A 114,383-nucleotide genomic window follows, 5' to 3' on the forward strand; every position below is an offset into this window, starting at 1 on the left:
GTGGATGAATTCCTACGTTTCGCAGTCCAAGCTGACCGGCTTCAAGCCGGTGGTCGCCAACCACCTGAACATCCCGAAGCCGCCGGCCGGCCAGCCGACCCTGCTGACCTGGGATGAGGTGAACACCACCTTCCACGAGTTCGGCCATGCCCTGCACGGCATGTTCTCCAACGTGAAGTACCCGTACTTCTCGGGCACCTCGGTGCCGCGTGACTTCGTCGAGTTCCCCTCGCAGGTCAACGAGATGTGGGCCGACAACCCGGTCATCCTGAAGAACTACGCCAAGCACTACCAGAACGGTTCGGCGATGCCGCAGGCGCTGCTGGACAAGGTGCTGGCGGCGGCCAAGTTCAACCAGGGCTTTGCCACCACCGAGTACCTGGGTGCAGCCATGCTTGATCAGCGCTGGCACCAGATCGGCGCCGACCAGGTGCCGGCCGCCAAGGACGTGATGGCCTTCGAGCGCGCCGCGCTGGAGAAGGACGGCATCTACTACGCGCCGGTTCCGCCGCGCTACAAGACCCCGTACTTCAGCCACATCATGGGTGGCTACTCGGCCGGCTACTACGCCTACATCTGGTCGGAAGTGCTCGACGCCAACACCCAGAAGTGGTTCAAGGACAACGGCGGCCTGAGCCGCAAGAACGGCGACCACTTCCGCGCCACGCTGCTGTCCAAGGGTGGCAGCGTGGATGCCATGCAGCTGTTCCGCGATTTCGCCGGCCACGAGCCGCAGATCGAACCGCTGCTGGAAAAGCGTGGCCTGACCGGCGCCGGCAACTGATCGCCGCTGCGGCAGCCTGAAACGAAAACCGCCCGGGAAACCGGGCGGTTTTTTTGTTGGGTCATCCACGCATGGCGTGGATGCTCTTGCAGATCAGCGTGGCGCCACGTACCCGCCCGGCACGCCTTCCGGCGACAGCACCAGCTGCCACAACTGCGCATGCCGGCAGCGGAAGGTGGCCATCGATCCGGCCAGGTAGAACCGCCACATGCGGCGGAAATGCTCGTCGTAACGCGTGTCCAGCTGCGGCCACGCCGCTTCCACGTTGCGTCGCCAGGCCTGCAGGGTCAGGTCGTAATCGGTACCGAAGTTGTGCCAGTCCTCCAGCACGAAACGGCCTTCGAACGCCCGGGTGATCTGCACTGCCGACGGCAGCATCGAGTTGGGGAAGATGTAGCGCGCGATCCACGGATCGGTGCGATGCCGGGAGATGTTGGTGCCGATGCTGTGCAGCAGCAGCAGGCCACGCGGCGACAGGCAGCGTTTGGCCACCTCGAAGAAGCTGGCGTAGTTCTTGTCACCGACGTGCTCGAACATGCCGATCGAGAAAATCGCATCGAACGGTTCGTCCAGTTCCCGGTAGTCCTGCAGGCGGATTTCAATCGGCAGCCCCGCGCACAGCTCGCGGGCAAACTCGGCCTGTTCCTGCGAAATGGTCACGCCCACGCCGCTGACGCCGTAGCGCTCGGCTGCGAACTTCAGGGCTTCGCCCCAGCCACAGCCGATGTCCAGCACACGCTGACCCGGGCGCAGCCCCAGCTTGCGGCACACCAGGTCGAGCTTGGCTTCCTGCGCGGTGTCGAGATCGTCGGCATTGCGCCAGTAGCCACAGCTGTAGACCAGGCGCTGGCCGAGCATGGCCTGGTAGAGATCGTTGCCGAGGTCGTAGTGGCGGCGGCCGACTTCGTAGCTGCCCTGCCCCACCTGCAGGTTGAACAGGCGCGCCTTCAGCGCATCGGCCACTTCGCGCCAACCGTGCACCCGTTCGTCCAGGTGCGCCTGCATCAGGTGGACGAGGAATTCATCCAGGACGTTCGCATCCCACCAACCCTCCATGTAGCTCTCGCCGAGGCCGAGCGAGCCTTGGCCCATGACCCGCGCGAAGAAGCGCGGGTCATGCACCTGGATATCCTGTGGCTGGGTACCGCCGATGCGGACCCCGGCTTCCTGCAGCAGGCCGGCGACCCGCTCCTGCAACCCTGTATCCACGCCACCTCCTCGACTGCGGTCAACCGCGTGCGAACAGCTCCACGTAGTCCTTGGCCACGTGCGGCAACAGCACCGCCGCCGGAACATCGGCGGTCTGGGTGCCGTCCGAGTATGGACCCACCTGGTAGGGCGGGAAAACAAAGCGCAGTGCCGTGATCTGCCCCTTGTCGTCGGTCAGCGGCTGGAACTGGCTGAAATTGTCGGCCTGCGGGCCGGTACCGTCGGCGATCATGCGCGATGCGTTGCGCAGCGATTCCTGCAGCTGGGCCGGGTCCATGTCCTCGCCGCTGAGCCGCGTGGCCACGCGTTCGCGCAGCTGGTCGGCAACGAAATCACTGATCGCCTTCCAGCCCTTGGCATCGGCCACCAGCTTGTCGGCGCTGAGCATCTGCTGCTGCGCCGGCAGCCACACGAAACGCGCCACCAGCGGCTCGCCGTGGGCGCCACCGGTATAGCGGCTGCCATCGGCACTGACCACCACCAGCTGTGGCGTTTCCAGCAGCTTCTCGAAGCTCAGCGACAGCTCGTAGGGCATGGTCGGCTTGTCATTGCCCAGCCCGTCCAGTGCCTGCTGCAGGTCGCTGCGAGCGCTGGTGGCATAGTCCTGCAGCGCGCGTGCCAGGCCCGGGTAGCGGTCGATGCCGGCCGGGTAGCTGATGCCCACCACTTCGCGTTCGTTGTTCTCGATCACGTCGCGCAGGTCCAGCGGCGCTTCCGTGGCCGGCGTTTCGCCTGCGGCGGTGGTCTCGGCGGCAGGTGCCCCGTCGGCCACCGGTGCCTTTTCGCTCTCACGCTGGCAACCGGCCAGCAACAGCACGCCCACCACGCCGGCCAGCACGCTGCCGTGCAATGGCCGGTTGTTTCCAATCTTCATCGGGATCCCCTGTTCATGTTTGTACATCATCGCCTGCCATGGCTGAAGCGTGGCCCGCTGGCATTCAGCCAACGAGCAGGTCGTGGTACTCCTCATGCCGCTGCAGGAAGGCCTCGGCGTAGGAACACGCCGGCACCACCTTGTACTTCTGCTCACGGGCAAAACGCAGCGCCACACGGGTCAGCTCACCGGCAATGCCCCGGCCGGCGATCGGCTCGGGCACCTCGGTATGCGTGATGACCATGCGCCTGCGTTTGATCTGGTAATCCAGCACCGCCAGCTGTCCGCGCACACGGGCGGTGAAGCGATGGTTGGCCAGGTCGTGTTCGACCTCGTAGGCCAGACCGGGGGGCGTGACCGAAGCCATGGAACTGTCTCCTGCGGCGACTGCGTGGATGGTGCGCAGCCGGGCGCCATGATCGCGTGAAGCCTGAACAGGGGCAAGTCCAGTCCGTTCACGTCAGTTTTCGACCCTCAAGCTGGAGGGCCGGCGGCCGCTATCGCCTGTGGAGGGGTACGGCCAGGCTGGCACGGCCCTTGCGACCGTTGATCATGCGCACCACCGCGGAGGCACCGATGCACCCCAGCGATCCCCATTCCGATACCGACCGCGCCCTGCTGGAGGGCCTGCTGCAACTGGCGGTGGAAGGGCAGACCGAAGACCAGGATTTCCAGCGCATCGGCGAGGAAGTATTCGCCCGCCTGCTGGACACCTACGGCCAGCAGACCGCAGTCTGAACCTGCCGGGGCGGATCGCTGCCGATCCGCCCCGCTCCCGCCATCAACCGCCGCCGAGGCGGAAGGTCGGGTTGGAAAGCTCGCGCAGGAAGTGGGTGAAGATGCTCGGCTGCATGGCCAGCATGAAGATCACGCCGAACGCCGCGCCCGCCAGGTGGGCGCTGTGGTTGATGCGGTCACCGCCGCGCTTGTCCATCCAGATGCTGTAGCCGACGTAGAACGCGGCGTAGACGATGGCCGGCGCCGGGATGAAGAACACCAGGATGATCGACCACGGCTTGATCAGGATGAAGGCGAACAGCACCGCCGACACCGCCCCGGACGCACCCAGGCTGAGGTAGTTCGGGTTCTTCTGGTTCTTCAGGTAGCTGGGCAGGATCGAGACCAGCAGCGCACCGATGTAGAACGCCGGGTAGGGCAGGTAGCTGCCGGTCAGCTGCACCATCACGCTCTCGATGAATCCCCCGAAGAAGAACAGGGTGATCATGTTGAAGATCAGGTGCGACCAGTCGGCATGGATGAAGCCATAGGTCACCAGCCGGTCGTACTGGCGGTGACGGTCGATGGCCGGCGGCCACAGGATCAGGCGGTCGGCCAGCTTGCGGTTGTTGAACGCCATCCACGACAGGATGGCGGTGATGGCGATCAACAGCAGATTGACGGGGGTCATGTCAGGCTCAGGCGCTACGGTAGTTGTCGACCATACGATAGCGTTTTGCGTACCAACCGAAGGCCAACGCCGCGACGAAGGCGAAACCGGCGAAGAAGAACATCAGGAATGCCGCCTCGCTCAGGCCGGTACTGGCGATCTTGTGGGTCACCACGTCATTGCGCACGGCTGCATTGGACAGCAGCACCCACAGGTTGCCGATGGTGGTGGTCAGGTTCCAGAAGCTCATGACCACACCCTTCATGGCCTGCGGCGCCTGGCTGTAGGCGAACTCCAGGCCGGTGGCCGAGACCAGCACCTCACCGAAGGTCAGCAGCGCGTACGGCAGCATCTGCCAGAAGATCGACATGGCGTTGCCCCCGTCCATCACCACCTGGATGCCGCCGACCACGATCCAGGCCAGGCCGCTGAAGGCGATACCGGCGGTCATGCGGCGCAGCGCGGTCGGCTCGAAGCCGAAGCGGCGCAGGGCCGGGTACAGCACCAGATTGTTGAACGGGATCAGGATCATCACCAGCAGCGGGTTCAGCGCCTGCATCTGCGAGGCGGTGAACCAGCTCGGCATCTGCATCTGCTGGCCCTGCAGGACCCAGGTCGAGGCCTTCTGGTCGAACAGCGAGAAGAACGGCGTGGTCAGCGCGAAGATCACCAGCACGCGCAGCACCGAGCGCACGCCTTCCACGGCTTCGGCCGGATGCTGGCCACGGGCACGCTCCAGCTGCAGCCAGGTGCCGCCGCCGATGCCCGCCAGGATCGACACCAGCGCCAGGCACAGGCAGATGACGATGCCCAGCGAGCCGACCAGGCTGAACGAGGCTGCTGCCAGCACCAGGCCGAGCACGGCGATCACCAGGCCCGGACGGCCCTGGCCGGTCACGCGCGTGGTCAGTGCGGTACGCACCACGTTGGCGAACGAATGCGGATCCTTCGGCGGCAGCGGCACCAGCACGTAGCGCTTGCGGCCCAGCCAGAACACGAAGGTGGCGATGAACATCAGGATGCCCGGGATACCGAACGCCCACTGCGGGCCCCAGTTCTTCAGCACCAGCGGGATCAGCAGCGAGGCGAACAGCGAGCCGAAGTTGATGATCCAGTAGAAGGCGTCGAAGACGATCTTGGCCAGGTGCTTGTTGCTCTGGTCGAACTGATCACCCATGAACGAGGCCACCAGTGGCTTGATGCCGCCGGCACCGAGCGCGATCAGGCCCAGGCCGAGGAAGAAGCCCTCGCGGCTGTTCTCGAACAACGCCAGGCACAAGTGGCCGGCGCAGTAGACCAGGCTGAACCAGAGAATGGTGTGGTACTTGCCGAAGAACCTGTCGGCCAGCCAGCCTCCGAGCAGCGGGAAGAAATACACGCCGATCATGAAGCTGTGCATGATGTCCTTGGCTTCACCGGCACGGCCTTCCGCAGTGATTTCCTGCAGCAGCAGCGAGGTGATCAGGAACTGCACCAGGATGTTGCGCATCCCGTAGAAACTGAACCGCTCGCAGGCCTCATTGCCGATGATGTACGGGATCTGGCGCGGCATCTTTCCCTGGCCGGCGATGGGGGCAACTGCGTCGTGGCTCATCCTGTAAGGCAATCCTGCAAAGCGAAAGGCGCAAGATTACCGGAAGCAGGGCTTGCGAAGCACGCTGCAGGGCTGCATGACAACGGTGCCAATCCATGGCAGACACCGCATGCCATGCCGGAAGTCACGGCACCTGCACGACAAAAGCGTAAACTTATCGTTATGCGCCCCCTCGCCCCCGCCCGTCTCCTGCTCAGTTGCCTGGTGCTGCTGATGGCGTTGCAGGCGCAGGCGCGGCCGCAGGCACCGGCCACAACGGCCAGCTCCAGCGAGCCCCGCCAACTGACCGTGGCCGCGCTGGAGCTGCCCAGCCGCGATGATGCGCAATGGAAGTTGCGCCGCGAACAGGTCGCACAGTTGCTGACCGACCTGCAACCGGACGTGATCTCGGTGCAGCAGGTGCTGCAGCAGCAGGGCCGCAACCCGGCCTGCTGGCTCGCCACCCGGCTGCGCTACAGCTGCGACTTCGTTACTGCCGATCCGCCCAGCCAGCCGTTGCGGCATGGCAACGCGATGCTGACCCGGCTGCCGGTCAGCGAGGATGGCGTGACCCTGCTGCACCCACCCGGCACCTTCAGCGCCGCCGGCATGATGCGGCTGAAGCTGGGCGAGGCACTGGTCAACATCTATGTGGCACGGCTGCGCCCGGACCCGGACGAGGCCACCGCCCGCCAGCATCAGACCAGCGACCTGATGACCTGGATCGGCGCCACCGCCGAGGGCATGCCCAGCCTGATCGCCGGCGATTTCTCGGCAACCACCGTCGAGCTCGTGCGCAGCACCCCGGGGTTCCAGCCCGCCCGGCGCAATCCCGGCGGTCGCGTCGAGGCGCCTGCGGCCAGTGGCGGCGGCAGCAGCGGTCATGGCCTGGATGTGCTGTTCCAGGTCAAGCACTTCGGCGGCATCCGCCAGCAGCCGATCCTGCTGCCGGCCGACGGCGACCTGCCCGGCCTGCGCCTGGGCGTGATGGCCACCCTGCGCCTGCAGGGTGATACCGCCGCTACCGAATGACTCCTGCAACAAAAAAGGCCGGGTTTTCCCCGGCCTTCTCCGTTCATCCCATCACCGCGATCAGGCGATCGCTTCCTGGTAACGGCGCTCGACCTCGTTCCAGTCGATGACGTTGAAGAACGCGCCGATATATTCCGGACGGCGGTTCTGGTACTTCAGGTAGTACGCGTGTTCCCACACGTCCAGGCCGAGGATGGGGGTGTTGCCCTCCATCAGCGGGCTGTCCTGGTTACCGGTGCTCTCGACCACGACCTTCTTGTCCGGGGTCACGCTCAGCCAGGCCCAACCGCTGCCGAAACGGGTCAGCGCAGCCTTGGTGAAGGCGTCCTTGAACTTGTCGAAGCCGCCCAGGTCCTTGTCGATGGCCTTGGCCACGTCGCCCACCGGGTTGCCGCCAGCATTCGGAGCCATCACGGTCCAGAACAGCGAGTGGTTGGCATGGCCGCCACCGTTGTTGCGCACCGGACCCTGCAGGTTCTCCGGCAGCGACTTGAGCTTCTTCACCAGTTCTTCGACCGGCAGGTCAGCGTACTCGGTGCCTTCCAGCGCCGCGTTGACGTTGTTGATGTAGGTCTGGTGATGCTTGGTGTGATGGATTTCCATCGTCGCCGCATCGATGTGCGGTTCCAGCGCGTCGTAGGCGTAGGACAGCTTGGGCAGGGTATAGGCCATGATGCATCTCCTGATTGCGAGGGCACCCGACGGTGTCGGGCGTTGCGCGGTGAATGATGGGGACAGACCGCCAGATTACCAAGGGGGATGTAAAGGAAATTGCGTCCTGCCAGTGAGCACGACGGCAATTGTTACGCAGCAGTGACGCGATGCCATCCTCATGCACCGTGCAGCGCACAGGCGCTACAGTGCCTGCACCGCCCTCGCCCGCTCCTTGCCCATGCGCAACCCCCGGCTGCTGATCACCGCCATCGCCCTGCTGCTGCTCGGCCTGGTCGTCAACCACTTCATGCAGCGCCCGCCGGCGCCGCAGTTCGCGCCGGACCTGCAGGGTGGGCCTGCCGCGCACGCGCCGGCCATGATCACGCCCAGCAAGGACAACAGCCTGCCCGCGTTCCTGCCCGCTGAAGCCCGGCAGACCATCGCCCTGATCCAGCGTGGCGGCCCGTTCCCGCACCGCCAGGACGGCAGCACGTTCGGCAACCGCGAGCAGCAGCTGCCGCAACGCCCGCGCGGCTACTACCGCGAATACACCGTCGATACCCCCGGCGCCCGCACCCGTGGCACGCGCCGCATCGTCACCGGCGGCGATCCGCCGGAGGCGTGGTACTACACCGACGACCACTACGAATCGTTCCGCAGCTTCACCGTACCGGCCCAGGGAGCGCAGTGATGAGCCACGATGATTTCGGCCTCGGCCTGCATGACATCAACAATGCTGGCGTCTACGCCATCGACAGCGACGACATCGGCGCACTTGCCGCAGCGATGCGCGATGCCGGGCTGAAGGTGATCCGCATCGATCTGGAAGGCGTGGGCGACAAGCGCACCCTGCTCGCCCGGCTGGCCGCGCAACTGGATTTCCCGACCGGCTTCGGCGGCAACTGGGATGCGCTGTCGGACAACCTGCGCGACCTGCAGTGGCTGCCAGCCAACGGTTACGCGCTGTTCCTGGCCGACGTGGACACGTTGCGCGCCTCCACGCAGAAGGACTTTGACACCCTGCTGGACGTGATGGACGAAGCCAGCCGCGACTGGGTCGGCCGCGACGTGCCGTTCTGGGTGTTCCTCTCGCAGAGCGCGTGAGGTCACTGCCCTGGTGGATGCCGACCTTGGTCGGCATGCGCTGATGCCTCGGTAGAGGCCGACCTTGGTCGGCGCTTCTGTGCCAACCAAGGTTGGCACCTACCCAAGCGCGAGCCGGCCACTGTGTGGCGCGCCCGCCTTGCCTAGCGGCTCCCGTTGTCTTCCTGCAGTTCCTTCTTGAACGGGATGTCCGGCGGCGGTCGCGCCACGGCCGGCTGGTCCTGCATGTTCGGATTGGTCAGGCCGCAGCCACCACCGGCCTGCAGGATCGAGATCACGCAGGAGATCCTCGTACTGGTACCCGGCAATGGAATCTCCATCGCCTTGACTCCCTTGCGCACCCACTCGGCCAGCAGCGATTCCTGCGGGACCCAGTACTTGTCGAACGAAGTGGGCGTGTAGTCGTAAGGCGGTCGCTTCAACCAGGTGCCCGATTGCGCGATGCGTTCCTTGCTCCAGCCATCGTTGGCACCCCCGGGCGCACCGCGCTCGGCACGACCCTCGCCTTCCTGGCCCGGCACACGCACGCTGCCATCGGCATTGAACAGGCCACTGCCCTTGCCGGTGGTGCTGGCCTGGCGGGCGCCCTTGTCGGCGCCGTCATGGTTGCGTCTCGATGCACCCCAGTCATCACCCTTGGCGGGGGTGGCCCAGTTGCCCGGATTGGGGGCCGGGCGCGCTCCTGCCTGAGCCGGGGTCGTGCTGGATGCAGCAGGCCGCGCAGTGCTGCTGCTCGCCTGCGTCGCGCTGCCGTTGGCTGCCGGCGCGGGTGTTGCCGCGGGTGCATTCCCACTGGAAGACGAAGGGGCTGCGGCCGGTGCCGAGGCTACTTCGCGCTCGCGCACCTGTACGTCACGACCCGCCGGCGCACGCACCGCCGGATCACGACCGGCAACGGTTGCCATCCGCACCTGCGGATCGACCACCGCCTGCACTTCACGCTCGCGCACCTGCACGTCGCGCTGCGGCACCCGCACCTGCACATCGGCCGTGCGCAGCGGCTGCGACACCGCCGGTGCATCGACCGTACTGACTTCGCGCTCCTGCACCTGGATGTCACGCAGCTGCGGCGTCCGCACCGCGATTTCCGGCGCACGCAGTGCGGTTGGGGTTGGCGGCGCCTGCACCGGCTGCACGCTGCGCTCGCGCACTGCGGGCGTGGTGTCACGCGGCACGATGCTGACCTCGGTGCGCGGCACGCTCACCGGTGGCACCACGAAATCCGTACTGGCCTGCGCTACTTCGGTGGCCTGCACCGGCGAGGGTGGCGGGGCCGCAAGCGGGGCCGGCTCGGCTTCGGCCAGCGGCGACGGCACGCTGGCTATCGGTGCTGGAGCCGGCGCGGGTGCAGGCGCCGACGCGGCCGCAGGACGTGGATCAGGTGCCGTCGCTGCCCCTGCCTCCTGGCCGGCGGCAACCTGACCCGCCGGTGCAGCCGCAGCCGCTTCGGCACCCGGCTGATCGCCACCACCTTCCTGGCTGGCGCGACCGACGAATTCCACCTGCACACGCTCGCCTTCGGCGCCCTCTGCTTCCGGTGCCGTGGTGCGGATCACCGCAACCCACAGCAGCAGCATGAAAAACAGCAGGTGCAGCAGCGCGCTGGCAAACGCCGAGGTCCAGCGCATCCAGCGCTGATCGCGCGGCGCAGCGTCCCAGTCCTGCCAGAACAGCCGTCGCAGCGACTGCCACGGTGACAGCCGGGGCGATTGACCCGGCGGCCCAGGCAGCGGGCGCGGCAGCAATACCGCAATCACTTCGCGGGCGTGGAACGGCCGCGGCAGCGGGCCCAGCGAGCGCAGCCACAGCGCCCAGCCATAGGGCAGGCGCGTAGACTTCTCGAGGACGGCGCGTGGCTGCTGGCGGGCCAGCAGCAGTTCGATGAGTTGCTCGGCCCGGGTCAGAGGCACGCGTCAGCGGTCAGGCGACGTTGCCGCGCGGGATGTACGGCGCGTGGCCGCTGTCGTGGTCGGTCGCGTCGCGCACGGCGGTCACGCCCGGCACGCGGCCCATCAGGGTCTTCTCGATACCCTGCTTGAGCGTCACGTCGGCCATGCCACAGCCCTGGCAGCCACCACCGAAGCGCAGCAGCACCACGCCGTCGGCCGAAACTTCCTGCACGGCCACCTTGCCGCCGTGCGAGGCCAGCTGCGGATTGACTTCGTTCTCCACCACCCAGTGCACGCGCTCGACCAGCGACGCGGCATCGCCGGGGGCCTCGCCCTTGATGCGCGGTGCCTTGATGGTCAGCTGCTGGGTACCGGCGGTGCCGGCGACGATGTCGATCTCGGCGCCGTCGAGCCAGCCGACGCTGCTCGCATCGACGTAGAGGGTGAAGCCATCGCAGTCCACCGCCCACTCGTCACCAAGCAGGTCGGTCGGTTCGGCGAATTCCAGCCGGGCATCGGCGCGCGGGGTACCGGGGTCGACCGCGCTCAGGCGCACGCCCATGCCGGGCACGGCCTCGCGTTCGATCAGCTTGCGGAAATGGGTCTGGGCAGTGTCGGAGATCTGGATCATCAGGCTATTCTAGCCAAGTAAGCGTCAGCCGCTCATTCGGTTTATACACCGTCCGGCGCATTGTTCAGTCAACACGAGGTGGAGATTCCCATGGCCGACCTGATTCCACTGGCCCAGGCTCGTTGCGTGCCGCGCAAAGGCAGCGACCACAAGCTTGGCGAGGCCCGCCTGGCCGAACTGCTGCCGCAGGTTCCCGGCTGGGAGCTGAGCGAGGGCGGGCAGGCCCTGACGCGCACTTTCCGCTTCAAGGATTACTACGCCACCATGGCCTTCGTGAACGCGCTGGCCTGGATCGCCCATCACGAGGACCACCATCCGGACCTGGGCGTGCACTACGACCGCGCGGTCGTGCGCTTCTCCACCCACGATGTGGGCGGCCTGAGCGAGAACGACTTCATCTGCGCGGCAAAGACTTCGGCCCTGACGGAGCAACTGCCATGAACGTACGTTTGCTGAGCCTGTCCCTGATCGCTGCGACCGGCCTGGCCGGCTGTGGCCCGTCCGAACCACCGGCACCACCACCGCCGCCGCCGACCGAAGTGGCCGCGGTGAAGACGCCGCCGCCGCAGTACCCGCTTGAGCTGGCCTGCATGGGCGTGGGCGGCACCAGCACCTTCAAGGTGACCATCGGCGCCGACGGCAAGCCGAGCGAGGTCGCGCTGTTGACCGGGGCCGGCAACCCGCAACTGGACGAACTGGCCAGGACCGCCGTGCAGGGCTGGCAGTTCAAGGCCGCCACCCGCAACGGTGCTGCAGTGCCGGCCACCATCCAGGTACCGGTCAGCTTCAACCCGCCGCAGCCGAAGCCGGACCAGTGCTTCGCCATCGAAGAACGCCTGCGCCGCGGCGGCTGATCGCCCGCGCCCCGACGAGGCCAGCCGACGCCCGCCTCGCCCTCGCCGCCCCGGCCTTGCCCGGGGCGGTTGTCTATTGACCAGGACCGCGTCGGTACATGCTGCAGATTCCTCCCGAAAACATCTGGATCGCACTGGCGGTCACTCTTGCGGCTGGCCTCGCCACCACCATCGGCAGCCTGCTGGTGCTGTTCTCACGGCGCCCCAACCCGCGCCTGCTGGCGTTCGGCCTGGCCTTCGCCGGCGGCGCGATGGTCTATGTGTCGCTGTCGGAGATCCTCAACAAGTCCATTGCTTCGTTCGCGCTGGCCTATGGCGAGCGTACCGGTTTCACCTACGGCACCCTGGCCTTCCTGCTGGGCGTGATCGTGATCGTGCTGATCGACCACTTCATTCCCAACCCGCACGACAGCCTGGACAAGCAGGACCCCGCGTTCCGCGAGAACAGCCGCGAGTACCTGAAGCGGGTCGCACTGCTGACGTCGGTCGCGATCACCGCGCACAATTTCCCGGAAGGGCTGGCAACCTTCTTTGCCACGCTGGAAAGCCCATCGGTGGGCATGCCACTGGCCTTCGCCATCGCCATCCACAACATTCCCGAGGGCATCGCGATCGCGGTGCCGGTGTACTTCGCCACCCAGAACAAGTTCTATGCGTTCAGTGCCAGCCTGCTGTCCGGCCTGGCCGAACCGGTGGGCGCGGCGCTGGGCTACTGGTTGTTGTCAGGATCGCTGTCGCACGCCACGTTCGGCTGGGTGTTCGGACTGATCGCTGGCGTGATGGTGTTCCTTGCGCTGGATGAGCTGCTCCCGGCGGCCAAGCGTTATGCCAAGGGCCACGAAACCGTGTATGGCCTGGTGGCCGGCATGGGCACCCTGGCGATCAGCCTGGTGTTGTTCAAGTGGTGAGGGGTTTGCAGCCAACGGGCTGAGCCCCCTCGTGGCTGGTACGTCCTGCAGTATCGAGAGGTCACGGGAGGGGTCGGCTTGCAGGGGTGTCCGCCGCTTGCTCGTGTGCGCTGTCCTGCGCACACGGCAAGACCGGGGGTGGGCGTCCTGCCCAACCCGCCCGAGGCATGCCTCGGGCCCATGCGGCGGACACCCCTGCAAGCCGACCCCTCCCGTGCCCCGTCATTTTTCCGTGCGTGCCAGCCGCGCGATGAAAGAACAAGAAAGCGAAGCCCGCGCTGCGCGCGCGAGTCGAGCGTGGCTCGACTCTACCCGGGCCGCCACGCGGCCCGGGTCTGCTCTTCTTTTGATGTTCCGTGGCTGACGCACACGCGATCTGTCGAAGGGCGGCCCGGATGGGTTGGCGGGGGTGTCCGCGGCATGGATGCCGCGGCCAAGCCCCCAAGGATGGGTTCACGGCGTCCCCCGCCAACCCATCCGGACCGACCAAAACCGGAATCCCGCTTTGGAGGCCAGCCGCGAGGGGGCTCCGCCCGTTGGCCGGTCAGCCCCTCGCAGAGGCTACTTCAGCCGGTCCAGCGCCTCAACCAGCTCATCCGCCAGCGGCGCGTTCAGCACGTATGGGCTCTTGCCGTCATCCAGCGCGAACTCCAGCGAAGCCGCGTGCAGGAACAGGCGTTTCAGGCCGATCTGCTCACGAAGCCGCTTGTTGACCGCCGGATCGCCGTATTTGTCGTCACCGGCCACTGGATGCCCCAGATGCTGGGCATGCACGCGGATCTGGTGGGTGCGGCCGGTCTCGATACGCACCTCGCAGTATGAATGGCCGCCACGACGTTCCAGTACCCGGAAGTGGCTGATCGATTCCTTGCCGATCGCATTGACCTGCACATGGCGCTCGCCGCCCTGGCGCAGGCCCACGTGCAGCGGCGCGTCGACCGTCATCACGCCGTCGGGCATGCGCCCGGCCAGCAGGGTCAGGTAGCGCTTGCGGATGCCGGCGCCATGGTCTTCACGCAGCAGCGCCTGCAGTTCGCTCAGTGCCGAGCGCTTCTTGGCCACGATCAGCAGGCCCGAGGTGTCGCGATCCAACCGATGGACCAGCTCGAGGGTCTGGCCCGGGCGCAACGCGCGCAGGGTCTCGATAGCGCCGAAGCTGATGCCGCTGCCGCCGTGGCTGGCCACGCCAGTGGGCTTGTTCAGGGCCAGCAGGCGGGCGTCCTCGAAGACGATGGCCTGCTCCAAGCGGCGCATGAACGCCTCCGGCGGGCCGGCCTTGTCTCCTTCTTCACTGAGACGAACCGGCGGCACGCGCACCTCATCGCCCGCCTCCAGCTTGCGTTCGGCCTTGGCACGGCCGCCGTTCACCCGCACCTGGCCGCTGCGTACCAGCTTGTAGACCAGGCTGCGCGGGGCGCCCTTCAGCTGGCCGAGCAGGAAGTTGTCCAGGCGCTGGCCGGCGCGGTCGGCGGGAACGGTGATCATGCGCACGGAAGGCTTGTCGCCAGCGGGTTTGGTCGGGTCTTGGGCGGTCATCAGGCTGTTTATTCTGTTACACTCGGGGGGCGAGATAAGGGATTGATTTCGTTGGAAGTTACTCAGGGCCAGAAGCCCAGCTTCCGACGAATCCGGCACAGTGCGCGACCACCGCCCGCGGGGCGGCCATGTTAGCGGCTCACCGGCCTTCCCGGCCATCGCCGGATGCCTGACACGCAACCGTGCTGAACATGTCCCGCGTGGCGCTCCAGCCTGGCTGACAGCTGCCTGCGGCCTGTAACACCCCAAAACCCATAAGAGTGAAGCGCTCCCGCGGCCTGCCGTGGTGTCGTAGCGCTGGAAACCCAAGCCGCCCTCCCCGCGCTTGCGCGAATGGGCGGCGAACCGTGTCCAGAGGCGAAACCCCATGGCGTTCCGCGCGGTAGCCGCTTGCGAGGAACGCAACAATGAAGCGAATGCTGATCAACGCCACGCAGGCTGAAGAGCTGCGTGTTGCCATCGTGGATGGCCAGTCGTTGTATGACATCGACATCGAACAGCCGTCGAAGGAACAGAAGAAGTCCAACATCTACAAGGGCCGGATCTTCCGCATCGAGCCCTCGCTGGAAGCGGCCTTCGTCGAGTACGGTGGTGGCCGCCATGGCTTCCTGCCGCTGAAGGAAATCTCCCGCGACTACTTCCAGGCCGGTGTCGACCACAACAAGGCCGGCATCCGCGAACTGCTGAAGGAAGGCCAGGAGATCGTCGTCCAGGTCGACAAGGAAGAGCGTGGCAACAAGGGCGCTGCCCTGACCACGTTCATCTCGCTGGCCGGCCGCTACATGGTGCTGATGCCGAACTCGCCCAGCGCCGGCGGCGTGTCCCGTCGCATCGAAGGCGAAGACCGTGCCGCCCTGAAGGACGCCCTGGACAAGCTGAACATCCCCGACGACATGGGCGTGATCATCCGTACCGCCGGCGTCGGCCGCGATGCGGAAGAGCTGCAGTGGGATCTGGACTACCTGCTCAACGTCTGGCGTGCCATCGCCGAAGCCGCGCTGAGCAAGCCGGCCCCGTTCCTGATCTACCAGGAATCGCGCCTGATCGTGCGCGCCCTGCGTGACTACCTGCGCGCCGACATCGGCGAGATCCTGGTGGACACCGAGGAGATGTACGAGCACGCCCGCGAGTTCATGCAGCAGGTGATGCCGCAGACCCTGCGCAAGCTCAAGCATTACAAGGACGACATCCCGCTGTTCAACCGCTTCCAGATCGAATCGCAGATCGAAGGCGCCTACGAGCGCAACGTGCGCCTGCCGTCGGGCGGCTCGATCGTGGTCGACCAGACCGAAGCGTTGACCGCCGTCGACGTGAACTCCTCGCGCGCCACCAAGGGCAGCGACATCGAGGACACCGCGTTCCAGACCAACCTGGAAGCGGCCGAAGAAGTGGCCCGCCAGCTGCGCCTGCGTGACCTGGGCGGCCTGGTGGTGATCGACTTCATCGACATGGCCTCCAACAAGCACCAGCGCGAGGTCGAGAACCGCCTCGCCAACGCGCTGAAGTACGACCGCGCGCGCGTTCAGGTCGGCCGCATCTCGCGCTTCGGCCTGCTGGAAATGAGCCGCCAGCGCCTGCGCCCGAGCCTGGGCGAGTCCAGCCAGATCGTCTGCCCGCGTTGCGACGGCCACGGCCGCATGCGCAGCGTCGAGTCGCTGTCGCTGTCGATCATCCGCGTCGCCGAAGAACATGCGATGAAGGAAAACACCGGGCAGGTGCTGGTCCAGGCCCCGGTGGAGATCGCCAACTACCTGTTGAACGAAAAGCGCAGCGCCCTGCGCGAGATCGAGCAGCGCCACGAGGCGCCGATCGTGATCGTCGCCGACGAGCAGTTGCACACCCCGCACTACACCGTCACCCGCCTGCGCGAGAACGAGCTGGGTGAAGAGAGCAACAAGCCCAGCTACCAGCGCGGCACCCCGCGCAAGTTGCCGGTGCACGCGCTGACCAAGGGCCAGCTGAACATCCCGCCGCCGGCGGTGACCCAGGTCAAGCACACCTCCCCCGCCCCGGTGCGCGAGGAAGTGGAGCCGGCCAAGGCAGCCCCGGCCCCGGTCGCGGTCGCACCGACGGCCCCGGCCCCCAGCGGCGGCGTGATCGGCTGGCTCAAGCGCGTGTTTGGTGGCGAGCCGGCCCCGGCGCCGGCGCCGGCCGCTCCGGCGGCGCGTCAGTCGCAGGACGGTGGCCGCAAGGAACGCAACAAGGATCGCAACAAGGACCGCAAGGACCGTCGCGACGACAATCGTGGCAACGGCAACGCGCAGCAGCAGAAGGACGGCGGCAACCGCAAGGACCGCGGTGAGCAGCGCAAGGATGGCCGCAACGGCAACAACGGCAATGCCCAGCCGCAGCCGCAGCAGGGCAAGCAGAAGGAGCCGCAGCAGAAGGATGGCCAGCAGCAGCCGCAGCAGCAGAACAAGCCGCGCAACGAGCAGCAGGGCCAGAACCAGAACCAGCAGCAGCCGAAGCTGAAGCAGCCCAAGCAGCCGCGTCCGCAGCAGCAGGACGGTGACAAGCCGGCCGAGAAGCCGCAGCGCGGTGCCGCCGATGCACCGGTCGACGCCGTGACCGCGGCAGCAGCCGTGGCCGCCACGGCCGCCGCCGCCAATGGGGTGACCGCACAGGAAGCCACTGCACCGGTCGCCCCGGTGGCCGCCGCTCCGGTGGACGCCGCAGTAGCGGTCGAGACCGGTGCCAACGAGGCCGAGGTGGTTGCGGTTGCCGGTGAAGAGGCCGCAACCGACGCCAATGGCGAGCAGGCAGGCGAAGGCGCGACCCGCCGTCGCCGTGGCCGTCGTGGTGGCCGTCGTCGTCGTCGCGGTGGCACCGAGAACGCCGCCGGCAGCGACGCTCTGGGTGATGACCAGGACGAGGGTGATGACAGTGATGACGCCGACGGCGCCGAGCCGAACGTCGACAGTACTGCCGGCACTGCGCCGGTCGCTGTTGCGCAGCCGGCCCGTTCGCAGCCGGAGTTCGACTTCGATGACGAAGTCGAGCCGGTCGTTGCCGACGCCTCGAAGCCGGTCCGTGCTGCCGCCGCCGTTGCCGCCGCACCGGTTGCCGTGTTGAGCAGCGCCGTGGTCAAAGCCGCCGCCCCGGTCGTGGCTGAAGTGCAGGCCCCGGTCGAAGCTGCTGCGAAGACCGAAGCGGTGTCCTCGCCGGTGCAGACCAGCATGCTCGATGCCATCGACGCCGCGACCCCGGCCCAGCCGGTAGCCGCTGCCGCGCCGGTGATCGAAGTCATTGCGCCGGTGACCGAAGCACAGCCGGTCGCGGTTGAAGCAGCCCCGGTGGCTGAAGCCGCTCCGGTGATCGAAGCGAAGCCGGCGGCGGTCGAAGCTGCGCCGGTGGTTGAAGCCAAGCCGGAGATCGTTGAAGCCACTCCGGTGGTTGAAGCCACTCCGATGGTTGAAGCCAATCCGGAGGCCGTTGAGGCTGCGCCGGTGGTTGAAGCCAAGCCGGTCGTCGAACCCGTCGTAGCCGCCGAACAGCCGGTCGCTCCGGTGGCGGTGGAAGCCGCGCCGATCGAAGCCGCTGCCCCGGTCGCCGAAGCGGTGGTGACGCCGTTGATCGACCCGGTCGCCGATGGCCATGCCGACGCTGCAGCCCAGGCTGCAGAAGCCAAGGCCGACGAAGAAGACGAAGAGACTGCCAAGCGCACGCCGCCGGCGAACTGATCGCTCTTTGATCGCATGTAAACGAAACGGCGGGGATCAATGATCCCCGCCGTTTTTGTTTGTGCCTCGGGCGCGTGCAGCGCTCTGGAAGAGGCCGACCTTGGTCGGCGCCGTTGTTGGAGCGGACGCGGACACGTCCGTGCCAACCAAGGTTGGCACCTACCGAAGCGTGCTCCGTCAGGGTTTCGGTGCGAACTGCAGACGGGTCCACACGCCGTAGTGGTCCGAGGCCCAGCGACCGCTGTCATCGGGCTGGTCGAACAGGAGCTTGGCCTCACGCGCGACCATCTCGTCCTGCTGGAAGAAGATGTGGTCGATCCGCGAGGGTGCCTGGTAGTAGTGCCGGTTCAATGTACTGACCCCGGCCAGGTCAGTGTTGACGTGCACGCTGCCGTAGCTGTCGCCGTAGTGGCTGCGCAGCTCGCTCAGGTCACCAGCATCCACCAGCGCATTGAAGTCGCCGGCGATCACCACCGGAGCACCGGCCGACGTTGCAGTGATGAAGCGCAGCAGGTCCTCGACCTGGCTGCGGCGGATGCGCTGCCCGCTCTCGTCACTGCGCTCGTTGAGGTGCGTGGCATAGACGTTCACCGGCGTGCCATCGACGTCGATGCGCAGGTGAGCAACCGTGCGGTAGTCGTCCAACGGCTGCAGCAGATGATCCCCCTGGGCGAGGATCGGCCGCCGCGTCAGCAGCGCATTGCCGTAGCGCTTGGGCGCCCCAACCGGATCGGTGGACACGAACACGTACCTGTAGCCGAGTTGGCTGGCCAGCCATTGCGCCTGGTTGCGCACGTTGCGGCGCTGGATCACCTCCTGCAGGGCAACCGCATCCGGCTGCAGGCGCTTGAGTTCGGCCAGAATGGTGCGGCGCCGGCTCGGCCAGTCTTCGCGGTCATGATGCAGGTTGAAGGTGACCATGCTCATGCCCGGCGCGCTGGCAACGTCGGGCGCCGCGGTCGTGGCAGCCGGTTCGGCCGCCATCAACACGCCCGGCAATGTCAATGCAATGGCCAGCCCCAGGGCACGCACCGATGTGCGCACCCTCGCCCCCTGCTGCTTCATCGTTACTGTCCCTTGCGCTCGGCGCGGCGCACCGCGCTCGGCACTTCGATCTCGATCCGCGCCGGCAGCTGGTGCACGTGCAGTTCCTTGTTGATCCACTCGGCGGCTTCGCCGTTGACCGTCACCTCGCCCGGATCACCCGCGTACGGCCATGGCAGCACCACGCCCCCCACCGGCGGCACCAGGCCCGGCTGCACCTCCAGCACCAGCTGCTTGTCGCTGCGCTGCAGGCGGTAATTGAGCTGGCCCTGTGGCGTACGCAGGCCCTGCACCGCGACACCCTCACCCTGCAGCCACGCGCTCGGTACGCCGGCGGCCAGCACCAGCGCATCGTCCATGTCACGGTTGTAGGCGAACATGTCCAAGGCCGAGCGCACGAAGTCCGAGGCCACCCAGGCATGCGGCAGGTCACCGACGAAGAACGGCTTGCGCGGCGTGCGCGAGACCACTTCGGCCCACTGGTTCCAGGCCTGCGGTGCGCGGTCCTTGAAGAAGAACTCGGTGGCCTGCCAGGCGCGGTCGCGCCAGCCCAGGCGCACGAACGCGGCCACGTTGCGCCATTCGTACGGGGTGTAGTCCTTCCACTCGCGCTTGCCATCGCGCCGCGCGACGAACTCGTTCCAGTAGCGTTCGAAGGTCGCCTCCAGGGCCTGCTGCGGCAGTCGGCCCTGCTCGCCGCCAGGCGCCAGTGCGATCGTGGTCGAGGTCGCATCGAAATCGCCCAGCTCGGCCGAGCCCGGCAGGTAGTCGATGCTGTGCTGCTGCATCGCCGACAACAGCGAGGCCTGCAGGTCATCCCTGAACTGGTCGCGCGATTCGGCAATCTGCATCGCCTCGACCTTGCCCAGCTGGGTCGCCAGCAGCGCCGCGTCCTTGTAGCCGCGCAACGCCCAGAAGTTGTCCCAGTACGAGTGCATCGGCTTGGCCGAATAGCCTTCGTGGCTGATCGAGGCCGGCATCATCCCGTAGAACGCCGGGTTGCGCGCGCGGTTCTCTTCGGTGCGCTCGCTGGCGCGCAGCTGCTCCATGTAGGTGTAAGCGCCCTGCACGTGCGGCCACATCAGCTCGGTGAAGGTGCTGTCGCCGGTGTAACGCCCGTACTCGGCGATGCTGTAGATCAGCTCGCCATGGCTGTCGTTCTCCGGCACCGGATCACTGCCGCGCGCATCGACGCAGCACGGCACCTTGCCGTTCTCGAACTGGTACGGCGCATACCAGTTGATGTAGTCACGCACCGCATCGCTGCGGCCCATGCGCAGCAGGCCCTCGGAAATCATCGCGCCATCGCGGATCCAGCTGCGCGCATACGAACGCGTGCCCGGCTGCAGCCGCGGCCCGACCCGCGAGATCAGCATGTGCGCGACCGCCGTGCGCAGGGTGTCGACCAGCGGTTGGCCCGCAGCGGGCACCTGCAGCGAGACCACGCCCAGCTTCTTGCGCCATTGTTCAGCCACCTGCGCCTGCGCCTTGGCCACGTCCAGCGCCCGCGGCGCCCAGCCACCGGTCTGTGGCAGCACCACCGCCACCTCGCGGCTCTGGCCAGGCTCGAGCTTGATCGTATAGATCAACGCGCCCGACGCCATGCCGGTGCTGTCCTTCACCGCGGTCTCAGCCGGGTACTTGCCGTCCGCCAGGTGCATCGCATCGAGCTTGCCATCGAACGTACTGGCAAAGCGCGCGTCCGGCACCTGCAGCGGATAGAGGCGCGGCTCGCCGTTGACCCGTACCAGCTGCTCGCCGACATCCAGTGCATCGATGCGGCTGAAGCCACCGACGGTGTTGAGGAACTGCGTGGGCGGATTGACCTGCCACGGACGGATCGCCAGTGCCAAGGTGTATTCGTGTGCGACCTTGTCCGGATTGCTCAGCCGGTAGCGGCCGATCAGCTGCGCGCGCTCCGGCGTGCCCTGCACGAAGCCGGTCACCGCCAGGCCAACCTTTTCATGCACCCAATCGACGTTGGCGATCGGCAGGTAATGATCCTGCAGCGACTGGGTGATCGCCACCTTCGACCAGTCCAGCAGCTTGCCATCGAGGCGGATGAACGGTTCGATGCTGAAGCTGCCCTTGGCCGGCTCCAGTGCGCCGTCCTCGCTGATCAGCGCCTGTTCCTGGCCGCCATCGAGGCCGAGCAGGGTCCAGTACGGCTGCTCACCCACATAGGCACGTGGCAGCGAGCCGCGTGGCAGGTCGGCGGCGACCGAGGAGAGGAAAGCGTTCGGGGTGGCGGCAAAGGCCAGCGGCTTGAGCGTGATGTCACGGATGCCATAGCGCCAGTTCGGCCCGTCCTGCAGATCGAAGCGCACGTAGCGCGCATCGGTGTCCGGCAGCGCCAGCCAGTCGCGGCCACCGGCACCACTGGTCACTTCACGCACGGTACGCCAGTCACGGCCATCCTCGGAAGTGCGCACGGTATAGCGGCGGGCTTCCAGATTCGGCAGCCAGTCGATCACCGCACCGCCGATCTCGCGGCTCTTGTGCAGGTCCAGGCTGATGGTCTGCTGCTTGACGCCACCACTGATCCAGAACGTATCGCTCTTGCCGTCGATCATGCGGTCCTGCAGCGCGGTGGCGGTATCGGCAATCACCGATGGCACCAGCGCCGAATCATCCTGAGCTGGCAGGCCCTGCAGGGTCAGCTTGTCGAAGCACACCGTGCCGCGGCCGCCGACCTTGCTGTAGATCGTGAACTCGACCGCAGCACTGCGTGCCATCTCCTTCTCGGGCGAGGGACCCCACGCCTTGTCGATCTGGCGGCGGCGGTACTCGACCGGCGTCCACGCCCTGGGGAAGCTGTAGCCGGGCCGGTTGACCCACCAGACGTTGTCGCCACTGGTATCGATCAGCTTGAACTGCAGGTCGTTGCCCGGCGAATCACCGCGCAGCTGGAAACCGAAGCGGTAATTGACCGGGTATTCGATGTTCAGCGCGCGACGGATGCCGACGTAGCCGGAGACATCGTGGAAGTCATAGTCCAGGCACAGCGCGCGGCCACCACCGGCGCCGCTGACCGGCCGCAGCGAACCGCTGACCTGGTCGGACAGCACCAGCTTCCAGGCCGCGATGTCGTCGAAGTCGTCCAGCACCTTCGGTGCCGGCAGCGCCGGGGGTGCGGCGATCGCCAGGGAGGTCCACAACAGGCCCAGTCCAACGGCGATCGCTCGCTTCATCCCTTGACGCTCCCCAGCAACAGACCTTGGATGTAGTACCGCTGCAGCACCAGGAACAGCGCCAGCACCGGGACCACGGTGACCACCGCGCCGGCCATCATCATTTCCACGTCCATGATGTGCTCGCGCGAGAGGGTGGCCAGCGCCACCGGCAAAGTGTAGTGCTCCTGATCGGTCAACACGATCAACGGCCACATGAAATCGTTCCATGCCCCCATGAAGGTGAAGATCGCCAGGGTCACCAGCACGGGCTTGAGCATCGGCAGCACGATCTGGAAGAAGATGCGCAGCTCCCCTGCCCCGTCGATGCGGGCCGCTTCCAGCAGCTCGTCCGGAATCGAACGCGCGTACTGCCGCACCAGGAAGATGCCGAACACGCTTGCCAGCGCCGGCACGATCACGCCGCCGAAGCTGTTGACCAGGCCCAGCTGCTTCATCAGCAGGAACAGCGGCAGCATCGCCACCTGCGCCGGAATCACCAGCGCCGCCATCAGCACCTGGAACAGGCGCTCGCGGCCGACGAAGTTCAGCTTGGCGAAGGCATAGCCGGCCATCGTGTTGAGCAGCAGCGAACCCAGCGTGATACCGACCGACACCAGCAGGCTGTTGGCGAAGTTGCCGCCCATGCCGGTGCGCGCGAACAACTCATGGTAGTTGCGCGTGGTGATGCTCGATGGCAGCAGCGGCGGCGGGAAGTGGGTCGCCTCGCCCTGCGGCATGAACGAGACCGAGAGCATCCACAGCAGCGGCGCCAGGCTGACCAGGGCCAGCACCAGCAACGCACCATTGATCAACCACGGGTACCAGCGCGACTGGCCGATTTCACGACTCATACCAACTGCCTCTTGCGGCCGAAACGCAGCATCACGGTGGTCACCGCCAGGATGATCAGGAACAGCAGGAACGCCACTGCGGAGGCGCGCCCCAGGTTCCACCACTTGAAGCCTTCCTCGAACATGAAATACAGCACGCTGACGGTGCTCTGCAGTGGGTCGCCGCGGGTCATCACGTACGGTTCGGCGAACAGCTGGAAGTAGCCCGACACGGTGATCACGCCGACCACCAGCAGCACCGGGCCGAGCATCGGCAGGGTGATGTGCAGGAACTGCTTCCAGCGCGAAGCACCGTCGATACGGGCCGCCTCGTACAGATCATGCGGGATGGCCTGCAGGCCGGCCAGGAAGATCACCATGTTGTAGCCGAAGTTCTTCCACACCGCGAACAGCATGATGGTCGGCATCGCCCAGTTGGGATCGCCCAGCCAGTCGATCGGACTGATGCCCAGATGGCCCAGGCCGTAGTTCACCAGGCCGTAGCTGGTATGGAACAGGTAGCGCCAGATCACCGCCACCGCCACCAGCGTGGTCACCACCGGCGCGAACAGGGCGGTGCGGAACAGCGCCTTGAAGCGTGCGGCCGGTGCATTCAGCAGCATCGCCGCACCCAGCGACACGCCAATCGACAACGGCACGCCGATCAACACGAAGTAGGTGGTGTTCCACAGCGACTTCCAGAACATCGGCGTCTGCAGCAGGTCGATGTAGTTGCCGAGGCCGACGAACCGCAGGTTGCTACTGTCAGCCAGTGCATAGAGGTCGAAGTCGGTCACGCTCAGCGCCAGCGCCGAGGCGACCGGCAGGCCGAAGAACATGCCCAGCACGATCAGCGAGGGGCCGGCGAAAATCCAGCCGGCAAGCGAAGTACGTTTCATTGCGCGCTCCCGGCGGCCACGGCACTGCTCGATTGCGGCGACGGCACGCGCTGCTGCAGGCGTTGTTGTTCATGCATCCAGCGGCGCTTGGTCAGCACCTTGTCCACGCGCTGGTCCAGCTCTTCCACGGCCTTGTCCTGCGCCAGGCCACCACGCACCACCTTCTCGGTGACGATGCGCATTTCCTGCACGATGCGCTCCCACTCAAGCACCTTCGGCGTCGGCTTGACCCGCTCCAGCTGGTCACGGAACGCAGCGGCCAGAGGATCATTGGCCAGCGACGGTGCGTTCCAGGTACTGCGACGCGGCGGCAGGTCGCCGATGATGGAATGGAAGCGGGCCTGGATTTCCGGGCGCGACAGGAACTCGATCAGCCTCCAGGAGGCTTCCTTCTGCTGCGACTTGCGGAAGATCACCAGGCTGGTGCCACCGGCAATACCGGCGCCCGGACCGTCCGGACCCGGCAACGCGGCCGTGCCCCACTGCCCTTCCAGCTCCTTGGGCTGCAGCTTCTTGAACTCGCGGATGTTCCAGGGGCCGGAGATGTAGAACACATTGAAGCCACGGAAAAACTCGTCCCAGACGTTGGAGATCTGCGTCTCGGACATCTTCGGCGCCCAGCCCTGCTCGAACATGTTGGCGTAGAAGGCCAGCGTGCGGCGGAACCCCGGGCTGGCGAAATTGCCGCGCGTGTCATCGTCGCGCAGCAGCGGATCGGGCTGCTGCAGCGCCAGCGACAGCTGCTGCTCGAACTCGTTGATCGGCATCAGCACCGCATAGCGGTTCGGGCCCTGCATGCGCTTGATCGCCGCCATCTGTTCGTCCCACTCCTGCCACGTGCGCGGCGGGTGGTCGTAACCGGCCTTGGCCAGCAGATCCTTGCGGTAGAAGATCAGGCGCGTATCGACATACCACGGCACGCCCACCAGCTCGCCGTGGATCACATTGGTATCCCAGATGCCTTGGAAGTAGTCCTTCGGGTCGACCACGGCCGAGCGCTGCACGAACGGCTGCAGCGGCGTCAGCGCATCAAGCTCGGCGAACTCCGGTACCCAGGTGTTGCCCAGCTGGCACACGTCCGGCAGGCCGTCGGCGGCGAACGCGGTCAGCAGCTTCTCGTGCGCGGCCGTCCACGGGATGTTCTGCACATCCACCTTGATGCCCGGATTCTCGGCCTCGAACTCATGGATCAGCTCGCTGACCACCTCCGCCTCGCGGCCCATCGCCCAGAAACGTACGGTGGTGGTGCCCGGATCGGTACGGGCACAGCCGGCCACGGCCAATGCGGCGAAGGCAGGCAGCGCCCAGCGGCGCAGGCGGTCGATCCAGTTCGGCATCGGGTTACTTGCCCTGGCCTGTGGTGCGGTTGGCATTGTTCTTCTGTTCCTGCGCGGCAGCCGCGCGTGATTCGGCGATACCCACCGCGCGTGCCGCCGCGGCCTTTTCGTCTTTCTGCAGTTCCAGCGGCTGGAACGAACCTTCCGGTGCCAGCCAGCCACCACTGAACCCGGCCCGTTCCAGGCCCTTGCGGATGTACGGGTTCTTCTTCATGACTTCCCAGACGAAGTCATCGCGGTAGTTGGCGATCATGGTCAGGATCGGGCCCTGATCGATGGCGATGTAATCGCTGGCGACCCAGCCGCGATCCGGCACCAGGCGGCCGGTCTTGATCGGGATGTCGTAGTTGAAGCTGGGGTTGAATGAATCCAGGAAGCCGTAGCTGGAGTAGATGTAATCGCCAAAGCGCTTGTGCATCTCCAGCGTGGCCGGAATCACCTGCTCCGGCGCGAACACCACCGACGCGATCGCAGCGGTGGGAGCGATGGTGCCGTCATCGAAGTTCTCGCGCAGGCCGGCGCCGCGCGAGGAGTAATGGCGGAACTGGCGCTGCTCGCCGCGATAGTCCTGGGTGGTGTTCTGTGGTCCATCACTGGCGGTCAGGCCCCACACATTCTCGCCATACTCCTTCCACTGCATCGGGTTGGCGATGGCGTACTCGCGCTGGGCCAGTGCGGCCGAGCGGCTGTTGAGGAAGTAGGTGCTGCCGCGCTCGCGCATGTACGCATCCTGGATATCGCGGAAGTCGATCCAGACGTGGCTGTACTGGTGGCCGAACAGCGGGCCGAAGGACAGGTATTCCTGGCCCTGGTAGACGCCCCAGTCGTTGTCATAGGTACGCGTCCACACCGTCCACGCATCCGGGCTGACCGGGTGCGTCGGCGAGCCCAGGGCAAGGATGTAGACCATCATCGCCTCGTTGTAGCCCATCCAGTCGTGGTCGATGAAGCCGCTCTCGGGGAACCAGCCCATCGAGATCAGCGGTGCACGCTGCTGCAGCCACGGCCAGTCGACCTTCTTGTACAACGTGTCGGCGATCTGGCGGATCTCCTTCTCACGCGGATCGTCGCCGTCGTAGTACGACTGCGCGAACAGCACGCCCATCATCAGCAGCGCGGTATCCACCGAGGACAGCTCAACCCAGCTGTCGTAGCGACGCCCTTCCTGCATGTCCAGGAAGTGGTAGTAGAAGCCCTTGTAGCCGGCCTTGCCGGTGCGCTGCGGGCCCATCGGCACGTCGCGGAAGAACTTCAGCGTGGTCAGGGTGCGGTCGATCGCCTGGTTGCGGCTGACCCAGCCGTTCTCGATGCCGATCGGGTACGCGGTCAGTGCGAAGCCGACCGAGGCGATGCTGGCGAACGGCCGCGACGGATAGCGATCCGGGGTCAGGCCATTGATCTCGTTGGTGGTATCCCAGAAGAACTGGAAGGTACGACGCTCGATGTCATCGAACAACGGCGGCAGCACCGGCTTCATCGGCCGCGGCGGTGCGTCGGCCTCGATCAGGATCACCGGCGGCCGCGGCTTGGCAGGCTCCTGCTGGGCCGGCTGGCAGGCGGCCACGGCCAGGCTCAACGCTGCGGCGGACAACAGATGGCGTGCCTGCATGGCGCGATTTCTCCGGTGGTCTGATCGATGGGAAAGCATACCGTCCAATGATCTGAAATCGTTTACAAGATGCGTTCTGAAAAAACCACGAAAAACGTGGTTTGACACCGCGATCATTGCCCATGCCGCTGCCCCCTGGCCGGCAGCGGCATGGGCAATGGACCGGCGCGGGGCCGGCCATTGCCGTTTTCAAGCAGCCGATGCCGCCGGCGGAACGGCGGCATCGGGTCGTGCATCTACATCCGGGCTTAGAAGCGGAAGCCCACTTCGGCCTTGATCTGGCGCGGCGTACCGACGATGTCGCCGGTCTCGTTGTAGCTCGCGGTCAACTTGCCATTCTTGTAGTAGTTGTAGTTCGAGAAATTGTCGAAGTTGAACACGTTGATGATGTCGATACGCGCATACAGCTCGGTATCGCCCGGCATCTTGAACGTCTTCGTCGCCTGCAGGTCGACCGAGCGATAACCGAAGATCTTGCCACCCAGCAGGAACTTGCCGTTGCCACCCGGAACCGCCGCCATCGGGGTCGGCAGGTCGAAGCCATTGGCCTGCGGCACGCCGTACCAGTCGTTGATCGCGGTCGGGGTGGCCAGGGTGATCTTGCCACCGAAGGTGATGCCCCAGAAGCCCGCATACGAACCGGTCACCACCAGGCGGTGACGCGGCGCGCCGTTGGAGCGGATGGTCGGATAATCACCGATCACGCCACGGTCGAACGCGTAGTGCTCGTTGATGTCACGGTTGTGGCGGGCGGTGGTCCAGGTATAGGCGATGGAGGTGCCCCAGCCGCTTTCTTGGGTGAACGGCTTCTGCGCCGACAACAGGATCTGGGTAGCACGGGTCTTGATGCCCTGCTGGCCGATGATCAGGCTGCCGAAGCCCGGCACGTTGCAGCTCCACGCCTGGCCCAGACCGGCTTCGGTGCCGCCGCACAGACGCGGATCGTCGAAGAAGTTGCCGGTCGGGTAGCGATTACCCAGGGTGAAGGCGAAGCCGTCATAGGTGAGCGTGCGCGAGATGGTGGCGTCGGTCAGCCAGTCGCCGATCTGATTGCTCATGCCCAGGCTGAACTGGTCAGCGTAGGGGACCTTCAGATTGTTGTTCAGCAGGTCGACTTCCAGGCCGGCATTGCTGGTCGAACCGACCAGGCTCTGGAGGTTGCCGATACCGTTGAGCAGATTCGGGTTCCAGTCATAGCACGCGGCGTTGCCCTGGAAGCACTGACCGGTTGCCGGATTGCGGAAGTAGATCGTCGGCTGCGGCAGGGCCAGCTTGGTGGTTTCCAGCTGCAGGTAGTCGAACAGGTCGCGGTCGTAGGAACGACCGGCACCGCCGTGGATCACGTGCTGCTCGTCGGCATTGATGTCATACGAGAAACCCAGACGCGGCTGCCAGGCATTCTTGAATGCCTTGCGGTTGTGGCCGTTGCTGATGTAATCGTTGATGTTCAGGCCGCTCAGCGCCAGCGTGTCGGCGTAGCTCTGGCCAGCGGCGGCACGCGGATCCTGCGCGAACAGCGCATTGACCACTTCCGGCGGGGTCACGAAGTCCAGATAGGACGGGTTCTTCTCGTAGTCCCAGCGCAGGCCGAGGTTCAGCTGCAGATGGTCGTTGACCTGCCAGTCATCCTGGATGAACAGACCGATCTGCTTCACCTTCGAGCGCACTTCGCCAGACACGCCGGACACGCCGGTGACCGGCTTCACGAACTGTGCCTTGTACGGGATGCTGTCCGGGAAGGTCGGGTTGTCGATGGTGTAGTAGAACTGCGGATTGATCTGCGCCGCATCGGAGGCGTACAGGTCGATCTGCTTGTACTTGGCACCCATCTTGATGGTGTGGTCGCCCGCCCACTCGATGCCATCCAGGGTCAGGTTGTCTTCGATCGACCAGCCCTTCTGGCCCTTCACCTGCGACGACATTGCCGAGGAACCACCGATCGAGACGATGGCGCGCTCCTCGCTCTTGCCGTCCGGCGCGGTGTAGTTGAAACCGTTGCCCATGCTCAGCGGCTTGGGATTGTTGAACGAGTCCTCGTGGGTAACCATCAGCTCGTTGTAGTAACGCTCACCGCTGTGGTTCCAGCGCAGCGCGTAACGACGGTCAGTGTTCTTGGTTTCCTTGCCGTGCATCGGCGCGGTCTGGTCCGAGAACTGCTGCTGGGTTTCATCACGGTCCTGGAAGGTCAGTTCCAGGCGATCGTTGTCGGTCGGCTCGAAGTCGACCTTGGCGAAGATCAGGTCCTGCTGGAACGGCTGGCTGGCCGGGCCCAGGCCGGCCTGGGCATCAGCCGGGACGCGGTTGGCCTTGTTGGTCACCGCACCATGCGGTGCGATGGTCACCGGCAGATCGAAGCGCTTGGCTTCATAGGTCACGAAGAAGTGGGCCTTGTCCTTGACGATCGGGCCGCCCAGGGCGAAGCCGTATTCCTTCTCGGCCGAATCCTCCTTGCCCTTGCCCGGCTGACGCTCGGCCGGGGTCATCGCGCGCATGCTGTCGTTGGTATAACGGTAGAAGGTTTCACCCTTGAACTCGTTGGTACCCGACTTGGTCGCGGCCGTGACCGCTGCACTGGACACCTGGCCGTACTCGGCCTTGTAGTTGCCGGTGATGACCTTGTACTCGCCGATGGCCAGCTGCGGGAACGGGTTACCGGCACTGCCGGACTGACCGGCCACGCCGCCGCCCTTGACGTAGCTCTTCTGGCCCACACCGTCGATGTAGACGTTGGTGCCGTCGGAGTTGGTGGCACCGCCGCGCAGCGAGGTGTTGCCCTTGGCATCGCGGGTGAAGATCATGCCCGGCACCGCGTCGGCGAACTCCAGGAAGTTGCGCGAGACCTGCGGGGTGGTCTGGATCTGCTGCAGGCTGACGGTCTTGCCGACTTCGGACGTGCGCACTTCCTGCAGCAGGGTCGGCGCGACGACGTTGACAGTGTCCAGGTTGGTGGCTGCGGTCGTACCCGGGGTACTGCTGGCCGCGCCGGCGAAGTTCAGGGTGGCGGTCGAGGCCACGGTGACGGTGACCTTCTGGGTCTGGCCATTGGCGACCACGTCGTAGGTGCCTGGGTCCAGGCCCATCAGCGAGTAGCTGCCGTCGGCGCGGACGGTGCCGCGACGGACGGTGCCGGTGGCGACGTTGGTGGCGGTCACTTCGGCGCCGGCCTGGGCGCCGGATACCTGGCCGCGCAAGCTGGCATTGGCCGACTGCGCCATGACGTTCGGAGCGGCGGCCAGCATCAGGCAGCTGACCAGTGCGGTGCTCAGCAGCCGGCGTGCCGGCGTGCGGAAGGTGGTGTGCATCATCAACTCAATCTCCGGGTGGCGGTAACCGCTTGCGCGGTCCCTGCGATCAATCAAAAAAGAAGGAACGCCTCTGGCTTCAACGGCCCGATGGCGGAGTGGTGGAATCGCGAACTATCAAGCGGGGAACCAGGGTCTGCTTGTCCCCTGTCCCGTCCGTGGAGGTGCCGTCCATCAACTGCAGCAGGCGCGTCATGGCCCGGTCGCCGAGCTCGGCGATGCTGACCTGCATGGTGGTCAGCGACGGGTGGACGAAACGCGCCAGTGGAATATCATCGAAACCCGCCAGGGCCACATCGGCCGGGACACGGACCCCTGCCTGCGTGAACGCATACAGGCAGCCCAGCGCCATCATGTCGTTGGCGGCGAACACGGCATCAGGCAGCGCTCCGGCTGCCAGCAACTCCTGACCGGCGCGATGGCCGGAAGCTTCGTCGAAATCACCGGGCAGCTCGATGCCTTCGGCGCCACCGCCAAAAGCCGCCAGCGCGTCACGGAAGCCGCGCAGGCGCTCGCGCGCGTCGAAGTTGAGATCCGGGCCAGAAATGAAAGCGATGCGACGGTGGCCAGCGTCAAGCAGATGACGGGTCATCGCCATCGCACCGGCATGGTCGTCGATGCTCAGCACCGGGTGGTCCTGCCCGGGCAGATAGGTGTTGATCAACACCGTCGGCAACGACTGCGGCAGGTTGTCGGTCAGGAAACCGGGGCTCTCGGCATAGGGCGAGAGCACCAGCAGGCCGTCGACGCGGCCGCGCATGGCGCGCAGGGCCGCACCCTGCTGCTCCTGGTCACCGTGGTAGCTGGACACCAGCAGGTGCTGGCGGCGGCTACGGGCGACATTGTCGATGCCACGCATCAGCTCGGAGAAGAATTCGCCGTACAGGTCAGGCAGCACCACGCCCACCGTATTGGTGCGGCGGCTGCTCAGGCTGCGGGCGGCGGCGTGCGGGGTGTAACGCAGCCGTGCGGCGACCTCCAGCACAAGCTGGCGGACCGGTTCGGCGACATTTTCATGCCCGTTAAGCGCGCGGGAAACCGTGGCCACGGAGACCCGGGCTTCGCGTGCGACGTCTTTGATTGTGATAGCTGCCTTGTTCACGAAGCCGCCCTCCACGGCTTGGACCTACCAGCATTGGCGCGGAATGTAAGCGTTTCCATCTGGGCTTGTAAACAGTCCGTTAGGCGAATGTCCCGAAATGGACATGGAAATCTGTCTGCAGCGAGCCCCCGCGGGGACCCGCCAGGACAGCGTGGGACAAGGGCTCAGCCCTGTTCTGACGGGGTCTGCGCGCGGATGGACAACGCGTGGATGTCGGTCTCCATCATCGCCCCCAGCGCGGCGTACACCGCGCGATGCCGGGCCAGCGGGCCCAGTCCGGCAAAGCGTTCACTCACCACATGCACGTTGAAATGGCCGCGGCCATCGCGCGCACCGGCATGGCCTGCGTGGCGATGGCTGTCGTCTTCGATCTCGAGCACGCTCGGCGCCAGGGCATGCTGCAGCGCATCACGCATTCGCGAGATCCGTTCCGCGCTCACGGCAACACCTTGCGGAACGGTCGCACCTGCACGCGGGTGTAGACGCCGGCGGCCACGTACGGGTCGGCGTCGGCCCAGGCCTGGGCCTGCAGCAGCGACTCGAACTGCGCGATCACCACCGAGCCGCTGTAACCGGCCGGGCCCGGGTCTTCACTGTCCACCGCCGGGCACGGGCCGGCCAGCAGCAGGCGTCCCTCGTCGCGCAGCGCGTGCAACCGCGCCAGGTGTTCCGGCCGCGCCTGCAGCCGCTGCGCCAGCACATCCTGGCCGTCATACCCTTCGATCACATACCACACCGGCATTTCCTCGCTTGCGTTGTCGGGTCCGCAGATTCTAGCCAATGCGACCCCTGCCCCGGCCCGGCTGGACACTGGCGCAACAAAGGCTTACCCTAGACTCCATTGCACGTGGCTGGATGCAGCAGCCCGTCGGTTTTTGCGGCCAACGCAGCCCCCGACGACCGTCCCGCTGCTTCAAACCGGTCCACCTGGCCGGGCCACGTAGACGACCTCCCCGTAGTTCCGTCGCCGCCGTTTCGTGCGGCGCGTCCTGCTGTTTGATATGTGTGGAATCGCGCCGATCCCGGCGTGTCTGGTGCCCTGGGGCTCCGTGGCGTTGGCCCGGCGAACCCGGTGCCGCGACTGGTCCGTTGCAATCCTGATGTCCATTAGATGACTTCCGAACTCGCGCTCGACGCGAACCCGCCAACCCGGCCGCCCGCCCCACAGCAGCAGGAAATGCCGCTGGCCGTGGTGCATGGGCAACCGGTCCTGCAGATTCCGCAGGACCTGTACATTCCGCCGGACGCGCTGGAAGTCATCCTGGATGCCTTCGAAGGCCCGCTGGACCTGCTGCTGTACCTGATCCGCCGCCAGAACCTGGATGTCCTGGACATTCCGGTAGCCGAGATCACCCGGCAGTACGTGGAATACATCACCGTGATGCGCGAGCTGCGCTTCGAGCTGGCCGCCGAGTACCTGGTGATGGCAGCGATCCTGGCCGAGGTGAAGTCGCGCATGCTGCTGCCGCGCCCGGTCAGCGAGGAAGGCGATGAAGCCGACCCGCGCGCCGAACTGGTGCGCCGGCTGCAGGAGTACGAACGTTTCAAGCAGGCCGCCGAGGACATCGATGCCCTGCCCCGCCAGGACCGCGACACTACGGTGGCGCACGCCTTCATGCCCGAACGCGCCACGGTGAAGCTGCCGCCGCCGGTGGACCTGAAAGAGATGCTGCTGGCCCTGCACGACGTGCTCAAGCGCGCCGAGCTGTTCAGCGGTCACGCCATCAAGCGTGAGGCACTGAGCGTGCGGCAACGCATGGGCGAAGTGCTGGGACGCCTGGAAGATGGCAAGTTCTATCGTTTTGAAGGGCTGTTCACGGCCGAAGAAGGCAAGCTGGGCGTGCTGGTCACGTTCCTGGCGGTGCTGGAACTGGCCAAGGAACAGCTGCTGGACATCGTCCAGGAAGAACCACTGGCGCCGATCTACGTGAAATCGCTGGCCGCCGGCAACACCAATGCCCCGCTGCAGTTCAGCAGCGAGTTCGACGACAACGACGCCGCCAATGCAGACGAGTGAGCGCTGACTGCCGATGGATCAACTGCTGATCAACCGCATTGTCGAGGGTGCCTTGCTGGCCTCCAGTCAGCCGCTCACCCTGGCCCAGCTGAAGGACCTGTTCCCGGAAGAGGAACCGGCACCGCCGGGCAGCATCGAACGCGCGCTGGAACGCCTGCGCGAAGCCTGCGAAGGCCGCGGCGTGGAACTGGTCGAGGTCGCCTCCGGCTTCCGCTACCAGGTGACCGGCGAAGTGCATGGCTGGATCAGCCGGCTGTGGACCGAACGCAAGACCCGTTACACCCGCGCCACCCTGGAAACCCTGGCGCTGATCGCCTACCGGCAACCGATCACCCGCGGCGAGATCGAGCAGGTACGCGGCGTGGCGGTCAGCAGCAACATCATCCAGGCGCTGGAAGAACGCGAGTGGATCCGCGTGGTCGGCCACCGCGATGTGCCCGGCAAGCCTGCGCTGTTCGGCACCACCAAGGGCTTTCTGGATTATTTCGGCCTGAAGCGATTGGATGAGCTGCCGCCTCTGTCGGAACTGAAGGACCTGGGCGAGCTGGAACCCCAGCTGTCCCTGGACCGCGATGCGCCAGCAGCAGCAAGCGCCGACGGTCCTGACATCTCGGCCGGCGACGAAGGCGCTGCCGCGAACGATGATGCCGGCCTGGCCGGCAGTGACACCCCCGATTCCGCCGACGCAGCTCCTGCGGCGGCTATCGATGAGCAAGCACCTTCGCCCCTCGATGATGGGCACCCCGATTCCGCGCCGGGCGAGCGCGCGGTGCCAGTGAACGAACGCGAAGACAACGCCGTCGCGATGACGACCGTGGCTGTTGACCAAGCCGATTCCGAACCAGAGGCCGACCTCGAAACCGTCGGCCGGAGCAAAACTGATGAGTGACACCCCCCGTAACAAGCTCTCGCTGAAGCGCGAAGCCACCTCCGAACAGTTCAAGCTGGAAGAGCGCCTGCACAAGGTGCTGGCCCAGGCCGGCCTCGGCTCGCGCCGCGCGCTGGAACAGCGCATCGCCGAAGGCCTGGTCAAGGTCAACGGTGAAGTCGCGCAGACCGGCATGTCGGTCAAGAGTGGCGACAAGATCGAGCTGGATGGCCGTGGCTTCGTCGCCACCGCCCTGGCCGAGCCGTCGCGCGTGCTGGTCTACAACAAGCCGGAAGGCGAAGTGACCACCCGCGATGATCCGGAAGGCCGCCCCACCGTATTCGAATCGCTGCCACCGCTGAAGGGCGCGCGCTGGATCGCGATCGGCCGCCTGGACATCAACACCACCGGCCTGCTGCTGGCCACCACCGACGGTGAACTGGCCAACGCCATGATGCACCCGTCGTTCGAGGTCGAGCGCGAATACGTGGTCCGCGTGCGTGCGCCGGAAGGCGAGGAAAAGGTCTCCGACGCCATCGTCGACCGCCTCACCCGTGGCGTGGCACTGGAAGACGGCCCGGCCAAGTTCGACGAGATCGAACGCATCGGCGGCACCGACTCGCACGACTGGTTCCGCGTCGTGGTGAAGGAAGGCCGCAACCGCGAAGTGCGCCGCCTGTGGGAATCGCAGGGCTGCCAGGTCAGCCGCCTGAAGCGCACCCGCTACGGCAAGGTGAGCCTGCCGCGCGAACTGGCCCGCGGCCATTCGGTGGAACTGGGCACCACGCAGGTTGAAGCCCTGCGCGCGCATCTGAAGCTGGAAGAAGGCGCGCCGTCGGCACTGACGCTGCAGCCGGTGATCGGCCAGCGCCGCGCCGCCAAGACCACCGTGCGCGTGCGCGAAGGTGGCCGCGGCAACGCCTACGTCAACGGCCACAACACCGCCGACGAGGGCCGCGAGCTGCGTCGTTTCGATAACGTCCGCGAAGACCGCGGCCGTGGTCGCGGCGGCAAGGGCGGCGGCTTCAAGGGTGGCCTGACGGTCAGCGGTGAAGCGGCAGCCAAGCAGTCGCAGAAGCCGTTCAAGCAGCGCGCCCAGAAGAACGACCGTTCGCTGCCGGAAGGCAACCCGGCCGCGTTCCGCACCTGGTACGTGCCGGATGGCGTGAGCACCGGCCCGAGCGGCCATCGCAATGCCGGCCCGGGCGCGCGTGGCCCCGGTGCCCGTGGTCCGGGTGCAGGCGGCCAGGGCCGTCCGTATGGCAAGCCGAAGGGTCCGGGCGCAGGCGCCGGTGGCGGCCAGGGCCGTGGCGGTTTCGGCGGTGAAGGCCGTGGCGGCGCGGGCGGCCAGGGTCGTCCGGCCGGTGCGGGCAACCGCTCGCAGGGCCAGGGCAACAAGCACCCGTACGGCCATCCGGGCAATGCCCCGAGCTTCCCGTCCGACCACGCCACGCCGGGCTTCAACCCTTATGGCAGCCCGAAGCCGGCACAGGGCGCCCGTGCGGGCGGTCGCGGTCCGGGCGGCGGCAACCGCGGTCCAGGCGGTAATCGCGGCCCGGGTGGTCCGGGGGGCAACCGTGGCCCGGGTGGCCCCGGCGGCAACCGCGGTCCGGGCGGCCCGCGCCGCAGCGGCCCGCGCGGCGGCTGATCGCTGACACGCATGAAATGAGAAACCCCGGCGCAGGCCGGGGTTTTTCGTTGAAAAGGGGACGGAGGGGATTAAGTCGTTTTTGCCACGGTGTGTGTCGAAGGGGCGAAAGCGACTTAATCCCCTCCGTCCCCTTTTGCGTGGCGCTGGAAAGCGGCGGGAGTGGTGCCGGTCATGCTGCGGAAGAAGGCGATGAACGGGCTCTCGGCGGAGAAGCCGGTGTCCTGCGCCACATGCGCGACGCGATGACCCAGCAGCAGCAACTCCATGGCCCGCATCAGGCGCCATTGCTGGCGCCAGGCCTGGTAGCTCATGCCGGTATCACGCTGCATCAACCGGCCGACAGTACGCGCGCTCAGGCCCGTGCGTGCGGCCAGCTCCCCCAGTTCGGGCGGCAGCTGCTCGGCCAGCGGCAGGCAACGTGCGATCCGCGGATCACGCGGTAAAGGCAGGTCCATCGGCGCCACCGGTGCAGCGGCGATTTCCAGCACGCACAACGCCAGTTGATGGTGCGCGCGCGGCGACTGCCAGTCATGGTCGAACGGCGCCTGCGCGATCGGCTCCAGCAAGGCCTGCAGCAGCGGACCGACGCCGATGATCGCCGGCTGCCGGGGCAGCTGGGCCGACAGGGTGGCGTCGAAGTACAACGAACGGTAGTCGACTGCCTGGCGCATCTGCGCACGATGGCGCAGGCCACCCGGAATCCACGCCGCGCGCGCGGGCGGCAGCAGGCTGACGCGGTCACCGTAGGTCAGGCGCGTACAGCCCTGCCGGGTGTACAGCAGCTGCGCGCGTGCATGTTGGTGCCAACCCGAGTCGTGATCCGCCAGTGAGGCCGCGATCCCCAACACCGGAGCGCCCCAGGCATCGGCGTCGAAGTGCGCATCCGGCTGCAACCAGGCCATGTCTGATTTCATATATCTGATGACAGGATAGACAGAGTGCGCCATTGTGGGCGCGACCACAATGCGCGGCCCTGTTCCTGGAGCGCCCGCATGTCGCGCCGCCTGTTGTTGCTCACCATTGCACTGCTGATGTTTCCGCAGTTGGCACAGACCCTGTACAGCCCGGCCCTGGCCGATCTGGCCGAACGCTTCGCCCTGCCGCCGAGTGCCGCCAGCCAGGCCATGAGCCTGTACCTGTTCGGCTTCGCTGCAGGCGTGCTGCTGTGGGGGCGCCTGGCCGATCGTATCGGTCGTCGCCCCGCCCTTCTCTGTGGCCTCGGCGTCTTCGCAGTGGCTGCACTGGGCGGGCTGATGGCTGGCAGCTTCGGCCAGGTGCTGCTGGCCCAGGCGTTGGCCGCAGTCGGCGCCGCCGCCGCTTCGGTGGTGACCCAGACCGTGCTGCGCGACCATCTGCAGGGGCCAGCGTTGGCGCAGGCATTCTCCTGGATCGGCATGGCCCTGGCCCTGAGCCCGGCCATCGGTCTTGCACTGGGCACGCTGCTGGTCGCCGCCAATGGCTATGCCGGCGTACAGTCCGGCCTGCTGCTGATCGCTGCCCTGCTGGCGGTGGCATGCCTGGCAGGCCTGCGCGAAAGCCGCCCTGCACAGATCTCGCACACGCCCATGCTGCCGCTGCTGCGGGAACTGCTGCGCGATCGCTGGATCTGGTCACACGCGTTGCTGGTGATGGCCTTCAACGTGGCGATGTACAGCTGGTATGTGCTCGGCCCCTTCGTGTTTGCGCGCCTGCACTGGCCAGCCACCTGGTTCGGCGCCAGCGGCGCGGTGCTGGCACTGGGCTCGGCACTGGGCGCGTGGGGCAATGGCCGCCTGCTGCGTGCAGGCGTTGCCACAACCACGCGCATCCGCATCGCCGCAGGACTGGTTCTGACGGGAGGCCTGCTGGCCGCGCTGCTGCATGATCACCCTGCCCTGGTCGCGGCGATGGTGCCGGTGGTGACGGGCTTCGGCCTTGCCATTCCCAATGTGCTCGGCCAGGCCTTGCGCGGCTATCCACACTGTCTCGGCAGCGCAGGCGCGCTGTTCGGCCTGCTCTACTACCTGCTGATCGGTGCGGCAATGGCGCTGGTCGGTGCAGTGCAGCTGCTGGCACCGACCCTCATCGTGTGCGGCCTGCTGGCCTTGTGGCTGCAGCGGCAGCGTCCCGCTGCAGCCTAGGAATTGCTGCAAAAGCAGCGCACTGTGCGCGCCTTCCGGGAACGGCTTTGATTCCCTGGCTATCGTGCGCGCTCTCCCACACAAGGCAGATGCCCATGATCACCATCACCGCCGAACAGGCCCGCGCCAACGTCGATGCCGCCAAGCGCCCGATCGAACTGTTCTACCGCGATCTCGACAACGCCATCCAGATCGGCTCGGAAAATGGCCGCCGCTACGTCGTGTTCGGCTTCAGCCAGGTGATGGCCAGCGAGCAGCTCGTCGAAGACGTGGTCGCACAGTTGCTGAAGAATGGTTTCGGTGTTGAACGGTTGTTGAGCGATTCCGAACAGCACTACATCCGCATCAACTGGGGAACTGCCGCGCCGTCGCGCCTCAGCGCCGGCTGAGGGTGAACGCGGTGCCGTCCACGCCCAGGTCCCAGCCCTTGCCGGTACCGGACAGGGCCAGCGAGATGTCGCCCTTGGTCATCACCTGCGCGTTGCTGGACTTCACCGCACCGGCATGCGCGCCGACCGAGGCGTAAGTGCCCAGCAGCTCGTTGACGCTGACCGCGCCGGTGAAGCTGCCACGCCCGTTGGTGATCTTCGACTTGCCGACGGTCAGGCCGCCCCCCTTCATCTGGATGCGCACCGGCAGGCTGGCGCCGTTGCTGCAGGTGACCGTGCCATTACCGGATGCGGTCTTGTAGATCAACGACCAGCCGGACAGGTTGTAGCGCAGCTCGCAATCGAGGTTGCCGGCAGCGTGCGCGGCGGGGGCCAACGCTGCGGCGGACAGCGCCAGTAGCAGGGCGAAGGGCTTGTTCATGGCGGGACTTCCAGTTCGGTCGGACTGGCGGCGAATCTAACAGCGCGCGCGTGCACGTTGAATGCAGGCGCGCGCGCTGGTGCGGCGGCGTTCAGGCCGTCGCTCAGGCCTGCTCGTCCAGATGGAAGGCATCGGCATCAAGCATGGCCGGGAAGCGCGCGCGGTGTGCTGCCAGCGCCTCGGCCGAGACGGTGGTGGTGACCACCTGTTCGCGTTCGCGAATCTCCACCTGCGGCTGACCGAGGAAATCCAGCACCGCGCTGTCGCCGGCGTAATGCAGCTGGTTGCCATCGACGCCCACGCGATTCACTGCCGCCACGAAGCACAGGTTCTCGATCGCACGTGCACGCAGCAGTGTCTTCCACGCATAGGCGCGTGCCGACGGCCAGTTGGCAACGAAGATCTGCAGGTCGAAATCCAGCTGCTGCGGACGCTCCACGTTGTAGCGGTTGCGGCAGAACACCGGGAAACGCAGGTCGTAGCAGACCTGCGGATTGATCCGCCAGCCCTTCCATTCCACGCTCAGGCGGTCGCGACCGGCAGCATAGCGCTCGTGCTCGCCGCCGTAACGGAACAGGTGGCGCTTGTCGTAGTACTCCAGGTTGCCATCGGGCGTGGCGAACAGCAGGCGGTTGTAGACGCCTTCGCCATCACGCAACTGCACGCTGCCGATCACCGCCGCGTTCAAGGCCCTGGCCTGCTCGCGCACCCAGGCCACGGTCGGGCCGTCCATGCCTTCGGCCTGGGCGATGGCGTCGTTGGAGAAGCCACTGGTGAAGGTCTCCGGCAGGATCACCAAGTCGGTGGTGCCGGCCAGCGGTGCCAGCAGTGCGCCGTAGTACTCACGGTTGCCCGCCGGATCATGCCAGCGGGTGTCGCCCTGGACGAGGGAAATGCGCAGGTCCTGCATGGTCACTGCTCCGCTCAAAGAAGGCGCAGGCGTTCGATCGCCGCGTCCATGGTCGCTTCATTCTTGGCGAAGCACAGGCGCACCAGGCGCTGACCGGCCGGCGGATTCTCGTAGAACGGCGACAGCGGGATGGCGGTCACGCCCTTCTCGATGGTCAGCCACTTCACGAACTCGTGGTCCGGCAGGTCGCTGATGGCCGAGTAATCGACCAGCTGGAAGTAGCCGCCCGGGACCGGCAGCGCCTTCAGGCGGGTGCTGGACAGCTGCTCGCGGAAACGGTCGCGCTTGGCCTGGTAGAACGCGCCCAGCTCGAGGTGGTGTTCGGGCTCATCGCGGATCATCGCGGCGAAGCCATACTGCGCCGGACCGAAGCTGGTGAAGGTGTTGTACTGGTGCACCTTGCGGAACTCGGCGGTCAGCGCCGGCGGGGCGATCGCATAGCCGATCTTCCAGCCGGTGCAGTGGTAGGTCTTGCCGAAACTGGAGATGACGAACGCGCGCTCGCGCAGTTCCGGGTAGCGCAGCGCCGATTCATGGCGGCGGCCGTCATAGATGATGTGCTCATACACCTCATCGGAGATCAGGTAGATCTGCGTGCCGCGCAGCAGCTCGGCCAGCGCCTGCATGTCCTGCGCCGACAGCATCGCGCCGGACGGGTTGTGCGGGGTGTTGACGATCAGCATGCGTGTGCGCGGGGTGATCGCCGCACGCACGCGGTCCCAGTCGACGGCGAAGGTCTGCGGATCCAGCGACACATGCACGGCCTTGGCACCGGCCAGATCGATCGCCGGTTCATAGCAGTCATAGGCCGGGTCGAGCACGATCACTTCTTCGCCGGCACGCACCACGGCGTGGATGGCGTTGAAGATGGCCTCGGTACCGCCACTGGTGACGGTGATCTCGCTGTCCGCATCGACCTGTGCGCCGTAGCAGTCCAGCGCCTTCTGTGCGATGGCCTGGCGCAGCGGCGCCACGCCGGTCATCGGCGGGTACTGGTTCAGCCCGGCGGCCATCGCCTTGGCCGTCTCATCGATCAGGCGCTGCGGCGCGGAAAAGTCCGGGAAACCCTGGCCCAGGTTGACCGCGCCGTGTTCGGCGGCGAGCTGGGACATCACGGTGAAGATCGTGGTACCGACCTTGGGCAGCTTGGTGTTGGGTTGCATCGGCCTGGAATCTGGGGGAACGAGGCCCAGAAGTGTACGAAATCCACGCTGCGACTGTGGGTTCAGCCGGTAGCGCCGGGCCATGCCCGGCGGCTCTTTGCATATGCCTTGCGGCCGCCGGGCATCGCCCGGCGCTACCGGGACAGCATTCACCGCTACAATTGCCGCCGCACTCCGGCATGAAGACCCCTGCCCCTTGAACACCCCTGCATTGCTGGCCGCCAGCGGCCTGAGCTTCTCCCGCAATGACGAGCCGGTGTTCGGCCCGCTGGACTTCCATGTGGACGCCGGCGAAGCCCTGCTGGTGCAGGGCGGCAACGGCGCCGGCAAGACCACGCTGTTGCGCGTGCTGGCCGGCCTGGCCCGGCCCGGTGCCGGGCAGGTGCAGATCGATGGCCGACCGGCCGGCAATGCCGAGCGCGCGCGCTATGTCGCCTACCTCAGCCACCTGCCCGCATTGAAGCCCGATCTGGACACGCTGGAGAACCTGCACTTCCTGTGTGGCCTGCACGGCCGCCGTGCGCGGCAGATGCCCGGCAACGCGCTGGCCATCGTCGGCCTGGCCGGTTATGAGGACACCCTTGTTCGGCATCTGTCCGCCGGGCAGAAGCGGCGGCTGGCTCTGGCACGCATCTGGCTGTCGCCGGCGCCGCTGTGGCTGCTCGACGAACCCTATGCCAACCTCGACCTGGAGGGCATCACCCTGGTCAACCGGATGATTTCCGCGCACCTGCGCGCCGGTGGCGCGGCACTGGTCACCACCCATGGCGCCTATGCCGCACCGCCGGTGCGTACCCGCCAGCTCGACCTCGGCGGTGCCGCATGATCGCGCCAGGCACCGAACCGGGCCTGTGGCAGACCGCGGGCGCCCTGCTCAAGCGCGACCTGCGCCTGCTCTGGCGCCGCCGCGGCGATGCGCTGCAGCCGCTGCTGTTCGCGGTGCTGGTGGTGGTGCTGTTCGCGCTGGCGCAGGGTCGCGAGCCGCAACTGCTGGCCGCCACCGCAGGCGCAGTGCTGTGGCTTGCGGTGCTGCTGGCCGGGCAGCTGTCGCTGGATTCACTATTCCGCTCCGATGCCGAAGACGGCTCGCTGGAACAATGGCTGCTGGCGCCGGTGCCGCTGGCCTGGCTGGTGCTGGTGCGCGTGCTGCTGCACTGGGCCACCACCGCGCTGCCGTTGATCGTGGTCAGTCCGCTGCTGGCCGAAATGCTGCATCTGCCGCATGACCAGCTGCCGATGTTGCTGGCATCGTTGCTGCTGGGAACGCCGTTGCTGAGCCTGATTGGTGGCGTGGTCGCTGCACTGACCGTCGGCATCCGACGCTCTGGTATTCTCGTGGCATTGCTGTCGCTGCCGCTGTACGTGCCGGTGCTGGTGTTCGGCGCAGGCAGTCTGGCGGCAGCCGGACGCGGACAGGATCCGGTCGGTGCGCTGCTGATGCTGGGCGCCGGCCTGCTGGTCGCGCTGGTGCTGGCGCCGTTGGCCACCGCCGCTGCAATACGTATTTCTCTGAGTTGACCGAGCTGAGAGCCAATCCACCCCTGCTGGATAGCCGCCACGCATGAATCCGATTGTCCGCTGGTTCCACCAACTCGGTTCGCCCCCCACGTTCGACCGATTCGCTGCCCGCTGGTCGCGGGTGTTCTACCTCGCGGCGGTGCCTGTGCTGCTGGTCGGCATGTGGCAGGCGCTGCTGGTGGTGCCGCCGGAAGCCAAGCAGCTGGACAGCTTCCGCATCCTCTACATCCACGTGCCCAGTGCCTGGATGAGCCTGTTCGTGTTCGCGCTGATGGCGCTGTATGCCGCCATCGCCCTGATCTGGCGGATCAAGGTCTGCGAGATCCTGGCCATGGCCTGTGCGCCGATGGGCGCCGGCTTCACCCTGATCACCCTGCTGACCGGCAGCATCTGGGGCAAGGGTACCTGGGGTACCTGGTGGGACTGGGACCCGCGCATGACCAGTGAACTGGTGCTGCTGTTCCTGTACCTGGGCGTGATCGGCCTGTACCACGCCATCGAGGACCGCCGCAGCGCCGCGCGCGCGGCCGGCCTGCTGGCCATCGTCGGTGTCAGCCTGCTGCCGGTGATCCGCTATTCGGTGGACTGGTGGGGCGGCCTGCATCAGCGCCAGTCGATCAACGTGTTCGGTGAATCGGCAATCAGCAGCGCGATGATCGCGCCACTGTGGTGGATGGTCATCGGCACCAAGTTCTGGTTCGCCGGTTCGGTGCTGGCCAAGGCCCGCGCCGACAATCTCGACCGCGAGGCCGGCAAGGCCTGGGTCGGTGGCCGGGTCGATGCCGCACGCGCGGCCGGGGAGGCCCAGCCATGACCCACCTGCCCTATGTGATCGGCGCGTACGCCGTGTTCGTGCTGGTGCTCGGCGCCGATGCCATCGGTTCGTGGCTGCGCCTGCGCATGGCACGCCGGTTGGCGCTGGCACGCCAGCAGCGGCAGCAGACCCGCGCCGTCAAACAGGAAGCTGCAGCGCCGCTGTCGACGGAGCTGGAACGATGACGCCGGTACAACGCCGCCGCCTGGCCTGGGTACTGCTGGCCCTGCTCGCCTCCGGGCTGGCCACCGCACTGGTGGCGATGGCGCTGGAACGCAACATCGCCTACCTCTACACGCCCTCGGAAGTGCTGCGCGGGGATGTCGATGCACAGTCGCGGTTCCGCTTGGGCGGGATGGTGGTGAAGGGCTCCTTCAACCGCCCGGTCGGTTCGCTGGAAGCACGTTTCGAAGTAACCGACGGCGATGCCCAGCTGGCGGTGACCACGTCGCGGATTCTTCCGGACATGTTTGCCGAAGGCACCGCGGTGGTCGCCAGTGGCCGCCTGCAGGAGGGTGTCTTCGTTGCCGACGAAGTGCTGGCCAAGCACGATGAAAAGTACGTGCCGAAGGAAGTGGCCGACAAGATGGGCGATGCCCATCGCAAGCATGACGTGCCGGTGACGGCACCCGAGGTGCGCTGAGTGCTGCCCGAACTGGGTCAGATCCTGCTGTTGTGCGCGTTGCTGGCCTCGCTGCTGCAGGCCGGCCTGCCGCTGGTCGGCGCGCATCGCAGCAACACGGCATGGATGGCGGTGGCACGGCCGGCCGCCTTCGCACAGCTGCTGCTGCTCGCCGGCGCCTTCGCGGTGCTCACCGCCGCGTTCGTGCAGCAGGACTTCTCGGTGCGCTACGTGGCCGAGAACTCCAATTCGTTGCTGCCGATGATCTACCGCTACTCCGCGGTCTGGGGTGCGCACGAGGGCTCGCTGCTGATGTGGGCGCTGGTGCTGGCACTGTGGACCGGCGCGGTGGCGCTGTTCTCGCGGCACCTGCCGGCACACGTGCAGGCGCGCGTACTGGCGGTGATGGGCGTGGTCAGCGTCGGCTTCCTCGCCTTCCTGATCTTCACCTCCAATCCGTTCCTGCGCCTGAACCCGGCGCCGCTGGAAGGCCGCGACCTCAACCCGCTGCTGCAGGACCCAGGGCTGATCATTCATCCGCCGATGCTGTACATTGGATACGTGGGCTTTGCCGTTCCGTTCGCATTCGCGGTGGGGGCCCTGCTGGAGGGGCGCATCGATGCGCGCTGGCTGCGCTGGACGCGGCCGTGGACCAACGTCGCCTGGGGCTTCCTGACCTTGGGCATCGCGCTGGGCAGCTGGTGGGCCTACTACGAGCTGGGCTGGGGCGGCTGGTGGTTCTGGGACCCGGTGGAGAATGCCAGCTTCATGCCCTGGCTGGTCGGTGCGGCATTGATCCATTCGCAGGCCGTCACCGAAAAGCGCGGCACGTTCGGCAGCTGGACCCTGCTGCTGGCGATCGCCGCCTTTGCGCTGTCGCTGCTGGGCACGTTCCTGGTGCGCTCCGGCGTGCTGACCAGCGTGCATTCGTTTGCCGCCGATCCGTCGCGCGGCCTGTTCATCCTGGTATTCCTGTCGGTGCTGATCGGCGGCAGCCTGCTGCTGTACGCGCTGCGCGCCAGCCAGCTGAGCGTGGACGCCGACGACCCACGCCGTGGCTTCACCGCCACCTCGCGCGAGACCCTGCTGCTGGCCAACAACCTGCTGCTGGCCACCGCCTGCGCGATGGTCCTGCTCGGCACGCTGTATCCGCTGCTGGCAGATGCACTGTCGCTGGGCAAGATCTCGGTCGGCCCGCCCTACTTCGGCAGCCTGTTCCTGCTGCTGATGGTGCCGATGATCCTGCTGCTGCCGTTCGGCCCGCTGGTGAAGTGGCAGCGCGACCAACCTTCGCGTGCATTCGCCCTGCTGGCGCCCTGGCTGGGGCTGGCGGTGCTGCTGGGCGCGCTGGCCTGGTGGCAGGCGCCGCAGAACGGCTGGAAGGCCGGTCTCGGTGTCGCCGCCGCGGCCTGGGTCGGATTCGGTACCGCACGCTTCGTCTGGCAGCGCCTGCGTGGCAATGGTCGCTTCACCGCCGAGATGCTCGGCATGATCGTCGCCCACGCAGGCATCGCCGTGTTCCTGGCCGGTGCGTTGCTGGTGGAAGCCCTGAACGTGCAGCGCGAAGTGGCGCTGGCACCTGGCCAGCAACTGGTGGTCGGCCGCTACGAAGTGCGCTTCGAGGGCGTGGACCATCGCGAAGGTCCCAATTTCATCGCCGACCGCGGTCACCTGCGGGTGTTCCGCAACGGCCGCGAACTGGCCCTGCTGCATCCGGAGAAGCGCCAGTACGCCAGTGGTGGTCAGGTGATGACCGAGGCCGGCATCGATGCACGCTTCGACGGCGACGTCTACGTGGCATTGGGCGAGCCGCTGGGCAACAATGCATGGGCGGTCCGGGTGCACATCAAGCCGTTCGTGCGCTGGATCTGGCTGGGCGCGCTGTTGATGGCCCTGGGCGGATTCATCACCGCCGCCGACCGCCGTTTCCGTCGTCCGTAGGAGTTCCCATGTCCGAGTCCCCCGCCCCGCGCCCCTCCCGCCCGCTGCCGCCGGTAGCCATCGTGATCGGCGTGCTGTTCTTCTTCGGCCTGCTCGGGCTGATGATCTACGGGGTGATGAAATCGGGTGATCCGCAGCGCGACGTGCTGCCCTCGGCGCTGATCGACAAGCCGGCGCCGGCGTTCGCCCTGCCGGTGCTGCACGACCCGGAGATGATCGTGCACAGCGACGAACTGCGCGGCGCGCCTTACCTGTTGAACGTATGGGGCAGCTGGTGCGCGGCCTGCCGCGAGGAACACCCGGTGCTGACCCGTTTCGCCGAGAGCAAGCGCGTGCGCGTGATCGGCTACAACTGGAAGGACGAGCCGACCGATGCCTTGCACTGGCTGGAGCAGCTAGGCAACCCGTTCATGGTCGTGCTCAGTGATGTTGAAGGCCGCACCGCCATCGACTGGGGCGTGACCGCTGCACCGGAGACCTTCCTTGTCGACGGCAGCGGCATCGTGCGCTGGAAGTACAGCGGTGCGATGACCCAGCGCGTAGTCGACGAGAAGCTGATCCCGGCGCTGGAAAAGATCGAGAAGGCCCAGGGCAATGCCGGCAGCACGCTGCACACGGCGCCCTGAGCCCATGCGCTGGCTGCTGGCGTTGCTGCTTCTGATGCTGCCGCTGGCCGCAGTGGCGCAGCAGCCGCTGCACGATCCGCAGCCACTGCAGTTCCGCGATGGCGCCGAAGAACGCCGCTTCCATGACCTGGCCGCGCAGCTGCGCTGCGTGCAGTGCCAGAACCAGTCGCTGGCCGATTCCAACGCGCAGATCGCGCAGGATCTGCGCCGCGAGGTGCTGCAGCTGATGCAGCAGGGCCACGACGATGCACAGATCAAGCAGTTCCTGGTCGCCCGCTACGGCGAGTTCGTGCTCTATCAACCACCGTTGCAGCCGGGCACCTGGCTGCTGTGGGGCGGTCCCCTGCTGATGCTCGGCGCCGGCGCACTGGTGGTGCTGGGCATTGTCCGCCGTCGTGGCCGTACGGTCGGCGCAGCACCGGCCGGAAAGGCCGATGAAGGAGACGGATGGTGAGCCATTGGCTGCCGGTGCTGGCCGGTCTGGTTGCTGCGCTGATGGCAGCGCTGGTGCTGTGGCCGCTGCGCCACCACGGTCGTCGCGGTTTCGTGGTCGGCGTGTTCGCACTGGGCGTGGCCGGTGCCTGCCTGTATCTGCTGGTCGGTGATCCGCGTGCAGCACAGGTCCAACCGACGCCGTCGGTAGCCACCCTGCGCGATGGCGTGCAGGCCCTGCAGGATGCACTGGAGCGTGACCCACAGCGGGCCGATGGCTGGGCGCTGCTGGGCCGGTCGCAGGCCGAACTGGGCAACGCCGCAGCCGCGGCGGACGCCTTCGCACGTGCCGCCGCTCTCGCCCCGGAAGACCCCGGCGTGCTGGTGGAAGCGGCGCAGGCACGTGCGCAGGCCGATGCCGGCAAGCAGTTCGATGACACCGCGATGGCCTGGTTGCAACAGGCGCGTGCACAGGCACCCGATGCCGAGCGCGCCAGCTGGCTGCTGGGCATCGCCCTGCGCCAGCGCGGAAAGAATGCCGAGGCCGCGGATGTGTGGAGCGGCCTGCTGCCACGGCTTGAGCCCGGCGCCGCGCAGGCGCTGCAGGCGCAGATCGCCATCGCCCGCGAAGCCGCAGGCCTGGCACCCGATGCCGCCCCTGCAGCACCAGCGGCGCTGCTGCAGGTACGCGTGCAGCTGCCTGCGCTGGAGAATGCCGAGTGGCCGGCCAGCACCCGGGTATTCGTGCTGGCCCGCGCCGTGGGTGGACCGCCGATGCCGGTGGCCGCACGCAAGCTGCCGCTGGCCGGTTTCCCGGCCACGGTCGGGCTGGGCGACGCTGACAGCCCGATGCCGACCGCGCCGCTGTCGGCACATCGCGACGTGGAAGTGCTGGCACGCATCTCGCGTACTGGTAGCGCCAATCGCAGCGAGGGCGACCTGCAAAGCGACGTGGTGCGGGTGACGCTGCCGCATGACGGCGTGGTTGAGCTGCGGTTTCCCTGACTTGTAGAGCCGAGCCCACGCTCGGCTGCGATTGGGTTGCCGGCGCCCGCCAGCCGAGCATCGGCTCGGCTCTACAGCAGATCCACGCCATGCGTGGATACGGCGGTCCGGTCCGCGTCCACCCGCTGCTGGAATCCAGCGTGTCGCCAGCTCCACATGCCGCCCCGCTAGAATGCGTGCATGACCGAATTCATACCGCCCGGCACCCGCTTCCACGCCCTGCCCTCGCCGTTCCCGTTCAAGCGCGGTGGCGCCCTGCACGGCGCGCGCGTGGCCTACGAGACCTGGGGAACGCTGGCGGCCGATGCCAGCAATGCGATCCTGATCGTGACCGGCCTGTCCCCAGACGCGCATGCAGCGGCCAACGAGGCCAACCCGGCACCGGGCTGGTGGGAAGCGATGGTTGGCCCCGACAAACCCATCGATACCAACCGCTGGTTCGTGGTGTGCGTGAATTCGCTGGGCAGCTGCAAGGGCTCGACCGGCCCCGCTTCGCTCAACCCGGCCAACGGTCAGCCCTACCGCCTGGACTTCCCCGAGCTGTCGATCGAAGACGGTGCCCGCGCCGCCGTCGACGTCGTGCGTGCACTAGGTATCGAGCGGCTGGCCTGCGTGGTCGGCAACTCGATGGGCGGCATGACGGCCCTTGCCATCCTGATGCTGCATCCGGGCATCGCGCGCAGCCACGTCAACATTTCCGGCAGCGCGCAGGCGTTGCCGTTCTCGATCGCGATCCGCTCGCTGCAGCGCGAGGCAATCCGCCTTGACCCGCGCTGGAATGGCGGCCACTACGACGATGCCGAGTACCCCGAGTCCGGCATGCGCATGGCGCGCAAACTGGGCGTGATCACCTACCGCTCCGCGCTGGAGTGGGATGGCCGCTTCGGCCGCGTGCGGCTGGATTCGGACCAGACCGACGACGATCCGTTCGGCCTGGAATTCCAGGTGGAAAGCTATCTGGAAGGCCACGCACGGCGCTTCGTGCGCTTTTTCGATCCCAACTGCTACCTGTACCTGAGCCGCTCGATGGACTGGTTCGACCTGGCCGAGTATGCCGACGGCGACGTGCTGACCGGGCTCGCGAAGATCCGCGTGGAGAAGGCGCTGGCGATCGGCGCCAACACCGATATCCTGTTCCCCGTGCAGCAGCAGCAACAGGTTGCCGATGGCCTGCGCGCCGGCGGTGCCGATGCGCACTTCATCGGCCTGGAATCGCCACAGGGCCATGACGCCTTCCTCGTCGATTTCGAGCGTTTCGGCCCGGCCGTGCGCGGCTTTCTCGACGCGCTGTAGGTGGCATGGCGGCGTAATCTCGCGCTGGCCGCGTTCGGCGCGTTGATCGCGCTGACGGTCAGCGGCGTGCTGCCGCTGTGGCTGGGTGGGTGGTGCCTGCTCGCCAGCGCGGTGTCGTTCGGCCTGTACGGCCACGACAAGCGCGCGGCGCAGAGAAAGCAGTGGCGTATTCCGGAGCGCACATTACAGCTGCTGGCCTTTGCCGGCGGTTGGCCCGGCGCGCTGCTGGGCCAGGCGATGTTCCGCCACAAGCACCGCAAAGCCTCGTTCCAGTGGGTGTTCTGGCTGTGCGTGCTGGCCAACGTGGCCTCGATCGCGGTGATGCTGCGCGAGTTCTCGCGATAGCCAACCTGTAGAGCCGAGCCCATGCTCGGCTCCGTGCAGAGGCAGCCGAGCATGGGCTCGGCTCTACAGTAGATCCACGCCACGCGCGGATGTGCATCGGTCAAAGTTCGCGGACCAGCGCCCCATCGCGCAACCGGTACTGCGCATCGACCACGCCTTCAGGCAGGTCGTCGTGGGTGATCATCAACAGGCTGCGCCCGTCCAGCAACCCGGAAAGGTCCTGCAGCAGCGCACGTGCGGTATCCACGTCGAGGCCTTCGGTCGGTTCGTCCAGCAGCAGGATCGGCGCATTGCGCAGCAGTGCACGGGCCAGCGCCAGCCGCCGCGCCTGGCCGGCCGACATCGTCGCGCCGTTCTCGCCCACCCAGGCCTGCAGGCCACCGTTGCGCTCGGCCCATTCGCCCAGGCGCATGCGGCGCAGCACTGCCCACAAGGCGGCGTCGCTGGCATCGGGATCCCCCAGGCGCAGGTTCTCGTCCACGGTGCCGGCGAACACCGGCGCGTTCTGCGGCAACCAGGCCAGCTGCCGATGCCAGTCGGCCTGGCTGAAATCGCGCAGGTCGAGGCCACCATAGGTGATTCGCCCCTGCTGCGGATCCCACAGCCGCAGCAGCAGGCTGGACAGCGTGGTCTTGCCACTGCCGCTGTCGCCACGGATGGCGATGCGTTCCCCAGGCGCCAACGTCAGTCGCAGGCCGGACAGCACCGGTCGCACCGCGCCTGGCCACTGGAAATGCACGTCATCCCAGTGCACGCGCGCGGCCTGCGGTACCGGCTGTGGCGCTGCGGGATCCTCCACCGTCGTCGCCTGCTCGACGATGGCCTGCAACCGATCAGCGGCGATCCGCCCGGACTGCAGTGACTGCCACGCCACCCCCATCCCGGCCCACAGTTCGATCAGCGCGACGGTGAGGAACACCAGGCCCGCGGCCATTTCCGGCGCGATACGCTGCTGTTCGGCCGCGTGGAGCGCCAGTGCCAGCATCGCCACCAGCCCCAGCCCTGCGACCAGGCCATGCAGGGTCGAGGCCGCGATCAGGCGCCAGCGGCGCCGACGATCCCGCGAAGCCAGCTGCTTGGCGGCCACGCGCACCTTCAGCTGCCACGCCGCATCGGCATGCAGCGCGGCCAGATCGCCCGCGCCCTCCAACCCTTCAAAGGCGGCGGTGCGCAGTGCGGCGCGATGCGCGGCACGGTCCGCCTCTTCATCGTCACGACCGCGCACACCCAGCCACGGCACGCCGAAAGCGATCAGCAGCGCCAGCACTGCCAGCAACACCGCTGCCGACGGCAGGATCAGCGCCGCCGAGGCCACCGCCACCAGCGTCAGCGCACCCAGCGCCACCAGCGGCCCGATCGCACGCACCAGCAGGCCGTCCACTTCACCGATGTCACCGAGCAGGCGGGCCAGCAGATCGCCGGTGCGCGTCGCCCCCAGCCGTGCCGGTGCCAGCGGCAGCGCGCGGCGGAAGAACCACACGCGCAAGTCGCGGGCGATGCGCAGGGTGGCGTCGTGGCCCACCAGCTTTTCGAAGTAGCGCGACACGATGCGCGCCATGGTCAGCCCGCGGATACCCGCGGACGGCGAGAAGAAGTTGAAGCCCTGGCCGAGGCCGGCCGCACCGGCCAATGCAGCGGCGGTGAGGAAACCACCGGACAGGCCCAGCAGTGCGGTGCCGGCCAGCATGGTGGTCCACAACAGCAGGATCGTCAGCAGCAGGCGCGGCCGATGGCGCAGGAACACCGCACGCAACGAATCAGGTGAACGGCTCATGCGCGCACCGCCTGTGCCGGTTCCACCAGGCGGCCTTCCGGCAGCAGCAGGCAACGATCGGCCCAGGCGATCACCGCCGGGCTGTGGGTGGCGACCACCACGCTGCGGCCACGTGCATAGGCGGCCAGGCTGCGCAGCAATGCCGCTTCGGTATCGGCATCCAGGAACGCGGTGGGTTCGTCCAGCAGCAGCACCTGCGGATCACGCAGCAGAAGGCGGGCCAGGCCGATGCGACGCGCCTCACCACCGGACAGGCCGAAGCCACGTTCGCCGATCACCGTATCCAGCCCCTGCGGCAGGCGCTGCGCAAACTGCAGTACCTGCGAAGCCTCGGCCACCGCGCGCAGGCGCGCATCGCTGGCGCCGGGATCGGCCAGGCGCAGGTTGTCGGCGATGCTGCCGTGGAACAGGTACGGACGCTGGCTGGCATAGGCCACCTGCACGCCGGGACGCACCTGCAGCTTCCCGGCACGTGGCGGCAGCCAACCGGCCAGCGCCTCCAGCAACGTACTCTTGCCGGACCCGCTGGGACCGACCAGGGCCAGGCGCTGGCCCGGTTCCAGCAGCACATCCAGATCCTGCAGCACATCGTGCGGCGCGCCCAACGGGCGCAGCACCAGGCCCTGTGCCTGCAACGGCGGCAACGCGGCCTCGGCCGGTTCCACAGCCAGCGGCGCACTCTCGTTCTCGATCAGGCCCTGCTCGTCCGGCAATGACTGCAGCAGACGCTCAACCTCGGCCGCCGCGGCCAGTGCATTGGCGCGGTCGTGGTAGTGCGCAGCCAACCGCCGCAGCGGCGCGTAGAACTCCGGCGCCAGCAGCAGGCAGAACAGGCCCGCGCCCAGCGTCGGCACCGCCGAATGCAGCGACATCATGCCCAGATAGCTCAGGCCCAGGTACAGCGCGACCATCGCCACGCTCACCGAGGCAAAGAATTCCAGCACCGTGGACGACAGGAAGGCGATCCGCAGCACTTTCAGGGTACGCACGCGCACACCTTCGGCGGCCGCCTCGATACCCTCCAGCTCGGCCTCGCCGCGGCCATACAGGCGCAGCAGGCCCAGGCCCTTGATGCGGTCGGCGAAGTGGCCGCTCATCCGCGCCAGCTCCCCCAACTGGGCGCGACCGGCGGCTTCGGCGCCCCAGCCCACCAGCATCATGAAGAACGGCACCAGCGGCGCGGTGAACAGCAGGATCAACGCCACCACCCAGTCAACCCAGGCCACCGCGGCCAGGATCAGCAGCGGCACCACCAGCACCTCGGTGCGCACCGGCAGGAACCCGCTGTAATAACTCTCGATCGCATCACCGTGATGCAGCATCAGTTCGCCCAGTTCGCCGGTGCGGCGCTGGCGCAGCCACAACGGGCCATGGCTGAGCAGTCGGGCGAACACTCGCTCGCGCAGGGCCAGCCGCGCGGCATCGGCTACATCCCCGGCAGCCGCTTGGGTGGCGCTGCCCAACAGCGTGCGCAGCACCAGGATCACCACCAGCCCGCCCAGCACTGGCAGCCCCGAGGCCAGCGGCGCGCGCTCCACCAGCACCTGCTGCACCAGCCAGGCGATCGCGGCGGCCTGGCCGATCAGCAACGCACCGGACAGGCTGATGCACAGGGCCGCCAGGCGTTGGCGCCCCCGGGCAGAATGGGCCAGATCAGCCAGCCACGCCGCGCGGACACGACGCTGGCGGGCAGTTTCGGCTTCCGGGGACAGGCTGTCAGGGGTCGTTTCGGCAGCGCTCAAGGGGTCTTCACGGGCAACGGGGGAGACACGGCATTGTAGGCGCAGGCAATGGCCGGCCTCTGCGGCCAGCGGTCGCAGTCTTCATCGGGTTGGCATACGATCAACCGGGGCACCTGTTCATACATTGATCTGGATCAAGGCTGTTTGAAGTAGTCGGTCACATCATTCACGTCGTAGACCACCCTTCCCGCCACCTGCAACGGCACTATCCAACGAGGTAGCCAGGCCATGATTGATCAGACAGTCGTAGAACTGTCGCGGCTGCAATTCGCGCTGACCGCGATGTACCACTTCCTATTCGTACCACTCACCCTTGGCCTGTCGTTCATGGTGGCCATCATGGAGAGCGTGTACGTGATGACCGGCAAGGAGATCTGGCGCAGGATGACCCTGTTCTGGGGCGTCCTGTTCGGCATCAACTTCGCCATGGGCGTCGCCACCGGCATCGTCATGGAATTCCAGTTCGGCATGAACTGGTCCTACTACAGTCACTACGTGGGTGACATCTTCGGCGCGCCGCTGGCGATCGAAGGCCTGATGGCCTTCTTCCTGGAAGCCACCTTCGTCGGCCTGTTCTTCTTCGGCTGGAACCGCCTGAGCAAGGTCAAGCACCTGATGGTGACCTGGCTGATGGCACTGGGCACCAACCTGTCGGCGATCTGGATCCTGGTTGCCAACGGCTGGATGCAGAACCCGACCGGTGCGGTGTTCAACCCGGAAACCATGCGCATGGAAGTGGTCGACTTCATGGCGGTGGTGTTCAACCCGGTGGCGCAGGCCAAGTTCGTGCACACCGTCAGCGCCGGCTACGTGACCGGTGCGGTGTTCGTGATGGCGATCAGCGCGCTGTTCCTGCTGCGCAACAAGCACAAGGACCTGGCCCGTCGTTCGTTCGCGGTGGCCGCGGCGTTCGGCCTGCTGTCATCACTGTCGGTGGTCGTGCTGGGTGACGAGAGCGGCTACGCCGCCAGCGAACACCAGAAGATGAAGCTGGCCGCGATCGAAGCGATGTGGGAGACCGAGCGTGCGCCGGCCGACTTCACCGCCTTCGGCATCCCGAACCAGGAAACCCACCAGAACGACTACGCGGTGAAGATCCCCTACCTGATGGGCCTGATCGCCACCCGCTCGTTGAACCAGCCGATTCCGGGCATCCTGGAACTGGTCGAGCGCGCCGAACACCGCGTGCGTGGCGGCCAGCTGGCCTACGGTGCATTGGAACGCCTGCGCGCCAACAAGAACGACGTTGAAGCACGCGAGATGTTCGACCGCCACTGGCAGGACCTGGGCCACGGCCTGCTGCTCAAGCGCTACCGCGACGACATCCTCAACGCCACCCCGGAGGAGATCTCGCAGGCGGCGATGGACACCGTGCCGCGCGTGATGCCGCTGTTCTGGACCTTCCGCGTGATGGCCGGCCTCGGCTTCTACCTGATCGCCTTCTTCGCACTGGCCTTCTACTACTCCTGCCGCAACAACTTCCAGGACAAGCGCTGGTTCCTCAAGCTGGCCCTGTGGACGCTGCCGGCACCGTGGATCGCGATCGAGTGCGGCTGGTTCGTGGCCGAGTATGGTCGCCAGCCGTGGGCGGTCGATGGCGTGCTGCCGACCTTCTATGCGGCGTCGGGCTTGGCCCTGCATGAAATCGTGCTGACCCTGGCCGGCTTCACCGCAATCTACACCGCGCTGATCGTGGTCGAGATCAAGCTGATGCTCAAGGCGATCCGCAAGGGTCCGGACGAGGTGCTGCCGTCGCTGCAGTCGCCCCAGCCGCATGCTTCCCACAATGCCTCGGCGCCAGCCGCCGGCCAGGCCTGAGGCAGGAGAACCAAGATGGATTTCATTCTTCTGGACTACACCACGCTGCGCGTGATCTGGTGGCTGCTGCTCGGCATCCTGCTGATCGGTTTCGCCGTGATGGATGGTTTCGACCTGGGCGTGGGCACCCTGCTGCCCTTCGTCGCCCGCAACGACGCCGAGCGCCGGCTGGTGATCAACACCATCGGCCCGGTGTGGGAAGGCAACCAGGTGTGGCTGATCCTGGGCGGCGGCGCGATCTTCGCCGCCTGGCCGCCGCTCTATGCGGTCAGTTTCTCCGGGTTCTACCTGGCGATGTTCGTGATCCTGTTCGCGCTGATCCTGCGTCCGGTCGGTTTCAAGTTCCGCAGCAAGATGCCCAGCGAACGCTGGCGCAACACCTGGGACTGGGCGCTGTTCATCGGTGGCTTCATCCCGGCGCTGATCATGGGCGTGGCGGTGGGCAACGTGGTGCTGGGCGTGCCGTTCCACTTCGATGACAGCATGCGCATCTTCTACACCGGCTCGTTCTTCGGCCTGCTGATGCCCTTCGCGCTGCTGGCCGGCCTGCTCAGCGTGTCGATGCTGGTCGCCCACGGTGCCGCCATGCTGGTGCTGAAGACCGACGGCCCGGTGGCCGAACGTGCAGCCCGTTTCGGCAGCATCGCCGCGATCATCGCCTTCGTGCTGTTCGCAGTGGGCGGTGCCTGGGTGGCCTTCGGCCTGCCGGGTTACCAGATCACCTCGCAGGTGGTTACCGATGGCGCCACCAATCCGCTGCTGAAGACCGCCGAACTCGGCGCCGCCGGTGGCTGGATGCGCAACTACAGCGCGATGCCAGCCACGATCCTGGCACCGCTGCTGGGCCTGGCCGGCCTGCTGGCCAGTGCGGTGCTGCTGCGTGCCCGTCGCGGCGGGCTGGCCTTCATCGCTTCCGGTGCGGCCATCGCCGGCATCATCCTGACCGTCGGTTTCGCCATCTTCCCGTTCCTGCTGCCGTCCTCGAGCCAGCCCACCTCCAGCCTGACCGTGTGGGACGCCTCGTCCAGCCACCTGACCCTGTGGATCATGCTGCTGGCCACGGCGGTGTTCCTGCCGATCATCCTCGCCTACACCACCTGGGTGTACCGCGTGCTCAAGGGCAAGACCACCACCGAAGAGATGGGCAACAACCCGAACGCTTACTGATTGACGGTGTGCCGGCCCACGGCCGGCACACCCTTGAACAAAGGAGATCGACCATGTGGTATTTCGCCTGGATTCTCGGCGCCGGCCTCGCCTCGACGGTGGCCATCCTCAACGGCATGTGGTTCGAAGCCCGCGAGCAGAACCGTATCGAGAAAGAAAATCGTCGCTGAGCTGTAAAAAAACCTTGCCGCCTTGGCCTTCACACGGTATCTTAGGCGGCTCCTTCGGGGTGTAGCTCAGTCTGGTAGAGCGCTACGTTCGGGACGTAGAGGTCGCAGGTTCGAATCCTGTCTCCCCGACCACTCAAGTGGTCGCATTGAAGCCTGGTGAAGTCGTCCAGGCTTTTTTGTTCCCTGAAGTGGCACTGCTTCGGCAGTGTGAAGAAAACAGCATTCACCCCTTGCCGCCATCGGGGTGAATCGCTAGAATAGGCGGCTCCCTTCGGGGTGTAGCTCAGTCTGGTAGAGCGCTACGTTCGGGACGTAGAGGTCGCAGGTTCGAATCCTGTCTCCCCGACCACTTCGGTGGTCACCAAGAAGCCTGGAAGACATCACTGTCCTCCGGGTTTTTTTGTGCCAAGCGCCGGGCCACCCGCATGACGGGACCTTGCCCGGCAGCGCACGTACAATGGCCGCGCTGCCGGCCCACCTGCAGCCCCCACCCCCACCTGCCGCTTCGGCGTAGACCGATGCCGGCGCTGCATGCCGTTGCTGCGGCGTGCGACACCTGCAAGGACCACCGATGAGTTCCTCCACTTCCGATTCGCCGTCGCTGCTGCACGGTCGCGTCCTCGCGTTTGCCGCGATCCTGCTGGCAGCGGTCAACCTGCGCACGGCGGTCACCTCGATCACCCCGCTGCTGGACGTGCTCGGCCAGCAGTTCGGCTTCGGCACCACCATGACCGGCGTGCTGGGCATGCTGCCGACCGCCTCGTTCGCGCTGTTCGGCGTGGCCACGCCGGCACTGGCGCGGCGCCTCGGCCTGGAGCGCACCACCCTGCTGGCGATGGTGATGGCGATGGCCGGCCTGCTGCTGCGCTCCAGCGCCGGCAACGTCGGCACGCTGTTGCTGGGTTCGGTGCTGGCGCTGGCCGGCATGGGCATCGGCAACGTGGTGGTGCCGCCGCTGGTGAAGCGTTACTTCGCCAACAAGGTCGGCACCATGAGTACGCTCTACATCAGCGTGCTGCAGCTGGGCACGATGCTGCCGGCGCTGCTCGCGGTGCCGATGGCCAACGCTGCCGGCTGGCGCGTGTCGCTGGGCATGTGGGCGCTGCTGGCACTGGCCGCCGCACTGCCCTGGCTGGTGCTGGCCAAGCGCGCGCCGAAGCCGCAGGCCGACGCCACCGACCCCACCGCGCAGCCGCATGGCAAGGTCTGGCGCACGTCGCTGGGCTGGAGCATGACGCTCATGTTCGGCATGACCTCGCTGATGACCTACTCGATGTTCACCTGGCTGCCGCGCATCGTGGTCGAGGCCGGTGGCACGCCCGCGTTCGGCGGCGTGATGGTGGCCGTGTTCTCGGCACTGGGCCTGCTACCGTCGCTGGTCATCCCGTCGATGGCGGTGCGCCTGCAGAACCCGTTCCCGCTGGTGCTGATCGGCTTCTTCTCGTTCGTGATCGCCTTCACCGGCCTGCTGCTGGCACCGATGAAGGCCCCGCTGCTGTGGGCCTGCCTGCTCGGCGTCGGTCCGTCCACCTTCCCGCTGGCGCTGACCCTGATCAACCTGCGCACCCGCACCCCCACCGGCTCGGCGGCGCTGTCCGGGTTCATGCAGGGTGTGGGCTACAGCTTCAGCTGCCTGGGGCCGTTCCTGGTCGGCTGGCTGCACACCGTCAGCGACGGCTGGACGATCCCGTTCAGCTTCCTGTTCGGCTGCGCCACCCTGATGCTGTGCGCTTCCTGGGTGGCCTGCAAGCCGCGCAAGCTGGAAGACCTCTGGTAAGCCGCATGGGGCCAGCAACCGGCCCCACCTACCGCTCGTCAGCCCGTTTGCGCATTTTGACGCCGGGCTGACAATTCCGGGCGGATAGTGCCCACGAATGCCCATCCTTGCCGCGTGCCGGCATCGGGCATGGGGGCGGCAGCGCCGCCCAGGCCACCACTCGGTGCGCGGGGGACTCTCGTTTCAGACAAGACATTGCAGGTCGCTGTCCTGGTTTCGCCCATCCCTGCTGGATGGGAGTTCGCGAGGGGAGTGACGCAGGCCACGGCCACCCCAAAATCTGGCATGTGATGTGCGTCACATTTTTCAGGTTGTCTGGTTCGGAAGCCAAGGGGGTCCCCAATGGTTGTCCACCGCCGGCTGGCGCTCTGCGTCGGCCTTGCCTGTACCGCCCTGGCCTGGGCCAGCAGTGCTGCCCCGCCCGACCGCGAGGCGGCCCTGGCCGAGATCGGCCGCTACCGCGACCAGGCCCGCTGGCTGGATGCCCTCGGCGCCATCGAGCGCGCCAGCCAGCAGCAGCCCAACGACGATCTGCTGTTCAAGCTGCGCGTACTGACCCTGGGCGACATCGGCAATGCGTGGCGCGCCTGGGCGCTGTACCAGCAGCGCCCGCAGCTGTTCGACGCTGCACAGAAGCAGCGCATCGAAGGCGACTACCTGGCCAAGCTGGTGGTCTGGAGCCTGGCCTACAGCAGCAGCGAAGACAGCCGGCTGGAAGAGGCCGAATCAACCCTGGCGCGCATGCAGCGCTACCTGGGCGCCGAAGGCACTCCACCCGCGCAGGCGCCACTGCGCATCCGCATGGACCGGCTGATCCTGCTCAACCGGCTGGGCCGCCATGCGCAGGTGCGCGAGGAAGCCCGCGCACTGCAGGCCGAAGGCCATGCCCTGCCCGACTATGTGCTGCCCGCAGTGGGCGATTCGCTGATGGGCACCCTGCACCCGGAGGAAGCCATTCCGGTGCTGCAGGCAGCGGTCGCTGGCGATCCAACGCGCGACGCCTCGCATTCGGAACTGGCATACGCCTACCTGGAAAGCGAGCAGCAGGAAAAGGCCGTCGACCTGCTGCAGGCGTGGCGCGACAAGGAACCTGCCTGGCGCTGGAGCAACGGGAAGTCGCCGTATCCAAACTGGTCGCGCTACGAGGCCGACCTCAACCTGGCGATGGTGCGCGCCTACAGCGGTGACCTGCCCACCGCGCAGCGCGATCTGGAATCGATGGTCGACATCGCACCGGGCAACGGCGGCCTGCAGAGTGCGCTGGGCAGTGTCTACATGATGCGCGGCTGGCCACGCAGGGCGCTGCAGCGGCAACAGATGGCGCATGCGCTGGACCCGCGCGACATCGAGCCACGGCTGGGCATGCAGGAAGCCTACGTCGCTCTGCAGCGTGATGACCTGGCGCGACCGCTGCACGACGATCTGGTCGCACGCTACCCCACCCAGCCCGCCGTCGAACGCATGGACCAGGCCTGGCGCGCGCATCGCGGTTGGCAGCTGAAGGCATGGACCGACATCGGACGCAGTTCCGGCGGTGGTGGCACCTCGCCGCTGGGCAACGATGATCGCCGCTATGGCATGGAGGTCCAGACACCCGTACTCGACGATCGCTGGCGGCTGTTCGCCTTCGCCGACCGGCGCTCGGTCGATTTCCAGGACCAGCGCATCGACCCGCTGTGGCTGGGCGCGGGCGTACGCTACCGCTTCGGCCGGCTGGATGCGGAAGCGGCCGTGCTGCGCGCCAACGACCACATTGGCGATACCGGCCTGCGCGTCGGCGTGGGCTGGCAGTTCAACGACTACTGGCATGCCGGACTGATTGCCGCACGCAATGATCCGGAGGCATCGATGCAGGCGCGCGTGGCCGGCATCACCGCTGACAGCGTCAGTGCGCAGGTCGACTATCGGCGCAGCGAACGCACGCACTGGGTGTTCGGCGCCAGTCGCTTCCGTTACGACGATGGCAACCATCGCGAACTGTTCAGCACCGCACTTGAACAGCGCCTGCTGACCCGCCCACGGTGGCTGATCGATGGCCTGGCCAGTGCCTACACCAGTCGTGGCAGCCGCGACGATGCCCCCTACTTCAACCCGAAGCGCGACCGCATGGTCGAGATCGGCCTGCGCATCGACCAGCAACTGTGGCGCCACTACGAACGCCACTTCAGGCACCGGCTGACCGTCTCGCTGGGCGACTACTGGCAGGACGGCTTCGGCAGTGCGCTGGTGCCGTCGGTGTCGTACATGCACGAGTGGCAGCTGGGCCAGGGCCGCGTGTTCGAGTATGGCGTGCGCTGGTCGCGGCCGGTCTACGACGGCCATCGCGAACGCCATATCGGCTTCGAAGCCGCACTGCGCTGGGGAGACTGACATGACCCGCATCCTGCGCCTGATCGTGCTCCTGCTGCTGTCGGCTGCGCCGCCGGCCTTCGCGCAGCAGGCCCTGCATCTCGATGCGATCGACAACGGCCTGCTGATCCTCAGCTACCACGACATCCGCGACCAGGTCGCAGCCAAGGGGGATGCCGATACCTATGCGGTGAGCACGCAGAACTTCGCCGCCCACCTGGACTGGCTGGGGGCACACGGTTACCACCCGGTGTCGCTGTCGCAGGTGATCGCGGCCTCGCAGGGGCGCGCCACGCTGCCTCCGAAACCGGTACTGCTGACCTTCGATGACGGCCTGCGCAGCGTCTACGACAAGGCCTTCCCGCTGCTGCAGGCCTACCGCTATCCGGCGCTGGTGGCGGTGATCACCGACTACGTGGACATGGCACCGGGCCGCACCATCGACTATGGCTACCGCCCGTTCGGCCGGGACGACTTCATCACCTGGGCACAGCTGAAGCAGATGCACGACAGCGGCCTGATCGAGGTGGCCAGCCATACCGACGATCTGCACCACGGGGTGCTTGCCAACCCGCAGGGAAATTCCACCCCTGCTGTCGTGACCCGCATCTACCGACCGGCCACGCACAGCTACGAGAGCGAGCCACAGTACGAGCAGCGCCTGCGCGCCGATCTCGGCCGCAGTGTGCAACGCATCCAGCAGCACCTGGGCGTGCGCCCGCGCGCCATCGTCTGGCCCTATGCCGCCTACAACCAGCTGAGCAACGACATTGCCGAGCAGCTGGGCATGCCAGTGTCCTTCGATCTGGAAGGCCGGAGCACGCCGGTGGCCAGCGACCTGCATGGCCTGGCGCGCTTCCTGGTCAGCGACAACCCGACCGTGGAGGCGCTGGCCTACGAACTGCGCCGCGACGTCGCGCTCGATGGCATCCGTGCCCTGCAGATCGACCTGGATGATGTGTACGACCCCGACCCCGCACAGCAGGCGCGCAATCTGGATGCGCTGATCGAGCGGGTCAAGCGCATCGCGCCGACGCACGTCTACCTGCAGGCGTTCGCCGATCCGGACGGCAACAACACCGCCGATGCACTGTACTTCCCGAACCGCCACATGCCGATGCGCGCGGACCTGTTCAGCCGCGTTGCCTGGCAGCTGAAATCGCGTGCGGGGGTGAAGGTCTACGCATGGCTGCCGGTGCTCGGCTTCGAGCTGCCCGACCCGGCGCAGCGCAAGGCGCTGGCGATCCGCAACGGCGATGCCGATGGCATGTACCGGCTGGATTTCACCAACCCGCGAGCGCGCCAGATCATGCTCGACATCTACGAGGACCTGGCGGTCAACTCGTACCTCGAGGGCCTGCTGTTCCATGACGATGGCTATCTGCGCGACACCGAGCTGCCCACGCTGGCGGCCGGCGATGGAGGCAGCGCACGCACGCAGGCATTGATCGACTTCACCCTGGCACTGCGCAACAGCGCGCAGCACTGGCGGCCTAAGCTGGCCACGGTGCGCAACCTGTACGCGGAGCCGGTGCTGCGGCCGCAGAGCGAAGCCTGGTTCGCGCAGCGCCTGGACCTGTTCAACAAGGCCTACGACCAGACCGCACTGATGGCGATGCCGTGGATGGAAGGCAGCAAGCATCCGGAACGCTGGCTCGACCAGCTGTTGGGCGCGGTGCGTGCGCATGATCCACAGCTGCAGCACACCCTGTTCGAACTGCAGACCGTCGACTGGCGCAGCGGGCAACCGATTCCCGCAGAGCGCCTGCGCGCGCAGATCCGCCAGCTGCAGGCGCAGGGCGTGCACCACTTCGCCTGGTACCCGGACGACTTCATCGCCGACCAGCCCTCCACCCGCGATGCCCGCGCGGCGATGTCCGCCGGCAACTTCCCGTACCCGGAGAAGTGACATGGACATGCATCCGTTGCTGCAGGTCCTGTTCCAGTTCGCCTTCTACTACCCGATGGTGATGGCGTTCTTCTGGATGTCGGGCGGCCTGTATTACTACTTCCGGCGCGAACGCCATTCGCGTCCACGCAACGACCCGCCGCTGATGGTCGATCCACCGTTCGCGAGCCTGCTGATTCCCTGTCACAACGAGTCCGCGAACCTCGACGACACGCTCGGCGCGGCGCTGGCACAGCGCTACCCGGCCGACTACGAAGTGATCGCCATCGACGACGGCAGCAGCGACGACACCGGTGCGCGGCTGGACGCCCTGGCGGCAAAGCACCCACGGCTGCGCGTGCTGCACCTGGACCGCAACCTGGGCAAGGCCAATGCGCTGCGCATGGGTGCACTCGCCGCGCGTTCGGAGTACCTGGTGTGCATCGACGGCGACGCGATGCTGGAGGAGCACGCGCTGCACTGGATGATCTGGCACCTGGTAAGCGGCAACCGGGTCGGCGCGGTGACCGGCAATCCGCGCATCCGCAACCGCTCCACCCTGCTCGGACGCCTGCAGGTGGCCGAGTTCTCCTCGATCATCGGCATGATCAAGCGCGCGCAGCGGGTATACGGGCGCATATTCACCATCTCCGGCGTGATCGCCGGCTTCCGTCGTACCGCGCTGCACCAGGTCGGCTGGTGGTCGGACGACATGGTGACCGAAGACATCGACATCAGCTGGCGCCTGCAGCGGGCGCACTGGGACATTCGCTACGAACCCAACGCACTGTGCTTCATCCTGATGCCGGAAACGCTGAAGGGGCTGTGGAGGCAGCGGCTGCGCTGGGCCCAGGGTGGCGTGGAGGTGATGCTGCGCCACGCCCGCTCGCTGCTGCACTGGAAGGAGCGGCGCATGTGGGGCGTACTGCTGGAGTACGTGCTGAGCGTGATCTGGGCTTACACCATGTTGTTCATCGTGGTGCTGTGGGCGCTGGGCAAGTTCATCGAACTGCCGCCGCAGCTGCATATCGCCAGCCTGCTGCCGGAATGGCACGGCGTGATCCTGGCCCTGGTCTGCCTGCTGCAGTTCGCCAGCAGCCTGATCATCGACCGTCGTTACGAAACACAGATTGGACGCAACTACTTCTGGGTCATCTGGTACCCGATGGCGTACTGGTTGATCAGCCTTTCCACCACCCTGGTGGCGTTGCCGAAAACCCTGCTGCGCCGTCGCAGCAAGCGCGCCACCTGGACCAGTCCCGATCGGGGGATCCGATGAACGCACAACGCCCGTCCAACCGCTTCGACTCGCGGATGATCCGCAAGCCGCATCGCCAACCACGCTTCCAGCGCACCGCCTGGGGCTTCGTCACACTCGCGTTCTGGGGGTTCTACTTCTACCTGTGGGCACCGTTGGTGACCCTGCTCTCGTGGCTGATCGGCGGGCAGATGGCCTGGCAGCAGCTGTACGAGCGCAAGAACCAGTTCGACCCCTATGTGCTGGTGGCGCTGCCGCTGATGCTGCTGTGTGCCAGCGTGCTGCTGATCGGCTGGGCCGAGTACAACCGCGCGCGCTTCCGCGGCCACGACCGGCGCCTGCCGCGGCCGCTGGCCAGCCTCAACGAAGTGGCCGCCGACCTGGGGGCCAGCACCGGGCTGGCCGAGCGCCTGCTCGGCTGCAAGGCCGCCACGCTGCACATGGACGATCACGCGCGGCCGATCGGCATCCGCCGCGAGGTGGTGTAACCCGACAACCCGGTGGGTGCCGACCCTGGTCGGCACTTGCTTTGGTAGATGCCGACCTTGGTCGGCACCGGGGTCTACCGCGCAGAGCATCCACGCACGGCGTGGATCTACGTGCGCGTCTGCCCTTCACCGCGCACGACGAACCGTTCGACGGTGAGTGCTTCCAGGCCCATCGGGCCGTAGGCGTGCAGGCGCGTGGTGGAAATACCGATCTCGCTGCCCAGGCCCAACTGCCCACCATCGGAAAAGCGCGATGAGGCATTCACCATCACCACCGCCGAACGCAGCGCGTTGACGAAGCGCTCGGCGTGGACCGCGTCTTCGGTCGCAATCACTTCGGTATGGTCGGAGGTATAACGGCGGATGTGCGCGATGGCCGCATCGAGGTCATCCACCACCCGCACGGCCAGCACCAGATCCAGGAACTCGGCGGCGTAATCCGCATCGGTGGCTGCGTTGCTACCCGGCAGCAACGGCTGCGCAGCCGCGTCGGCGCGCAGCTCCACGCCGCGCTCGCCGAGCGCCTGTGCCACGCGCGGCAGGAACGCTTCGGCCACATCGCGGTGCACCAGCAGGGTCTCCAGCGAATTGCAGGCCGACGGACGACTGCACTTTCCGTCCACCAGCAGATCGATGGCTTTGCCGAGGTCGGCGCTGGCATCCACGAACAGGTGGCAGACACCCTTGTAGTGCTTGATCACCGGCACCCGCGCATGTTCGGCAACGAAGCGGATCAGGCCTTCGCCGCCGCGCGGAATCGCCAGATCGATCAGTTCATGCAGCTGCAGCAGTTCCAGCATCGATTCTCGGCGCAGTTCGGTCAGCACGGTCACCGCCGCCGGTGGCACGCCATTGGCCTTGAGCGCGCCCGCCAACGCCTGGGCGATGGCTGTGTTGGAATGGATCGCTTCGGAGCCACCGCGCAGGATCACGCCATTGCCGGCCTTCAGGCACAGCGCAGCCGCTTCGGCGGTCACGTTCGGGCGCGCCTCATAGATCATTGCGATCACACCCAGCGGCACGCGTACCTTCTGCACGCGGATGCCGTTTGGACGCACATCGTCGCGGGTGATCTGGCCGACGGGATCGGGCAGCGCGGCGACCTCACGCACGGCTTCGGCCATCGCGAACAGGCGTGCCGGGTCCAGCGCCAGGCGGTCGAGCATGGCGCTGCCAACGCCCTTGTCGCGCGCGGCGGCGAGGTCACGTGCATTACCGGCAAGGATCAGCCCGGCATTCACTTCCAGCGCCTGTGCCATGGCCAGCAGCAGCGTGCGGCGGGCCGCACTGTCGAGGCCGGCAACGTTCTGGGCCGCGTCACGGCAGGCACGCGCCTGCGTTTCGATGTCGCTCATCGGGGAGTCCTTCAAACCGGTCATGGCAGCACCAGATCGTCGCGATGGACGACGCTGCCGCCGTAGTTGTAGCCCAGCACGGCCTCGATGTCGCGCGAATGGCGGCCGGCGATCCGGCGCACATCATCGGCCGCGTACTGGCTGACGCCGCGCGCGACGCAGACACGGCCCTGCGGCGCGTTCCAGCACACCTGCACCATGTCGCCACGGCGGAACACGCCCTCCGCGCCGGTGATGCCACCGGGCAGCAGCGAGGCGCCCTTCTCGCGCATGGCCTGCGCCGCGCCGGCATCGATCACGATCGCGCCCTCGACCAGCGGCGCGTGCCGCAGCCAGTGCTTGCGTGCGGCCTCGCGGCTGCGTGCGGCGTGGATACGGGTACCGAACAGGCGATCCTGCGCCAGCGCGCGCACCACGTCGCCACTGCGGCCATTGAACAGATAGGTTTCTATGCCGAGGCGACCGGCCTTCGCCGCCGCCTCCAGTTTGGTGCGCATGCCGCCGGTACCAGCGCGCGAGCCGGCGCCACCGGCCATCGCCAGCACCTCGTCACTCAGTTCCGGCACGTCGTGCAACGGCCGCGCGTCGGCCACGGTGCGCGGGTCGGCGCTGTACAGGCCGTCGATGTCAGTGGCGATGAACAGTGCATCGGCATCGACCAGCGCCGCCACGGTCGCGGCCAGGTTGTCGTTGTCGCCGAGCTTGAGCTCGTCCACCGACACGGTGTCGTTCTCGTTGACCACCGGCAACGCACCCAGCCGCAGCAGTTCGTTGAGGGTAGCGCGTGCGTTGAGGTAGCGGCGGCGGTTGCGCAGGTCGTCGTGGGTCAGCAGCACCTGCGCCACCGGGCGCTCGAAGAAGCGCTGCCAGAGCCCGATCAGCTGGGCCTGGCCGAGCGCGGCCAGCGCCTGCCGCGCCGCCATCGCCGCGCCGGGCTCATCGGCCCGCGGCAGGATCGCGCGCCCGGCAGCGACCGCGCCGGACGATACGATCACTACCTCACGCCCGGCCAGTACATTGGCCGAGACGAACTGTGCCAGGCCCAGCGCGTGGCGTGGCGACAGGCCGCCGCCATCGGCTGCCAGCAGGCTGCTGCCGACCTTCAGCACTGCACGCCGCCATGGTGGCAGCGCTTGTTCGGGGAACGGCGAGGCGACGTGGGCAGCGTGCTGGATCATCGGTCAGGCTCTCAGCGAGTGTTCCATTCGTGCACGGTCAGGTCGGAGGCCTGCATCGTCACCAGCGGATCGGTGGCGACGATGGCCTGTGCCTGCGCCAGGCTGTCCACGTTGCACAGCACATAGGCACCACCGCTGCCATCGGCGAAGCCGCCGGTCAGCTGCAGCTTGCCCTGCGCCTGCAACGCATCGAGGAAGTCACGATGCGGCTGCACGGCGGCGGCATTGAAACCGGGCCGGCGCATGGCCAACACCAGGTAGACCGTGCCCGCCATCAGGACAGCGCCTGCCAGCGCGCGCGCAGTTCATCCAGGCGCAGGTCGGCTGCCGAACCCGGCGACACGCGAGCGGCCAGGCTGCCTTCCGGCGTGCGCCCCTGCCCTGCACTATCGGCACCGGCCGCAGCGGCCTTGTAGGCCTCGCGGAACGGCACACCAGCCACGGCCGCTTCCACGGCAACGTCGGTGGCATACATGCCCGAGTCGATCGCTGCGCGCAGCCTGTCGTCACGCCACTCCAGATTGGCCAGCAGCGCCGGCAGCAGCTCCAGCGCGGCCAGGCCACGGCCGAAGCCATGGAAGATGGCGCCCTTGGACGACTGCAGGTCGCGATGGTAGCCGGACGGCAGCGACAGCAGCTGCTCGATCTCGGTGCGCGCGGCGGCGACGCTGGCATGGGTGGCGCGCATCAGCTCGATCACATCCGGGTTGCGCTTGTTGGGCATGATCGAGCTGCCGGTGGTGTACTGCGCCGGCAGTGCGACGAAGCCGAACTCGGCGCTGGTGAACAGCGACAGGTCCCAGGCAATGCGGCGCAGGTCCAGCGTGGCACCACCCAGTGCTTCCAGCGCGGCCAGCTCGAACTTGCCCCGCGACAGCTGCGCGTAGATCGGCGAGATCTGCATGCGCGCGAAACCGAGCGCAGCCGTGGTGTGTTCGCGGTCCAGCGGCAGATTGACGCCATAACCGGCGGCGGTGCCCAGCGGGTTGGCATCGATCAGTGCATGGGTGTCACGGGCGCGGATGGCATTGTCGATGAAGGCCTCGGACCAGCCCGCCCACCACATGCCGGCCGAGGACACCACGGCACGCTGGATGTGGGTATAGCCGGGTATCGGCAGGTCCTTCTCGGCCTGCGCACGGTCCAGCGCGACCTTGGCCACTTCGGCGCTGAGCTGCGCCACGCGCTGCAGCTTCTCCTTCAGCCACAGGCGGGTGGCCACCAGGATCTGGTCGTTGCGGCTGCGGCCGGTGTGGATCTTGCGGCCGGCGTCGCCGAGGCGTTCGGTCAACCGCGCTTCGATCGCCGAGTGGCCATCTTCGTACTGCGTATCCAGCACGAAGCGGCCTTCGCGGAAGTCCTGCGCCAGGATCTCCAGTTCGCGCAGCAGGCCTTCCAGCTCGTCGGCGCTGAGGATGCCGATGTGCTGCAGGCCCTGTGCATGCGCGGCGCTGGCGGCGATGTCGTGCAGGAAGAATTCGCGATCGAGGATCACGTCGTCGCCGGCGAGGAAGGTCTGGATCTGGGCGTCGACGGCGACGCCGGGCTTCTGCCAAAGAAGGTCTGCCATGGGGGCTCCGGAATACGTGTTCAGTGCGGGATCGACGTCAGTTCGTCGATGCCCAGCGCGAGGTTGAGGTTCTGCATGGCCTGGGTGGCCGCGCCCTTGAGCAGGTTGTCCAGGGTCGCCACCACCACGACCCGCTTGCCGCCCGGGGCCAAGGTGAAGCCACCGACCTGGGCACCGTGGCGACCGGCAATGCGGCTGACCCACGGCGCTTCATCCACCACTTCGATCAAGGGTTCGCCGGCATAGGCCTGCTGGAAGCGCTCGACGATCTGCTCGCGGGTCTGCACCCGGTTCAGCCACAGATTGGCGGTGAGCGTGATGCCACGGAAATGCGGCGCGACGTGCGGCATGAACTCGACCGCCACGCCCAGCTGCACGGACACTTCGCGCTCGTGCACGTGGTTGGTCAGCGCATACGGCATCAGGTTGTCGGCCAGCAGTTCAACGTTGTTCTTGTCCGACGGCGTGGTACCGGCACCGGAGTAGCCGGAGACACCGAAGCACTGCGGCGGACCGGCCAGCAGGTCCAGCAGCGGATGCACTGCCAGCTGCATTGCCGTGGCATAGCAGCCCGGGTTGCTGATGTGCTTCTGGCCGTTGTAGCGGCCGCGGGTCAGCTCCGGCAGGCCGTAGTACCAGCTGTTGTCGAAGCGGTAGTCGGCCGAGAGATCGACGATGACAGTGTCCGGCTTCGCGGTTTCAAGCGCGGCCACGAACGGCGCGGCCAGGCCATTGGGCAGGGCCAGGATCACCGCATCCACGCCCTTGGCGGCCACCGCGTCGGCGTCCAGGTTCTCGTACTGCAGGTCACCCTGGAATTCCGGATGGTGATCGGACAGGCGCTGCCCGGCGCGCTCGCGCGAGGAGACGAAAGCCAGTTTCAGCCGCGGATGGGCGGCCACCAGCTTGATCAGCTCGGCACCGGTATGGCCGCGGGCACCGACGATACCCAGGGTGAAAGTCGAATCGTTCATGCGTGACTGTCCAGGCGGTACTGCAGGTGGCGCTTCACGCCCTGCCATTCCGCATCGATGATGGAGAAGATGACGGTGTCGCGCGGCGTGCCGTCGGCATGCCGCTTGTGGTTGCGCAGCACGCCGTCCTGCTTGGCGCCGAGGCGGGCGATGGCGGTACGCGAAGTGACGTTGAACCAGCTGGTTTCCAGCACCACGCTGATGCAGCCCATGGCCTCGAAGGCGTGCTGCAGCAGCAACAGCTTGGCTTCGGTGTTGGCGCCGGTGCGCTGCACACGCGGCGCATACCAGGTGTAGCCGAGACTGAGCTTGGGCACGCCGGCATCCATGTCGTAGAAGCGCGTGCTGCCGATGATCTCACCCGCCGCATCGCGGATCACGAAGGGCAGCACCTTGCCTTCAGCCTGCGCCTGCAGCGCGGCCTGCACATAGTGCTCGACCCGCTGCGGTGACGGCACCTGGGTGTACCAGAGCTGGTCCAGGCCGCTGCCTTCAAGCGCATCGCGCAGGCCCGGCACGTGCTCCATCTGCAGCGGCTGCAGGGTTACGTGCTGGCCGCGCAGGGTGGGAACCGTGTTCCAGGCATCGAGGTTGCTCATCGCTCAGCCCTGCAGGCTCGGGGTGCGCTGCGCGCAATGATCGACATAGGTCTTGATCCGGTCGATGCCATCGGCACCGAACCAGAACACCTTCCACTGATCCTGCTTGTAGCAGCCATCGGACTCGGCGTAGTAGAAGTGATTGATCGGGTTGCCGTGGCGCGAGCGCCAGAACAGCTGCGGGGTTTCCTCCAGCATCACGTTCCATACTGCGCGGCCCAGGCCCTCGCCCTGCGCGTCGTCGAGCACGGCGAACTTGTCCAGGTACACGCCCTCTGCCTCGTCGGTGAGGATCACCGCGGTGCGGTAGTTCTCGCTGACATAGGCACGCAACAGTTTGGTCTTCTCGAAGTAGTCCGGCACCAGGGTGCGGCCGAAACTGGATTCGATCAGGCCCTTCAGGCGCGGCAGGTCCAGTTCGTCCCAGGCGGTGGCGCGCAGTACTTTCTCGCCCTTGCGTACCAGCGTGCCCGAGCCCTTGTGGGTGAACAGTTCCTTGGCCAGGTCGGCCGGACGGGTGATCGACACCGACGATTCCAGCGGCAGGCGATCAAGCAGATCCTTGATCTGTTCGATCTTCACCTTCATGCCGCCGTGGATCCACGGCTGCGCGATCAGATGGTCGTACTCGGTGGACAGGTTGATCGAATCGATCACGTTGCCCGCCTCGTCCAGCAGGCCGCCGGTGCCGGTCAGGAAGATGATCTTGTACGGCTGCAGTTCCTGCACCAGCTCGTTGGCGGCAAAGTCGGCGTTGACGTTGAGGATCTGGCCGCCGGCGGTCTCACCCAGGCTGGTGATGACCGGGATCGAACCGGCGCGCAGGCTGGCCTCGATTGGCGCCAGGTTGACCTTCTTCACCTCGCCGACCAGGCCGTAGGTGTCCACGTCCAGGTACTCGGCCTCGAACACACCACCGGTGATCGAGGTGGCGCGCGCGCCGTTCTGCTGCAGCGCCTCGACCAGGCGCAGGTTGGACTGCTGGAACACCCGGCGCACGATCGCCAGCGCTTCCGGCGAGGTCAGGCGCAGGCCGTTCACGGTCTGCTTCTCGATGCCGGCGGCCGACAGCTCGGCATCCAGCTGCGGGCCGGCGCCGTGCAGCACGATCGGGGTCAGACCGACCTCCTGCAGGAACGACAGCGAGGAGGTCAGCGCGTCGAGGTCGTCGCGCAGCACCGCGCCGCCGACCTTGACCACGGCGAAGCGCTTGGCATCCAGCTGCGAAAAGCGCTTGAGGTACTGGCTGATCTCCTTCGCGCTGGCCATGCTGGAAAGCAGGCGCACGATGGTCTGGCGGGTCTGGCGGTGGGGCTGGAGGGCAGGAGACATTTCGGTTTCGTCGGAAAGGAAAGAATCAGGCGCCGGCGGCGATGATGCGGTGCACGGCGTCGGTGTAGCGCTGCAGCTGCTCCAGCGTCACGAACTCGTCGGCGGTGTGGGCCTGGGCGATGTCGCCCGGGCCGAACACCAGCGTGGTGTAGCCACCGGCCGAGAACAGCGAGGCCTCGGTCCAGAAGTCCACCGCGTTGCCGATCGGCAGGTCCAGCGCATCGGCCACGTCGCGCGCCAGCAGGCGGCGGTTCTCGGCTTCGGCGATGTCACCGGCCGGCAGGCTGGGGCCACGGAAGGTTTCGGTGAACAGTGCCGCCTGCGGCTCGGCGAAGCCGGCAAAGGTCGCCAGCAACGCATCGATATCCATCGACGGCAGCGGACGGAAACCGAAGCGCACTTCGGCAGCGGGCGCGATCATGTTGGCCTTGATGCCACCTTCGACGCGACCGATGTTGAAGCGCAGGCCGGTCAGCCCGCCGAAGCGCGCCGACGCCAGCGATTCCACGTGATCCAGCGCGCGGTTGCCCCAGCGCATGGCCTGATGCAGCGCGCTGGCGGCTACATCCTGCTTGCCCGAGGCATGCCCCGCGCGGCCAGCGAACTGCATCAGCACCGAGCTGATGCCACGGTGCGCCAGCACCGCCTCGCTCATGGTCGGCTCGGCCACCAGCACCGCTTCATACGGCAGGCCACGGGCCAGGAACGCAGCGATGCAGCGCGGATCGTTGGCTTCTTCATCGCTGGAGAACAGGAAGGCTGCGTCACCGTCGCTGGCATTGGCTGCGGCCACCAGTGCGGCGGCCGCGCCCTTGATGTCACACACGCCCAGACCGACCACGCGGTCGTCCAGGCGGCGCATCACGTGCGGGTCGGCACTCCAGTGCGGCGAATCGGGCACGGTATCCAGGTGTACGTTGAACAGGTACCTCGGCGTCCCGCGCACGGCGTACAGGCTGACCGCACCGGCGCCGTGGTCGATCACCTCGACGTTGAAGCCGGGCAGGTTCGCGCGCAGGTAATCGAAGATGCCACCGGTGGTGATCGCACGCGGCGGGTTGCGGGTGTCGAAGGACACCAGCGCCTGCAGGTGATCGAGCGTCTGTTCAAGCATGAATCAACAATCCTGTGGAATTCCGCCGGGCATGGCCCGGCGCTACCGGAATGCGTCTGGTGGAGAGCCCCCTTCTTGTTGAAGGGGGCGCGCCAACGGCGCAGGGTTGAGGTGGAATGCGTGGTCAACCGCTCAGCGGTTGACTTGCGCGTAAAGCGTCGAGCTCATGCCGAACAGCTTGATGAAGCCCTCGGCCTCTTCCACGCCCCAGTCGGCCGACTGCGCGTAGGTGGCACCCTTGGTGTTGAGCAGGTGCGGCGACTTCACCGCCACTGCATCGACGCGGCCACCACGGGTCTCCAGCACCACTTCACCGTTGACCTTGGCCTGCGAGGACTTCAGGAACGCTTCGATGTCGGTCTTCAGCGGGTCGTGGTAGAAGCCTTCGTACACCAGCTCCACCCACTTGCGCGCCACGTCCGGCTTGAAGCGGTTCTGCTGCTTGGTCAGCACCGCATCTTCCAGCGCGCGGTGTGCGGCCAGCAGTGAAACCAGGCCCGGGGCCTCGAACACGATGCGGCCCTTCAGGCCGATCACGGTATCGCCGGTGTAGACGCCGCGGCCAACGCCGTACGGGGCGAACAGCTTGTTGAGCTGGGCCAGGATCTGGTCGCCCGGCAGCGCCTTGCCGTTCAGTTCAACCGCTTCGCCTTCGACGAACTTCAGGGTGACCTTCAGCGCCTGCTCCGGCCACTCGCTGCGCGGTGCGCACCAGCCACGGGCGCCCTCGCCCGGGGCTTCCCAGCGGTCGATCTCGCCGCCGGACATGGTCAGGCCCAGCAGGTTCTCGTTGATGGTGTAGGCCTGCTGCTTGGCGCGCACGCCGAAGCCGCGCTCTTCCAGGTACTTCTGCTCGTAGGCGCGGGTCTGGGTGTGTTCCTTCTGGATCTCGCGGATCGGCGCGATGATCTGGTAGTCGCCCAGTGCCTTCACGGCCAGGTCGAAGCGGACCTGGTCGTTGCCCATGCCGGTGCAGCCGTGGGCGATGATGTTGGTGCCCAGTTCGGCGGCACGCTTCAGCGCGGCATCGACGATCAGGTAACGGTCCGACACCAGCAGCGGGTACTGACCCTGGTAGCCTTCACCGGCCCACACGAACGGCTTGACGAAGCCTTCCCAGATGGCCGGGCCACCGTTGACGGTAACGTGGCTGGTCACGCCCAGCTCGGCGGCGCGCTTTTCGATGAAATCGCGCTCTTCATCATCCACGCCGCCGGTGTCGGCGAACACGGTGTGCACGTTGTAGCCACGCTCCTGCAGGTACGGCACGCAGAAGCTGGTATCCAGGCCGCCGGAGAAGGCGAGAACGACGTCTTTGTTGCTCATGGGGAGGGTATGTCCTGTTCGTGTGTGTCGTCGAGCCATGCTCGACTTCGTCTATGTAGAGTCGAGCCATGCTCGACTGATGCTTCTCAGCGCCCGGCAACGGCGGCCATGATCGCCTTCTGCACGTGCAGGCGGTTCTCGGCTTCGTTGATGGCGATGCATTGCGGCGAATCCATCACGCCGTCGGTGGCCTTCACGTTGCGGCGCAGCGGCAGGCAGTGGCTGAACACACCGTTGTTGGTCAGCGCCATCTTCCGCTCGTCCACGATGAAGTGCTTGAACTGGTCGCGGATCGGCTTTTCCGGCTCCCAGTTGCCGAAGAACGGCAGCGCCCCCCAGCTCTTGGCGTAGACCACGTCGGCGCCGGCGTAGGCGCTGTCGATGTCATGGCTGATCTTCAGCGAACCGCCGCTCTCGGCCACGTTCTGCTCGGCCCAGCCCATGTAGCGGTCATCCAGGATGTAGTCGGCGGTCGGGCACAGCAGGGTCACGTCCATCCCCATGCGCGTGGCGATGGTCAGCGCCGAGTTGGCCACGGCGGTGTTCAGCGGCTTGGGGTGGTAGGTCCAGGTCAGCACGTACTTCTTGCCACGCAGGTCCTGGGTGCCGAAGTGCTCCTGCAGGGCCATCACGTGCGCCAGTTCCTGGCACGGGTGGGTGATGGTCTCCATGTTGATGACCGGCACCGGCGAGTACTTGGCGAAGCTGTTGAGGACGATGTCCTGGCGGTCGTAGGCCCAGTCGATGAACTTGGGGAACGCGCGCACGGCGATGATGTCGCAGTAACGGCCCAGCACCTTGGCCACTTCAGCGATGTGCTCTTCGGTATCGCCGTCCATCACCGTGCCGAGGTTGAACTCGATCGGCCACGCATCCTTGCCCGGCTGCAGCACCACCGCGTGGGCGCCGAGCTGGAACGCGCCCAGTTCGAAGCTGGTGCGGGTGCGCATGGACGGATTGAAGAACACCAGCGCGATCGACTTGCCCTTGAGCTGGTCGCCGAGCTTGTTGCGCTTGAACAGCGCGGCCTGGGTCAGCAGCGCGTCGAGATCGCTGCGGCTCCAGTCCTGGGTGTTCAGGAAGTGCTTGGGGGACATCATCTTTCCTTGCGTGGCGGCGCCGGGTTCGACGCGGTGGAAGGGAAAACAGGAAGCAAAGGTGGAACGAAAAGGTTGCAGTTGCAGCTTTCAGAACGCAGAAACGAAAAAACCCAGCCGGGCGGCTGGGTTTTTTTCGGACGAACAGCAAAAAGCTCCGGTTACCCAGCGAGAATGTGGGGTTCCGGTCGACGCGCACGCGAGGTCATGCCCGACGCCTGTCGGGCTGCGCTGCTGTCGTGCTGGAAGTCGGTGAGCTTCATGGTCAGCCATCTTTGCATGCGGCCGGGGCCGACGCAAGGGGCCGGGGTCGCAGAATCAGGGATTGCCCGTGGCGCCCTGCTCGGGGCCGACCCAAGGGGTGATCGACACCCGGATCTTGAGCCGGTTGCCGGGGTCTTCCGGCAGCCGTGAGCGGTACTTGGTGCCCTTGTAGACGTAATCCACGTCGTAGGCGATGGGCCTGCGGAATTCACGCCCCACCGGCACGATACGGCAGTCACGGGTCAGCATCGGGCCATTGTTGGCCGGTGCCGGCGCCGGGGCGGGTGACTCGGCGGCGGTGTCCTCGGAGACCTCTTCATCGCTGCGCTTGAACATCGAGCGCACCGAGTCCCAGAAGCGGCTGATCCGGCCCTTGTCCTCGACCGGCTCCTCGCCGGTGACATTGACCGGCGCCAGAGTCCGGGTCGAGACCGGCTCGCAGTGTTCTTCGGTGCGGGTCGCGCGCAGGGTCTGGAACACGGGCTCGACGTTCAGCACCTGCGCGTAGTCGAACTTCACGTTCTCCACGATCACCACCCGGTTGCGGGGCTCGGCCTCCTGCGCCTGGGCCACGGCGGCCAGCGCCGACAGACAGGCCAGGGTCAGCAACGCGGTGGATTTCATTGGCGAAGGGAGCAAGGACACGGCAATAGTGTAGGCAGTGGCGAGCGCAAGGGGCTGAACATTACCCGTCCACGCTGCTCCTGCCCACCCCACCTTGGACGGACCCGGCGTCCACCGGTGGCAGGCGGTGCCCCCAAAGGGGGCCGACACGTTCTAAAATCACAGGCTTGTCCCCCAGCCACAGCCCCATGACCCTGCGCCTGCACAACAACCTGACTCGCCAGCTCGAACCGTTCATCCCGCTCGACCCGGCCTGTCCGACCCTGTATGTGTGCGGCCCCACGGTCTACAACTACGTGCACATCGGCAACGCCCGTGGCCCGGTGGTGTTCGGCGTGCTGGCCGACCTGCTGCGGCGCCGTTTCGGTGGCCTGCGCTACGCGCGCAACATCACCGACGTGGACGACAAGATCAACACCGCCGCGCGCGAGCAGGGGGTGCCGATCAGCACCATCACCGACAGGTTCGCTGCCGCCTACCGTGAAGACATGGCCGCCCTGGGCGTGGTGCCGCCGGACATCGAACCGGAAGTGACGGCGCACATGCCGCAGATCATCACCATGATCGAGCAGCTGATCGCCAACGGCCATGCCTATGCCGCCGAGGGCCATGTGCTGTTCGCGGTGGCCAGCTTCGACGGCTACGGCAAGCTCTCGCGCCGCGACCCGGAAGAGATGCTGGCCGGCGCCCGTGTCGATGTCGCCCCCTACAAGCGCGATCCCGGCGATTTCGTGCTGTGGAAGCCGTCCAGCGACGACCTGCCCGGCTGGGAATCGCCGTGGGGCCGTGGCCGCCCGGGCTGGCACATCGAATGCTCGGCGATGGCCGCCGCCCATCTGGGCGAGACCATCGACATCCATGCCGGCGGCGTCGACCTGCAGTTCCCGCACCATGAGAACGAGATCGCGCAGAGCGAATGCGCCCACGGCGGCAAGATCTTCGCCCGTTTCTGGCTGCACAACGGCATGCTCAACTTCGGCGGCGCCAAGATGAGCAAGTCGCTGGGCAACATCGAGCGCGTGCACGACCTGGTGCGCCAGCATCCGCCGGAAGCCCTGCGCCTGGCGCTGCTGTCGGCCCACTACCGGCAGCCGCTGGACTGGTCCGATGGCCTGATCGAGCAGTCGGTGCGCACCTTGGATCGCCTGTACGGCACCCTGCGCGAACTGGCGTCGGTCGACGCGGTCGTGGCGATCCCGGCCACGGTCGAGGCGACCCTGGATGACGACCTGAACACCCCGCAGGCGCTGGCCGAAGTGGCCCGTATCGCTGCCGATGCACGCCGAGCCACCGACCCGGCCGAACAGGCACGCCTGAAGGGCGAGCTGCTCGGTGCCGGCCTGGCCCTGGGCCTGCTGCAGGCCGATCCGGCGCAATGGTTCGGTACCGCTGCGGGCGATGACGGCGACGATGCCCGTATCCAGGGCCTGATCGACGAGCGTGCCGCTGCCAAGAAGGCCCGCGACTTCGCCCGTTCCGACACCATCCGCGACCAGCTGGCCGCCGAAGGCATCGTGCTGGAAGATACCCCGCAGGGCGTGCGCTGGTCGCGCAAGCGCGGCTGACCTGCCCTGCCCCGTGGCCGGTACGCCGGCCACGCCCCACCGTAGAGACTGTTGTGACCGACTCCCCGTTCCCGCTTGAACCCACCGCCGCCGAGGCACAGACCGCCATCGCCGAGGAATTCGGCTTCTTCGGCGACTGGTCCGAGCGCTACCAGTACCTGATCGACCTCGGCCGCAAGCTGCCGGCCTTCCCGGAAGAATGGAAGACCGAAGAGCATCGCCTGCTCGGCTGCCAGTCGATGGTCTGGATCGTGCCGGAAGGCAATGCGCAGTCGCTGCGCTTCCATGCCATCAGTGATTCGGCCATCGTCTCCGGCCTGATCTTCCTGGCGCTGCGCGTGTACTCCGGGCGCTCGGCGCAGGAGATCCTGGCCACCGAACCGAGCTATATCCAGGACATCGGCCTGGCCCGCCACCTGTCTCCGACCCGCAGCAATGGTGTGGCAGCGATGCTGGCCTTCATCCGCGAGACCGCGCAGGCCCAGCTGCAGCGCGATCCGTCGTGAGCGAGCCTGCCACAGCCGAGGACACCGCGCTGGGCCTGCTGTCCCGACCCGGCTTCGCCAAGCTGCTGGCCTACCGCATCTTCGCGATGCTGTCCTACCAGGTGGTGGCAGTCACCGTCGGCTGGCACATCTACGAAGTCACCCGCAATCCGTTCTCGCTGGGCCTGATCGGCCTGGCCGAGGTGCTGCCGTTCTTCTGCGTGGCGCCATTCGCCGGCTACCTGGTCGACCATCTGCCGCGGCGCCGGTTGGGCATGGCGGCCTGTTCCGGGCTGATCGCCACCGCGCTGGTACTGACCAGCGTGGCCAAGGGCTGGCTGCCGTTTGAAGGCGTGTGGCCCATCTATGCAGCCATTGCCCTGACCGGCATGGTCCGCGCCTTCCTGTCGCCGATCTACAACGCGCTGTTCGCCCGCGTGCTGGCCCGCGATCAGTTCGCGCGCGGCGCAGGCCTCGGCGCGGTGGTGTTCCAGGCCGGCATGGTGGCTGGTCCGGCACTGGGTGGCGTGCTGGTCGGCTTCGGCGGCAAGGGCCTCTCCTACGCGGTGGCTACGGCCTTTGCGCTGGTGGCGATGGCCTGCCTGGCTACATTGAAGGTGGAAGAACCGGTGCACACCGGTCCCGCCGCGCCGATCTTCAAGAGCATCGCCGAAGGCGCGCGCTTCGTGGTCGGCAACCGGATCATGGTCGGGGCGATGGCGCTGGACATGTTCTCGGTCCTGCTCGGCGGCGTGGTGGCGATGCTGCCGGCGTTCCTGCACGAAATCCTGCACCACGGCCCGGAAGGCCTGGGCATCCTGCGCGCGATGCCGGCGCTCGGTTCGGTGTGCGTGGGCCTGTGGCTGGCCCGCCACCCGCTGCACCGCAATGCCGGCCGCGTACTGCTGTTCGCGGTGGCCGGTTTCGGCCTGTGCGTGATCGGCTTCGGCCTGTCGCAGCACTTCTGGCTGTCGGCGCTGATCCTGCTGTTCTACGGGGCCTTCGATGGCGTCTCGGTGGTGATCCGCTCGACCATCCTGCAGTTGGCCACGCCGGAAGAGATGCGCGGACGGGTGTCTTCGATCAACGGCATCTTCATCAGTTCGTCCAACGAGCTGGGCGCGTTCTATGCCGGCACGATGGCCAAGCTGCTCGGCCTGGTGCCGGCCGTGGTGCTGGGTGGGTTCGCGGTGCTGAGCGTGGCCGGGATCACCGCGTGGAAGAACCCGACATTGCGGAAATTGAATCTTCGCGACCTGCAGTGACGCTGCTAACAGCGGATTCGGCGGCGCCGGGTGTTTGGCTGGGGCCGTTGCTCTCCCTCGATGATTGGGCTTGTCACTTTCTTTTCGCGAAAAGAAAGTAACCAAAGAAACGCTCCGCCATCCGCGAGCCGGCGCTGCGCGCCGGTGCCCTGTGCTCCTCGGTGAATCAGGGGACGGCGCCGAACTCGCTGCGCTCAAACAGCGGCGCCTCTTCGCCCCTGATTCCCCTGCGGTGCTCGGCTCGCTACAAGGCGGACTCAACAGCCGCGAGCGCACGCATGACCGCTCCTGTCGGCCTGAGCCGAGCGTGGGCTCGGCTCTACATCGGCCGCGCACGCAGGAAACCGTCGAGAGCCTGCGGGTGGGTCCGGGCGGGACCGTCCGCGGCATGGATGCCGCGGCCGAGCTTACAGGGATGTACTTGCAGCGTGTCCTGCCCGGCCCCACCCGCAGGCTCCACCCGATACCCGGAAGGCGCTGCTCTACACAGCCAACTCGAACCCAACAAAAAACCCGGCCGAGGCCGGGTTTTTCGCATGACCATACAACGAGCAGGAATCAGTCGCCCTGCTGCTTCTGCAGGTGCTCCCAACGCTCCTGGGCGTCGATGGTGCGTTCGGCGGTCAGGCGCGCTTCCAGGCGCTCCAGGCCGATTTCTTCACCGGTGTCGACGCAGTAACCGTAGTCGCCCGCTTCCAGGCGCTTCAGGGTGCTGTCGATCTTGCCGATCAGCTTGCGGTAGCGGTCGCGGGTACGCAGTTCCAGCGAGTTCTCGGTCTCGCGGGTCGCGCGCTCGGCTTCGTCGCCGATGTCACGCACTTCCTCACGAAGATTCTCGATGGTCTGCTTGGACTCTTCCACCAGGTCCGCGCGCCAGTTCTGCAGACGCTGACGGAAGTACTCCTGCTGCAGCGGGCTCATGTATTCCTCTTCCGAGGACGGCTTGTAGCCAGTCGGCAGGATCGGGCGGCCGGTGGCCTCGTCGGTCTTGTACTCGACCACCTTGTACTTGCTGCGCGGGGCCGGTGCAGCCGAGCGGGCGGCGACGGCCACGGCAACCTTGCCGACAGGGCGCGACACGGTCTTCGGGGCGGAATCGGATTTCACGGCGGTTTTGGCAGGCGATTTCGAAACGGGCACGGGATTCTTGGATTGCGGGGCCTTCGAAGCGGCAGGAGCGGCGGCCGGGGCCGGCTTGGAAGCCGGTTGGGCTGCTGCCACTGCCACGGTCTTGACCGGGACAGGCTTGGCCGGAGCCGGCTTGGCAGCAGGCTTCGGTGCGGACTTCACTACTGGGGCCGGGGCCGGCTTCACGGCCGGCACGGCAACATTCTTGGCAACCTTCTTTACAGCGGCAGGCGTGGCAACCGGTTTAGCCGCAGCGACCTTCTTGGCCGCGGGCTTGGCGACCGGCTTGGCTGCAGCCTTCTTCACCACCGCCTTCGGCGCCGGCTTGGCTGCGGCCTTCTTCGCCACCGGCTTGGCGGCGGCCTTCTTCACCGGCGCGGCCTTGCTGGCGGCCTTCTTCATCACCGGCGCCTTCTTGCTGGCAGCGGCAGGCTTGGCCTTGGCGGGCGCAGCAGCCTTCTTCGCCACCGGCTTGGTTGCCTTGACCGGCGTTTTCTTTGCGGTGGCCTTCCTGGCCGCCGGTTGCGAGGACGCTGCCTTGGTCGCCGGCTTGCTGGCCGGTTTCTTGGCAACGGGCTTTGCCGCCAACTTCTTCACAACAGGCTTGGCGGTTTTCTTGGCGGCCGTTGCGGCCTTCTTTGCAGTTTTTTTAGCAGCCACGAAACGCTCTTCCTTGGATTCCCCGGGGCCCGGGAAAGCGGGCCTTTATAGCCTACCCGACCCGCAGCAGCAACCTCGACCCCCTGCTCCATTCAGTCCTGGAGTCAAGGCGCCCTTGGAGGCAGTCCGACGAACACGGACCGCCTTGCGCGGTACGGAACCTGGCCAGCACCCGAAGGTGCTGGTACCGGTCGCAGGCCATCGGCGACATGCGACCAACGGCCCATCCTGCACAAATGCGGCCTTCATGCCAACTGGCATAAGATGACTGGGTGATCTCGCGCCTGCTCATTGCCCTGCTGCGCTTCTACAAGCGCTTCATCAGCCCCCTGCTGGGGCCACGCTGCCGTTTCGTGCCGAGCTGTTCTGAATACGCGATGGAAGCCATCTCGCGGCACGGCCCGCTGCGCGGCAGCTGGCTGGCTGCGCGCCGGCTGGGCCGCTGCCACCCGTTCCACCCCGGCGGCTTCGACCCGGTGCCCGAATCCAACCACGCCCCCTCTTGCCGTTGCACAGGAAAACACTGACATGTCCTCCACCCTCATCACCAACGCCCGGATGGTCAACGAAGGCCGCACCTTCGACGGCGACCTGCGCATCGAGAACGGCCGCATCGCGCAGATCGGCAATGGGCTGGCGCCGCGCGACGGCGAGCAGGTGGTGGACGCGGCCGGACGCTGGTTGCTTCCCGGCATGATCGATGACCAGGTGCACTTCCGCGAACCGGGCCTGACCCACAAGGGCGACATCGCCAGCGAATCGGCGGCGGCCGTGGCCGGTGGCCTGACCAGCTTCATGGACATGCCCAACACCAACCCGCCGACGCTGGATTCGACCATCCTGGAAGCCAAGTACGAACTCGCGCGCGGCCGCGCCTGGGCCAACTACGGCTTCTACCATGGCGCCAGCAATGACAACCTGGACGCGATCCGTGCGCTGGACCCGAAGAAGGCCCCGGGCGTGAAGGTGTTCATGGGCGCCTCCACCGGCAACATGCTGGTGGACAACCCGGAAACGCTGGATGCGATCTTCCGCGAATGCCCGACCCCGATCATCACGCACTGCGAAGACACGCCGATGATCGATGCCAACCTGAAGGCCTTCCAGGAAAAGTACGGCGACGCGCTGACCCCGGACATGCATCCGGATATCCGTTCGCGCGAGGCCTGCATCAAGTCGACCCGCCTGGCGATGTCGCTGGCGCGCAAGCACGGCACCCGCCTGCATGTACTGCACATCTCCACCGCCGACGAGCTGGCGCTGTTCGAAAAGGGTCCACTGATCCGCGCCGACGGCAGCCGCAAGCAGATCACTGCCGAAACCTGCGTGCACTTCCTGCACTTCGCGCGCCCGGACTATGCGACCAAGGGCAACCTGATCAAGTGCAACCCGGCGATCAAGGAAGTGTCCGACCGCGAAGCAATCACCGCTGCGCTGGCCGACGACGTGCTGGACGTGCTGGCCACCGACCACGCCCCGCACACCTGGGAAGAGAAGCAGAAGCCCTACGCGCAGGCGCCGTCGGGCCTGCCGCTGGTGCAGTACGCGCTGGTGGCCGCGCTGGAGCGCGTGCACGAAGGGAAGCTGACCCGCGAGCAGGTGGTGCAGAAATTCGCACACGCACCGGCACAGCTGTTCGACGTGGAAGAACGCGGCTTCCTGCGCGAAGGCTACTTCGCCGACCTGGTGCTGGTGGAAGACGTGCCATTCACCGTCAAGCGCGAGGACGTGCTGTCCAAGTGCGGCTGGTCGCCGTTCGAAGGCACCACCTTCCGTTCGCGCGTGGCCTCGACCTGGGTCAACGGCCAATTGGTGTGGGACGGCAGCAAACTGGTGGGTGAACCGGCCGGCCAGCGCATGACCTACGACCGCTGATGCGCAAGGTATTCCTGTTCGGGGCGCTGCTGCTGGCCGCGCCCCTGTTCACCGCACCGGCGGCGCAGGCGCAGGATGGCATCGGCAGCCTGATCGACAGTCGCGTGGTGTTTCCGGCCAGCGCGTCGCAGGGCGCGCTGGTGATCGGCAAGGTGCCCGCCGGCAGCCGCGTGCAGTACGCCGGCCGCCAGCTGCGGGTGAGCGGCTATGGCAGTGTGGTGTTCGGCATCGGTCGCGACGAGAAGGGCCCGTTGCGCGTGCAGGTACAGCGCCCCGATGGTGGCAGCGAGACGGCGACCATTGCGGTGACGCCGCGCGACTGGCCCATCGAGCGGGTCAACGGCGTGCCGCCGAAAACGGTGAACCCGCCGCCGGCGATTGCCGAGCGGATCAAGCGCGAACAGGCGCAGGTGACCGCGGCACGTGCCCGCGATGACGACCGCACTGATTTCACCCAGACCTTCATCTGGCCGGTGCAGGGCCGCATCAGTGGCCGCTTCGGCAATGCGCGTGTCTACAACGGTCAACCTGGTGCCGGTCATTCCGGCATGGACATCGCGGTGCCGACCGGCACCCCGGTGAAGGCACCGGCCGCCGGCATCGTCACCTTCGCCGGCCCGGACCTGTACCTGACCGGTGGCACGCTGCTGCTCGACCACGGCTTCGGGGTCAGCTCCAACTTCCTGCACCTGTCGCGCATCGACGTAAAGGTCGGCGACCGGGTGGAACAGGGCCAGGTGATCGCTGCGGTCGGTGCCACCGGTCGCGCCACTGGGCCACACCTGCACTGGGGCATGAACTGGTTCGATACCCGCATCGACCCGTTGCTGGTGCTGGAACGTAAATAACGCGTGCAACGCGCTGTGGTAGGTGCCGACCTTGGTCGGCACAACCTCATGGAGCGTGCGGACCAAGGTCCGCACCCACCAGAATCGATCAACCGCGGGCAGCCCACCACACGCGCAGCAGGGTGCGCACCGGGGTGGCTTCGATCGGCTTGCCTGCGGCCTGCGCCGCCACGCGTGCGCGCGCCAGGCTGGACCACACACGGCGCGGGCGCGGGCCGGGCACGCGACTGCCCCACCCCTTCAGCAGGTACTGCGCCCAGCGCTGCGCAGCCGTGCTGGAATCCTCATCCAGCAGGCTGCGCGGTACACCGGCCACGCCGGCATCCTGCAGGCGCTGGGCAAGGGTCTGCAGCTGCACCGCACGACCAGCGCCGGTGCGCGGCTTGTCGTTGAACAGCGCCGCTTCCACCGCGGCAACCGCGTCGGCGTAATTGGCCAGCGCACGCTCGGCACCGGCCGCATCCAGCGCGACCGAGCGCGCTTCAACCAGATCGGGCAGCGCTTCGGCCAGCTGCGCCCACGGCGCATGCACCGGTTCCAGCAAACGACCCAACGGGTGGCGCGAACGATGCGCAGCCCAGCTGCGCAGCTCCTCGCCCCACCACGCCAGCTTGGCGTCGGCCGGCAACGGATCGCCGCCGGTGTTGAGCATGTCGTCGAACTCCTGCAGCAGCGCAAACCACGCCACGGCAAGCTCGCGTTGCGATTCGGCCACGAACGGGGCGGCCACCGACCATTCCGGCCAACGGCTGCGCCACTTGTCGAGGAAACTGTCCAGCGCGGTACTGCTCACTACGTCATTCCTTACGGCTGGGCCGGGGCTGCCGGCCGGGTCGGCCACAGACTGGCCAGTTGCAGAAGTTCGGCGTTCTCGACCAGCACGTCGGCCTGCCAGGCCAGCGGGTCGTCGCTGTGCAGGCGATAGCCCCACAATGCCGCCACCGACGGCATGGCCGCGGCACGCGCGGCGATGATGTCGCGCTCGTCGTCGCCCACGTACACGCAGTCTTCGGCGGCAACGGCGATCGCCTGCGCCGCGTGCAGCAGCGGCAGCGGATGCGGCTTGCGCTCGGCCAGGCTGTCACCGCCCACCAGCACCGCACAGCGCTGCTGCCAGCCATGCTGCGGCAGGATCAGACGCGCCAGGTACTCGGGCTTGTTGGTGACGATGCCCCACACCGTGCCGGCGTCGTCCAACGCGGCGAGCATGCCGGCCACGCCATCGAACAGCATCGCGTGCTGGCCGATCAATGCTTCATAGCGCTGCAGGAATTCCGGGATCAATGCATCGCGCGCAGCGGCATCCAGGTCCGGGAATGCCGCACCGACCATCGCGCGCGAGCCCTTGGACACCACCGGGCGCAACAACGCCGGATCGATCGGTGCACGGCCACGTTCGGCCAGCATCGCATCGCAGGTGGCAACGAAGTCCGGCGCGCTGTCCAGCAGGGTGCCGTCCAGATCGAACAGCACCGCGCGCGGGAAGCGGGCAGAGGTCATGCCGGCTTGACCGCGTAGGCCAGGTAGTTGATGTCGGTGTGGCTGCTCAGGCGGGCGTGGTTGCGCCACGGCTCGTAGGCCATGCCACTGACATCGACCAGCTGCAGGTCGGCTTCGCGCAGCCAGCGTGCCAGCTCGGCCGGCTTGATGAATTCCTGGTAGTGATGGGTGCCCTTGGGCAGCAATCGCGCCACGTACTCGGCACCGACAATCGCCACCGCGAATGCGGCAGCGGTGCGGTTGATGGTCGACAGGAACAGGTGGCCGCCCGGCTTCAGCAGGCGCTTGCAGGCCTCGATGATCGCGCCCGGATCCGGCACGTGCTCGAGCATTTCCATGCAGGTGACCACATCGAAACTGCCCGACTGCTCGGCAGCCAGGTCCTCGGCGGCCTGGACGCGATAATCCACCTTGGCACCGCTTTCCAGCGCGTGCAGGCGCGCGACCTTGACCAGTTCCGGGGCCAGGTCGATGGCGGTGACGTCGGCACCGGACTGCGCCAGCGCCTCGCTCAGCAGGCCGCCACCACAGCCGATGTCCAGCACGCGCGCACCGCGCAGCGGCACGCGGTCGGCCACGTACTTCAGCCGCACCGGGTTCAGCGCATGCAGCGGCTTCTGCGGGCCATCAGCGTCCCACCAGCGGTTGGCCAGCGCGGCGAACTTGTCCAGCTCGGCCTGATCGAAATTGGAGGATGCGTGGGGGGCAGTCATGAGGGTGTCCTTGCGGCGCCAGGGTTCAGGCGCGGATATGGCGGATGCGCTCGCGCCACTGGCGCGCGTTGGCGATGATGCCCGGCAGGTCCATGCCGACCAGCTCGCGCTGCACCAGCTTCGGCTTGCCGGCAATCCAGACATCGCTGACCTGCTGGCGGCCGGTGGCGTACACCAGCTGCGACAGCACATTGTGCAGCGGCTGGGTTTCCAGCGCCGAGAGGTCAACACAGACCAGGTCGGCCTGCTTGCCCACTTCGATCGAGCCGATGCGCTCGCCGAAGCCCAGCGCGCGGGCGCCGCCCAGCGTGGAGGCGCGCAGCGTGGTGGCTGCATCCAGCGCGGTGGCGTCGTCGGCCACGGCCTTGGCCAGGATCGCCGCCGTGCGGTTCTCGCTGAACATGTCCAGGTCGTTGTTGCTGGCGCAGCCGTCGGTGCCGATCGCCAGGTTCACGCCGGCGCGCTGCAGGGCGCAGGCCGGGCAGAAACCGGAGGCCAGCTTCAGGTTCGATTCCGGGCAGTGCACCACGCTGACGCCACGTTCGGCGCACAGGTGGATTTCCGCGTCGGTCAGCTGGGTCATGTGCACCGCGATCAGGCGGTCGTTGACCAGGCCGAGGCGATCCAGCCGCGCCAGCGGGCGCTGGCCGTGCAGCTTGATCGAATCGGTGATTTCCTGCGCGGTCTCGTGGGTGTGCAGGTGCACCTGCATGTCGAGCTGGTCGGACAGCATCCGCACCCGCTCGAAGTTGGCATCGTTGACGGTGTACGGCGCATGCGGCGCGAACGCGGTGCCGATCAGCGGATCGGTGCGCCACTGGTCATGCAGTTCACCGGCCTTGGCGAAGTACTCGTCGTCGGTCTTGGCCCAGGCGGTGGGGAAATCGATGATGACCGCGCCAACCAGCGCGCGGAAACCGTGCTTCTTGTAGACCGCGGCCTGCACATCGCCGAAGAAATAGTTCTCGTTGGCGCAGGTGGTGCCACCGCGCAGCATCTCGGCGATGGCCAGGGTGGTGCCGTCGGCAACGAATTCGGGGCCGATTACCGCGGCTTCCACCGGCCAGATGTGCTGCTGCAGCCAGGTCATCAGCGGCAGGTCGTCGGCGACGCCGCGCAGCAGGGTCATCGGGTTGTGCGTGTGCGCGTTGACCAGGCCCGGCATCAGTGCGGCCTCGGGGCGGCTGACCACCTGGGCGGCGCGGAAACGCGCGCGCGCCTCGGCACGCGGCAGGATCGCGATGATCTCGCTGCCACGCACGGCCACGGCGTGGTCTTCCAGCACCACCGCATGCGGCTCGATCGGAACGACGTAACCGGCTTCGATGAGCAGGTCGCAGGCTTCGGGGAGGTGCGGGCTATCGCTCATGCGGGCTCACTGGCTATTGGAGAAGGGCCTGGCGGGAGGCGGTAGCGCCGGGCCATGCCCGGCGGCTGTCCGCTGCGGCGCCATGGGCGCCAGCAACGGGTTCCAGGTTATGCCCGGAAAGCCGAGCATGGCTCGGCTCTACAGGTAATCCGGCTGCGCCGGATTACTTGACGCGTGCGGAGTATTCGCCCGAACGGGTATCGACGCGGATCACTTCGTCCTGGTTGACGAACAGCGGCACGCGGACCACGGCGCCGGTTTCCAGGGTGGCAGGCTTGCCGCCGCCGCCCGAGGTGTCGCCACGGACGCCCGGATCGGTTTCAGTGATCTTCAGTTCAACGAAGTTCGGCGGCTGCACGAAGATCGGCTCACCATTCCAGAGGGTGACCACGCAGGACTCTTCGCCCTTCAGCCACTTCTCGGCGCCGCCCATGCCGGCCTTGGTGGCCTGGACCTGCTCGAAGGATTCCGGGTCCATGAAGTGCCAGTACTCGCCGTCGCTGTACATGAAGTTCATGTCGGTATCGACGACGTCGGCTGCATCCAGCGAGTCGGTCGACTTCATGGTCACTTCCTGGGTACGGCCGTCCTTGATCAGGCGGTACTTCACGCGGGTGAAGGCCTGGCCCTTGCCCGGCTTGACGTATTCGGTGTCGATGATGACGGCCGGTTGGTTGTTGACCAGGATCTTCATCCCGTTCTTGACGTCGTTCATGCCGTAGCTGGCCATGCGTAAACTCCTGAGTGGCAAAAACGCCGCGGGTGCGGCGAGCCGTTAGAATGGAAAGCCCACCGGATGCCGGTGGGCGACTGTTTTTCTGCCCCCATGATAACCGCAGGCCCCCTCTCCATGCAGCTTTCCGCCTTCCCACGGCCCCAGTCGCCAGGTGCGCCCGCGCGCTGGCAGCAGCTCTGGCGCCAGGCGCTGCGCGACCCGCACGCGCTGCTGGCCCGGCTGCAGCTGGACCCGGCCGCGCTGGGCGTCTCGGAGGCGGCCATGGCCCAGTTCGCGCTACGCGTGCCGGAAGGCTTCGTGGCCCGCATGCGCCCTGGCGATGCGGCCGACCCGCTGCTGCGCCAGGTGCTGCCGATCGACGAGGAAATGCGCCCGGTGCCCGGGTTCAGCTTCGATGCGGTGGGCGACGGTGCCGCCAAGAAGGCCACCGGCGTCATCCAGAAGTACCGTGGCCGTGCCCTGCTGGTCGCCACCGGCAGCTGCGCGATCAACTGCCGCTACTGCTTCCGCCGCCACTTCGACTATGGGGCGGAGAACGCCGCCAAGGGTGGCTGGCAGGAGGCCGTAGCCGCCATCGCCGCCGACCCGGACATCGACGAGGTGATCCTGTCCGGCGGTGACCCGCTGTCGCTGGCCACGCACAAGCTGGCCGAGCTGACCGACGCCCTGCGCGCGATCCCGCATATCCGCCGCCTGCGCATCCATACCCGGCTGCCGATCGTGCTGCCGGAGCGCGTGGACGATGAACTGGTCTCCTGGCTGGGCAGCCTGCCGTGGCCGCTGGCGATCGTGGTCCACGCCAATCATGCCAATGAATTCGATGCCAGCGTGGACGCGGCGATGGCCCGCCTGCGCGGCATCGGCGCCCAGCTGCTGAACCAGGCGGTGTTGCTGCGCGGGGTCAACGACAGCGTGCAGGCCCTGCAGGACCTGAGCGAGCGCAGCTTCGCCGCCGGCGTGCTGCCCTACTACCTGCACCAGCTGGACCGGGTCGAGGGCGTGGCCCATTTCGAAGTGGACGATGCCCAGGCCAAGGCACTGATTGCCGGCCTGACCGCACGCCTGTCCGGTTATCTGATCCCGAAACTGGTGCGCGAACTGCCCGGCGACCCGAGCAAGCGCCCGGTGTAGCCCCAAAAAAGGGGACGGAGGGCATGAAGTCGCAAATGCATAAGCGACTTCATGCCCTCCGTCCCTTTTTTGTGTCGGTCAGATGCCCGATTCGATCATCCGCACCACTTCGGTGGCGGTCACCGGGTGGCTCAACCAATAGCCCTGCCCAAGGTCGCAGCCGCGCTGCGCCAGCAGCTCGAACTGCGCCTGCTGCTCGATGCCTTCGGCCACCACGGTGATGCCCAGCGCGTGGGCCATGGCAATGATCGCCGTGGTCAGCGCGAGGTCATCGGGGTCACGCTGCATGTCGGCCACGAAACTCTTGTCGATCTTCACGCCGTCCACGGGTACCTGGCGCAGATGACTGAGCCCGGAGAAGCCGGTCCCGAAATCATCCAGCCAGACCTTCACGCCGGTGCGGTGCAGCTTGTCCAGCAGCTGCGCGGCAACCATCTCGTCGCCGATCACGGCGGTTTCGGTCAGCTCCAGATGCAGGCGCGACGCCGGCAGCCCGGACTCATGCAGGCACTGCGCGACCAGTGCCGGCAGCTCACCGCCGCGCAACTGCCGTGGCGACACGTTGACCGACACGAACAGGTCGTCCCCGGCCGCCCCGCGCGGCCACTGCGAGGCCTCCATGCAGGCCGCACGCAGGACCTTCGGGCCGATGATCTCGATCAGCCCACTCTGCTCGGCTACCTCGATGAACACCGAGGGCGGAATCGTGCCCAGGGTCGGGTGCTGCCAGCGCAGCAGTACTTCAACGCCGACCATGCGGCGGTCGCGCATGCGGAAGATCGGCTGGTAGGCCAGGCGCAGTTCGCCGCGCTCCCAGGCACCGCGCAGCTCCTGTTCCATATGCACGCGACGCTCGACCGCATGGTCCATCGCCCGGCTGTAATAGCGGTAGCAGTTCTTGCCGGCCATCTTCGCCTGGTACATGGCGATATCGCCGTTCTTCAGCAGGGTGGTCGCATCGGCTGCATCGTCGGGGAACAGGGTCACGCCGATCGAGGTGCCCAGGAACAGTTCCCTGCCCTGCACCACCAGCGGCTTGCCCAGCTCGCGCACCAGCACTTCGGCCAGCAGCCGCGCGTTGGCGGCCACATCACCGTCGCCCACCAGGATCACGAACTCGTCTCCGCCGAAGCGCGCCAGCAGGGTTTCATCGCCCCCGGCCTCGGTGACCGCGCGGCCGATGCGCTGGGCGAACTGCAGCAATGCCTCATCGCCGGCCTCGTGGCCAAGGGTGTCATTGACCCGCTTGAAGTCGTCGATATCTGCGAACAGCAGGCCCAACCGGTGATTGGCGGCACGGGCGGCCATCAACCGATGATCAAGCGCCTCGCGGAATGCCAGCCGGTTGGTCAGCCCGGTCAGCGCGTCGGTATAGGCCATGCGCCGCACTTCGCGGTCATGGCGGGCGATCGCATCGCGCATCCGGGCGAAACCACGTACCAGTTCGCCGACCTCGTCGTCGCGGGTGTTCTCGGCCAGGGGCGTCTGGTAGTCACCGGCCTCGATGCGACGCGCGGCGACGGCAAGATCACGGATCGGCGCGACCAGGGTGCGCTGCACGTACAGGATCACCACCACGCCGATCACCACCAGCAGGCCCAGCATCAGCAGCAGCCAGCCCAGGTGACGGCTGCCGACCTGCTGCAGGCGCTCGCCCAGGGTGGCGTTGGCCGCCTGCTCGCGCTGCTGCACCTCATCCAGCGCCATGCCGACCCGGACGCCGCCAATGCGCTGGTTGCCGATCATGATCGGCATGGTGTTGTCGAGCACCTTCGGCGATTCCTGCACGACCAGCATCTGCGCGGCTGCAGCCTTGGGTGCCAGGGGATCGGCCATCGGCTGGCCGAATCCGGACACCTCGACCGAGCCGTCGTGTACCAGCCGGCCGCGTTCGTCGAACACCAGTACATAGCGCACCACGGGCTGGCGCGCGGTACTGCGTACCAGTACGCCGACCTGGTCCAGATCGCGGTAGTACAACGGGTTGGCCAGGGCGTCGGACAACTCACGCGCCATCGCCTCGCCGCGGCTGCGCACGCTGCGGTCGAACAGTTCATGGATGACGCCGCCGCTGAGGTTGCGCACCTCACCCTGCATCGCCGTCTGCCGCCCCAACAACACCGCAAGGATCGCGATCACCACGACCATCGCCCCGCCCATCGCGAGCAGGAACCGGGCCTGCATCCCCGAGCCAAGCCACTTCATTCCACTTCCATCCGCACGCGCGTCAATCCTTGTTTCAATTCAGCCAACCGCTGCTGCGCATGCGCATCGACGCGGTGGAACCCGGAAGTGCCAAAAAACCGATGCAGCGCCCCCTGCGCCTGCGGGTCGCTGGCTGCCTGCAGCAGCACTTCCTGCAGGCGATCGCGCACGCGTGGATCCAGGTCGGCGCGGACCATCTCCACCGCACGCGGGTAGGGTTCGGTGCGCAGCAGCTCGCGGAAGTCGCGCCGGAACGCTGCCGGCATCCGCCGCTCGTCATTCCAGTCCACGCTGCTCACCGCTCCCACGTCAACCACCCCCTTGTGCACGAACGTCGCGATGTTCAGCTCGCTGCGTGCAAATACGTAACCCACACTGTCCCGGCCCGGCATGTCCCATGCACCGGCCAGGATCTGCGGCGACAGGCCCTCCTGCAGCAACGTCATCACCGGCACCAGATAGGCACTGGTGGACGCCGTGTTCTGCAGGGCCAGGCGATGGCCCCGCAGATCCTGTACGCGCTGGATCGGGCTGTCGCGGCGCACGAAGAACACCGTCTGGTAATCACGCACGCCGTTGCGCTCGGTCAGCAGCAGTGGGCGGGCGCCACTGCGCTGGCCCAGCGCCACCGCCGTACCCGAGGTTTCGGTGACCCAGTCGACCCTGCCCCGCCGCAGATAGCTGGCCATCTGCTGCGGGTCGCGTGCCATCAGGATCCTCCCCTCCTTGATGCCAACGTCGTGCATGCGCGCCACCACGTAGTCCAGCAAGGGCTGCAGCTGTTCGTAATGCGCCTTGGGATCATCGCTGATCCGGCCCAGCACCAGTACCGGGTCCGGTGCTGCACGCACCGTCCCGGCCAGCAGGACCATGGCCAGGCTCAGCAGTCCCCCCTGCATTGCCTTTCGCAGACCCGACACAGGCTTCATCCCCCCCTGGGTATCCAGACAGACTACCCGAAAAAATGAGAACGTCGTCAGCTGTCCTTGTTGCCCGCTTGTGCCAGTCGCGCCATGCGCTGGGTGTCGGCGAGGATGCCGCGCAACAGGCGCACTTCCTGCTCGCTGGGTTCGCTGCGCAGGAACAGGCGGCGCAGCTTGCGCATCGCCGATTCCGGGGCGCGGCCCTTGTGGAAATCGATCTCATCCAGCGTGTCGCCAAGCTGGGCGAAGAAGCTCTCCATCTGCTCGTGGCTGGCCGCCTGTTCGCGGAAGCCCGGCTCGGCGTCGGCTGCAGGCTGCGCACCCAGCAGCTGCATGCGCGTTTCATAGGCCAGCACCTGCACGGCAGCAGCCAGGTTGAGCGAGCTGAACTCCGGGTCGGACGGGATGTGCACCGCTGCATGGCACAGCTGCAGTTCCTCGTTGGTCAGGCCGGTGCGCTCACGGCCGAACACCAGCGCCACCTCGGCACCCTCGCCGGCCTTGGCCACCGCGCGGGCAGCGGCATCGGCCGGCAGGTACTCCTCCAGCTGGACACGGCGGGCACGGGCGGTGCAGCCCAGCACCAGGCGGCAGTCAGCCACGGCCTCGGCCAGAGTCGTCACCACCGGGGCGTCCCCCAGTACGTCTTCGGCACCGGCCGAGCGCCGGAAGGCCTCCTCGTCCAGCGGCTTTTCGGGAGCGACCAGTACCAGGCGGGCCAGGCCCATGGTCTTCAGGGCACGGGCGGCGGCCCCCATGTTGCCGGGGTGCTGGGTACCGACCAGGACGAATCGGAGGCGGGTGGCGGCGGGAAACTGGGACATGAACAGGGAAAAGGTCGAGCTGGACGATGACCAATGGTAAACTGTGCGGCCGGCCACTGCGCCGGACCCGCTCTTTTCCCCCGCCAGTCCATCTCTTCTGCCTTTCCGGGAGCCCACGCCATGCAGAAACCCGCCGTAACCGTCATGGTCAAGGCCGCCCGCCTCGCCGGCAACGTCCTGTTGCGCAACATCAACAAGCTCGAGGCACTGAACGTGGTGCAGAAGGGCCGGATGGACTACGCCAGCGAAGTGGATGCGGACGCGGAAAAGGTCATCGTCAAGGAACTCAAGCGCGCCTACCCGGACTACGGCATCTTCGGTGAAGAAGGTGGCGTGCAGGGCGAGCGCCGCCAGATGTGGGTCATCGACCCGCTGGACGGCACCAGCAACTACCTGCGCGGCGTGCCGCACTACTGCGTGTCGATCGCCCTGGTCGAAAACGGCGAGCCGACCGATGCGGTCATCTTCGACCCGCTGCGCAATGAACTGTTCACCGCCAGCCGTGGCGCGGGTGCCGTGCTGAACGACCGCCGCATCCGCGTGGCCGACCGCAAGGATCTGGAAGGCACGATGATCCACACCGGCTTCGCCCCGCGCGAGCGTTCCCGCGCCAGCGCCCAGCTCAAGGCAGTCGACGCCCTGCTGGTGCACGGCGAGGACATCCGCCGTACCGGTTCGGCGGCACTGGACCTGGCCTACGTGGCCTGCGGCCGCGCCGACGCCTACTTCGAAGCCGGCGTGAAGGCATGGGACATCGCTGCCGGCCTGCTGCTGGTCCGCGAGGCCGGCGGCAAGGTCTGCGACTTCAAGGGCGCGACCCTGGGCCGCATGGACAACCGCGGCCCGGAGACCCACCAGATCGTGGCCGGCAACCTGAAGGTGGCCGAGTCGCTGCAGAAGGTGCTGGTGAACACCGGTTACGCCGCCGAGTTCGACGCGAAGTTCTGAGATTCCGTGTAAAAGCGATTCATGGAGACGGCACCTGCGAAGGTGCCGTTTTCGTATCCGCGGTGATCGTGCTTGTCACTTTCTTTGCGCGCAAAGAAGGTAACCAAAGAAACGCTCCGCCGGCCGCGAGCCGACGCGCTGCGCACGCCGGTGCCCCGCGCTCCTCGGCCCGCCGAGGGACGGTGCGGGAACTCGCTGCGCTCAGACACCCACACCTCTTCGCCCTCGCCGGACCTGCGGTGCTCGGCTCGCTTGAAGGCGGACTGGAAGGTCAAGATCAAGAGCAACAGCATCCACGCATGGCGTGAATCTACGGGGTGCAGCTGTAGCATTTGACCTTGGGTCCGCCTTGAGCGAGCCGAGCATCGCAGGGGAATCAGGGGCGAAGAGGCGCCGATGTTTGAGCGAAGCGAGTTCGGCGCCGCCCCCTGATTCGCCGAGAAGCGCAGGGTACCGTCGCGTAGCGACGGCTCGCGCCCCGGCGGCGTGTTTCTTTGGTTACTTTCTTTGCACGAGCAAAGAAAGTGACACCTCCCCGCAGGCGCGGAAACGATCCGCCAGGCACGACCCGGCATCAGCAATGCATCCCCACAAACAAAAACGCCCGGCGCGAGGCCAGGCGTTCCTGCACTACCTTGAAAGCAGAAGCTTACGCCACCGTCGAAGCCCGCAGCGCGGCGATGCGCTCTTCCAGCGGCGGGTGGCTCATGAACAGCTTCTTCGCCGTCGAACCGGCAATACCGAACGCCGCGATCTGGGTCGGCAGCGTGCTCTGGCCGTGGTTGAGCTGCAGGCGCTCCAGCGCGGCGATCATCTTCTGGCGGCCGGCCAGCGAGGCACCACCCGCATCGGCGCGGAACTCGCGGTGGCGCGAAAACCACATCGCGATCATCGTGGCGAACAGGCCGAACACCATCTCCAGCACGAACACGATGATGTAGTAGGCGAAGCCGCGGCCGCCACCTTCGCGGTTGCCCGACAGCGCGCTGTCGATGATGCCGCCGACCACGCGGGCCAGCACGATCACGAAGGTGTTCAGCACGCCCTGCAGCAGCGCCATGGTGATCATGTCACCGTTGGCGACGTGGGCGATCTCGTGGCCCAACACAGCTTCGGCCTCGTCCTCGCTCATGTTGTGCAGCAGGCCGGTGGACACCGCCACCAGCGCATTGTTGCGGTTGGCGCCGGTGGCGAAGGCGTTGATCTCCGGGCCTTCGTACACGGCCACTTCGGGCATGCCGATGCCCGCCGCCTTGGCCTGGCGCTCGACCGTGGCCAGCAGCCAGCGCTCGGTCTGGTTGCGCGGCTCGGTGATCACCACCGCACCGGTGGAGCGCTTGGCCATCCACTTGGACAGCAGCAGCGAGATGAAGGAGCCACCGAAACCGAAGATGCCGGCCATGATCAGCAGGCCGCTCATCTTGCTGGGGTCGGTTCCCGTCAGCGACATCACGATGCTGGCGAGGATCAGGACCGCGAAATTGGTCGCCAGGAACAGGGCAATGCGGGTAAACATGGGAAAATCCGGCTCGGAAGGGGTCGATACCGGTCAATTTGCGGTGTGGTCAGCTTGAATTCAAGCGCCAACCTGACCGACGATTCAGCCTGCATGACCGCCAATGTTCCCTGCGGCCGCTTCGCGCCCTCGCCGACCGGCCTGCTCCACCCCGGATCCCTGCTCGCCGCCTTCGGCAGCTGGCTGCTCGCGCGCCATCACGGCGGCCTGTGGCGGCTGCGCATCGAAGACGTCGACCCGCCGCGCACCGTGCCCGGTGCCGCCGAGTCACAACTGCAGGCACTGGCGGCGTTCGGGCTGGTCCACGATGGCCCGATCTTCTGGCAGAGCGCGCGCGGCGAGGCCTACCAGGCTGCGCTGGACGTACTGCTCGCCAGCGACCAGGCCTTTGTCTGCCACTGCAGCCGCGGCGACCTGGCCGCCAGCGGCGGCATCCACCATCACTGCGTCGCCCGGCAACCGCGACCGGACCCCGCCGTCCGTTTCCGCGTGCCACCGGGCAGCATCGTGCACTTCGACGATGGCCTGCGCGGCCCGCAGCAGCAGGACGTGCATGCCGAGGTCGGCGACTTCGTGCTGCGCCGCGCCGATGGCTGCTGGGCCTACCAGCTGGCGGTGGTGGTCGATGACGCCGCGCAGGGGGTGACCGAAGTGGTGCGCGGTGCCGACCTGCTCGACTCCACGGCACGGCAGATCCTGCTGCAGCAGGCCTTGGGACTGGCGGTACCGCGCTACTGGCACCTGCCGCTGCTGCTCGATGCCCCGGGCCACAAGCTGTCCAAGTCGCTGGCGGCGCTGCCGGTGGACAGTTCGCGCCCGCTGCGCGTGCTGCGCCAGCTCTGGCAACTGCTCGGCCAAGCACCTGAAGCGCTGGAACCTGCGCACGATCTGGACACGCTGCTGGCGGCCGCTCGGAATGCCTTCGACCCAGCGCGGCTGCCACGTACCGACATCCTGCTGCCAGCCGGCGCACTTTCCGCGCCGATGTTGCAGAATCACCCTTCCCCCACCTGATACCCGGACAGCACTCCATGACATCTCGCGTCGCACTGGTCACCGGCGGAACCGGCGGCATCGGTACCGCCATCTGCCAACGCCTGGCCGACCAGGGCCACCGGGTCGCCACCAACTACCGCGACGAGGCCAAGGCCCGCGCCTGGCAGCAGGCGATGACCGAACGCGGCTACAGCGTGTCGATCTTCCCGGGCGATGTCTCCGATCCGGGCAGCGCCGAAGCGCTGGTGCGTGCGGTCGAAGCCGCGCTGGGCCCGGTCGAGATCCTGGTCAACAACGCCGGCATCACCCGCGATACCACGTTCCATCGCATGCGCGCGGACCAGTGGCACGATGTGATCAATACCAACCTCAATTCGGTGTTCAACGTCACCCGTCCGGTCATCGAGGGCATGCGCCGCCGCGGCTGGGGCCGGGTCATCCAGATCAGCTCGATCAACGGCCTGAAGGGCCAGTACGGCCAGGCCAACTACGCGGCGGCCAAGGCCGGCATGCACGGTTTCACCATCTCGCTGGCGCGCGAGAACGCCGGCTTCGGCATTACCGTCAACACCATTTCGCCCGGCTACGTCGCCACCGACATGGTGATGGCGGTTCCGGAGGAAGTGCGTGCCAAGATCATCGCCGATATCCCCACCGGACGCCTCGGCAAGCCGGAGGAAATCGCCTACGGCGTCTCGTTCCTGGTTGCCGACGAAGCCTCGTGGATCACCGGTAGCAACCTGGACATCAACGGCGGCCACCATATGGGTTGGTAAGCCGCGCAGGGGACCCTCGCGGCGATCGCCGCCGGGCCCCTGCCAAGCGTCATGCTGCGCAGCACGCAAACCCTTGTTGCGCAACATGATCGCCGCCGAAAGCCAAGCCTGGCGGGGGCTGAGGCGGTTGCAACGGCTGCTGCACTGCGCCATGCTGCGCGTCTACTGTGACGAGTACCGCTTCATGGCTGCGACCCGCATCATCAAGAAGTATCCGAACCGCCGTCTCTACGACACCGAGATCTCCAGCTACATCACCATCGAGGACGTGCGCCAGCTGATCCTGGACGGTGAAGACTTCGAAGTCCGCGACGCCAAGAGCGGCGACGACCTCACGCGATCAGTCCTGCTGCAGATCATCGCCGACCAGGAACAGGACGGCGAACCGATGCTGTCCACCCAGCTGCTGAGCCAGTTGATCCGCTTCTACGGCGACTCCCTGCAGGGCTTCATGGGCAATTACCTGGAGCGCAGCATGCAGGTCTTCCTCGACCAGCAGCAGCAGTTCCGCCAGCAGATGGGCAACCTGCTGGGGCAGACCCCATGGGCGATGATGAACCAGCTGACCGAGCGCAACCTGGAGCTGTGGCAGGAATTCCAGCGCAACATGGGCACGGGCTTCGGCGGCCCGCGCCCGGGCGGCACCGGAACGGGAACCGGGGCAGGTACCGGCAACAAGCCGAACGAACCGGGCGCCGGCACCGGCGGCAAGAACCGCCGCTGAGCTGCAGCAACGGTTGATACGAAAACGGCGCGCCCCTGGCGCGCCGTTTTGTTTGAATCGCGTCGGCGATACATCAGCGTTTCGCCTTGCACCCCGTGCATACGCGCTCGACCTTGTAACCCTTCGCCTTCAGCTTCTCGACCACGCCGTCGTTGCCCAGCAGGTGCAGCGTGCCCACCACCACCAGCGTGCCGCCCTGCCCGGCCTGCAGGTACGGCAGCAGCTTCGGCACCCAGGCGTCATTGCGGCCGGTATTGATGCGCTGGTAAAGCTGTGGATACTGCTGGCGCATTTCCGCCGCCATCCTGGTCCACAACAGGCGCTCGTCACCCCGGCGCCAGGCATCATGCAGCTGGCGTGCCTGCTCGTCGGCCTTGCCAGCCTGGTCCAGCGCTTCGGCCAGCATCTGCCGCTGTTCCTGCAGCGTCATTCCGTCGAGCATGCCGATCTGGGTATCGATGTCTTCCAGTCCCGCGGTCTTGCGCCCGGTCTTCTGCGCACGCTCCATGAAGTGACGATCCAGGCCCAGTGCGGGGTCCAAGCCCAGCTTCTGCATCTGCCCGACCGAAATGCTCAGGCCGACAAACCACGGCTTCATGCCCTGCATCTGCGCCAGCGGCAGCTTGTTCTCGGTGGCGAACACCTGCAGCTTCTGCCAGGTCGCAGCATCCAGGTCACGCTTGAGCTCGCTGCCATCGGTGCGGACCGCTGCCTGCACCATGCGGCTGGCCAGCTGCGGCGACTGCATGTCTTCCGGCGACAGTTCGAACACGACCCGCTGCGAGGCCTCGAACGCCTGTTCGACATCGGGCGACAACGGGTAGTCCTGCGGCTTCAGCAGGTGGAAGGAACCGAGCAGGTAGAGGCGCGAGTCGCCCGGCCCAGTCACTTTCCACAGCAACGGCACCGGCGGCTTGGCCACCGCTGCGCCAGCGATGTCGGCTTGCGCGGTACGCGCTGCAACCAGCGGTGCCAGCGCACAGGCCGCCATTACAACGGCGGTACGCAACAGGGATCTGATCGGCATATCAGCCTTCTCCTTCAGGCAGGTGGTAAGCCTTCTCGCCCGCTTCCACGCGCAGGTCCAGCCGGTTTTCCGGCGGCGCCAACGGGCAGGTCGCGTAGGCGGTGAACGCACACGGCGGGTTGTAGGCATGGTTGAAATCGATGCGTACCGTGCCATCGGCTGCCGGCGCATCGGTATCCAGGTAACGCCCGGCCGGATAGCTGCCGCGGCCACTGGTGCGGTCGGCAAAGATCAGGAACAGCGGTTGACCGGGCGCACCAATCGCCTCCAGCCGCCAACTGCGGCCATCACGCTGGAACTCGACCGCGCCTGCGTTGGGCATCTCGGTGGTCAGGCCAGTGATATCGACGATCGGCAGGGTTTTGCCCGGCGAGTGCGCGATGAAGCGGGCCTGCACCTGCCAGTCAGGACCACCCGGCCAGTACTCCAGTCCTGCAAAATCTCGGCGTGCCGGCGCATCGGCATGCTTGACCCGCAGCGCATCGCGCGGGCCGCGGCGGATGATGCTGAGCTGCCCCTTGCCACCATCGAAGGCCAGCAGCGTCGGCTGCGGATCCTTGTCGGTGTCGACACGGATGCGGCCGCGCACCGGCTGCCCGTCATGGCTGACGTCAACGCCGGCCTCAGGTGTGAACCACCATTGGCTGCCTTCGCGGCGCAGCAGGCCCAGCTTGTCCGGCCCAACCGCCAGGCGGATGCCATTGGTCGCGCCGCTGCCGACGAAGTGCGATTTGTTCTGCAGCCAGTGCAGGCCGACCAGCGCTGTCCAACCGTCCGGCCGGGTCAGATCCTGGTAGCGCGCTACCCGCCACTGCTGCTGCGTGGCCGCGTAGGCCGGATCTTCAGTGACCTTCGGCGCCGGCGGTGTCGCCGGGCTGCAGGCAACCAACACCAGAGCGGCCAGCAGGCCGCCCACTCCCCGATAACGCATCGATGCTCCCCTCAACGTCCGCGCAGGAACCAGCGGTCGATCTCCGCCAGCGAAAAACGGGCCCAGGTCGGTCGGCCGTGGTTGCACTGGCCAGACCGCTCGGTGATTTCCATGTCGCGCAGCAGCGCGTTCATCTCCGGCACGGTCAGGCGCCGGTTGGCGCGCACCGCACCATGGCAGGCCATGGTCGACAGCAGTTCATCGCGCGCACTGGCCACGCGCCGGCTCTGGCCGTGTTCGCGCAGGTCGGTCAGCACGTCGCGCAGCAACCCTTCCGGTTCGGCATGCGCCAACAGCGCTGGAATGCTGCGCACATGCAGGGATCCGGGGCCGGCGCGGGTCACCTCGAAGCCGAGCGCCGCCAGTGTGTCGGCTTCGCTTTCGGCAGTGTCGGCCTCACGCTCGCCCACTGCCAGCGTGATCGGCACCAGCAGCGGCTGCGACTGCAGGCCGATACCGTCGTGCGCGTTCTTCAGGCGCTCGTAACCGATGCGCTCGTGCGCGGCATGCATATCGACCACGATCAAGCCTTCTGCATTCTCGGCCAGGATGTAGATGCCGTGCAGCTGCGCGATCGCGTAGCCCAGCGGCGGCACGCCTGCGTCGGCACTGGTGACCGGCAGTCCGTTCTCGGTCGGCATTGGCGGCAGCGCAGCACCGCGCTCGGCGCCGGCTGGTGCGGCATACAGCGCGGCATAGGCAGCCGGAGCATCGGCCACCTGCAGCCCCAGCGGTTGCTGCGGGCGCCAGCCAGAGAATCCACCACCGCCGCCACTCGAACCGGCACCCGGTGCGGCACCGCGGACCAGACCGAAACCGGAGGCGCCCGCACTGGAGACCATCGATGCCGCACCTGCATCCGCCGGATGCGCGGAGCCGGCACCGATGCCCTGCGCCGACATGCCGGCACGGGTATCGGCCAGCGCATCCTTCAGCGTGCGGTAGACAAAATCATGCACCAGCCGCGAATCACGGAAACGCACCTCGTGCTTGGCCGGGTGCACGTTGACATCAACGCGGGTCGGGTCGAGCTCAAGGAACAGCACATAGGCCGGCTGGCGACCGTGGTACAGCACGTCGCCGTAAGCCATCTTCACCGCATGGGCGACGCTGCGGTCGCGCACCGAACGGCCGTTGACGTACAGGTACTGCTGGTCGGCGCTGGCGCGCGAATAATGCGGTTGCGCGATCCAGCCGTGCAGGCGCAGGCCGGCACCACTGTGGTCGACGCGCACGGCCTGGTTGGCGAAATCCTCGCCCAGCGTTTCAGCCAATCGCGCATCGGAATACAGATCGCCCGGCTTGTAGCGGCGCGAGGCCTTGCCGTTGTGCGACACGCGCAGCTCGACATCCGGCCGCGCCAGCGCCAGCGAACGCAGCCATTCTTCGATATGGCCCAGCTCGGTACGCTCGGCGCGCAGGAACTTGCGCCGCGCCGGTACGTTGTAGAACAGCTCGCGCACTTCTACCGTGGTGCCCGGCGCATGCGCGCGCGGGGTCACTTCGCCGATCTTGCCGCCTTCGATCTGCAGCGCCGAACCGTGTTCGTCATGTGCGCGACGCGAGGACAGGGTGAAACGGCTGACCGAGGCGATCGACGGCAGCGCTTCACCCCGGAAGCCGAGCGTGGCCACCGATTCGAGGTCGTCCAGATCGGCGATCTTGCTGGTGGCATGGCGCGATACCGCCAGCGGCAGCTGTTCCGGTGCGATGCCACTGCCGTTGTCGCGGATGCGGATCAGGCGTACACCGCCCTCTTCAAGATCGATATCAACGCGGCTGGCACCGGCGTCGATCGCGTTCTCGACCAGCTCCTTGACCACCGACGCGGGACGTTCGACCACTTCGCCGGCGGCGATCTGGTTGATGAGGATCTCCGGCAACGGCCGGATCGGACGCGGGCCGGGCGCGCTCATGGGAGAGGATGGGCAGCAGACTTCATGGGTCGATGATAGCGGAGCCGCCCGTTGTAGAGTCGACTGTCAGTCGACTGCTCCCCGCCGGGCGCAGAAAACCCCGCGCTCTACAGGAAGCGGGTTACTTGCTACCGCCCGCCATGGTCCCGGCGGCGTCGATTTCGGCCTGGGCGCGGGCCGCGTACAGCGTGCCCGGCGGTGGCTGCCGGCTGAAGAAGGTGTGCACGCCATCGAGCACGGCACCGGCGATCTTGCGCTGGTAGGCCGGATCGATCAGGCGGCGCTCTTCGTCCGGGTTGGAGATGAACGCGGTTTCCACCAGCATCGCCGGCATGTCCGAGGTGCGCAGCACGGCGAAGTTGGCGCGTTCGATGTTCGGCTTGTGGTTGTTGCCGATCCGCTTCAGGCCGCCCAGCACGTGGCCGGCGGCATCTTCGGACGCCTTCATGTAACCGCTCTGGGCCAGGTCCAGCAGCACGTTGGCGAGCGTGCCCTCGGTCTGCTGCAGGCGTACGCCCCCCACCAGATCCGCCGCGTTTTCCTTGTCCGCCAGCCAACGGGCACGCTGCGAAGAGGCGCCCTTGGTCGACAGCACGTACACCGACGAACCGGTGGCCGAACGGTTTTCGGCCGCGTCGGCATGGATCGAAATGAAGATGTCGGCCTTGTTCGCACGCGCCTTCTGCGCGCGCATCGGCAGCGGGATGAACACGTCGCTGTCGCGGGTCAGGTACGCCTTCAGGCCCGGCGTCGCATTGACCTGGCGGGCCAGTTCACGCGCCACCGCCAGGGTGACATCCTTTTCGCGCTTGCCGGTCGGGCCGATCGCGCCCGGATCCTGGCCGCCGTGACCCGGATCGATGGCCACCACCAGATGACGCATGCCAGCCTGCATGCGGATGCGCGACGCATCGCTGGGCATGGCCGGACGCGGCGGTTCCACTGGCGTCGGTGCCGGTGCAGGCACCGTAGCCGGCGGCGTGGTCACCACCGCTGCGGTGCGCTGTCCAGCCAGGATCGCGGCCGGCGACGAAGAAGGCGAGCTGCTGGCCACGGTACCGGCCGCCGCGACCTGGGCCGGTGCAGTGGACGGCGCCGGGGTGGGCGTGGCCGGCGCGGCGGCAGTGGCACTGGCCTGCTGGCGAACCTGGGCAGTCAGCAGCGCGGTGGCACGCGCAGCATCGGAACGCGACTGCGCGCTCTCCGTCGGCGTCGGCGTCGGCGTCGGTGCAGGCGTGTTGACCGGTGCCTGTGGCTGCACCGCCGGCGTCACTGCAGGACGGCTGGCGGCCACGGCCGGGCCATCGCCCGGCCATTCGATCACCAGCTTGGATTCATTGCCCTCGCGCTGCATCTGTGGGCGGAACGGCGCCACCGATTCAGCAAGGTCGAAAACGACACGGAAGGTGCCCGGCACCGGCTGTCCGGTACGCACCGCCGTAACCACGCCCTGCGCAGCCGGCATTTTCAGGTTGCGTATGGCGCTGGAGTCGGGGAAATCGACCACCAGGCGGTTCGGACCGGCCAGAGAAAGCGTCTTGTAGCCGCCACTGCCGACCAGCGAGATTTCGGCACGGGTGCCGGTAGCGCCGGTATTCAGCAGGACCTGGCGGACTTCACCGGCCCACGCACTGACGCTCGCCAGACCCAGTCCGACGGCGGCACAGATGGCGATGAGACGGTTCCCCGGGCGCATGGCTCAGGATTCAATCACCGCGCTGAACGGAATGCAACACCTTTTTCCTTAATAATCCGTAACCTGCCGGTCTTTGTTCTCGTCAGCCGACAGAAATGGCCTGCAAGTCACCCCCTTGGGGAAGCCGCTTCAGCCATTCATGTCCGACGTCGCTTACTCCAGTGAGACGCGCGCGACGCCCCTGCCCCTCGATCTCCAGCGCCACCACCAGGTCGGTCGGCGGTAGCGCGCCGGCGCCCCGTTCCGGCCATTCCACCAGCCACAGCACCGCGCTGCCCTCATCCAGGCCGAGGAAATCCAGCTCACCGGCCTGGCCGATGCGGTACAGGTCCAAGTGCCACGCCTCACCGCCACTGGCCAGCGGATAGCGCTCGACCAGGGTGTAGGTCGGGCTGCGGATCGCGCCCTGCACGCCCAGCGCGCGCAGCAGTGCGCGGGCGGTGGTGGATTTGCCGGCGCCCAGGTCGCCGCGCAGTTCGACCAGCGCCTGCGGCGGCCGGGTGGCCGCCAGCCATTGCCCGAGCAGTTCAGTGGCATCGCTGTCGGCAAGGAAGAAATCGATCATCGAGAGAGTTCCGGGTTGGCCAGTCGCCGCAACGGCGACAGCAGATCAGTAGGAAGCAGGCCGCGCACGCCATCGGCGGCCGCGGCGTCGCCCGCGAGCGCATGCAGCAGTGCACCAGCGGCGGCAGCGTCGAAGGCGGCCAGCCCCTGCGCGCGCAGGCTGGCAATGATGCCGGTGAGCAGGTCGCCCATGCCTCCCACGGCCATGCCGGGATTGCCTGCACCGATCAGCCGTGGCGCCTGCCCGGGGGCCGTCACGATGCTGCCTGCGCCCTTCAGCACCACCACGGCGTGGAAGCGTTCGGCCAACGCCTGCGCACAGCGGTAGCGATCAGCCTGGATGTCAGCGGTACTGCAGCCGAGCAGGCGCGCGGCCTCGCCCGGATGTGGCGTAAGGATGGCGTCCGGTAGCGCGCGCGGATCCTGCGCCAGCAGGTTCAGCGCATCGGCGTCGACCACCAGCGGTTTGGCGCTGGCCAGCACCCGCGCAAACAGTGCACGCGCCCATTCGTCCTGGCCCAGACCGGGGCCAATCGCGACCACCCTGGCCTTGTCCAGCAGCGCCGGCAGCACATCGCCGTCTTCCAGCGCGAGGGTCATCGCCTCCGGCAGGCGCGCCAGCAACGGACCGACGTGATCGCGGCGGGTACCCAGGCTCAGCAATCCCGCGCCCGCACGCAAAGCGGCCTCGGCCGCCATGGCGATGGCGCCGCCGCTGCCATGGTTGCCGCCGACGCACAGCACGTGCCCGGATTCGCCCTTGTGGGTGTTGGCGCGGCGCGGCGGCAGCAGTGCCGGCAAGCGGGCCTGGGTCCAGTGCTCCGCGGCGGGTGACACGCCCTGCCGTGCGGCCGCGGGCAGCTGCAGCGGCGCCAGCGCCTTCTGGCCGCAATGATCCAGCGCGTCGCCGGTATACAGCCCGCGATGCGGCACGATGAACTGCAGGGTCAAAGCGGCCTTCACGGCCACGCCCGGTACGGCACCGCGATCGGCATCGACGCCACTGGGGACGTCCAGCGCCAATACCGGTACCGCCTGCGCGTTGAGCGCGACAATCAGCGCCTGCGCCACGCCTTCCGGCGCGCGATCGAAGCCCAGACCGAACAGGGCATCGACCCAGATATCAGCCTCGGGCAGCGCGCCGTCGAAATCGGTGATGGTGCCGCCGCCGGACTTGAATTCCGATGCCGCACGCTGTGCCAGCACGGTTGACGGTGACTTCCCCGGCAAGGCGATCACCATCACCTCACGCCCGGCCTGCAGCGCGTGGCGGGCCAGCACATGGCCATCGCCACCGTTGTTGCCCGCTCCGACCACCACGCCGATCCGCCGCGCCTGCGGCCAGTGCTGCAGCAGGCACTGCCAGGCAGCCTGGCCGGCCTGCGCCATCAGGCCCCAGCCGCCCTCGGCAGCCAGTGCCGAGGCCTGCGCATCAAGCGCACGCGCGGCAGCAGAATCGAACAGATCGGCGAGGTTGGCCATGCAGGGATTTTATACTGGTGCACATGTCCCCTGCCCCCACCCCTGTCGATCCGGCCCAGGCCGTGCAGCGCATCCGCGAACTGGCCCGTGCGCATGGCTTCCAGCGCTGCGGCATCGCCGGCATCGAGCTGGGCGAGGATGAAGCGCACCTGGCCGACTGGCTGGGCCAGGGCCTGTACGGCACGATGGACTGGATGGCGCGCCACGGCACCCTGCGCGCGCGCCCGGCGGAGCTGCTGCCCGGCACCGTACGGGTGATCTCGGTAGGCATGGACTACAGCCACAAGGACGACACCGAAGCCTGGGCGACCCTGGCCGACCCGGGACGGGCCTACGTGGCCCGCTACGCGCTGGGCCGCGACTACCACAAGCTGATGCGCAACCGCCTGCAGAAGCTGGCCACGCAGATCAACGATGAAGTGGCACCGCTGGGCTACCGCGTGTTCGTCGATTCGGCCCCCGTGCTGGAACGCGCACTGGCGCGCAATGCCGGTCTCGGCTGGATCGGCAAGCACACCTGCCTGATCGATCGTCATGGCGGCTCATGGTTCTTCATCGGCGAGATCTACATCGATATCCCGCTGCCGATCGATGCTCCGGCCACTGCACATTGCGGTACCTGCACGCGCTGCATCGATGTCTGCCCGACCCAGGCCATCACCGGCCCGCAGCGCCTGGATGCGCGGCGCTGTATCTCCTACCTGACCATCGAGCACGACGGTGCCATCCCCGAAGACATGCGGCCGTTGATCGGCAACCGCATCTACGGCTGTGACGACTGCCAGCTTGTGTGCCCCTGGAACAAGTTCGCCAAGCGTACCGACGAGGCCGATTTCCGCGCACGCAACAACCTCGATACCGCGCGGCTTGACCAGCTGTTCGCCTGGGATGAAGCCGAGTTCCTGCGCCGCACCGAAGGCAGCCCGATCCGGCGCAGCGGCCATGAGCGCTGGCTGCGCAACATCGCCGTGGCGCTGGGCAATGCACCGTCCTCGGCCGAAGCGCTGGCCGCGTTGCAGACCCGCGTCGATGATCCCTCGCCGCTGGTGCGTGAACACGTGCAGTGGGGACTGGGCCAGCACACGGCGCGCTGACGTGCGATCCTGAGCACCCGCTCCACCCGCAGCACGCCGTTCCCATGCAGCCACGCAACAACGACATCCTCACCCCCAGCCAGCTCAACACCCTGGCCCGCGACCTGCTGGAAGGCAGCTTCCCGGCGATCTGGGTCGAGGCCGAGCTGGGCAGCGTGGCCCGTCCTTCCTCCGGGCACTTGTATTTCACCCTGAAGGACGCACGCGCGCAGCTGCGCGCGGCAATGTTCCGGATGAAGGCGCAGTACCTGAAGTTCGTGCCGCGCGAAGGCATGCGCGTGCTGGTGCGTGGCAAGGTGACCCTGTATGACGCTCGTGGCGAGTACCAGATGGTGCTGGACCACATGGAGGAAGCCGGCGAAGGCGCATTGCGCCGCGCCTTCGAAGAGCTGAAGGCACGCCTGGAGGCCGAGGGCCTGTTCGACCCGGCGCGCAAGCGGCCGCTGCCCGCGCACGTGCAGCGCCTGGCAGTGATCACCTCGCCCACCGGCGCCGCCGTGCGCGACGTGCTGAGCGTGCTGGCCCGCCGCTTCCCGCTGCTTGAAGTGGACTTGCTGCCGACCCTGGTGCAGGGCAGCAGCGCCGCTGCACAGATCACCCGCCTGCTGCAGGCCGCCGATGCCAGTGGTCGCTACGACGTGATCCTGCTGACCCGCGGCGGCGGTTCACTGGAAGACCTGTGGGCCTTCAACGATGAAGCACTGGCCCGTGCGATCGCCGCCAGCCGCACCCCGGTGGTGTCGGCGGTGGGCCACGAAACCGACTTCAGCTTGAGCGACTTCGCCGCCGACCTGCGCGCGCCGACACCGTCGGTGGCCGCCGAACTGCTGGTGCCGGACCAGCGCGAACTGGCGCTGCGCCTGCGCCGTACGGCGGCACGCATGGTGCAGCTGCAGCGGCACACGATGCAGCAGGCGATGCAGCGCGCCGACCGTGCGCTGCTGCGCCTCAGCGCGCAGAGCCCGCAGGCCAGGCTGGATCTGCTGCGTCGCCGCCAGCTGGACCTGGGCCGGCGCCTGCATGCAGCGTTCAATCAGCAGCAGGAACGCCGTGCCGCACGCCTGCGCCATGCAGCGGCGGTGTTGCGCGGGCACCATCCGCAGCGCCAGCTCGACGCGATGCAGCGCCGCCTCGCCGCCCTGCGTGGGCGTCCGCAGGCTGCAATGCAGCGCCTGCTGGAACGCGATGCACTGCACCTGCGCGGGCTGGCGCGTTCGCTGGAAGCGGTCAGCCCGCTGGCGACCGTGGCCCGCGGCTACAGCATCCTCACCCGCAGCGACGACGGCACTCTGGTGCGGAAGGTCGACCAGGTGCAGCCTGGCGATGCGCTGCAGGCGCGCGTCGGCGACGGCGTGATCGACGTGCAGGTCAAGTAGAGGGTTGTTCGGCAGGGCTGCGCCCTGCACCCACAGAGGCTTCAAGCCAAGGCAACGTCAACGTCAAAAGCAGGCATTCCGTGGGATGGCGGGGCGATGTCGGAGTGCGGGGACGCCGCAAGTACGTCCTTGTAGGCTTGGCAGCCGCATCCATGCGGCTGACACCCCGCACTCCGACACCGCCCCATCTCTGACAGATTCCGGTGGCTGTTGGTAGGTGTCGACCTTGGTCGACACGGTAGATCCACGCATGTGTGGATGAATCTCCATCGGAATCGAATATTTCGAATCGAGATCGAAAAGCATCCACGCATGGCGTGGATCTACAGCAGGTCGCAGAAATCTGTCGAAGGGGGGTGGGTCCGGTTGCGGGAGTGTCCGCGGCATGAATGCCGCGGCCAAGCCCCCATGGACGGGGTTACGGCGTCTCCCGCAACCGGACCCACCCCGCTATCCCACGGATAGCCAGCTTTTGCTTCGGCGGTTGCTGTTGCTCTGGATTCGGCAGGTGCAGGGCTGCAAGCCCTGCCGAACACCCTCTACTTTGCCTGCTCGCAGAACTTCTGCCGGTACTCGAGTGCCTTCGGCATCAGCGCCTGCAGGTTCTGGATGCGGGTGCCCGGGTTCGGGTGGGTCGAGGAAAACTCCGGTGGTGACTGGCCACCACTGGCCTGGCCCATGCGCTGCCACAGCGGCACCGCCTCGCGTGGGTCGAAGCACGCCGCCGCCGCCAGCATCAGGCCCACTTCGTCGGCCTGTGTCTCGTGGCTGCGTGCATACGGCAACAGGTAACCGTAGCCCATCGCTGACATCATCATCTGTTGCTGCTGCGCATCCATGCCGCTGGCGGCGCCGGCCACCTGCCCGATCTGGGTCAGCTTCTGCTGGGCCATGCGCTGTGCACCATGGCGCAGCAGCGCATGCGCGATCTCGTGGCCCATCACCACCGCCATCGCATCGCGGGTGCGCGCCACCGGCACCAGCCCGGTGTAGACCGCCATCTTGCCGCCCGGCAGGCAGAACGCATTGGCCTGGTCGGACGGAATCACGTTCACTTCCCACTGGAAATCCCGCGCGAAGTGCGCCGGCTGCACGCCATGCTCCTGGGCCAGCGCGGTCTCCACCACATCGACCTTGGCGATCAGGCGCTGGGCGATGTCACGCACATCACGCGCGATCGGTGCATTGGGGTCCATCGGCCGTTCCTGCGACAGGATCTGCTGGTAGGCCTGCAGCCCCAAAGCAGTCTCCTGGCGCGCGTCCAGGCTGCTGTCGATCATCACCTTCTCGCCGGTATAGGGATCCACCGTGCGGTTGGAAAACCAGTAGAAGACCGCGTAGCCGGCGGCCAGCAGCAGCACCCACCAGCGGATGTTGCCGAACAGGCCGCGGCGCTGCGAGCCTTGTGGCGGGCGGGAAAAGGGATCGTTGCGCATCGGGTCGGCTTCCAGCAGGCCCCGCCGGCCGGCGGGCACGGCGCAATCTTAGTGCGCCGATGCCAGCAACGGGTGAAGCCGGCTGCCGATCAGATGCCGCGTACCAGGCGGAAGCCGATGCGCGCGTTGGTGGTATCCGAGTCCTGGGATTGCCGCCAGGCGGCGCGGGTCTGCTCCGGCGCATTGGCCCAGTTGCCCCCCCGGATCACCCGTGCGCGACAGCCCGGGTTGAACCAGGCGGCGCCATCGGAGGGCGCGCGCCGGTAGCTGGCATGCCAGCAATCGGCCACCCATTCGCTGAGATTGCCGCCCATATCGTGCAGGCCGAAGGCATTGGCCTGGAAACTCCCTACCGGTGCCGGCCCCCACCAGCCATCGCCATAGCCGATGAAGGCGTTGTGCCAATGCCGCCCGGACGGCGACACATCCTTGCTGCCGGTGAAATTGCCGCTGCCCGGCGGCGGCGTGCCCGCATCGCCCCAGGGGTAGCGACCACTGTTGCCGCCGCGCAGCGCGTACTCGAACTCTGCTTCACTGGGCAACCGGTAGCTGCGCCCGGTCTGCTCGGACAACCACGCCGCATAGTTTTCGGCATCGCGGATGCTGACGTGCATCACCGGCGAATTGGCCATCGCGCGGCCACCGTCGTAATCCGAGCGCCAGTCCACGCCGCTGCGGCGGATGAAATTGCCGCTGCGTTCGTCATAGACCACCGAATGGCCACGCCGCGTCGCCCGGGGGCGCGCGTTGGTCGCCTTCACGTAGCGCTGGAAATCGCTGACCGTGACCTCGGTGATCGCCATCGCGAAGCCTCGATCAAAGCGCACATAGTGCGATGGTCGCTCAGCATCGCTCGAACCCGGTTCGGCATCACCGGCGCCCATCTGGAAACCGCCATGCGGCACCACCACCATCTGCGGACCGCGTCCGCCATCACGCATGGCGTCGCTGAACACCTGTCCCGGGCGGAAGCTGCCGTAGTGGGTGGCCAGGTCGATGCGCTCACGCAGCTGGGCCACCACCGTGTCTCCCGGCAGGGCGATGCGCAGGGCCTCGGCCAGTTTCTCGCGTGCCGGCTTCAGGCCCTGCGGCGTGGACAGGTCGCGCAGGCCGTCATCGCGCAACTGCAGCAATGCCGCCGCACGGATCTGCTCGATGCGCTCGAACGCGTCGGCAATGGTCGGCGACGAGTCGCGCACCTTGCTGGCTTCGGCCAGCCAGGTGCCCGCGCTGGCGAAATCGCGCGTGCGAGCAGCGTCCTCGGCACGACGGATCAACCCGCTTTCGGCCGCGGCCAGTCCCTGCCGTGCACGGCTGTTGTTCTCGTCCAGTGCCAGCGCCTCGCGGAAGTTGCCGATGGCGCCATCCCCGTCCTCGCCGATCCGGTCCGCGCGCAGGTCCTCTTCACCGGCGCGGTTGTAAGCGACCACCCGCTGGGCAAGCTCCACCCGACCCTGCAGTGCGCGTACCTTCTCGTCCTTGGGCGCCAGGGTCAGCAGCACCAGCGCCTGGCGGCTGGCCTCGGCCAGCGCCTCGCGCTGCTTCAGCGGCCGCACCAGCAACGCATCCGCCTGCTGCTGCAGGCGCTGGCGGGCACGCTGCAGGCCCTGGCGGGCCTGGCGGTCATCCGGGTCCTCTTCCTGTACTGCCAGCCACAGCGGAATGGCGGCATCGGCATCCTCATACAGCCGGCCCTCAGTGAAGGCCTGCCCGGCCGCGCGGCGCAACTGGGCCAGGCTGCGGCCCTGGCGGTCCACCCGCGGCGGCGTCCACTGCTGTACATCCTCGGCGGCATCCTCACCGGCGATGGTCACGCTGCCCTGCCCGGCCTGCGGGCGCTCGTCGCTGTCTGCGTTCGCGGACGGGCGCGCCTCCTCCCCGGCACTCCGGTCCACTGCCGTGGGGGGCGACGGCGTGCAGCCTGCCAGGGCCATGGCCAGGGCGGTGCACAGCGCGGACGACAACGGAAAACGCAAGCGGAGCCTCCTTCGGCACGGACGCGCACCGACGTTAGGCTATTCTCCCCTGCCTGAGCAAACCCGAGTAGTAGGCCCTGAACCGTGGCAACCTGGATCACCACCCCCGCCGAGCTGGATGCGTACTTCCAGCAGTGCCCGACCCGCATCGGCCTGGACACCGAATTCATCCGTGAACGCACCTTCTGGCCGCAGCTGGCCCTGGTGCAGATGGCGGTCGGGCAGGACATCCTGCTGATCGACCCGCTGATTCCCGGCATGACCGAGGCGCTGGCACCGTGGCTGGCCGATGAATCCATCACCAAGGTGATGCACAGCGCCAGCGAAGACCTGGTCGCCTTCAAGTGGGCGTGCGGTGTGCTGCCGCGACCACTGTTCGACACCCAGATTGGCGCCGCGCTGGCCGGCATCGGTGGCGGCATGGGCTACCAGAAGCTGGTGGCGGAGATCACCGGCGTGGCGCTGGCCAAGGGCGAAACCCGTTCGGACTGGATGCGCCGCCCGCTTTCCGAGTCGCAGCTGCAGTATGCCGCCGACGATGTCGAGCACCTGTTCGCGCTGCATGACGCCATTGATGCCAAGCTGCAGGCGCTCGGCCGCCAGCAGTGGCTGCACGACGATGGCGAGCGCCTGCTGGCCAGCGTCGCCAACGACGAGGACCGCTGGCCGCATCTGGCGATGCGCTCGGCGCAGTTCCTCGACGCGGCCGCACAGCACCGCCTGCTGCGCCTGCTGCGCTGGCGTGATGTGCAGGCACGCAGCAGCGACCGCCCGCGAAGCTGGATCCTGGACAACGAACTGGCCGCCACCCTGGCGCGCACGCCACCGGCCGACGAGACCGCACTGGGCAGGCTGTTCGAGCAGTTCCCGAAGGCGCCGCGCAAGCTTGCAGGCGCGGTCTGGCAGGCACTGTCCACGCCGCTGGCCGATGAGGCCGAGGCACCGCTGGCACTGCCCGCCAACGACAGCAACAAGCAGGTAGTGAAGAAGCTGCAGGACGCGGTGACCGAACGCAGCCGCGAGCTGGGCCTGCCGGATGGCGTGCTGGCCTCCCGCAAGCATCTGGAAAGCTATCTGGAACGCCGCCAATGGCCGGCCGCACTGGCCGGCTGGCGCCAGCAGGAACTGGAGTCGCGGCTGCAGGCGTTGCTGCCGGCGAACTAGCGACCCGCATCGGCCGCCTCACGGGGCGGCCTTGCCAATGCTCGACAAGGACGTTACTGCATGCCTGCATGGCCCTTTTCCGGCATGTCACGATGGATGATCGGCTCGCTGCTGCTGGCCGGCAGCACCGCCACGGTCAGAGCAGCGTACCCGGCGTCCTGTCCATCCTCCTCTGGAGTTCCTGTAGTGCAGACACTCGAGTACATGCACGATGCGCTGTCGCGTGGCGATCGTGAGGCCGCCATCGAAGTGATGCGGGAACCACAGCGCTACCGTGCGCTGTTCAAGGATCCAAAAGGGGCAGAACGTTACCTCGCTCTCGCGCAGCAGGTCGCCGATGACGCGCAGCAGCACCCCTGCATCGATCGCAGCAGCCAGCTCAACGCCTACGCGGCACTGACCGGCGGACTGGATCTCGCCCGTTCGGTTCACTACCTCGCGCTGTCGGCACGCCTGATCGAACAGGACCCCGCTGCCAGCGAGCAGGACAAGCTCGAACCCTGGCTGCATCCGCATGCCCTGATGCACGGCTATTTCGAAGCTGGTGGCGGGCTGGCCCTGGACCGCGCCGTGCCCGGCGTGGATCGCGCCGGAATCGAGGCGTGGAGACAGGGCCAGGGCACCCTCGCCTACCGGCCCGAGCTGCTGCTTGCATTTCCGCTGCACATGGACGATCCGCAACGCGAACGCCTGTTCCGGGTGACGGGGTTCGCCTTGCTGCCGCCCTCCCAATGGCACGACCGCACCGCGCTGCGCACACTCATCCACAGCGACGCCTATCTTGACTGGCTGGATGCGCGCCCCCTGCATCTCGCCTCGCGGCTGTCGATGGCACTGGAGGAAATGGCGACGCCGCCCTGGCCGGAACATCTGCGTGCAGCGGGCTATCAGGTCCACGGAGAAGCCTTGCACGATGAGGAAACCGATACGGATTGAATCTCTGCCTCAAGCAAGGCTCCTGCTGAATGCCACCGACACGGCAGCCGCATGTCCTGCTTGCCGCCGTTAACGACCGTGCTTCTAATGTCCAGCTTCGTACTCGCTGGATTGCATCAATGACAAACGGATTTGCAAAAGACGGGCTTTCCCCCGAAGACCTCGCCTGGCGCGTGCAGGCGCGTACCGCACTGCAGGAGCGGCGCTATGCCGAACTGGATGCGTTGCTTGCTCCGCATGAGCTGGTCTGGCTGCAGGGAAAGAATGCGTTGCCGGGCATCCGCTGGCGGCTGCGCAACCTGCACGACGCCACGCTGACGCTGGAAGCGCGCCTGCAACAGGCCCAGCAGTGGGCCTCGGCCGCCCCCGGCAGCTACTACGCCTGGCTGCGCCTGGGCGCCTGCTGGCAGGACGCTGCCGGTGAACTGCGCAGCGCCGACGTGGCCGCACTGGTGGAGGACAGCCAGTGGCTGGCCGCACAGCTGGCCCGCGACCATGCCGTACATGCTTACCTGCAGGCGATCGCGCTGTCGCCGCGGCCCGCACTGGCATTGGACGGCATCAAACGCATCATCAGTTTCCTGCGCGAACCGAACTGGCTGCGTGCGCTGCAGGCCGGCCAGCCGCCGGAATCCGATGATGCCGCGCTGGCCGAGCACTATCCGCAGGCCTGGCCGCAGGCACTCCAGCTGCTGTCGCGCTTTGGTGCACCGCTGCAGGCGTTGCCCGCCACGCTGCCGCCGCTGCTGCGCGAACGCAGCCAGGACGACTTCGATGCGCCCCTGGCGTACTGGATGCGGCTGGTGCTGGAACAGCGCCCCGACGACCTGAGCACGTTGGAGAGCACCCTGTATTTCCTGTACCCGCGTTGGGGCGGCAGCCACGAGGCGATGGAAGAGTTCATCGAGGGCAGCTGGTGTCGTGGCCTTGATCTGACGCAGAGCAATGCGCTGCGCTGGCGAAAGGCGCAGGACTGGCTGGCCGAGCTGCCACAGCGCGACGACAGCGAAACCGTCGCGGCGCACGAGCAGGCCTACGCGCAGATCCTCGATTGGCACCTGGACCGTGCCCTGCGCGCGGAGGTGCTGACCCAGCGTGCCGGACTGCGCTACCGGCTCGGGCGCCGTGAGGATGTCGAGAACGACGTCCGGTGGGACGCCCAGCATATGCAGGCGGTGTTCGAGGACC

The 114,383-nt window shown here is 67.1% G+C and carries 103 protein-coding genes and 2 tRNA genes (2 of these 105 running past the window's edge); 51 read left to right on the top strand and 54 right to left on the bottom strand.

All coding sequences use genetic code 11. The features are described from left to right. Positions 1–784, top strand: partial view of a M3 family metallopeptidase gene (locus GOC52_RS13585; RefSeq protein ID WP_010486771.1) — the final stretch only. Its footprint begins 1,385 nt before the window's first position; 784 of the gene's 2,169 nt are visible here — the last part of the coding sequence; its start codon lies off the left edge, out of view; its stop codon occupies positions 782–784. 93 nt (positions 785–877) lie between these two features. On the opposite strand, the gene cfa is transcribed toward GOC52_RS13585, so the two are convergent. Genes cfa through GOC52_RS13600 form a run of 3 tightly spaced genes read right to left on the bottom strand, consistent with a single transcriptional unit; the run spans position 878 to position 3,234 of the window. Then, complete coding sequence (gene cfa / locus GOC52_RS13590; protein ID WP_029380096.1) at positions 878–1,993, bottom strand: cyclopropane fatty acyl phospholipid synthase; 1,116 nt, start codon at positions 1,991–1,993, stop codon at positions 878–880. Between the two features lie 19 nt (positions 1,994–2,012). After that, positions 2,013–2,894 (bottom strand): DUF3298 and DUF4163 domain-containing protein, encoded by an 882-nt coding sequence (locus tag GOC52_RS13595; protein ID WP_010486767.1) that lies wholly within the window; start codon positions 2,892–2,894, stop codon positions 2,013–2,015. 37 nt (positions 2,895–2,931) lie between these two features. Then, the gene (locus GOC52_RS13600) at positions 2,932–3,234 is read right to left on the bottom strand and encodes a GNAT family N-acetyltransferase (protein WP_006455911.1); all 303 of its coding nucleotides are present in this window, start codon (positions 3,232–3,234) and stop codon (positions 2,932–2,934) included. A gap of 185 nt (positions 3,235–3,419) precedes the next feature. Here GOC52_RS13600 and GOC52_RS13605 point away from each other — a divergent pair, with 185 nt between their 5' ends. Continuing rightward, the gene (locus GOC52_RS13605) at positions 3,420–3,605 is read left to right on the top strand and encodes a hypothetical protein (RefSeq protein WP_032952776.1); all 186 of its coding nucleotides are present in this window, start codon (positions 3,420–3,422) and stop codon (positions 3,603–3,605) included. 43 nt (positions 3,606–3,648) lie between these two features. Here the strand turns inward: GOC52_RS13605 and GOC52_RS13610 are convergent, their stop codons facing one another. Further along, a complete protein-coding gene (locus tag GOC52_RS13610; RefSeq protein WP_191849654.1) occupies positions 3,649–4,275 on the bottom strand; it encodes a rhomboid family intramembrane serine protease in 627 nt (208 codons plus the stop codon). Positions 4,276–4,282: 7 nt separating this feature from the next. After that, the gene (locus GOC52_RS13615; protein WP_049409328.1) at positions 4,283–5,848 is read right to left on the bottom strand and encodes a POT-type proton-dependent oligopeptide transporter; all 1,566 of its coding nucleotides are present in this window, start codon (positions 5,846–5,848) and stop codon (positions 4,283–4,285) included. A gap of 162 nt (positions 5,849–6,010) precedes the next feature. On the opposite strand from GOC52_RS13615, the gene GOC52_RS13620 reads away from it, so the two are divergent. Further along, positions 6,011–6,859, top strand: coding sequence for an endonuclease/exonuclease/phosphatase family protein (locus GOC52_RS13620; protein ID WP_126559435.1), 849 nt, complete (start codon positions 6,011–6,013; stop codon positions 6,857–6,859). Positions 6,860–6,919: 60 nt separating this feature from the next. On the opposite strand, the gene GOC52_RS13625 is transcribed toward GOC52_RS13620, so the two are convergent. Next, on the bottom strand, positions 6,920–7,531 hold the full coding sequence (locus tag GOC52_RS13625) for a superoxide dismutase (protein WP_005410310.1): 612 nt from the start codon (positions 7,529–7,531) through the stop codon (positions 6,920–6,922). Positions 7,532–7,751: 220 nt separating this feature from the next. On the opposite strand from GOC52_RS13625, the gene GOC52_RS13630 reads away from it, so the two are divergent. After that, positions 7,752–8,204 carry a guanyl-specific ribonuclease gene (locus tag GOC52_RS13630; protein ID WP_191849656.1) on the top strand — a complete coding sequence of 151 codons (453 nt, stop codon included), beginning with the start codon at positions 7,752–7,754 and terminating at the stop codon, positions 8,202–8,204. Next, positions 8,204–8,617 carry a barstar family protein gene (locus GOC52_RS13635; protein ID WP_010486750.1) on the top strand — a complete coding sequence of 138 codons (414 nt, stop codon included), beginning with the start codon at positions 8,204–8,206 and terminating at the stop codon, positions 8,615–8,617. Before GOC52_RS13630 ends, GOC52_RS13635 begins: the two co-directional genes overlap by 1 nt. A 143-nt stretch (positions 8,618–8,760) precedes the next feature. Here the strand turns inward: GOC52_RS13635 and GOC52_RS13640 are convergent, their stop codons facing one another. Next, positions 8,761–10,527: a hypothetical protein gene (locus GOC52_RS13640; RefSeq protein WP_191849658.1), complete on the bottom strand. Its 1,767-nt coding sequence runs from the start codon at positions 10,525–10,527 to the stop codon at positions 8,761–8,763. 10 nt (positions 10,528–10,537) lie between these two features. Then, positions 10,538–11,137, bottom strand: coding sequence for an NfuA family Fe-S biogenesis protein (locus GOC52_RS13645; protein ID WP_191849660.1), 600 nt, complete (start codon positions 11,135–11,137; stop codon positions 10,538–10,540). 90 nt (positions 11,138–11,227) lie between these two features. On the opposite strand from GOC52_RS13645, the gene GOC52_RS13650 reads away from it, so the two are divergent. The 3 genes from GOC52_RS13650 to zupT all read left to right on the top strand — a co-directional run bounded on the left by GOC52_RS13650 (position 11,228) and on the right by zupT (position 12,899). Beyond that, positions 11,228–11,578 (top strand): 4a-hydroxytetrahydrobiopterin dehydratase, encoded by a 351-nt coding sequence (locus GOC52_RS13650; protein ID WP_005417612.1) that lies wholly within the window; start codon positions 11,228–11,230, stop codon positions 11,576–11,578. After that, positions 11,575–11,991 carry an energy transducer TonB gene (locus GOC52_RS13655; protein WP_010486743.1) on the top strand — a complete coding sequence of 139 codons (417 nt, stop codon included), beginning with the start codon at positions 11,575–11,577 and terminating at the stop codon, positions 11,989–11,991. Before GOC52_RS13650 ends, GOC52_RS13655 begins: the two co-directional genes overlap by 4 nt. 98 nt (positions 11,992–12,089) lie before the next feature. Continuing rightward, positions 12,090–12,899 (top strand): zinc transporter ZupT, encoded by an 810-nt coding sequence (zupT, locus tag GOC52_RS13660; protein ID WP_191849663.1) that lies wholly within the window; start codon positions 12,090–12,092, stop codon positions 12,897–12,899. A 561-nt stretch (positions 12,900–13,460) separates the two neighbouring features. Here the strand turns inward: zupT and GOC52_RS13665 are convergent. After that, a complete protein-coding gene (locus GOC52_RS13665) occupies positions 13,461–14,435 on the bottom strand; it encodes an RluA family pseudouridine synthase (RefSeq protein WP_029550681.1) in 975 nt (324 codons plus the stop codon). 407 nt (positions 14,436–14,842) lie between these two features. On the opposite strand from GOC52_RS13665, the gene rne reads away from it, so the two are divergent. Then, entirely contained in the window at positions 14,843–18,115 is a 3,273-nt protein-coding gene (rne, locus tag GOC52_RS13670; protein WP_191849665.1) for a ribonuclease E, read from the top strand. Positions 18,116–18,292: 177 nt separating this feature from the next. Here rne and GOC52_RS13675 read toward each other — a convergent pair whose 3' ends face one another. From GOC52_RS13675 to GOC52_RS13720, 10 genes are all read right to left on the bottom strand, one after another. After that, positions 18,293–19,180: an endonuclease/exonuclease/phosphatase family protein gene (locus tag GOC52_RS13675; RefSeq protein ID WP_019336628.1), complete on the bottom strand. Its 888-nt coding sequence runs from the start codon at positions 19,178–19,180 to the stop codon at positions 18,293–18,295. Between the two features lie 2 nt (positions 19,181–19,182). After that, a complete protein-coding gene (locus GOC52_RS13680; protein WP_071306020.1) occupies positions 19,183–22,350 on the bottom strand; it encodes a discoidin domain-containing protein in 3,168 nt (1,055 codons plus the stop codon). Then, complete coding sequence (locus tag GOC52_RS13685; RefSeq protein WP_006378064.1) at positions 22,347–23,183, bottom strand: carbohydrate ABC transporter permease; 837 nt, start codon at positions 23,181–23,183, stop codon at positions 22,347–22,349. Before GOC52_RS13685 ends, GOC52_RS13680 begins: the two co-directional genes overlap by 4 nt. Next, positions 23,180–24,061: a carbohydrate ABC transporter permease gene (locus tag GOC52_RS13690; protein ID WP_006378065.1), complete on the bottom strand. Its 882-nt coding sequence runs from the start codon at positions 24,059–24,061 to the stop codon at positions 23,180–23,182. The genes GOC52_RS13685 and GOC52_RS13690 overlap by 4 nt, the downstream gene beginning before the upstream one ends. Continuing rightward, a complete protein-coding gene (locus tag GOC52_RS13695) occupies positions 24,058–25,398 on the bottom strand; it encodes a sugar ABC transporter substrate-binding protein (protein ID WP_071306021.1) in 1,341 nt (446 codons plus the stop codon). Before GOC52_RS13695 ends, GOC52_RS13690 begins: the two co-directional genes overlap by 4 nt. A 4-nt stretch (positions 25,399–25,402) precedes the next feature. Further along, positions 25,403–27,007: a glucoamylase family protein gene (locus tag GOC52_RS13700; protein ID WP_010486724.1), complete on the bottom strand. Its 1,605-nt coding sequence runs from the start codon at positions 27,005–27,007 to the stop codon at positions 25,403–25,405. 248 nt (positions 27,008–27,255) lie between these two features. Then, entirely contained in the window at positions 27,256–30,312 is a 3,057-nt protein-coding gene (locus GOC52_RS13705) for a TonB-dependent receptor (protein WP_043401509.1), read from the bottom strand. Positions 30,313–30,388: 76 nt separating this feature from the next. Then, on the bottom strand, positions 30,389–31,426 hold the full coding sequence (locus GOC52_RS13710; protein ID WP_019336632.1) for a LacI family DNA-binding transcriptional regulator: 1,038 nt from the start codon (positions 31,424–31,426) through the stop codon (positions 30,389–30,391). Between the two features lie 149 nt (positions 31,427–31,575). Further along, complete coding sequence (locus GOC52_RS13715; protein WP_019336633.1) at positions 31,576–31,851, bottom strand: BolA family protein; 276 nt, start codon at positions 31,849–31,851, stop codon at positions 31,576–31,578. Then, on the bottom strand, positions 31,848–32,147 hold the full coding sequence (locus GOC52_RS13720; protein ID WP_029550673.1) for a YciI family protein: 300 nt from the start codon (positions 32,145–32,147) through the stop codon (positions 31,848–31,850). Before GOC52_RS13720 ends, GOC52_RS13715 begins: the two co-directional genes overlap by 4 nt. Before the next feature lie 375 nt (positions 32,148–32,522). On the opposite strand from GOC52_RS13720, the gene GOC52_RS13725 reads away from it, so the two are divergent. Genes GOC52_RS13725 through GOC52_RS13735 form a run of 3 tightly spaced genes read left to right on the top strand, consistent with a single transcriptional unit; the run spans position 32,523 to position 35,944 of the window. Further along, positions 32,523–33,428, top strand: coding sequence for a segregation and condensation protein A (locus tag GOC52_RS13725; RefSeq protein ID WP_010486714.1), 906 nt, complete (start codon positions 32,523–32,525; stop codon positions 33,426–33,428). A gap of 13 nt (positions 33,429–33,441) precedes the next feature. Next, positions 33,442–34,317 carry an SMC-Scp complex subunit ScpB gene (scpB, locus tag GOC52_RS13730; protein WP_019336635.1) on the top strand — a complete coding sequence of 292 codons (876 nt, stop codon included), beginning with the start codon at positions 33,442–33,444 and terminating at the stop codon, positions 34,315–34,317. Then, a complete protein-coding gene (locus GOC52_RS13735; protein WP_191849667.1) occupies positions 34,310–35,944 on the top strand; it encodes a pseudouridine synthase in 1,635 nt (544 codons plus the stop codon). The genes scpB and GOC52_RS13735 overlap by 8 nt, the downstream gene beginning before the upstream one ends. Before the next feature lie 116 nt (positions 35,945–36,060). Here GOC52_RS13735 and GOC52_RS13740 read toward each other — a convergent pair whose 3' ends face one another. Continuing rightward, positions 36,061–36,849 carry an AraC family transcriptional regulator gene (locus GOC52_RS13740; RefSeq protein WP_032129778.1) on the bottom strand — a complete coding sequence of 263 codons (789 nt, stop codon included), beginning with the start codon at positions 36,847–36,849 and terminating at the stop codon, positions 36,061–36,063. 90 nt (positions 36,850–36,939) lie between these two features. Here GOC52_RS13740 and GOC52_RS13745 point away from each other — a divergent pair, with 90 nt between their 5' ends. Both GOC52_RS13745 and GOC52_RS13750 read left to right on the top strand, forming a co-directional pair. Further along, entirely contained in the window at positions 36,940–38,067 is a 1,128-nt protein-coding gene (locus GOC52_RS13745; protein WP_043401504.1) for an MFS transporter, read from the top strand. A gap of 95 nt (positions 38,068–38,162) precedes the next feature. After that, positions 38,163–38,456 (top strand): hypothetical protein, encoded by a 294-nt coding sequence (locus GOC52_RS13750; protein WP_043401502.1) that lies wholly within the window; start codon positions 38,163–38,165, stop codon positions 38,454–38,456. Here GOC52_RS13750 and GOC52_RS13755 read toward each other — a convergent pair. The 3 genes from GOC52_RS13755 to GOC52_RS13765 all read right to left on the bottom strand — a co-directional run bounded on the left by GOC52_RS13755 (position 38,443) and on the right by GOC52_RS13765 (position 40,950). Next, positions 38,443–38,877 (bottom strand): hypothetical protein, encoded by a 435-nt coding sequence (locus GOC52_RS13755; RefSeq protein WP_010486698.1) that lies wholly within the window; start codon positions 38,875–38,877, stop codon positions 38,443–38,445. The genes GOC52_RS13750 and GOC52_RS13755 overlap by 14 nt on opposite strands. A gap of 103 nt (positions 38,878–38,980) precedes the next feature. After that, entirely contained in the window at positions 38,981–39,787 is an 807-nt protein-coding gene (locus tag GOC52_RS13760) for an amidohydrolase (RefSeq protein ID WP_010486696.1), read from the bottom strand. Positions 39,788–39,801: 14 nt separating this feature from the next. Next, the gene (locus tag GOC52_RS13765; protein WP_010486694.1) at positions 39,802–40,950 is read right to left on the bottom strand and encodes a pyridoxal phosphate-dependent aminotransferase; all 1,149 of its coding nucleotides are present in this window, start codon (positions 40,948–40,950) and stop codon (positions 39,802–39,804) included. A 196-nt stretch (positions 40,951–41,146) separates the two neighbouring features. On the opposite strand from GOC52_RS13765, the gene ccmA reads away from it, so the two are divergent. The 11 genes from ccmA (at position 41,147) to GOC52_RS13820 (ending at position 49,546) form a co-directional block, all read left to right on the top strand. Beyond that, a complete protein-coding gene (gene ccmA, locus GOC52_RS13770; RefSeq protein WP_019336398.1) occupies positions 41,147–41,776 on the top strand; it encodes a heme ABC exporter ATP-binding protein CcmA in 630 nt (209 codons plus the stop codon). Next, a complete protein-coding gene (gene ccmB, locus GOC52_RS13775; protein ID WP_006456616.1) occupies positions 41,773–42,468 on the top strand; it encodes a heme exporter protein CcmB in 696 nt (231 codons plus the stop codon). The genes ccmA and ccmB overlap by 4 nt, the downstream gene beginning before the upstream one ends. A gap of 43 nt (positions 42,469–42,511) precedes the next feature. Beyond that, positions 42,512–43,282: a heme ABC transporter permease CcmC gene (gene ccmC / locus GOC52_RS13780; protein WP_010486688.1), complete on the top strand. Its 771-nt coding sequence runs from the start codon at positions 42,512–42,514 to the stop codon at positions 43,280–43,282. Beyond that, on the top strand, positions 43,279–43,467 hold the full coding sequence (locus GOC52_RS13785) for a heme exporter protein CcmD (RefSeq protein WP_010486686.1): 189 nt from the start codon (positions 43,279–43,281) through the stop codon (positions 43,465–43,467). The genes ccmC and GOC52_RS13785 overlap by 4 nt, the downstream gene beginning before the upstream one ends. Then, on the top strand, positions 43,464–43,925 hold the full coding sequence (ccmE, locus tag GOC52_RS13790; RefSeq protein ID WP_019336396.1) for a cytochrome c maturation protein CcmE: 462 nt from the start codon (positions 43,464–43,466) through the stop codon (positions 43,923–43,925). Before GOC52_RS13785 ends, ccmE begins: the two co-directional genes overlap by 4 nt. Further along, entirely contained in the window at positions 43,926–45,845 is a 1,920-nt protein-coding gene (locus GOC52_RS13795; RefSeq protein ID WP_191849669.1) for a heme lyase CcmF/NrfE family subunit, read from the top strand. Positions 45,846–45,853: 8 nt separating this feature from the next. Then, positions 45,854–46,471, top strand: coding sequence for a DsbE family thiol:disulfide interchange protein (locus tag GOC52_RS13800; RefSeq protein WP_005410345.1), 618 nt, complete (start codon positions 45,854–45,856; stop codon positions 46,469–46,471). A 4-nt stretch (positions 46,472–46,475) separates the two neighbouring features. Continuing rightward, positions 46,476–46,925, top strand: coding sequence for a cytochrome c-type biogenesis protein (locus tag GOC52_RS13805; protein WP_019336393.1), 450 nt, complete (start codon positions 46,476–46,478; stop codon positions 46,923–46,925). Next, positions 46,919–47,908: a tetratricopeptide repeat protein gene (locus GOC52_RS13810; protein ID WP_143994850.1), complete on the top strand. Its 990-nt coding sequence runs from the start codon at positions 46,919–46,921 to the stop codon at positions 47,906–47,908. The genes GOC52_RS13805 and GOC52_RS13810 overlap by 7 nt, the downstream gene beginning before the upstream one ends. 180 nt (positions 47,909–48,088) lie before the next feature. Next, a complete protein-coding gene (metX, locus tag GOC52_RS13815; protein WP_109813570.1) occupies positions 48,089–49,201 on the top strand; it encodes a homoserine O-acetyltransferase MetX in 1,113 nt (370 codons plus the stop codon). Further along, positions 49,202–49,546 carry a DUF1294 domain-containing protein gene (locus tag GOC52_RS13820; RefSeq protein ID WP_019336390.1) on the top strand — a complete coding sequence of 115 codons (345 nt, stop codon included), beginning with the start codon at positions 49,202–49,204 and terminating at the stop codon, positions 49,544–49,546. Between the two features lie 100 nt (positions 49,547–49,646). On the opposite strand, the gene cydC is transcribed toward GOC52_RS13820, so the two are convergent. Together cydC and cydD are read right to left on the bottom strand one after the other, a co-directional pair. Further along, a complete protein-coding gene (gene cydC / locus GOC52_RS13825; protein ID WP_191849671.1) occupies positions 49,647–51,320 on the bottom strand; it encodes a thiol reductant ABC exporter subunit CydC in 1,674 nt (557 codons plus the stop codon). Then, the gene (cydD, locus tag GOC52_RS13830; protein ID WP_019336639.1) at positions 51,317–53,062 is read right to left on the bottom strand and encodes a thiol reductant ABC exporter subunit CydD; all 1,746 of its coding nucleotides are present in this window, start codon (positions 53,060–53,062) and stop codon (positions 51,317–51,319) included. Before cydD ends, cydC begins: the two co-directional genes overlap by 4 nt. Before the next feature lie 228 nt (positions 53,063–53,290). Between cydD and GOC52_RS13835 the strand changes: the two genes are divergently transcribed. From GOC52_RS13835 to pgaD, 10 genes are all read left to right on the top strand, one after another. Then, entirely contained in the window at positions 53,291–54,880 is a 1,590-nt protein-coding gene (locus GOC52_RS13835; RefSeq protein ID WP_191849672.1) for a cytochrome ubiquinol oxidase subunit I, read from the top strand. A 15-nt stretch (positions 54,881–54,895) separates the two neighbouring features. Beyond that, on the top strand, positions 54,896–56,047 hold the full coding sequence (cydB, locus tag GOC52_RS13840; RefSeq protein WP_005410353.1) for a cytochrome d ubiquinol oxidase subunit II: 1,152 nt from the start codon (positions 54,896–54,898) through the stop codon (positions 56,045–56,047). A 53-nt stretch (positions 56,048–56,100) separates the two neighbouring features. After that, positions 56,101–56,217 carry a cytochrome bd-I oxidase subunit CydX gene (cydX, locus tag GOC52_RS13845; protein WP_005410354.1) on the top strand — a complete coding sequence of 39 codons (117 nt, stop codon included), beginning with the start codon at positions 56,101–56,103 and terminating at the stop codon, positions 56,215–56,217. A gap of 55 nt (positions 56,218–56,272) precedes the next feature. After that, positions 56,273–56,349, top strand: a tRNA-Pro gene (locus tag GOC52_RS13850). A 140-nt stretch (positions 56,350–56,489) separates the two neighbouring features. Beyond that, positions 56,490–56,566: transfer RNA gene (locus tag GOC52_RS13855), tRNA-Pro, on the top strand. Positions 56,567–56,788: 222 nt separating this feature from the next. Beyond that, on the top strand, positions 56,789–57,994 hold the full coding sequence (locus GOC52_RS13860) for a CynX/NimT family MFS transporter (protein WP_043400972.1): 1,206 nt from the start codon (positions 56,789–56,791) through the stop codon (positions 57,992–57,994). A 342-nt stretch (positions 57,995–58,336) separates the two neighbouring features. Further along, entirely contained in the window at positions 58,337–60,364 is a 2,028-nt protein-coding gene (gene pgaA / locus GOC52_RS13865) for a poly-beta-1,6 N-acetyl-D-glucosamine export porin PgaA (protein WP_010486663.1), read from the top strand. 1 nt (position 60,365) lies between these two features. Then, positions 60,366–62,252 (top strand): poly-beta-1,6-N-acetyl-D-glucosamine N-deacetylase PgaB, encoded by a 1,887-nt coding sequence (pgaB, locus tag GOC52_RS13870; protein WP_043400969.1) that lies wholly within the window; start codon positions 60,366–60,368, stop codon positions 62,250–62,252. A 1-nt stretch (position 62,253) separates the two neighbouring features. Continuing rightward, the gene (gene pgaC, locus GOC52_RS13875; RefSeq protein ID WP_010486660.1) at positions 62,254–63,510 is read left to right on the top strand and encodes a poly-beta-1,6-N-acetyl-D-glucosamine synthase; all 1,257 of its coding nucleotides are present in this window, start codon (positions 62,254–62,256) and stop codon (positions 63,508–63,510) included. Further along, the gene (pgaD, locus tag GOC52_RS13880; protein WP_010486657.1) at positions 63,507–63,977 is read left to right on the top strand and encodes a poly-beta-1,6-N-acetyl-D-glucosamine biosynthesis protein PgaD; all 471 of its coding nucleotides are present in this window, start codon (positions 63,507–63,509) and stop codon (positions 63,975–63,977) included. The genes pgaC and pgaD overlap by 4 nt, the downstream gene beginning before the upstream one ends. A gap of 107 nt (positions 63,978–64,084) precedes the next feature. On the opposite strand, the gene GOC52_RS13885 is transcribed toward pgaD, so the two are convergent. From GOC52_RS13885 to GOC52_RS13935, 11 genes are all read right to left on the bottom strand, one after another. Continuing rightward, positions 64,085–65,356: a glutamate-5-semialdehyde dehydrogenase gene (locus GOC52_RS13885; RefSeq protein ID WP_191849673.1), complete on the bottom strand. Its 1,272-nt coding sequence runs from the start codon at positions 65,354–65,356 to the stop codon at positions 64,085–64,087. After that, on the bottom strand, positions 65,353–66,510 hold the full coding sequence (proB, locus tag GOC52_RS13890) for a glutamate 5-kinase (protein ID WP_057503879.1): 1,158 nt from the start codon (positions 66,508–66,510) through the stop codon (positions 65,353–65,355). Before proB ends, GOC52_RS13885 begins: the two co-directional genes overlap by 4 nt. Positions 66,511–66,521: 11 nt before the next feature. After that, positions 66,522–66,785 carry a YciI family protein gene (locus GOC52_RS13895; RefSeq protein WP_010486652.1) on the bottom strand — a complete coding sequence of 88 codons (264 nt, stop codon included), beginning with the start codon at positions 66,783–66,785 and terminating at the stop codon, positions 66,522–66,524. Then, the gene (argH, locus tag GOC52_RS13900) at positions 66,785–68,080 is read right to left on the bottom strand and encodes an argininosuccinate lyase (protein WP_019336646.1); all 1,296 of its coding nucleotides are present in this window, start codon (positions 68,078–68,080) and stop codon (positions 66,785–66,787) included. The genes GOC52_RS13895 and argH overlap by 1 nt, the downstream gene beginning before the upstream one ends. 20 nt (positions 68,081–68,100) lie before the next feature. Further along, positions 68,101–69,054 carry an N-acetyl-gamma-glutamyl-phosphate reductase gene (gene argC / locus GOC52_RS13905; protein WP_043400943.1) on the bottom strand — a complete coding sequence of 318 codons (954 nt, stop codon included), beginning with the start codon at positions 69,052–69,054 and terminating at the stop codon, positions 68,101–68,103. Then, complete coding sequence (locus tag GOC52_RS13910) at positions 69,051–69,653, bottom strand: GNAT family N-acetyltransferase (RefSeq protein ID WP_049454861.1); 603 nt, start codon at positions 69,651–69,653, stop codon at positions 69,051–69,053. Before GOC52_RS13910 ends, argC begins: the two co-directional genes overlap by 4 nt. A 3-nt stretch (positions 69,654–69,656) precedes the next feature. Then, positions 69,657–70,985, bottom strand: coding sequence for an acetylglutamate kinase (locus GOC52_RS13915; protein WP_071306034.1), 1,329 nt, complete (start codon positions 70,983–70,985; stop codon positions 69,657–69,659). 25 nt (positions 70,986–71,010) lie between these two features. Further along, entirely contained in the window at positions 71,011–72,099 is a 1,089-nt protein-coding gene (locus GOC52_RS13920) for an acetylornithine deacetylase (RefSeq protein ID WP_043400937.1), read from the bottom strand. Between the two features lie 132 nt (positions 72,100–72,231). Further along, positions 72,232–73,425: an argininosuccinate synthase gene (locus GOC52_RS13925; protein WP_191849685.1), complete on the bottom strand. Its 1,194-nt coding sequence runs from the start codon at positions 73,423–73,425 to the stop codon at positions 72,232–72,234. Positions 73,426–73,511: 86 nt separating this feature from the next. Beyond that, entirely contained in the window at positions 73,512–74,522 is a 1,011-nt protein-coding gene (locus tag GOC52_RS13930) for an N-acetylornithine carbamoyltransferase (protein ID WP_053443310.1), read from the bottom strand. Between the two features lie 318 nt (positions 74,523–74,840). After that, positions 74,841–75,410, bottom strand: a complete 570-nt coding sequence (locus GOC52_RS13935; RefSeq protein WP_043400934.1) for a glycine zipper 2TM domain-containing protein — start codon at positions 75,408–75,410, stop codon at positions 74,841–74,843. 188 nt (positions 75,411–75,598) lie between these two features. On the opposite strand from GOC52_RS13935, the gene cysS reads away from it, so the two are divergent. From cysS to GOC52_RS13950, 3 genes are read left to right on the top strand one after another with little or no spacing between them, the layout of a single operon-like run. Continuing rightward, complete coding sequence (gene cysS, locus GOC52_RS13940) at positions 75,599–76,975, top strand: cysteine--tRNA ligase (RefSeq protein WP_191849687.1); 1,377 nt, start codon at positions 75,599–75,601, stop codon at positions 76,973–76,975. A gap of 53 nt (positions 76,976–77,028) precedes the next feature. After that, positions 77,029–77,481, top strand: a complete 453-nt coding sequence (locus tag GOC52_RS13945) for a SufE family protein (RefSeq protein ID WP_010486631.1) — start codon at positions 77,029–77,031, stop codon at positions 77,479–77,481. After that, entirely contained in the window at positions 77,478–78,725 is a 1,248-nt protein-coding gene (locus GOC52_RS13950; RefSeq protein ID WP_049482302.1) for an MFS transporter, read from the top strand. Before GOC52_RS13945 ends, GOC52_RS13950 begins: the two co-directional genes overlap by 4 nt. Before the next feature lie 558 nt (positions 78,726–79,283). Here the strand turns inward: GOC52_RS13950 and dksA are convergent. Next, positions 79,284–80,513 carry an RNA polymerase-binding protein DksA gene (dksA, locus tag GOC52_RS13955; RefSeq protein WP_029380091.1) on the bottom strand — a complete coding sequence of 410 codons (1,230 nt, stop codon included), beginning with the start codon at positions 80,511–80,513 and terminating at the stop codon, positions 79,284–79,286. Between the two features lie 272 nt (positions 80,514–80,785). Here dksA and yidD point away from each other — a divergent pair, with 272 nt between their 5' ends. From yidD to GOC52_RS13970, 3 genes are read left to right on the top strand one after another with little or no spacing between them, the layout of a single operon-like run. After that, positions 80,786–81,040: a membrane protein insertion efficiency factor YidD gene (gene yidD / locus GOC52_RS13960; protein ID WP_010486626.1), complete on the top strand. Its 255-nt coding sequence runs from the start codon at positions 80,786–80,788 to the stop codon at positions 81,038–81,040. 1 nt (position 81,041) lies between these two features. After that, complete coding sequence (locus GOC52_RS13965) at positions 81,042–82,388, top strand: dihydroorotase (RefSeq protein ID WP_010486624.1); 1,347 nt, start codon at positions 81,042–81,044, stop codon at positions 82,386–82,388. Then, the gene (locus GOC52_RS13970; RefSeq protein WP_043400923.1) at positions 82,388–83,236 is read left to right on the top strand and encodes a M23 family metallopeptidase; all 849 of its coding nucleotides are present in this window, start codon (positions 82,388–82,390) and stop codon (positions 83,234–83,236) included. Before GOC52_RS13965 ends, GOC52_RS13970 begins: the two co-directional genes overlap by 1 nt. A gap of 88 nt (positions 83,237–83,324) precedes the next feature. Here GOC52_RS13970 and GOC52_RS13975 read toward each other — a convergent pair whose 3' ends face one another. From GOC52_RS13975 to efp, 5 genes are all read right to left on the bottom strand, one after another. Continuing rightward, positions 83,325–84,029 carry a squalene/phytoene synthase family protein gene (locus tag GOC52_RS13975; RefSeq protein ID WP_043400920.1) on the bottom strand — a complete coding sequence of 235 codons (705 nt, stop codon included), beginning with the start codon at positions 84,027–84,029 and terminating at the stop codon, positions 83,325–83,327. Between the two features lie 11 nt (positions 84,030–84,040). Further along, entirely contained in the window at positions 84,041–84,736 is a 696-nt protein-coding gene (locus GOC52_RS13980) for a phosphoglycolate phosphatase (RefSeq protein WP_109813557.1), read from the bottom strand. Next, on the bottom strand, positions 84,733–85,449 hold the full coding sequence (ubiG, locus tag GOC52_RS13985; RefSeq protein WP_049454845.1) for a bifunctional 2-polyprenyl-6-hydroxyphenol methylase/3-demethylubiquinol 3-O-methyltransferase UbiG: 717 nt from the start codon (positions 85,447–85,449) through the stop codon (positions 84,733–84,735). The genes GOC52_RS13980 and ubiG overlap by 4 nt, the downstream gene beginning before the upstream one ends. 25 nt (positions 85,450–85,474) lie before the next feature. Then, complete coding sequence (locus GOC52_RS13990) at positions 85,475–86,818, bottom strand: TRZ/ATZ family hydrolase (RefSeq protein WP_019336839.1); 1,344 nt, start codon at positions 86,816–86,818, stop codon at positions 85,475–85,477. 163 nt (positions 86,819–86,981) lie between these two features. After that, the gene (efp, locus tag GOC52_RS13995) at positions 86,982–87,548 is read right to left on the bottom strand and encodes an elongation factor P (RefSeq protein ID WP_005410381.1); all 567 of its coding nucleotides are present in this window, start codon (positions 87,546–87,548) and stop codon (positions 86,982–86,984) included. Positions 87,549–87,668: 120 nt separating this feature from the next. On the opposite strand from efp, the gene epmB reads away from it, so the two are divergent. Beyond that, positions 87,669–88,685, top strand: a complete 1,017-nt coding sequence (gene epmB, locus GOC52_RS14000) for an EF-P beta-lysylation protein EpmB (protein WP_010486611.1) — start codon at positions 87,669–87,671, stop codon at positions 88,683–88,685. A gap of 78 nt (positions 88,686–88,763) precedes the next feature. Here epmB and GOC52_RS14005 read toward each other — a convergent pair whose 3' ends face one another. The 3 genes from GOC52_RS14005 to GOC52_RS14015 form a co-directional block, all read right to left on the bottom strand. Further along, positions 88,764–90,890: a putative bifunctional diguanylate cyclase/phosphodiesterase gene (locus GOC52_RS14005; RefSeq protein WP_010486608.1), complete on the bottom strand. Its 2,127-nt coding sequence runs from the start codon at positions 90,888–90,890 to the stop codon at positions 88,764–88,766. Continuing rightward, positions 90,887–91,789 (bottom strand): phosphate/phosphite/phosphonate ABC transporter substrate-binding protein, encoded by a 903-nt coding sequence (locus GOC52_RS14010; RefSeq protein WP_238794401.1) that lies wholly within the window; start codon positions 91,787–91,789, stop codon positions 90,887–90,889. The genes GOC52_RS14005 and GOC52_RS14010 overlap by 4 nt, the downstream gene beginning before the upstream one ends. A 77-nt stretch (positions 91,790–91,866) precedes the next feature. Then, on the bottom strand, positions 91,867–92,637 hold the full coding sequence (locus GOC52_RS14015) for an RNA methyltransferase (RefSeq protein WP_191849692.1): 771 nt from the start codon (positions 92,635–92,637) through the stop codon (positions 91,867–91,869). A 120-nt stretch (positions 92,638–92,757) separates the two neighbouring features. Between GOC52_RS14015 and GOC52_RS14020 the strand changes: the two genes are divergently transcribed. Continuing rightward, positions 92,758–93,585 (top strand): inositol monophosphatase family protein, encoded by an 828-nt coding sequence (locus GOC52_RS14020; protein WP_005417749.1) that lies wholly within the window; start codon positions 92,758–92,760, stop codon positions 93,583–93,585. 649 nt (positions 93,586–94,234) lie between these two features. On the opposite strand, the gene htpX is transcribed toward GOC52_RS14020, so the two are convergent. Next, on the bottom strand, positions 94,235–95,101 hold the full coding sequence (htpX, locus tag GOC52_RS14025; RefSeq protein ID WP_019336842.1) for a protease HtpX: 867 nt from the start codon (positions 95,099–95,101) through the stop codon (positions 94,235–94,237). A 93-nt stretch (positions 95,102–95,194) separates the two neighbouring features. On the opposite strand from htpX, the gene gluQRS reads away from it, so the two are divergent. From gluQRS to phaR, 3 genes are all read left to right on the top strand, one after another. Further along, entirely contained in the window at positions 95,195–96,115 is a 921-nt protein-coding gene (gene gluQRS, locus GOC52_RS14030) for a tRNA glutamyl-Q(34) synthetase GluQRS (RefSeq protein ID WP_191849694.1), read from the top strand. 17 nt (positions 96,116–96,132) lie between these two features. Next, complete coding sequence (gene phbB, locus GOC52_RS14035; RefSeq protein ID WP_010486596.1) at positions 96,133–96,873, top strand: acetoacetyl-CoA reductase; 741 nt, start codon at positions 96,133–96,135, stop codon at positions 96,871–96,873. Between the two features lie 184 nt (positions 96,874–97,057). Further along, a complete protein-coding gene (phaR, locus tag GOC52_RS14040) occupies positions 97,058–97,597 on the top strand; it encodes a polyhydroxyalkanoate synthesis repressor PhaR (RefSeq protein WP_043400953.1) in 540 nt (179 codons plus the stop codon). 73 nt (positions 97,598–97,670) lie between these two features. Here phaR and GOC52_RS14045 read toward each other — a convergent pair whose 3' ends face one another. From GOC52_RS14045 to GOC52_RS14070, 6 genes are all read right to left on the bottom strand, one after another. After that, positions 97,671–98,624 (bottom strand): TraB/GumN family protein, encoded by a 954-nt coding sequence (locus GOC52_RS14045; protein ID WP_043400903.1) that lies wholly within the window; start codon positions 98,622–98,624, stop codon positions 97,671–97,673. Between the two features lies 1 nt (position 98,625). Continuing rightward, a complete protein-coding gene (locus tag GOC52_RS14050; protein WP_043400900.1) occupies positions 98,626–99,555 on the bottom strand; it encodes a DUF1684 domain-containing protein in 930 nt (309 codons plus the stop codon). An 11-nt stretch (positions 99,556–99,566) separates the two neighbouring features. Then, on the bottom strand, positions 99,567–101,471 hold the full coding sequence (gene mutL, locus GOC52_RS14055; protein ID WP_191849696.1) for a DNA mismatch repair endonuclease MutL: 1,905 nt from the start codon (positions 101,469–101,471) through the stop codon (positions 99,567–99,569). A gap of 121 nt (positions 101,472–101,592) precedes the next feature. Next, positions 101,593–103,167, bottom strand: a complete 1,575-nt coding sequence (locus tag GOC52_RS14060; RefSeq protein WP_171955218.1) for an N-acetylmuramoyl-L-alanine amidase — start codon at positions 103,165–103,167, stop codon at positions 101,593–101,595. 82 nt (positions 103,168–103,249) lie between these two features. Then, positions 103,250–103,732, bottom strand: coding sequence for a tRNA (adenosine(37)-N6)-threonylcarbamoyltransferase complex ATPase subunit type 1 TsaE (gene tsaE, locus GOC52_RS14065; RefSeq protein WP_043400894.1), 483 nt, complete (start codon positions 103,730–103,732; stop codon positions 103,250–103,252). Then, positions 103,729–105,213, bottom strand: coding sequence for an NAD(P)H-hydrate dehydratase (locus GOC52_RS14070; RefSeq protein ID WP_049482271.1), 1,485 nt, complete (start codon positions 105,211–105,213; stop codon positions 103,729–103,731). Before GOC52_RS14070 ends, tsaE begins: the two co-directional genes overlap by 4 nt. 23 nt (positions 105,214–105,236) lie before the next feature. On the opposite strand from GOC52_RS14070, the gene queG reads away from it, so the two are divergent. After that, on the top strand, positions 105,237–106,307 hold the full coding sequence (gene queG, locus GOC52_RS14075; RefSeq protein WP_010486580.1) for a tRNA epoxyqueuosine(34) reductase QueG: 1,071 nt from the start codon (positions 105,237–105,239) through the stop codon (positions 106,305–106,307). A gap of 44 nt (positions 106,308–106,351) precedes the next feature. After that, complete coding sequence (gene xseA, locus GOC52_RS14080; protein WP_043400889.1) at positions 106,352–107,683, top strand: exodeoxyribonuclease VII large subunit; 1,332 nt, start codon at positions 106,352–106,354, stop codon at positions 107,681–107,683. A gap of 539 nt (positions 107,684–108,222) precedes the next feature. Here the strand turns inward: xseA and GOC52_RS14085 are convergent. Both GOC52_RS14085 and GOC52_RS14090 read right to left on the bottom strand, forming a co-directional pair. Next, positions 108,223–109,119 carry a M48 family metallopeptidase gene (locus tag GOC52_RS14085; RefSeq protein ID WP_019336850.1) on the bottom strand — a complete coding sequence of 299 codons (897 nt, stop codon included), beginning with the start codon at positions 109,117–109,119 and terminating at the stop codon, positions 108,223–108,225. A gap of 89 nt (positions 109,120–109,208) precedes the next feature. After that, positions 109,209–111,095: a formylglycine-generating enzyme family protein gene (locus GOC52_RS14090; protein WP_191849698.1), complete on the bottom strand. Its 1,887-nt coding sequence runs from the start codon at positions 111,093–111,095 to the stop codon at positions 109,209–109,211. Between the two features lie 84 nt (positions 111,096–111,179). Between GOC52_RS14090 and rnd the strand changes: the two genes are divergently transcribed. The 3 genes from rnd to GOC52_RS14105 form a co-directional block, all read left to right on the top strand. Further along, on the top strand, positions 111,180–112,259 hold the full coding sequence (gene rnd / locus GOC52_RS14095) for a ribonuclease D (RefSeq protein ID WP_191849700.1): 1,080 nt from the start codon (positions 111,180–111,182) through the stop codon (positions 112,257–112,259). A gap of 186 nt (positions 112,260–112,445) precedes the next feature. Continuing rightward, positions 112,446–113,195, top strand: a complete 750-nt coding sequence (locus GOC52_RS14100) for a hypothetical protein (RefSeq protein WP_238794402.1) — start codon at positions 112,446–112,448, stop codon at positions 113,193–113,195. 119 nt (positions 113,196–113,314) lie between these two features. Continuing rightward, positions 113,315–114,383, top strand: the 5' portion of a protein-coding gene (locus GOC52_RS14105) for a DUF4034 domain-containing protein (protein ID WP_191849702.1). The gene runs 1,004 nt beyond the window's last position; only the first 1,069 of its 2,073 coding nucleotides appear in the window; its start codon is at positions 113,315–113,317; its stop codon lies beyond the right edge, outside the window.

The organism is Stenotrophomonas sp. SXG-1, from assembly GCF_014083965.1.
Taxonomy (GTDB): domain Bacteria; phylum Pseudomonadota; class Gammaproteobacteria; order Xanthomonadales; family Xanthomonadaceae; genus Stenotrophomonas; species Stenotrophomonas geniculata.

Coding starts and splice junctions, on each gene's coding strand:
- GOC52_RS13595 (WP_010486767.1), bottom strand. CDS start 2,894: ATGTACAAACATGAACAGGGGATCCCGATGAAGATTGGAAACAACCGG.
- GOC52_RS13600 (WP_006455911.1), bottom strand. CDS start 3,234: ATGGCTTCGGTCACGCCCCCCGGTCTGGCCTACGAGGTCGAACACGAC.
- GOC52_RS13605 (WP_032952776.1), top strand. CDS start 3,420: ATGCGCACCACCGCGGAGGCACCGATGCACCCCAGCGATCCCCATTCC.
- GOC52_RS13610 (WP_191849654.1), bottom strand. CDS start 4,275: ATGACCCCCGTCAATCTGCTGTTGATCGCCATCACCGCCATCCTGTCG.
- GOC52_RS13615 (WP_049409328.1), bottom strand. CDS start 5,848: ATGAGCCACGACGCAGTTGCCCCCATCGCCGGCCAGGGAAAGATGCCG.
- GOC52_RS13620 (WP_126559435.1), top strand. CDS start 6,011: ATGCGCCCCCTCGCCCCCGCCCGTCTCCTGCTCAGTTGCCTGGTGCTG.
- GOC52_RS13625 (WP_005410310.1), bottom strand. CDS start 7,531: ATGGCCTATACCCTGCCCAAGCTGTCCTACGCCTACGACGCGCTGGAA.
- GOC52_RS13630 (WP_191849656.1), top strand. CDS start 7,752: ATGCGCAACCCCCGGCTGCTGATCACCGCCATCGCCCTGCTGCTGCTC.
- GOC52_RS13635 (WP_010486750.1), top strand. CDS start 8,204: ATGAGCCACGATGATTTCGGCCTCGGCCTGCATGACATCAACAATGCT.
- GOC52_RS13645 (WP_191849660.1), bottom strand. CDS start 11,137: ATGATCCAGATCTCCGACACTGCCCAGACCCATTTCCGCAAGCTGATC.
- GOC52_RS13650 (WP_005417612.1), top strand. CDS start 11,228: ATGGCCGACCTGATTCCACTGGCCCAGGCTCGTTGCGTGCCGCGCAAA.
- GOC52_RS13655 (WP_010486743.1), top strand. CDS start 11,575: ATGAACGTACGTTTGCTGAGCCTGTCCCTGATCGCTGCGACCGGCCTG.
- zupT (WP_191849663.1), top strand. CDS start 12,090: ATGCTGCAGATTCCTCCCGAAAACATCTGGATCGCACTGGCGGTCACT.
- GOC52_RS13665 (WP_029550681.1), bottom strand. CDS start 14,435: ATGACCGCCCAAGACCCGACCAAACCCGCTGGCGACAAGCCTTCCGTG.
- rne (WP_191849665.1), top strand. CDS start 14,843: ATGAAGCGAATGCTGATCAACGCCACGCAGGCTGAAGAGCTGCGTGTT.
- GOC52_RS13675 (WP_019336628.1), bottom strand. CDS start 19,180: ATGAAGCAGCAGGGGGCGAGGGTGCGCACATCGGTGCGTGCCCTGGGG.
- GOC52_RS13680 (WP_071306020.1), bottom strand. CDS start 22,350: ATGAAGCGAGCGATCGCCGTTGGACTGGGCCTGTTGTGGACCTCCCTG.
- GOC52_RS13685 (WP_006378064.1), bottom strand. CDS start 23,183: ATGAGTCGTGAAATCGGCCAGTCGCGCTGGTACCCGTGGTTGATCAAT.
- GOC52_RS13690 (WP_006378065.1), bottom strand. CDS start 24,061: ATGAAACGTACTTCGCTTGCCGGCTGGATTTTCGCCGGCCCCTCGCTG.
- GOC52_RS13695 (WP_071306021.1), bottom strand. CDS start 25,398: ATGCCGAACTGGATCGACCGCCTGCGCCGCTGGGCGCTGCCTGCCTTC.
- GOC52_RS13700 (WP_010486724.1), bottom strand. CDS start 27,007: ATGCAGGCACGCCATCTGTTGTCCGCCGCAGCGTTGAGCCTGGCCGTG.
- GOC52_RS13705 (WP_043401509.1), bottom strand. CDS start 30,312: ATGATGCACACCACCTTCCGCACGCCGGCACGCCGGCTGCTGAGCACC.
- GOC52_RS13725 (WP_010486714.1), top strand. CDS start 32,523: ATGACTTCCGAACTCGCGCTCGACGCGAACCCGCCAACCCGGCCGCCC.
- scpB (WP_019336635.1), top strand. CDS start 33,442: ATGGATCAACTGCTGATCAACCGCATTGTCGAGGGTGCCTTGCTGGCC.
- GOC52_RS13735 (WP_191849667.1), top strand. CDS start 34,310: ATGAGTGACACCCCCCGTAACAAGCTCTCGCTGAAGCGCGAAGCCACC.
- GOC52_RS13740 (WP_032129778.1), bottom strand. CDS start 36,849: ATGGCCTGGTTGCAGCCGGATGCGCACTTCGACGCCGATGCCTGGGGC.
- GOC52_RS13745 (WP_043401504.1), top strand. CDS start 36,940: ATGTCGCGCCGCCTGTTGTTGCTCACCATTGCACTGCTGATGTTTCCG.
- GOC52_RS13750 (WP_043401502.1), top strand. CDS start 38,163: ATGATCACCATCACCGCCGAACAGGCCCGCGCCAACGTCGATGCCGCC.
- GOC52_RS13755 (WP_010486698.1), bottom strand. CDS start 38,877: ATGAACAAGCCCTTCGCCCTGCTACTGGCGCTGTCCGCCGCAGCGTTG.
- GOC52_RS13760 (WP_010486696.1), bottom strand. CDS start 39,787: ATGCAGGACCTGCGCATTTCCCTCGTCCAGGGCGACACCCGCTGGCAT.
- GOC52_RS13765 (WP_010486694.1), bottom strand. CDS start 40,950: ATGCAACCCAACACCAAGCTGCCCAAGGTCGGTACCACGATCTTCACC.
- ccmB (WP_006456616.1), top strand. CDS start 41,773: ATGATCGCGCCAGGCACCGAACCGGGCCTGTGGCAGACCGCGGGCGCC.
- ccmC (WP_010486688.1), top strand. CDS start 42,512: ATGAATCCGATTGTCCGCTGGTTCCACCAACTCGGTTCGCCCCCCACG.
- GOC52_RS13785 (WP_010486686.1), top strand. CDS start 43,279: ATGACCCACCTGCCCTATGTGATCGGCGCGTACGCCGTGTTCGTGCTG.
- ccmE (WP_019336396.1), top strand. CDS start 43,464: ATGACGCCGGTACAACGCCGCCGCCTGGCCTGGGTACTGCTGGCCCTG.
- GOC52_RS13800 (WP_005410345.1), top strand. CDS start 45,854: ATGTCCGAGTCCCCCGCCCCGCGCCCCTCCCGCCCGCTGCCGCCGGTA.
- GOC52_RS13805 (WP_019336393.1), top strand. CDS start 46,476: ATGCGCTGGCTGCTGGCGTTGCTGCTTCTGATGCTGCCGCTGGCCGCA.
- GOC52_RS13810 (WP_143994850.1), top strand. CDS start 46,919: ATGGTGAGCCATTGGCTGCCGGTGCTGGCCGGTCTGGTTGCTGCGCTG.
- metX (WP_109813570.1), top strand. CDS start 48,089: ATGACCGAATTCATACCGCCCGGCACCCGCTTCCACGCCCTGCCCTCG.
- cydC (WP_191849671.1), bottom strand. CDS start 51,320: ATGAGCCGTTCACCTGATTCGTTGCGTGCGGTGTTCCTGCGCCATCGG.
- GOC52_RS13835 (WP_191849672.1), top strand. CDS start 53,291: ATGATTGATCAGACAGTCGTAGAACTGTCGCGGCTGCAATTCGCGCTG.
- cydB (WP_005410353.1), top strand. CDS start 54,896: ATGGATTTCATTCTTCTGGACTACACCACGCTGCGCGTGATCTGGTGG.
- cydX (WP_005410354.1), top strand. CDS start 56,101: ATGTGGTATTTCGCCTGGATTCTCGGCGCCGGCCTCGCCTCGACGGTG.
- GOC52_RS13860 (WP_043400972.1), top strand. CDS start 56,789: ATGAGTTCCTCCACTTCCGATTCGCCGTCGCTGCTGCACGGTCGCGTC.
- pgaA (WP_010486663.1), top strand. CDS start 58,337: ATGGTTGTCCACCGCCGGCTGGCGCTCTGCGTCGGCCTTGCCTGTACC.
- pgaB (WP_043400969.1), top strand. CDS start 60,366: ATGACCCGCATCCTGCGCCTGATCGTGCTCCTGCTGCTGTCGGCTGCG.
- pgaC (WP_010486660.1), top strand. CDS start 62,254: ATGGACATGCATCCGTTGCTGCAGGTCCTGTTCCAGTTCGCCTTCTAC.
- pgaD (WP_010486657.1), top strand. CDS start 63,507: ATGAACGCACAACGCCCGTCCAACCGCTTCGACTCGCGGATGATCCGC.
- GOC52_RS13885 (WP_191849673.1), bottom strand. CDS start 65,356: ATGACCGGTTTGAAGGACTCCCCGATGAGCGACATCGAAACGCAGGCG.
- proB (WP_057503879.1), bottom strand. CDS start 66,510: ATGATCCAGCACGCTGCCCACGTCGCCTCGCCGTTCCCCGAACAAGCG.
- GOC52_RS13895 (WP_010486652.1), bottom strand. CDS start 66,785: ATGGCGGGCACGGTCTACCTGGTGTTGGCCATGCGCCGGCCCGGTTTC.
- argH (WP_019336646.1), bottom strand. CDS start 68,080: ATGGCAGACCTTCTTTGGCAGAAGCCCGGCGTCGCCGTCGACGCCCAG.
- argC (WP_043400943.1), bottom strand. CDS start 69,054: ATGAACGATTCGACTTTCACCCTGGGTATCGTCGGTGCCCGCGGCCAT.
- GOC52_RS13910 (WP_049454861.1), bottom strand. CDS start 69,653: ATGAGCAACCTCGATGCCTGGAACACGGTTCCCACCCTGCGCGGCCAG.
- GOC52_RS13915 (WP_071306034.1), bottom strand. CDS start 70,985: ATGTCTCCTGCCCTCCAGCCCCACCGCCAGACCCGCCAGACCATCGTG.
- GOC52_RS13920 (WP_043400937.1), bottom strand. CDS start 72,099: ATGCTTGAACAGACGCTCGATCACCTGCAGGCGCTGGTGTCCTTCGAC.
- GOC52_RS13925 (WP_191849685.1), bottom strand. CDS start 73,425: ATGAGCAACAAAGACGTCGTTCTCGCCTTCTCCGGCGGCCTGGATACC.
- GOC52_RS13930 (WP_053443310.1), bottom strand. CDS start 74,522: ATGTCCCCCAAGCACTTCCTGAACACCCAGGACTGGAGCCGCAGCGAT.
- GOC52_RS13935 (WP_043400934.1), bottom strand. CDS start 75,410: ATGAAATCCACCGCGTTGCTGACCCTGGCCTGTCTGTCGGCGCTGGCC.
- cysS (WP_191849687.1), top strand. CDS start 75,599: ATGACCCTGCGCCTGCACAACAACCTGACTCGCCAGCTCGAACCGTTC.
- GOC52_RS13965 (WP_010486624.1), top strand. CDS start 81,042: ATGTCCTCCACCCTCATCACCAACGCCCGGATGGTCAACGAAGGCCGC.
- GOC52_RS13970 (WP_043400923.1), top strand. CDS start 82,388: ATGCGCAAGGTATTCCTGTTCGGGGCGCTGCTGCTGGCCGCGCCCCTG.
- GOC52_RS13980 (WP_109813557.1), bottom strand. CDS start 84,736: ATGACCTCTGCCCGCTTCCCGCGCGCGGTGCTGTTCGATCTGGACGGC.
- ubiG (WP_049454845.1), bottom strand. CDS start 85,449: ATGACTGCCCCCCACGCATCCTCCAATTTCGATCAGGCCGAGCTGGAC.
- GOC52_RS13990 (WP_019336839.1), bottom strand. CDS start 86,818: ATGAGCGATAGCCCGCACCTCCCCGAAGCCTGCGACCTGCTCATCGAA.
- efp (WP_005410381.1), bottom strand. CDS start 87,548: ATGGCCAGCTACGGCATGAACGACGTCAAGAACGGGATGAAGATCCTG.
- epmB (WP_010486611.1), top strand. CDS start 87,669: ATGCAGCTTTCCGCCTTCCCACGGCCCCAGTCGCCAGGTGCGCCCGCG.
- GOC52_RS14005 (WP_010486608.1), bottom strand. CDS start 90,890: ATGAAGTGGCTTGGCTCGGGGATGCAGGCCCGGTTCCTGCTCGCGATG.
- GOC52_RS14010 (WP_238794401.1), bottom strand. CDS start 91,789: ATGCAGGGGGGACTGCTGAGCCTGGCCATGGTCCTGCTGGCCGGGACG.
- GOC52_RS14015 (WP_191849692.1), bottom strand. CDS start 92,637: ATGTCCCAGTTTCCCGCCGCCACCCGCCTCCGATTCGTCCTGGTCGGT.
- GOC52_RS14020 (WP_005417749.1), top strand. CDS start 92,758: ATGCAGAAACCCGCCGTAACCGTCATGGTCAAGGCCGCCCGCCTCGCC.
- htpX (WP_019336842.1), bottom strand. CDS start 95,101: ATGTTTACCCGCATTGCCCTGTTCCTGGCGACCAATTTCGCGGTCCTG.
- gluQRS (WP_191849694.1), top strand. CDS start 95,195: ATGACCGCCAATGTTCCCTGCGGCCGCTTCGCGCCCTCGCCGACCGGC.
- phbB (WP_010486596.1), top strand. CDS start 96,133: ATGACATCTCGCGTCGCACTGGTCACCGGCGGAACCGGCGGCATCGGT.
- phaR (WP_043400953.1), top strand. CDS start 97,058: ATGGCTGCGACCCGCATCATCAAGAAGTATCCGAACCGCCGTCTCTAC.
- GOC52_RS14045 (WP_043400903.1), bottom strand. CDS start 98,624: ATGCCGATCAGATCCCTGTTGCGTACCGCCGTTGTAATGGCGGCCTGT.
- GOC52_RS14050 (WP_043400900.1), bottom strand. CDS start 99,555: ATGCGTTATCGGGGAGTGGGCGGCCTGCTGGCCGCTCTGGTGTTGGTT.
- mutL (WP_191849696.1), bottom strand. CDS start 101,471: ATGAGCGCGCCCGGCCCGCGTCCGATCCGGCCGTTGCCGGAGATCCTC.
- GOC52_RS14060 (WP_171955218.1), bottom strand. CDS start 103,167: ATGCGCCCGGGGAACCGTCTCATCGCCATCTGTGCCGCCGTCGGACTG.
- tsaE (WP_043400894.1), bottom strand. CDS start 103,732: ATGATCGATTTCTTCCTTGCCGACAGCGATGCCACTGAACTGCTCGGG.
- GOC52_RS14070 (WP_049482271.1), bottom strand. CDS start 105,213: ATGGCCAACCTCGCCGATCTGTTCGATTCTGCTGCCGCGCGTGCGCTT.
- queG (WP_010486580.1), top strand. CDS start 105,237: ATGTCCCCTGCCCCCACCCCTGTCGATCCGGCCCAGGCCGTGCAGCGC.
- xseA (WP_043400889.1), top strand. CDS start 106,352: ATGCAGCCACGCAACAACGACATCCTCACCCCCAGCCAGCTCAACACC.
- GOC52_RS14085 (WP_019336850.1), bottom strand. CDS start 109,119: ATGCGCAACGATCCCTTTTCCCGCCCGCCACAAGGCTCGCAGCGCCGC.